The following is a 114492-nucleotide window of genomic DNA, read 5'->3' on the forward strand; positions in this document are numbered from 1 at the left end:
GGGCTCCCGTACATAAGCAATTCCATACGAAGGGCGCTCATCATGAACTACACCCCCCAGGTCGAGACCGCCGAGATCTCCGACAGCGACCTCGACAACGTCTCGGGCGGCCTCGTCGGCGGTCTCGTCGGCAACGTCACGGGCACCGTCGAGGGCATCGTCCCGGTCGCCGGCCTCGTCGGCTCGGTCACCGGTCTCGTCGAGGGCGCCACCGGCGTGAACACGGGCGCGGTCACCGGCCTGGCCACCGGTCTCACCGCCGGTCTCTGAGACACGGCAGCACCCGCCGAGCCCCGGAACCCATCGGTTCCGGGGCTCGGTGCCGACCGCTGACAGGTGGGGGAAGAGTTCCGTGCAGTTCCGCCAACAGGCCCTTTCCAAGCTGCAGTCGCCCGAACAACTCGATCTTCCGGTGCGCCTCGCCCGCCCGCATGGCCTGCTCGTCCTCTGCGTCACCGTCGCCGTGATGGCCGCCACCTGCTTCTGGGCCGTGACAGGCTCCGTCGCCGGCACCCTCGACGCCCCCGGCATCCTCACGCATTCCCGCGGCAGTTACATCCTGCAGAGTCCGGTCGCCGGCCAGGTCACCGAGGTGCTCGCCGACGAGGGCGAGACCCTGCCCCGGAACTCCCCCCTGCTCAAGGTCCGTACGGAGCAGGGTGAACGCGTCGTCCGTACGATCGACGCGGGCCGGCTCACCTCGGTGACGGCAACGATCGGCGCCGTGGTCACCACCGGCGCGGACGTGGCGAGCGTCGAACGGATCGACGGCGCCGACGACCCGCTGGTCGCCCTGCTCTACGTGTCGGGCAGCAGTGCCGCGTCGGTCCCGGTGGGCGCCTCCGTCGACCTCACCGTCCAGTCCGTGCCCGCCCAGCAGTACGGGGTGCTGCGCGGCAAGGTGGCCGCGGTCGGCAGGGCCGCTCAGACACAGCAGCAGATCACCCGCTTCCTCGGCGACGCCCAGCTCGGCGAGCAGTTCTCCCGGCACGGCAGGCCATTGGCGGTCCTGGTGAGGATCGAGCACTCGGGCTCCACGAAGTCCGGCTACCGGTGGTCCTCGGCCGATGGCCCCCCGTACGCGATCGGCTCCATGACCCTGGCCACCGGCTCCGTCCGTCTCGCCGACCAGCACCCGATCGATTGGCTGCTCCCGTGACCGCACCGCACCCGTCCCCCACCGCCCAGCAGCTGCCGCCGCCCGGCCGCGGCAGGCACCGCCCGGAGGGAACCCCGGGCAACAGGCGGCGGTCGCGTCCGGCGCCGAAGCCCGGGCGGACGAAGACCGTGCACACCCCCACCGTGCTCCAGATGGAGGCCCTGGAGTGCGGTGCGGCCTCGCTGGCGATGGTGCTCGGCCACTACGGCCGCCACGTGCCGCTGGAGGAGCTGCGGATCGCCTGCGGCGTCTCACGTGACGGCTCGCGCGCCAGCAACGTGCTCAAGGCGGCCCGTAGTTACGGCCTCCGGGCCAAGGGCATGCAGATGGAGCCCGCGGCCCTCTCGGAGGTCCAGGCGCCCGCGATCCTCTTCTGGGAGTTCAACCACTACGTCGTGTACGAGGGCGTGGGACGCCGTCCAGGACGGCGGGGCGTGCGCATCAACGACCCCGACAAGGGGCGCCGGTTCGTGCCCGCCGAGGATTTCGACACCAGCTTCACCGGGGTCGTCCTCGTCCTCGAACCCGGCGAGGACTTCCAGCGCGGCGGCCGGAAGCCCGGCGCCATGGCCGCGCTGCCGGCCCGGCTGAGGGGCACCACGGGCACGATACTGGTCGCCCTGCTCGCCAGTCTGCTGCTGGTGGCCGTCGGGGCGACACTCCCGGCCCTGAGCCGCATCTACATCGACATGTTCATGATCGGCGAACAGACCTCGCTGCTGGGCGTGCTGTTCGCCGCGATGGGCACCATGGTCGCCCTCACCGTCGTACTGACATGGCTGCAGCAGGCGAATCTGCTGCGCGGGCGCATCATCTCGTCCACGCTCGGCAGCGCGCGCTTCTTCCGGCATCTGCTCCGGCTGCCGGTCACCTTCTTCTCGCAGCGCAGCCCGGCCGACCTGGTCCAGCGCCTCCAGTCCAACGACGCCGTGGCCGAGACCCTCGCCCGGGATCTCACCGCGGCAGGCGTGGACGGCATCGTCGTCCTCCTCTACGCGTTCCTGCTCTGGACGTACGATCCGCAACTGACCGTCATCGGGGTGGGGATCGCGCTGCTCAACGTGGTCGCGATGCGCGTCGTCGTACGGCTGCGGGCTGTTGGCACGCAGAAGCTGCGGGCCGACAGCGCACGGCTCACGAACACCTCGTACACCGGTCTCCAGCTGATCGAGACAATGAAGGCCACGGGTGGCGAGAACGGGTACTTCCGGCGGTGGGCCGGGCAGCACGCCACGACTCTGGACGAGCAGCAGCGCCTCGGGGTGCCGAGCGCCTGGCTGGGCGTCGTCGCCCCCGCCCTCGCGACGCTCAACAGCGCGGTGATCCTGTGGATCGGCGGGCTGCGGGCCGTGGAGGGGCACATCTCGATCGGTCTGCTCGTCGCCTTCCAGGCTCTGGTGACCCGCTTCACCGCGCCGGTCACCCGGCTCAACGGGGTGGCGGGCCGCGTGCAGGACTTCGCGGCCGATGTGGCCCGCCTCAAGGACGTCGAGAACTTCCCGGTCGACGCGCTGTACTCCCGCCGTGAGCCCGCCGCGAGTACCCGCCGTCTCAAGGGCCATGTGGCGCTGGAGGACATCACCTTCGGCTACAGCCCGCTCGACAAGCCGCTGCTCACCGGTTTCTCGCTCTCCGTGGGGCCGGGGCAGCAGGTGGCGCTCGTCGGCGGTTCGGGCAGCGGCAAGTCGACGGTCTCCCGGCTCATCTCGGGTCTCTACAGCCCGTGGGAGGGCACGATCCGTATCGACGGGCAGCGTCTGGAGGACATACCCCGGGGCGCGCTGGCCGCGTCCGTGTCCTTCGTCGACCAGGACGTCTTCCTCTTCGAGGGGACGGTGCGGGACAACGTGGCGCTCTGGGATCCCTCGGTCCCGGACGAGGCGGTGACCGAGGCCCTGCGGGACGCCGCCCTGTACGACGTCGTCGCCCGCCGCCCGCGTGGCATCCACAGCCGGGTGGAGCAGGACGGCCGGAACTTCTCCGGCGGGCAGCGTCAGCGACTGGAGATCGCCCGGGCGCTCGTGCGCCGCCCCAGCATCCTGGTCCTGGACGAGGTCACCAGCGCGCTGGACGCCGAGACGGAGCGGATCATCATCGACAACCTGCGCCGGCGCGGCTGTGCCTGTGTCGTGATCGCGCACCGGCTGAGCACCGTGCGCGACAGCGACGAGATCGTGGTCCTGGACCACGGGACCGTCGTGGAACGCGGCCGGCACGAGAATCTGGTGGCCGCCGGGGGCGCCTACGCCGATCTGGTCAGGGAGCACTGACGTGGCATCCGTTCATCCTCTCGTGGGCACGGAGGCTCCCGGGCAGGACCCGGTCATCGGCGCGCTGGGAGCTCTCGGCGAGCCGGTCGACTGCACCGGGCTGCGGAGTCTGTCGCTGGAAGGCCCCCAGGTGCTGTGGCTCGTCGTGGGCGGCGCCCTCGACCTGTTCGCGGTGGACGCGGTGGAGCAGGGGCACTGGCACTTCCTGGGCCGGCTCGAACCCGGAACCCTCGTGCTGGGTCCGGTCCAGGGCCCGCAGCACACCCTGGTCGGGCGGCCGCTCCAGGAGTGCGTGCTCCGCCGGATCCCGCTGCGTGAGCTGTACCGGCCGGACTACGCCGGCCAGGGAACGTACGAGGGGCAGTACCGCAGCCATTACGACACGGGGGACGCCACCCTGAGCCTGCTGGAGCACGCGTTCTCGCTCGGCGTGGGCCGGAGCCAGCGGGTGCTGTTCGAGGCCCCGCTGGACGGGCGGACCGCCGTTGACGAGACGGTCGGCGACGACGACATCCTGTGGCTGCCGGTGTCGCCCGGGAGTGTGCAGTACGGCGCCGCGTTCAGTGCCGAGGCCGCGGGTGACCTGCTCGTCGACCCGGCGATGTGGCAGGGGATGGTCAATCAGCAGTACCGCCTGCTGTCGGCGCTGGACCGCTGGATCGAACAGCTGGAGCGCGCGCACGAGGACCGGACCGCGGCGGGCATCAAGGCGGGCGAGGCCGTCCGCAGGGAGGCCGACCATGCGCTGCTGACCTCGATCGGCCGGTCCCGGAGGGGCTCTTCGCCCGCGACGGGTGCCTCGGACGACGCGGTGTACGCGGCCTGCCGCCTGGTGGCCCAGGACTCCGGGATCGTCCTCGCGGAACCCGCGACGGGCGGGGCGGTGAGCGACCGGATCGACCCGGTGGAGCGGGTCGCGGTCGCCTCGCGCATCCGCACCCGCGCGGTGCGGCTCGACGGGCGCTGGTGGCGGGAGAACTCCGGGCCCCTGGTGGGCCACCGGGCCGCGTCCGGGGCGCCGGTCGCCCTGCTCTGGCGCCGCGGTCACTACGAGGCGGTCAACCCGCTGACGGGCCGGCGCAGACGTATCGGCAGCGCCTCCGCGGAGGAGTTCGACGAGCGTGCCGTGATGTTCTACCGGCCGCTGCCGGAGCAGCCGTTGAGCAAGCGGCAGCTGCTGCGCTTCGGCCTGTTCGGAACCCGGGGCGACCTGCGGAATCTCGTGCTGGCCGGGCTGGTGACGGTCGCCCTGGGGTCGCTGGTGCCGATCGCGACCGGCAAGGTGCTCGGCGTGTACGTGCCCCACGCCCAGAACGCCCTCATCGTGCAGGTGTCGCTGGCCGTCATCATCTCGGCCGTCGTCTCGGCGGCCTTCATGCTGCTGCAGAACCTCACGATCCTGCGGATGGAGGGGCGGATCGAGAGCACCCTGCAGCCTGCGGTCTGGGACCGGCTTCTGCGGCTGCCGACGAAGTTCTTCGCCGAACGCTCCACGGGAGAACTGGCGAGCGCGGCGATGGGGGTGAGCGCCATCCGCCGGGTCCTGTCCGGCACCGGTCCCGTCGTGGTGCAGGCGGGCACGCTCGGGGCGATGAACCTGGGGCTGCTGCTCTGGTTCAGCGTCCCGCTCGCACTCACCGCCGTCGCGATGCTGGTGGTCATCGCGGCAGTGTTCCTCACCATGGGCATGTGGGAGCTCCGCTGGCAGCGCCGGCTGGTCGTGCTGGGCAACAAGCTGAACAACCAGGCGTTCCAGACGCTCCGGGGACTGCCCAAACTGCGGGTCGCGGCGGCGGAGAGCTTCGCCTACGGGGCGTGGGCGGCGGAGTTCGCCCGCAGCCGCGAGCTGCAGAAGCGGGCGGGCCGCATCAAGAACCTGACGACGGTCCTCAACGCGGTGTATCTGCCCCTGTGTTCGCTGGTCATCTTCGTCCTGCTGGCGGGCCCGGCACGCGGGTCCCTGACGGCCGCCGAGTTCCTGACCTTCAACACGTCCGTGACGATGCTGCTGACGGCCGTCACCCAGCTCACCGGGGCCTTCGTGTCCGCCGCGTCCGTACTGCCGATGTTCGAGCAGATCAAGCCGGTGCTCGACGAGGCACCCGAGGTCCGCGGCGCCAGCACCCAGCCGGGTGCGCTGTCCGGGGAGATCGAGGCCAGAGGGGTGTCCTTCCGCTACTCCGACGACGGTCCCGTCGTCCTCGACGAAGTGTCGCTGACCGTACGGCCGGGCGAGTTCGTGGCCATCGTGGGACCCAGCGGATGCGGCAAGTCGACGTTGCTGAGGCTGCTCATCGGCTTCGACGAGCCGGTGTCGGGCAGCGTGCTGTACGACGGTCAGGATCTGACGGCGCTCGACCGGGCGGCCGTGCGCCGTCAGTGCGGGGTCGTCCTGCAGAACGCCCAGCCGCTGTCCGGATCGATCCTGGACTGCATCTGCGGTGCCGAGGTCTTCACCCAGGAGGAGGCCTGGGAGGCTGCCGCCATGGCGGGGCTGGCCGAGGACATCAAGCGCATGCCGATGGGGCTGCACACGATGATCTCCGGCGGCGGCTCGATCTCCGGCGGGCAGCGCCAGCGGCTGATGATCGCCCAGGCCCTCGTCCGACGCCCCCGCATCCTGTTCCTCGACGAGGCCACGAGCGCGCTCGACAACGAGACCCAGCGCACCGTGATCGAGAGCACCAGGTCCCTGCGGGCCACCCGGGTCGTCATCGCGCACCGGCTGTCCACGGTCATGGACGCCGACCGCGTGGTCGTCATGGCGGAGGGCCGGGTCGTCCAGGAGGGTCCGCCCGCCGAACTCCTCGCGGACACGGACGGGCAGCTCCATGAACTGGTACGGCGTCAGATGAACTGAGTGGACGGCTCACGGGGACGGGTCGTCGAGGGGGAAGAGGTTCCGGCACGGCGCCACCGCGCCATTCTGCGCCACGACTGCGGTACGGGAGACGCCTCAACGAGCCCATGTCTTCACACATGTAAAAGCATCGGTGACGCTGGTCGCCGGGCGTCGCAGCATTGTTGGCCGTTGAGACCTTGCCGGGGCCCTGGTGCGTGGGGTAGCGGCCGGGCAGGCTAGTTTGCTCGGATGAGTCTCCTTGATGATGTGGCCGAGCGCGACGGCTGGCGGTGCTGGGTGTGTGACGAGGCGGTCGACCCCGACGAGTCGGTGAACGACCCGCGGGGGCCCAGCGTCGACAGCCGGACTGCCGACCGGAAGGCCAAGGTCGCAGAGCGGCTCGCGCACCGCGGATGCAACACCCGCAAGGGCGCGGTCAAGGTGGTCATCGCCTGGCCGGACCGCCTGTACGTGGTCGAACCCGCGCCGCTGATCACCGTTGCCGGGAGGCTGGAGCGCAAGGGGGGCCGCGAGATGGTGGGCCGCTGTCCGACCAAGCGGGACGCCCAGGAGGCGGCGGACTGGCTGGTGGACCGGTTCTCCCGGCTCGTACCAGGTCTGCCGGTCACCGCCGACATCGAGCCGGGCGGCGGCCAGTTCCTCATCACCCTGACCACCGGCCGCCGCTGACCAGGGATCACCAGCGCACACTCGCGTCGAACTGAACCATCGGCCCACACCGACCTGTCCTGGCACGAGCTGACCCGCATTGCTCCCCTGCGCCCAGCCACGGGTCGATGTCGCCGGTTGCCGCAGCCATGACGGGCGACCGTGCGGCGCATCTGTCGTTGGCCGTGTCGCCCGGGGGATCAGTCCCTGACAGGTGCACCAGCCGGGTTCTGGAATCGGCATCGTTCCTGTCCGGCTGGACGATCAGCGAGTCCAGCGGCATCCTGCGCGCGCTCGATGCCCTGCACTGTGGGCAGGTACCGTCCCCTGTGCTGACCGATCGCATCCTCCTGGCGACCGCGCGTGCCGTAGCGTATTTGACCGCCGTACAGAATGCGGACGGGGGCTGGGGGGCAGCACGCCACGTATCCCAGCGATGTGCTGTCCACCGCGCAGGCCGTGCCCGCCCTGGTCCGCCACGGCAGCCCTGCTGCGTGTCGCTGAGCGTGGGGGTGCCAACCCAACGGTCGGAGCGCCGCGGCATCTTCACCGCAGCCAAGGCTTCTCCCCTCGCGTGCCGGACCGACACCAGTTTGCCGCGCTTGACCCGGCTCCATTGCGTCGTCCAGAAATGGCGTGGATCAGAGTTTCAGGTGAAGTGTCGACGGCGAAATACTGTGACCATGGGCTTATCGCCGGTTGCCGGTCATCCCGCTGTCGCTGTCTTTCGCGAGCCCCGGGGCGGGCAGCCCGCTCCGGCACTGGGCCCGCGCATCGATGCTGAGGCGCAGCGGGCGGTGCGCGTGCTGGCGGGGGTTGCGACGCATGCCAGACCTGTCGAGCGGGCCCTCGCGTTGCGGCACGCCGCCTCGGCTGCCAATGAATTGGTGGCCGTACTGTCGGAGCCGGCTCCTGCCGTGGTCGGTGAGGAACTGCCGGCCGCATCGATCAGCCAGTCCTTCTTCCGAGTCCGTGAAAAGGAGCTGTCCGATCAGCAAGCCGCCCTCCACGGCGTCCTGGTCATCCACCGTGCTCTGGAAGATTTGTGTGAAGCTCCGCGGTCAGGTGGGGACCTGGCTCTGGAGCTGGCCGGCATGCGTCAGGCGGTGGTCGACCTCACCGGCGTGACGCCGGGCACCAGCCGTGGCTTCGCCCCGCCGGCGGCCGTCCCGGAGCCTCGGGCGGGGGCGTCGTTGGAGGAGGTGTGGAGCGCTCGGTGGCTCATCGGCCACCAGGTCCACGTCCTGTTCAACGTCTGTGCTGCAGTCGCCGTGGCCGACGCCGCCGGTCATGTGCGGGACGGCGACATCGACGCCGCACTGGCGCGGCTGGCAGACGCGACGGTGTACGTGCGGGGTTTCCCGGCGGCCATGACTCATGCCAGCACGATCCCGGCCGACTACTACATGGCGGCGATACGCCAAACCATGGCGCCTCCGTCTGTGGACATCCCCCTGAGCGGGCGCCAGCACCGCGGATACAAGCTGTTCCGGGCGGCGATGAATGACCTGTTGTCGGTGGTTCCCGACTCCTACGAGCATCTGGCGGCCCGGTCACCGGAGCTGGCCGAGGCGCGGGGAGCTCTCCTGGAAGCCGACATCATCGACGGGGAACGCCACGTCACCCTCGCGTACTCGATGGTGCATCTGCACCGTTCCATCGCCCAGAAACCCGAGGGGCCCGACAACGCCGTCGCCGAACTACGGCTCATGCGCCATCGACGCGCTGCCCAGTACGCCTCCCTGATCCGGTTCGGGGACCACTACATCGCCGACGCCGTGGCCGGCCTGCGCCACTCGTGATCCGCGCCACCGCCGCCGACACCACCCCGGCAGGAGACCCTGATGCCAAAGACGCCGCCCGACACGACCCGGAGCACCGTCGTCGCCGACCGCGACCTGGGTCCGGCAGATGCAGACACGTGCGAGCGGCTGGCCCGCACCCTGTGCAGCGACGGGCGCGCCCAGGTCGACAGCCCCGAATGGGTGGCACACGCCCGGGATTCCTGGGAGGACCTTCCGCTGCTACTACGCCGCGAGATACGCCGGTTTCGCAGGCATTCCGGCCCGGACGGCACCTTGGTGATCAGCGGCCTGCCCGTCGATCAGGCGGCCCTGCCCCCTACACCGGCCGTACCCGGCTCGGTCCAACACCAGGCCACGGTCCCGGCCGCCGTGCTCACCATGGTGGCCTGCGGACTCGGAGAGCCTCTCGCCTACCTGGCTGAGAAGTCCGGCGCCCTCGTACAGGACGTCGTACCCGTGCCTGGGCAGGAAACCTTCCACGGCAACGCCGGATCGGTGCCGCTGTCCTTCCACACCGAGAACGGCTTCCATCCCCATCCACCCGATTACGTGGTCTTCCTGTGCCTGCGCGCCGACCACGACCAGATCGCCGGGATGCGCGTCGCCGGCCTCCGCCAAGTCCTGCCGCACCTCACCCCAGCCAGCCTCCAGGCCCTGTTCGCACCGGAGTTCCTCACCACACCACCTCCCTCCTTCGCCTCCGAGGCCGACGCGAGCCAGGCAGATACCAAGCCCCGACCGGTGCTGTCCGGGGCAGCCGAGGATCCCGACATTCGCATGGCGCAACTCGTCACCACCCCGCTCACCCCCCGGGCTTCCACCGCCCTGGCCGAGTTCGGCCGCGTCTGCGAGGCGACCGCCCGCACCCTGCGCCTGACACCCGGCGACCTGGTCGTCCTCGACAACCGCGTCACCGTCCACGGCCGCACCGCCTTCCACCCCCGATACGACGGAGCAGACCGCTGGCTGCAACGCACCTACGTCACCACCGACCTGCGCCGCTCCCGCGACCACCGACCCCACGACGGCCACGTACTCACCCGGTGACCAATCCGCAAGGAACACAGGCTCCGCTGCTGCCCTCGTCGAAGCCGACAACGGCCGGGTGGAGGTGCTCAGCCGCCGCTGGGAGGTCAGGCTCCGTGGAGGGCCGGTCTGGCCCCCCGGGACATGGCCGGGCCTTGAGACTGCCCGCCGCGCGACCCGGACGCACCGGTGGTGGACCGGGCCGACCAGGGGCCGGGCCGAGCCGGGTCAATAGCCGAGCAGGGCGCTGATCAGCGGGGCTGCCGGAGTGGGAGAAGAGCTGCGCGCCTGGGGGACCTGACCACTCAGCCCGTCACCCCGTGCCTCTTCCCCGGGGGCCACGTGTACACAGCCGAACACGCGCCCGCCCTGACCGACCGACTGAGCGAAGACCTGGCCGCCGCCCGCTCCGCTCCGTAACCCTGGAGGAGCACGGCCGGGGACCGGCCCGGCTGCAAGTACGGCTGCCCGGTCGTGGTGCGGAATCCGCTGTGGCCCGCAGGACTGCCGTAACGCGTCTCCGCAACGGTCCCACGCCTCGGGTACGTCGTGGCGTTGAATTCTTCCGTGAACGCGATCAGGTGAGCCCTCGACGAGGGCGTGCAGGCTGGGTGCCGGTTTCCTCGGACTGATCGGGCACCGGATCCTGAGCCGGCATCTCCCGCCCCGACGCCGCGAGGCCACCTCCAGGCCGTCAGCTCCTCAGCTTCGTGATCACTCATTTGGGTTCCGTGTGACCAGTAACAGGGCTACGACCCCGGCAGCGTGATCATGATGGCTCCACGTCGAGTCGGGGCTGTACGGCCAAGGACAACATCCGTGCCGCGCCGAGGGCACCGGGTGCAACGCCATGGTGTGTTCCCGAACAGTGGATGTGCATGGCCACAACCCCGGCTCACAGCCCAGCACAGGAGTCCTGGGCGGGAGCGACGAATGCAGGGAATTGGCTGTGCACCTGACCCCACACGAACAAGAGCGCCTGATGATCCACGTGGCGGCGGACGTCGCGGAGAAACGGCGGACCCGCGGCTTGCGGCTGAACTACCCGGAAACAATGGCGCTGTTGATCGTGCACGTCCTCGAAGGGGCCAGGGACGGCAGAAGCGTCGCCGAGCTCATGTCCTCCGGACGCAAGGTGCTGTCCCGGGAGGAAGTCATGGAGGGCGTCCCGGAGATGATCGAGAACGTGCAGGTGGAGGCGACGTTCCCCGACGGCACGAAACTGGTCACCATCCACGGCCCCTTCCCCGAGGCAGGCGAGGACGAAGAGCCGGCCGTCTCGCCGGGACGGGTGGACTTCTCCCCCCGGAAGGGAGACGAGGTGGTCATCTTCAACGAACGCCACAGGCAGCTCGACCGGGTCACGAAGCTGACCGTCGAGAACCCGACCGACCGCCCCATCCAGGTCGGCTCCCACTACCACTTCGCCGAAGCCAACGACGGGCTCACGTTCCCCCGCAGGAAAGCGTGGGGCCTGCGTCTGAACGTTCCCGCCGGCAGCTCGGTACGTTTCGAGCCCGGCATCACCGAAGAGGTCGAGCTGGTCCCCATCGAGGGTGACCGCGTGGTGCACGGTCTGCGCAACAAGGTCCGGGGCCTGCCCGAGAAGGTCAAGGGGTCGCTCGACAACGTCAAGGGTTCGTTCGACAAGGAACAGGTGTGAATTCCATGGCACAGTGCCCGGACTGTTCGTGCTGCCAGGACGAGCCGAAGCCCTCCGACCCGTTGACCCGCGCCGCCTACGCGGACCGGTTCGGCCCGACGACTCGTGACTGCATCCGCCTCGCCGACACGGCGCTGCGGATCAAGATCGAGGACGACTGGTCCGGAGGCCCCGGGCGCAGCGGCAACGAGATGGTCTTCGGGGGCGGCAAGGTGATCCGCGAGTCGATGGGCCAGTCCGTCGTGCCACGCGACCCGGGCAAGGCCCGACCCGGCAAGTCCGCGGCCGGCGCGGTGCCTCCGGACACGGTCATCACGGGCGTGGTGGTCCTGGACCACTGGGGCGTCGTCAAAGCCGATGTCGCCATCCGGGACGGGAACATCGTCGCGCTCGGCAAGGCGTACAACCCCGAGACCATGGACCCTCTGCACGAAGAGGGGGCCGGCCACAACGGCATCGGCCCCAGGCCCACCGACTTCGTCATCGGTCCGGACACCGAGGTCATCGCGGGCAAGGGCAGGATCCTCACCGCCGGCGGGATCGACACCCACGTCCACTTCATCTGCCCCGACCAGATCGACGAGGCGCTCGCCTCAGGGGTCACCACGCTCATCGGCGGCGGTACGGGTCCGGCGGAGGGCAGCACGGCCACCACGGTCACCCCGGGCTCGTGGCACATCGACCGCATGTTTGAGGCGCTGGACGGTTTCCCGGTGAACATCGGGCTGCTCGGCAAGGGCGCAACCATGTCGAAGGAATCCATGCTGGACCAGGTGGACGCCGGTGTCATCGGACTGAAGATCCACGAGGACTGGGGCGCGACCCCCGCCGTCATCAAGAAGTGCCTGGAGGTGTGCAAGGAGACCGGGGTGCAGCTCGCACTGCACGCCGACTCGTTGAACGAGGCGGGCTTCGTCCAGGACACCATCGACGCGATCGACGGCCGGTCCATCCACATCTTCCACGTCGAAGGTGCCGGCGGCGGCCACGCCCCGGACATGATCAAGATGGTGAGCGAGCCGAACGTGCTGCCCGCCTCCACCAACCCCACCCGGCCACTGACCGTCAACACGGTCAAGGAGCACTTCGACATGGTGATGGTCTGTCATCACCTCAACCCGAAGGTCGAGGAGGACCTGGCCTTCGCGGACTCCCGGATCCGGCCCTCCACCATGGCCGCCGAGGACATCCTCCACGACCTCGGCGCCATCTCGATCATGTCCTCGGATGCCCAGGCCATGGGCCGCATCGGCGAAATGATCATGCGCACCTGGCAGACCGCACACGTCATGAAGGTCCGCCGCGGCTTCCTGGAGGAAGACCAGCCCCGGGACAAGCCGGAAGCCGAGCCGAAGGGCAGGAAGGCCAAGGCACCGGCAGACACGACCCCGGAGGCCGAGCCGCCCTTGGCCGACAACCGGCGCGCCCGCCGGTACGTCGCGAAGTACACCATCAACCCGGCCCTCGCGCAGGGCATCGGCGCCGTCGTCGGGTCGGTGGAGACCGGGAAGCTGGCCGACCTGGTGCTGTGGGAGCCGAAGTTCTTCGGTGTCAAGCCGCACATGGTCATCAAGGGCGGGCAGATCGCGTACGCGCAGGTGGGGGACGCCAACGCGTCGATCCCCACCCCTCAGCCGGTACTGCCCCGCCCGATGTGGGGAGCCACCGGCCTGGCGCCTGGCTCCCTCTCCTACAACTTCGTCACCGAGCGGGCCGTCAAGAACGGGGTGGCCAAGGGTCGCAAGCTGAACAAGCGGTTCAGGGCCATCACGGACACGCGCTCGGTCAAGAAGGCCGACATGAAGGAGAACAGCGCCACTCCCGCCGTCCGGATCGACCCCGACACCTACGAGGTCATCGTCGGAGGGGCGAAGGTGACCGACGTGACGACGTTCGTCGACGGCCACATCGTCGACCGCGCCTACGTCTCCGAACTCCCCATGGCCCAGCGCTACTTCCTTTTCTGAGGCCGTCGGAAGCACGGAAGCCGAACCGTCAAGGAGAGGAAAGACAATGAACCGTGCCGCGCTGCTCGTGCTGGCTGACGGGAGGTTCCCCGCCGGAGGTCACGCGCACTCGGGCGGGGCCGAACCGGCAGTCGCGGCCGGCCGGATCAGGGACGCCGAGTCCCTGGAGGATTTCTGCCGGGGCCGGCTGCACACGGCCGGGCTGGTCGCGGCGGCGCTGGCCGCCGCGGCCGCCGACGGGCAGGACCCACTGGCCTTGGACAGGGCCGCCGACGCCCGTAACCCGGTGGCGGCCCTGCGGGACACCGCCCGGAAGCTGGGCCGGCAGATGATGCGAGCGGCGCGCGCCACATGGCCCTCGGCCGAACTCGACGCGCTCGCCACAGCCCGGCCTCGGGGCGCACACCAGCCGGTGGTGCTGGGTGTGGCCGCCAGGTCGGCCGGACTCGAACCGCTGGACGCCGCCTATGCGGCAGTGTACGAAACCGTCAGCGGGCCGGCCGCGGCGACAGTGCGGCTGCTGAGCCTGGATCCGTTCGACGCCACTACGGTGCTCGCCCGCCTCGTCCCGGAGCTCGATCGCGTCGCTGCGACCGCCACAGCCACAGCGCGCCGCGTCGCCGCAGAGGGAATCGACGTGCTGCCCGCGGCCTCCGCGCCGCTGCTGGACATCAGCGCCCAGCAGCACGCCACCTGGCCGGCCCGCCTTTTCGCCTCCTGATAGCCCACCACGCAAGGAAACGCATGCACCTCGGCCACGACCTCGATGAGAAGTTCCCCCACCGGCACGCCTACAGCGCCCCTGCCACCGAGCGCCCCGACGGCACCCGCCGCGCCCTGCGCATTGGTCTGGGCGGCCCCGTGGGCTCGGGAAAGACCGCCACCGTCGCAGCCCTGTGCCGCACACTGCGCACCGAAGTGTCCATCGCCGTGGTCACCAACGACATCTACACCCGCGAGGACGCCGACTTCCTGCTCCGGGAAGCGGTCCTGCCGCCCGAGCGGATCAAGGCCGTCGAAACGGGGGCCTGCCCGCACACCGCCATCCGCGACGACATCTCCGCCAACCTCGAAGCCGTCGAGGACCTGGAGGAGACGATCGGCTCCCTCGACCTGATCCTGGTGGAGTCCGGCGGCGACAACCTCACCGCCACCTTCTCCAAGGGACTGGTGGACAACCAGATCTTCATCATCGACGTGGCCGGCGGCGACGACATCCCCCGCAAGGGCGGCCCCGGAGTCACCACTGCCGACCTCCTCGTCGTCAACAAGACCGACCTCGCCCCCTACGTCGGTTCCGACGTGGACGCCATGGCCCACGACGCCAGGACCCAGCGCGGTGACCTCCCGGTCGCCTTCACCTCCCTCAAGGAGGAAGGCGGCGTCAAACCGGTCGCCGACTGGGTCCGCGAACGCCTCGCCGACTGGTCCGCAGGCCCCGCATGACCCCCACCACCGCACCTGCCCCGCCGACCGGCCGCAGCTCTGGCGCCATGGGCGTACGGGCCACCGCCCGTGTCACCGCGGCTGCCGGGGCCGGCGCCACCGTCCTGCCCGTCCTGGACGGAGACGGCCCCTTCGAATTCCGGCGTCTGCGGTCACGGGGCACCGAGGCGCGGGTGTGCGTCGTCGGAGCCATGAGCGCCCCCCTCGGCGGCGACCGTCTGCGCATCGAAGCCACCGCCCAGCAGGGCGCCTCCCTGCACATCACTTCCGCAGCTGCGACTCTCGCTCTGAGAGGCCCCACCACCGCGCACGCCACCTACGACGTGCACCTGACTGTGGCGGATCACGCGGAGATCCGCTGGCTGCCCAAACCGTTGATCAGCGCGGCCGGCAGCAATCTACGGCAGACCTGGACCATCGACCTGGCCCCCACCGCGCGGCTCGTCCTGCGCGAAGAGCAGGTACTCGGGCGCATGGGCGAACCACCCGGTCATGTGGCAACCCGGCTCACCGTCCGTCGCGGCGGCCACGTGCTCCTCGACCAAGAAGCGGAATACGGACCGGGGGCACCCGGATGGGACACCCCGGCTGTTCTCGGCCACCATCGGGCGACCGGCCAGATCCTGCTCGTCGAGCCGGACTTGGACGAGAACCCACTTGAGCCCCAGGTCCTTGCCGAGACTCCGGAAGACGGTCAAGCGGTTCTCACTCCCCTCGCCGGGCCCGCCGCACTCATCACTGCCATCGCCCCGGACGGCCTCCGCCTGCGCCACATCCTCAATGCTGCCTACGCCACCAGCGCTGACACCTCGAACCGTGCAAGGAAGTAGGAACAGGCCACAGCGCCCCCATGACGGCCCAGTCACCGTGCTGGCCGGTATCTATCGGGACGACTGGCCGTCAGGAACCAGCCGCTCCGCGCAGAACGTCGCCTGCCTTCGCCCCCTCGATATACGCCACCCTGAGAGAACCCGGCCAACCCATCAGGTCACCTCACGCCCCATCAGAACGAGCGTCACGCGAGGCATTTCAGGTCGTGTTCCTCTTTTCCGAAGCGGACCGCGAATGTCGTGGTCAGCCCGGTGCCTGTCAGGGTCACGGCGGCGCCTGCGCCCGTCGGCCCCTGTGCGGGCGAGAGCGCGGTGAGCGCCGGCGCCGTCAGATAGGTGTAGATGACGGAGTCGCTGATGCCGCCGGGACCGGTGACGGTGCACGCGACGGATCCGGTGCGGGCCGGCGCGACGGCAAGTCCTCTCCGAGCGGTGACTGGGTATTCCGGTCCACGGAGGTCCCGAACCGGCCCAGGCCGACTCGTTCGGCCGCCGGCAGATGGGACGGAGGTCTTCGCCTCCCCGGGCAGCCGCACCACCCGGAGGCCGGGGCCGGCGTCCATGCGATCAGCGTGATCCGGTGACCGACTCCGGCCGCCGCCGGTGCGTGCACCGGCGGCGCTTGTCAGGAAGCACCTGGGTGATGCCCTGACCGTCGCAGTGCTCCAGCAGGGGAACGGTGACGCGTCGGCTGGTGTCCAGAGCACGGCTCGCCGCTCCCACGGTGAACGGCTGGTCGAGTTCGCTCAGCCGGTCGGCTGCCAGCCGGGGGGCGTCCGGCAGCAGCACCACCTGCTCCGCGAGCCGCAGTATCGCTCCGTGGCGGACCGCCGTGGCGAGCTCGCGGCGGCCGAAGCCTAGTTCCGCGAGCCGCTGGGCGTGGGGGGCGGCGAAGGGCCGCCCGTCGAGTTCGGCGGTGAGCCGGCGTACCGCGTCCGCCACAGGGGCGGGCTGTGCCGGGGGCCCGGCGGTCACGCGTCCGCGGCTCATCCGCAGGGGTGGCGTGACCAGAGCCTCCACGAGGGAGACGGCCGGAAGCCCCAGACGGTGCCGGGCGGCCTCCACCGGTATGCCGTCCTCGGTCGGCCGCTCGGAGAGGTGCGCCGCCACCAGTTCGGCCAGCCGGGCGCGCAGGGTGGTCCAGTGTGCGGGGTCGGCGAGCCAGTCCCCCGCGACAGGTGCGGTGTGGACGGCCACCCCCATCGCGGTCAACTCCCTTCGCCTGACCAGCAATCGGCGCCGCAGTTCGGCCGCCTCGGCCGGGGCGCCGCGAGCGTCGCCCAGGTCGGCGGCCCGCCGTGCCGCGGAGCCGCGGCGCCGCAGTTCCGGTGGCTGGGGGTCGAGCACCGTCAGACCGGCGAGCACCCGCCGCAGACCGGGATCGCGCAGCACCGCGCGGTCGCCGATGCGCAGCGGCAGTGGTTCCGGCAGGGTCAGGCGGACGAGGTCCGGACCGAGCGGCCGTACGCGTACGGGCACGGCCGCCGAGCCGATGTGGGCGACAGCGGTACGGGGCAGTTCCGTGGCAGGTGTTCCGCTGTGTACGCGCACGTCGCAGATCAGGCAGGGAAGGAAGCTGTCGGGTGTGAGCAGGGCGTCACCACGGCCTGTCGACTCGTTGTCGAGGCCCCGGAGGTTGACGGCGACCCGGGCCGTGGCACGCACCAGGGCGGTGTCCTCACCGAGGGCCTGCAGCCCCCTGACGCGCACGGGGCTGCCGGAGCGGGCGGTCATCAGGACGTCGCCCGTGCGGATCCGCCCCGCCCCGAGGGTTCCGGTGACCACCAGCCCGCTGCCGCGCACGGTGAAGGACCGGTCGATCCACAGCCGCACCGGGGATTCGGCGTCCCCGTCCGGCAGCCGCGCGACCAGCCTGTCCAGGGCCGCGCGCAGCTCGGCGATTCCCGCGCCGGTGCGGGCACTGACGGCCACGGCCTCGACGCTGCCGAGGGTGCTGGACCGGATACGGTCCCGTGCCTGCACCGTGGCCCGACCGGGGTCGGCCACGTCGCAGCGGGTGATGACGAGCAGTCCGTGCCGTACGCCGAGGGCGTCCACGGCGGCGAGGTGTTCGGCGGACTGGGGCTTCCAGCCCTCGTCGGCGGCGACGACGAACAGCACGGCGGGCACGGGCCCCACGCCGGCCAGCATGGTGGGCACGAACCTCTCGTGTCCCGGTACGTCGACGAACGCCAGCCGCTCCCCCGACGGCAGGTCCGTCCATGCGAAGCCCAGATCGATGGTCAGGCCACGGCGCCGCTCCTCCGCCAGCCGGTCGGGGTGGGTGCCGGTCAGTGCGTGGATCAGCGTGCTCTTGCCGTGGTCGACATGCCCCGCCGTCGCGATGACCCGCATGTTCACCGCCCCGCCGCGCGCACCACCGCGGCGAGGAGCTCCCTGTCGCACTCCTCCGGTACGCACCGGAGGTCCAGCAGCAGGCGTCCGCGCACCACCCGCCCGAGCACGGCCGGTTCACCGGTGCGCAGAGGTTCTGCCAGGTCGTCGGGGAGGCTGAGCGCACAGGAAGGCAGAACGACCCCGGGCGCGCCGCCGCCTCCCACCACCGCCTCGTGGGGTACGACGCCCGCGTCCAGACCTCGGCGGGCAGCGTCCTCGGCCATGCGCAGTGTGCGGATGCGCAGCTGTGGCAGCGGCATGTGGACGGCTGTGTGCACGGGTGGTTCGGGACCACGCAGTGTCGCTTCCAGCGCGGCCAGGGTGAACTTGTCCACGCGCAGGGCGCGGGCCAGTGGATGGCGGCGCATCCGTTCCACGACGGCGGCCCGGCCGAGGACCAGTCCCGCCTGCGGCCCGCCGAGCAGCTTGTCCCCGCTGGCGGTGACGAGGGTGGCTCCGGCGTGCAGGGCCGTGGCCGCGTCGGGCTCGTCCGGCAGCACCGGGTCGGGTGCGAGGAGGCCGGAGCCGATGTCGACGACGACGGGAAGGCCGAGGGATGCCAGTTCCTCGGTCCCCACTCCCCCGGTGAAGCCGCTCACCGTGAAGTTCGACGGGTGGACCTTGAGGATGAAACCGGTGTCCGGGCCCGCGGCGTCCGCGTAGTCGCCGAGACGGGTCCGGTTGGTGGTGCCGACCTCGCGTATCCGGGCACCGCAGGAGACCAGCAGTTCGGGTATCCGGAACCCGTCGCCGATCTCCACGAACTCGCCCCGGCTGAGCAGGATGTCGCGCCCCGGGGCCAGCGTCACCGCCGCCAGGGCCAGGGCGGCGGCTCCGTTGTTGACCACGTGCACCGCCTCCGCGGCCGGCACCGCTTCCCGCAGGGCGGCCATGGCAGTGCGGCCACGTGGCGCCCGTCTGCCGGTGTTCAGGTCCAGTTCGACGTCCGTGTATCCGCCTGCCGCCGCCATCGCCTCCAGTGCGGGCCGCGACAAGGGGGCCCGTCCCAGATTGGTGTGCAGTACGACGCCGGTGGCGTTGTGCACGGGACTCAGCCCGGCCGTGTGTGCAGGGAGCGAGGCAAGTGCGGCGTGGACCGCGTCGCCCGGGCCGATCCGTCCGTCGCGCACGAGTTGTTGGGCGGTGCCGACCGCGGCCTTGACGAGGGGCCTGCCCAGCCGTGCGGACGCCTCGCTCAGCCGGGGGTCGCCGAGAAGCACCGTGGTGCTCGGCACCTGCCTCCGGAAGTCCGCAGGCGGTTCATCCGTCGTGTCCGCCACCCGCGCCACCCCGATCGAAGTCAGCGGAGGCGGACGGGAATCGAACCCGCCTGGCCCGGTTTCCGGACCACACCGATTTTGAAGATCGGGAGGGGCACCAGCCCGCCCAACGCCTCCGAGCAAGATTGTGGTCCCCGCACACTGCCGGGGCAAGGGGTGAAATGATCGCCGTATGACGACAGTTGGCCCCACCGCCGTACCGGCCGCGCCTGTGCGGCTGACCCAGTTCGCACACGGCGGCGGCTGCGCCTGCAAGATTCCTCCGGGGGAACTGGAGGCGATGGTCGCGGGACTGCTGCCGTCCTGGAATCCCGGACAGGCCCTCGGCGGCGGCGAGGACCGGCTGCTGGTCGGACTCGATGACGGTGACGACGCCGCCGTGGTGCTGACGGGTGACGGCACCGCCCTGGTGTCGACGGCCGACTTCTTCACACCCGTCGTGGACGACGCCCGCGACTGGGGCCGGATCGCCGCGGCCAACGCGCTGTCCGACGTCTACGCGATGGGCGGCCGGCCCGTCGTCGGGCTCAACCTACTGGGCTGGCCCCGTGACGTACTGCCCGCGGAGCTGGCCCGGGAGGTCCTGGCAGGTGCGCTCGAAGTGGCCCGCGAAGCCGGCTGCTTCGTCGGCGGCGGCCACAGCATCGACAGCCCGGAACCGCTCTACGGAATGGCCGTGACGGGCCTGGTGGATCCGGACCGGCTGCTGCGCAACGACGCCGGCCGGCCGGGCGTGCCGCTGACCCTGACCAAACCGCTGGGCGTCGGCATACTCAACAACCGCCACAAGCGGACCGGTGAGGTCTTCGCGCACGCCGTCGCCAGCATGACGGCGCTCAACGACAGGGCAGCCGCGGCTGCCCTGGAGGCCGGCGCCGTGTGCGCCACCGATGTGACCGGATTCGGACTGCTCGGCCATCTGCACAAGCTGGCCAGGGCCAGCGGCGTCACGGCCGTGGTGAACGCCGCCGCCGTCCCCGTGCTCGACGGCGCCCGGGAGTCCCTGCGGGCCGGGTACGTCAGCGGCGGCACCCGGCGCAACCTCGACTGGGTGCGCCCGCACCTTGACGCGGGACGGGCGAGCCAGGACGAGCTGCACCTGCTTGCCGACGCACAGACCTCCGGCGGGCTGCTGGTCGCCGGGGAAATACCCGGACATCTGGTCATCGGGGAACTGGTTCCCGCCGTGGCCGGCACGACGCTGGTGGTCCGCTGAGCACTGCGAAGGGCCGCGGGTCCGCGGGCGAGGCCCGGGTCCCGCGGCCGGCTCGCTACCGGTAGCGGATGTGCAGGTGGTTGTCGTGGTTGGCGTAGCTCGTGGTCAGCCCTTCCGAGATCAGCTGCGGGTCGTTGAAGAAGATCAGCTGGACGTGACCGGGGGCCTTCGCACGGATCTCCTGCACGAGTCTGCGGGTGGCCGCCCGGTCGTACGTGCTCGACTGCCAGGTGATGCGCCCCGCGGTGCACTGCGCCGAGTCGGTGCGGGCGGGCCATACGTCGATGTCCATCCCGACTGCGTGGCTGCCGTGGCCAGGGATGTCCCCGCCGTGCTCGAAGCCGGCGTCGCCCACCGGAAGTCTGCCGTTCCCGGTGGCGGCGAAGGTGGCGGCGGCGGCCTCCAGCTGGCCGACGGCGCCGGCTGTCGCCCAGTGTGCACCCGCGTTGCCGTCGGGGCTCTGCGCGCACATCGTGCTGCCGCCGAAGTTGATGTTCTCGTAGTGCCACAGCAGGTTCTGCCAGGTGGCCGGCCCGACGACGCCGTCCGCGCTGATTCCCGCATGGGACTGGAAGGTGCGCACGGCGGTGCCGGTGGCGGGTCCGAATGCCCCGTCGGCCGAGAGGCCGGCGCCCCGTTTGGCGTTGAGCAGCGACTGGAGGGCCGTCACCGCCGGCCCGTTGTCGCCCTGGCGGACGGTGATGGCGAGGGCGCCCCAGGTGGCGGGCCCGACGACGCCGTCCGCGGTCAGGCCCTTGGACTGCTGGAAGCCCACCACGGCGCTCTGCGTGCCCGAGCCGAAGGCGCCGTCCACCGCCACGGGGCGGCCGTGCGCGGCAAGCAGGTGCTGCAGCGCGACGACGTCGGAACCCCGGTTGCCGTTGCCGGTCAGCGGGAACGCCGCCTGCGGGAAGGCCTGCGCGGGGACGCCAAGCGCGAGGAACAGGCTCGCCAGAGCGGTGAACAGCGTGATGATGCGAGCGAGTCGTCTCACGGTGTCTGCCTCACATTCCTGTTCATTCGCCTGCTCACTTTCCGGACTGGAGGGCGCCCCAGGTGGCGGGGCCGACGATGCCGTCGGCGTCCAGCCCGCGCGAGGACTGGTAGTCACGTGCGGCCTGACCGGTGCCCGAGCCGAAGACGCCGTCGATGGCCACCGTCCGGCCGAGCGCGGCGGTCAGGGCGCGCTGCAGCCGGGTGACGGCCTCTCCCGTCGAGCCGCTCTGGACGGTCGGGGTGGATCCGCGGGACAGCAGGGCGGTCCAGGTCTTCGCGCCGACCACACCATCCGCCGTGAGCCCCTTGCCGGCCTGGAAGTTCCGGGCGGCGGCGGCCGTGTCGGGCCCGAAGATCCCGTCGGGGGTGCCCGGGTCGAAGCCGGCGGCCTTCAGCAGGCACTGGGCGGCCTTGACCCAGTCTCCGGTCGAGCCGCTCTGGACGGTGGTGTACGCGGTGAAGTCGAGGTTCGCCCCTGTACATGTGGGTGTGGGGGTGGAGCCGTTGCCGACGTCGAGGTAGTCACGGTCGATGTTGATCGAGTAGCCGCCGTAGGACTCGGTGACTTCGCCCGCGTACTGGTGGATCCGCTGGTGGTTGGACCAGGAGGAGGACGGCACGTAGGAACCCGTGTTGGTGTCGGCTGCGCCGTTCCACCACGCGTAGAAGAGATGGTCGACGCGTGTGTAGGCACCGTTGCCGTACTCGGCGGCGGCGTCCTTGATGCCGGAGGCGGCGCTGGAGTAGAAGCCCGACAGGTAGCCACCGCTGTGCAGCCGTTCGGTCCAGCCGGACAGGTACGACAGCACGGACGCCTTGCAGGAGGCCGTGGAGGTGTACGCCTCGATGTCGCTGTAGATGGCGCTGCCCGCCGGGATGCCGAGGTTCGACGCGGCGGTGATGGCACCGGCGGCCGCGGTGACGCCCTGGGACTTGGCCGTGGCCGGGTCGGTGGACATCTTCAGCGAGTAGCTGGTGCAGGGTGCCTGGCGGCCGACGTCGATGGGGAACAGACGCCATCCGTTGGCGGTCTGGCTGGTCACCCAGCTCGCCGTCAGATTCGGCTGGGCGCAGCCGCGGAAGGATCCGCTGATGTAGACGCCGACCGCGCTGTACGGCGAACTCGCCTGCCAGGCGTTCATCGCGGCCTGCGAGGGCGCGGCGCAGGCGTCGAAGCCCTTGCCCTGGTAACTGCCGGGTTGCGGTCCGGCCGCGGCCAGGGGGGTGACGTCGGAGCGCTGGGCCGCGCGGGGCAGCGCGGTGCGCTCGGCGCCCCCGGTGAGCTCGGCCGAGGCGAGGACGCCGCGTACGAGGTTCTCGGTCTCCGCTGTGTGGGCGGCGGTCACGAGGACGCCGGCGTCCTCGACCGCGATCTGGATGGTGTCGTTGCTGGACGCGGCGGACGGGGCGATGGCCTTGCCGCGCTGGGTCCGCGCGGTCGCCGCCGTCGCCTGGCCGGCGGAGCGGGCGGTGATGGGCTCCACGACGATGCCCGCCGAACGGCCGACGACTCCGGCGGGGCAGTCGTTCTGCTCGGCGGGCTCACCCAGGTAGACGGCGGGTCTGTCGAACCGGAGGCAGGCACGCGGGTTCTCGGCCAGATCGACCACCTGCCATTCGGCGGGCACCTCGATGCGGTAGCCGTGGTAGGTGACGCTCTGCAGGCCCTCGGGCTGGGAATCTGCCTGGGCGGGGACGGGGGCGGCGAACGCGCCGATACCGGCGAGCACCGCCAGCAGGGCAGTTCCGGCGCGGACGCGCCAGGGGATCCGGGAGGACATCGGTTCACTCCTACTCGAATGCGGGGGGAGAGCGGCTCGGCAGGTCTGCTCAGGTTCGGCCACGGGCGGCGCCTGCCCGTGGCTGGAGTCGGAGCCTGATCGGCCGAGGCACCCTGCGGAGGGTGCGGGCCCGCCTTCCCGGGGCCGGAGTCCGGCCCGGGGAAGGCGGGCTGCTGTGCGGGTGCGGTGGCGACGTGCCGGTCAGACCCCGCAGTTGGGGGCTGACCAGGAGCGGCTGGTGCTGCCGTCCACGTGGGTGTGGTCGTTGTGGTTTGGGTAGCCGGGGCCGTAGATGCCGCCGAAGCCGTGCGAGCGAGCCCGCTGGGCGAGTGCGCAGAACGACGGGCTGCCGATCAGGTCGGCGGCGTCACCGTAGAGGTGCCGGCTGTTCGAGACACCGCCCGCCGCATTGTTGCAGGCCGTGGAGCGGAATCCGCTGGACACGACGATGGGCACGTCTCCCATCGCGTGCCGCAGGGCCTCAAGCTTCCACATCGTGCGCAGGCCGTTGGACTTGGCCGTCGCGGCGCTCACCGCACCACCGGACCAGTCGGAGTTGCAGTTGTTCAGCTCGGCGTAGGTGAAGTGGATGGGGGTGCAGTCCGGGTCCTGCAGTGCGTAGATCTTGCTGAACGTCTGGGAACCCGCGATGCCGTCCGCTCCGAGTCCGTACGCCTGCTGGAACTTGATGACCGCGGCCTTGGTCCGCGGGCCGAAGTTGCCGTCGACGGAGAGGATCTCGCCGTAGTCGACATGCCCGGCCACCCGGATCTGCAGCTGGGTCACGTCGGCTCCCGACGTGCCTTCGGACAGGGTGCGGCCCCAGCTGTAGCACTCGTCGGCCTGGGCAGGGGCAGCGGTGGCCAGCACACCCCCTACCGTTGCAGCCATGATCATGACAAACGCTAGGGCGAGTTGGATCGTACGCCTCAGCATGGCGCCTCCATTGTGAGTCCTTCCCGATTCCCCGCGAGAGGGTTGAGGCGAGTTTGACCTCCCCCTGCGTGACGTGTCCACACCATCACCATCTGCCACAGGACCAGACCTCCGACACAACTGGCGTACAGGACAAAGGAGTTGCATCACCTGAGGCAATGCGGTGTCCGGCCCCGGCCCGGGTGGGCCGCCCGGGCGAGGCGAAGACGCTACTGCCAGACCGCGCAGGCGGCAGCGGCGATCAGCACGGAGCACACGACGGTCATGCCGCTCAGCCGCCCCGCAAGCCGGTCGTCCCAGCGCTCCCCGTCTCCGGAGAGCCTGCGCAGAGCCGGGGTGAGTGCCCGGCCCGCTCCGAAGCCGAGTCCGGCGGCCAGGGCGGGCGCGTAGGCGCCCCCGGACAGGAGCACCGCTACCGCCATCGCGTACGGCGCACTCGCCGAGACGTAGGTGCGCACGCCCGTACCGAGCTCGAAGCCGAACTGCAGGGCGCCGCGCGCCAGATGACGCCGCAGGACGTCCTGCGGTATCTGCCGGGCGTTCTGCGGCAGCCGCAGCGACAGCTTGCCCGCGTCGCGCAGCGCGGCGAGCAGCGCGACGGCCACGATCAGCCCTTGCCGCACGCCGGCCGGGAGCGGTGTGAAGAGACCGGACACGAGCCACAGCACCCCGGCCGAAAGCACCCCACCGGCCAGCAGACCGCAGGTGAACACGCCGAGGACCAGCGCCTGTCTGTACGTTGCCCGCCAACCTGGCGAGGCCAGCGCGAATGCGCTGTTACGCGTTCAAACGGAGCCGGAGAGCGAGTAGCCGGCCAGACCACCGGTGATCGCCCAGGTCAGCACGGGGGCGTGGAGCACGGCGGCGATCACCGCGATCCCCAGGGCCGCCACGGGCAGAACAGGGTCGGTGAGCAGCGCCCGTACGGCACGGGCGCTGCTCGGCCGGTCCGCGGGACGGACGGACTCGCCCACCTAGACCGTCCCGGTCAGTGTGAGCCAGGTGTTCGGGCCGACCACTCCGTCGGCGGTCAGGCCGTGCAGGGACTGGAACGAGACGACGGCCTGCCGGGTGAGCGAACCGAAGTTGCCGTCGACCGTCAGTGCGGAGCCGTGCTTGTTGAGCTGCCGCTGCGCACCCCGCACGGCATCGTTCACGTCTCCTTGGCGCACGGTGACGACCAGGACCGGCCAGGTGGCCGCGCTGACGCTGCCCGTGGGGCCGAGTCCGTTCGCCGACTGGAACGCCTCGACCTGCGCCTCGGTGTCCGTACCGAAGATGCCGTCGACATCCGTGGGATGACCGTGGTGGGTGAGCAGATGCTGGATCGTGAAAACGTCGGGCCCGGTGGCGCCGCGGCCGATGGTCGGCCAGGTCACGGAGCCGGGGCAGTCACAGTCGGTGGTCCAGCGGCAGATGGACTTCACCCAGCCGGAGCCGGTGTTGCGGTACCCGTCGTGGCACCGCCGCTCGATACCGCAGCCGCAGCTGCCGCAGGCCGCGCTGTAGCGCCACAGCCAGCCGTCGTAGGTACCGGCGTAGCACTGGTTGGGCCGCAGGGTCCAGGTGACTCCGTCCGTCCGGTGGAAGCCGGTGTTCGTCCCTGATGTCACGCACGCGTCGGCATAGATGGTGCTGGGCCCGCAGCCCGGGGAGCAGTTGTGGTCCTCGGCGTAACTGGGGCACGCACCGGTCCAGATGTCGTATCCGTCGGCGTACGCCTCCCGCGCGGCGGAGAACACCCCCAGCGCGGCGAAGCCCGCGGCGGTCGCCGCCTGCAGCACGGTGCGCCTGGACGGCGCGAAGGAGGAAAGGGCACCGCGCCCGGTCCGGGAGCGGCGGCCACCGCTCCCTGAGCGGCGCAGCGTGGGCACGTCGTCCAGTGAAGTCATGGCCGGCTCCTCGGCGTTGCGGGTGCGATGTCGTCGAGCAGCCGCAGCAGCGCGGTGGGTGAACCGAGAGGCTCGGAACGCACGATCCGGCGTTCCGGATCGATGGCCACCGCGTAGGGGGTGGCGGGGATGTCGTAGGCCGTGAACAGCTCCGGACGGTGGTCCCTGACCGGGACTGCGCCCTCGCCGGCCTGCGGCCCGGCGCCCGCGTAGAGCCCGAGCACCTGCGGGGCGGCCGCGTCGCCCTGGCGGACCGTCCAGGCACCGGCCTCGGCGAGCACCTGGCCGCAGGTGCGGCAGTCCGCGTCGAGGAAGAGCAGCAGCGCGGCGCGGCCCGGTGCCAGGAGGCCGTCGAGCCCTGCCGGATCGGGCCGGGCCGCATCGAGCCCGGGCGCCTGTGCGCCGGGGGCGATGCCCACCCGCCCGGGGCGGTGCGGCTGCGTTCGTGACAGCTGGTGCACCTGCCTGATCAGCCCCGAGACGACCAGCGCGAGCAGCGCGATCGCGGCCCACGAGGCAATCAGGGCGCTGGTGGTGAAGTCCATCGCGTTGGCACTCCTTCGGCGGTCCGGTGCACGGTGGCCCTGTCCTGCTGGTGAGCAGGGGCCCTGGTCGGCGGGTGGACGGAGGCTGCGGTCGGCTCGTGCATGGCAGCGGGCAGGGACCACAGCAGCGCGGCACAGGCGGGAGCCGCGAGCATCAGCGTGATCAGCTCCGCCGTGGAGAGCCGTACGGGGCCGGCCCCGACGACGGCGGCGCCGCTCATCGCGAGCACGGCGAGGGTCGCGGCCCGCCGGGTCACCCAGCGGCTCAGGGGCACATCCTGGCCGGAACAGCCGCACGGTCCCCCACGGCCGAGGGCGAGGACGTGCCGCGTGTAGGCGGCGTAGAGCCCGAAGAGGGCGGCCCCCGCAACGAGCACGGCCTGCAGCCCCCGCTGGTGCCCCGTAAGGAGCGCGGCCGCGCCGGCCGCCCCCAGGACGCCCTCCGCGACCGGCAGCACGACGGCCGCCAACCGGCGGAACCGCGGACCCAGCACGCCGTGCGCCCACAGCGCGTCGCCCAGGGCGGCCGGACTGGCGGCATGGGAGCCCGCACCCATGAGCAGGGTCAGGATGACGAGGGAAGCGGTCAGCCCGCTGGAGAAGCCGATCACCGGCGGATCACCCGGTGTGCCGCAGCGTGAGTCGCCCGACGAGTTCGGGCACCCTCTCGACGGGAGTCGACGCCAGTGGCACCACCGTGGCCCAGATCGCGGTGGAGGAAAGCACGAAGAACGGGCTGCCATCGGAGAGCGTGTCGCGGAACAGCTCGCCGGACGCGACCGCCACCCCCTTCCAGGGCGGGAGCTGGGCGGTGTGCTCCTTCGTGCGCCGCGAAAGCTCCAGCAGCCCCAGGCCGGGCACCTCCTTGATCAGCGTCGCGGGACGCGCGAAGGCGCTTCCGGCCGAGGGATCCGGCTGGAGGGTGAGCCCGTACTCGCTCTCCGCGATACGCACCGACCGGAGCAGCCCGAGCACCTCGGCCACGCCCATGCCGTACAGCCGGGTCACGAGTGAGTGGCGCTCGCCACGCCACACGACGAGCGACGGCCGCTCCACGAGCCCCGAGCGCGGCTCGCGCTCGACCGACCGGAAGATGCGCAGCGTGCCCTTCTGGAAGGTGAGCTCGGATTCGGGTGACCCGATGCCCAGGGAGGCGGCGACATCGTCCCCCAGAGAGGCCGGGCCGGCAGTGAATTCGACCAGCCGGCCACCGGCCAGGACCTCGACAGCCGAAGTGCACGGCGCCTGGAGGTCGATGTCGCCCTCCAAGTGGTACGTCCCACCATCGAGTGCGCGATGACTGACGAACGATGCGGCCATGTGCATCCTCCCGGGGGCGGGGGGTCTGATGTGACACCGCAGCCGCTGAGGAAACTAGACACAAGTCATGCCCCTGTCAATCTTTTGGGGTCGCCCAGAGCCGGATCAGCCACTGCGCGCGTCACGTTCCCCACCACTCATCCGGCGCTTGACCTGGGGCAGCGCTCCGCGGGAAGCGTTGGCGGTCCGTGTGACGGACTTGGACAGCCGGCGAACATTCGAACTGCTGGGGCTGCGGCGCCTCAGACGGCGGCCCGTGTGCCGGAGACTCCGGCCGCAGTGGTCGGCCGGCACGGCCCCGCATCGGGCGTCGCGTCCCCTCCACAGGCCCACCGAAGCAACGCACTATCCGAAGAAGCTCAACCGGACGTTGCGGTTGGCATTATCCCTGTTGGTGTCGACCAAGCACACCGACTGCCACGTCCCCAGCTCCAGTCGTCCCGCGATCACGGGCAACGTCGCGTGCGGCGGGACGAAGGCCGGGAGGACATGGTCGCGGCCGTGGCCCGGGCTGCCGTGGCGGTGCTGCCAGCGGTCGTCGGCCGGGAGCAGGGCGTGCAGGGCGGACAGGAGGTCGTCGTCGCTGCCCGCGCCGGTCTCCAGCACGGCGATGCCGGCGGTCGCGTGCGGGACGAAGATGTTGAGCAGGCCGTCGCGGCCCGGTGCCGTCCGGGTGAGGAACTGCTCGCAGTCGGACGTCAGGTCGGTGACGGTCTCCGTCGTGCCGGTGGTGATGTGCAGGACGCTGGTGGTGAAGGCGGAGGACATGGGTTCATTGTCCTGCCCGCCCCGCGGGATTGCTCGTCCATGTGCCGAGACACCGTTGACCGTCCTCCTGCCGGACACTAGGTTCGGCGCCATGTTCCGGTCAGCCCTGCTTACTTCGCGCGGTCACATCGACCTGCTGCGGGTGGCGTCCGCCGCGTGTTGTCGCTGCGGCTGCTGACGTTCTTTCGGCGCCTCGCCCCTCACTGACCGGCCGCAGCACCCTGCGTACCCGTTGCTCCTGATGGCGTAAGCGCCCTGCCGTCCCGGCTCCCCGGGCGTTCCCTTGTGGCCCGCGCATGCCCGGCCCGCGGGCCTGGGTACCGGGTACCGACTGCCTGGATTGCGGCCGGATGCGCCGCCCGGAGACTCACCTCCGATGTCGTCGTCCGTACCCCCGAAAGGCTGCTGCCATGGCGAGCGACCTTCATGGACCGGTGAGCATGCCGTCCCCCGCCTCAGCCGTTCCGCCGCACGACGCCGTACGCGTCGTGGGTCTCACCCGTTCGTTCGACGGACGTGACGTCATCGACGGGCTCGATCTCACTATGCGCGCCGGGGAGTTCACCGCAGTCCTCGGGCGCGGCGGCAGCGGCAAGTCGACACTGCTGCGGGTGCTCGCCGGTCTCGACCGGGAGATCCGGGGGACCGTCCTGGTGCCGAAGCGGCGGGCGCTCGCCCGCCGGGCGCCGCGGCCGACGCCGTGGAAGCGGGTCTGGCGCAATGCCATGGTCCACCTGGTGGGGTATCCCGAACGTGCCTTCGCGGAAAGGGTATTGACCGTCACGGGATTCACCGAGCGGTCTCGGGCCTGGTCCGGGCCGCTCTCCGGCGATGAGGCACAGCGCGTCTCGTTCGCGCAGGCGCTGGCCGCCGAGCCTGGTCTGCTGCTGCTCGACGAGCCGTTCGGCGCTCTTGACGCCCCCGCCGGGGCCATGGCGCAGCGGCTGGTGGCCGGGCTCCGGCACCGCCGCGGTGGAGCGGTTCTGCTCGCCACGCGCGATGTGGACGAGGCGCTGCTGCTCGCCGACCGTGCGCTCGTACTGCGGGACGGGGTGATCGCGTACGAGACGCCGGTCGCACTGGACCGTCCGCGCCGTCCGGGCACACCCGCGTTCGCGGCGCTGCGTGCGCGGCTGCTCGCCGAACTCGGTTCGGAGTCCGGCCCCCTGACAGCCCGGCCGGGGCCGAGCCCTCGATGCCCCTCGATGCCCCTTTGAACCCGCCCTCCCCGCCCGCTCGTACGGAAAGGCCTCCTCATGAACGTCCATCTGCACTGGTTCCTCCCCACCGGCGGCGACGGGCGCACGCTCGTCGACCGGCACGCCTACACCGACGGCGGGATCAAGCGGGAACGGATCACCCCGGTCAGCGGGGTTCGCGCCCCGGACATCGACTACCTGGTGCAGATCGCCAAGGCGGCGGAGCAACTGGGGTTCGAGGCGGTGCTGACGCCGACCGGCACCTGGTGCGAGGACGCCTGGCTGACGACGGTGGCGCTGTCCCAGCACACCGAGCGGCTGAAGTTCCTGGTGGCGTTCCGGCCCGGGGTGATCTCCCCGGTGCTCGCTGCGCAGATGGCCGCGACCTATCAGCGGATCACCCGGGGGCGGCTGCTGCTGAACGTGGTGACGGGCGGTGACTCGACGGAGCAGCGACGGTTCGGGGACCATCTGGACCATGACCGGCGCTACGCCAGGACCGCGGAGTTCCTGTCGGTGGTGCGGGGTGCCTGGAGCGGACGGCCTTTCGACTTCGACGGTGAGCACTACCAGGTGGAGGGCGGGCTGACGGCGCTGCCGCCGGACCCGCTGCCCGACATCTTCTTCGGTGGTTCGTCCGCCGCGGCGGGACCGGTCGCGGCCGCGCACGCCGACGTCTATCTGACGTGGGGCGAGCCGCCCGCGGACGTGAAGAGGAAGATCGACTGGATTCGGGAGCTGGCCGGGGAGCAGGGACGCACGGTCCGGTTCGGGATCCGGCTGCACGCCATCTCGAGGGACTCCTCGAAGGAGGCATGGGCGACGGCCGACCGGCTGCTCGGCGATCTCGACGCCGACACGGTCGCGGCCGCTCAGCAGGCACTGGGGCGGAGCGAGTCGGTGGGGCAGCAGCGCATGCTGGCGCTGCACGGCGGTTCGCGCGACAAGCTGGAGATCGCGCCGAACCTGTGGGCCGGGGTCGGACTGGTGCGCGGTGGCGCCGGGACCGCGCTGGTCGGCAGCCATGCCGAGGTCGCGGACCGGATCGAGGAGTACCACTCCCTGGGTGTGGAGCACTTCGTGCTGTCCGGGTACCCGCATCTGGAGGAGGCGTACTGGTTCGGCGAGGGTGTCACTCCGGAGCTGGCGGCCCGGGGGCTGCTGTCGACTGTCCCGGCGTCCCCGCTGCTGGGGGTGCCTGCGGTGAACGGCCGGCCGGCCTCCGCGCCGGGCGGGGCTCCGTTGTTGATCGGCGGGGGGCGCTGAGTTCCTCGGAGCCGGGGGACGGGGCCGGAGCCGGGGGCGGGGCCGGAGCCGGGGCCAGCTGCGGCGGATTCCTTCGAGAGCGGGTTGCCCGGTGACCGATTTCCTGGACAGCACAGCCGCGGGAAGATCCACGCCCCGCGCACGGTTGGTAGAAGCGTGAACAATGTCGGGCTGCACTCAGTGGATGTCGTCGTCATCGGTGCCGGACAGGCGGGCCTGTCCGGCGCCTACCATCTGCGTCGCAGCGGCCTGGAGCCGGACCGCGATTTCGTGGTCCTCGACCACGCCCCGCGCCCCGGCGGTGCCTGGCAGTTCCGTTGGCCCTCACTGACGTACGGCAAGGTGCACGGCATGCACGCCCTGCCCGGCATGGAGCTGACGGGCGCCGACGACGGCCGGCCCTCGTCCGAGGTGATCGGGGCGTACTTCGATACGTACGAACGCACCTTCGACCTGCGGGTGCACCGGCCCGTCGAGGTAAGCGCGGTACGTGAGGGTGAAGGCGGGCGGCTGCTCGTCGAGACGTCCGAGGGGGCGTATGCGACACGCGCTCTGATCAATGCCACGGGGACCTGGGACCGGCCGTTCTGGCCGCGCTACCCAGGCCAGGACACCTTCCGCGGGCGGCAGCTGCACACGGCGAACTATCCAGGGCCGGCCGAGTTCACCGGGCAGCGGGTGATCGTGGTGGGCGGTGGCGCCTCCGGCACCCAGCATCTGATGGAGATCGCCGAGGTGGCGGCGGACACGTACTGGGTGACGCGCCGGCCACCCGTGTTCCGGGAAGGTCCGTTCGGTGCGGACGAGGGGCGAGCCGCCGTGGCCATGGTGGAGGAGCGGGTGCGGCTCGGGCTGCCGCCGCAGAGCGTCGTGAGCGTCACCGGACTGCCGGTGACCGATGCCGTCCGACGGGCCCGCGAGTCGGGGGTGCTCGACCGGCTGCCCATGTTCGACCGGATCACACCGACCGGCGTGGCCTGGGACGACGGTCGCACCGTCGAGGCCGATGTCATCCTCTGGGCGACGGGCTTCCGGGCCGCCGTCGACCATCTCGCCCCGCTGAGACTTCGTGAGCCCGGTGGCGGGATCCGGGTCGAGGGGACGCAGGCCGTGCGCGACGAGCGTATCCATCTCGTCGGGTACGGGCCGTCGGCCAGTACCATCGGCGCGAACCGGGCCGGGCGCGCCGCCGTGCGGGCGATCGGCCGACTGTTGGAGCGGGCCGAGCCTGAACCTGCTGCGGACGGGGCGGTGTCCGTCTCCGCGTGAGTACTCCGGCTTGCTCGCAGTGTCCGCGCGAGGGCAGCGGCGTGCTCTCCGTGTCGGCTTGAGCGCTCCGCCGCGCCGCTCAGCCGCTGCCCGCGGTGCGGCGGTTGCGGTTGAACTCGGTCACGTTGCGCTGCTGTTCCGCATAGTCGTCGGTGAAACGGGTGTCGCCGGCTGCGACCGTGACGAAGTACAGCCAGGGGCCGGGAGTGGGGCTGATCGCCGCCACCATCGCCTGCTCTCCGGGGTTGCCGATGGGCGTGGGCGGCAGGCCCTTGCGTTCGTAGCTGTTGTACGGGCTGTCGATCTTCGTGTCGCCCGTGGTGGTGTCCAGCGTGCTGCGGTTCAGCGCGTAGTTGAGCGTGGAGTCCATCTGGAGCGGCATGTCGCGGTCGAGGCGGTTGTGGACGACCCGGGCTACCTTGCCCATGTCGGACGGGGTGTCCGCCTCGGCCTGGACGATGCTGGCGATGATCACCGTCTGGTAGACGGTGACGTTGTTGCGCTGGGCTCCGGCCGTGATGTGGTCCGCGCCGAAACGGCTCAGTGCGGTGTCGACCATGTAGCGCAGCAGGCTCTTCGGGGTGGTGCCTGAGGTGATCGGGTACGTCGCCGGGAAGAGGTAGCCCTCGGGATTGCCCTTCGCCTCGGCCGGAAGCGGCAGGTCCGCCGTCGCTACCGCCTTTTCCGTGGTTCCGGCGGGCTCGCCGAGGGACTTGTCTGCCGCCGCGTACACCTGCGAGGCCCGCCATCCCTCCGGGATGACCAGGGTGCGGGTCTGCTCGGTCTTCGGTTCTCTGGTCAGCAGTGGTACGAGTACGGCGGCGGCCACCGCGAGGACAACGACGGCGCCGATGAGCAGTACGAGACGGCCGCGCCCGGTCGGTCGGATGCCGCGGCCGGGCCTGCGGCCAGGCGGTACGTCCGGGGACTCGTTCACCATGCGGGCACGCTATCCCGCGCCGATCGTGCCGTCCGGTACCCCGTCCGCAACGACACGCGGCCCGCACCACCCGATGTGAACACACGAACAGGGGATCGGATGTTCGCTGGAACGCGTGATCGTCTCGGTATTCGTTGCTCGACTGCCGGGCGGCAACTGATGATTACAGGGCGCAAGCGACGTGCTGCAGACCGCGACTGCGCTGTCCCGGAGATTCACCATGCACAAGGAGAAACCCCCGATGAACCTGATCACCAACCTGCTGGCCGGCGTCGTCCACTTCGTGGGTTGGCTCATCTGACCATTGCTCCGCCCGGCGCCGTCGCTCCCCGTCCCACGAGGGCGGCGGCGCCGTCGCGTGCGCGCCGTGTCGTCCCGTCAGCCGTGGGCCGTGGGGCCCGCGAAGGGCGGCAGGGCCGCGAAGTCGGGGGCCACCGAGACGGCCTGGGCCAGTGCGTCGAGAGTGCGCCGGACCCTGGTCAGCGGGTGGTCGGGGAATTCCGCGTCCCACCGCGCATGGTCGGCGACGTGGAACGGAAGGCCGCCCTGGACGTCCGGGGCGTAGGGGTGGGGCCGGAAGTAGTCCTGGGGCCCGACCTTGGCGAGGACGACGGCTTCGCGCATCCCCGTCATGCCCTGTTCCAGCGCCTGGATCTTCACCACGGTGCTGCACCCGGCGCGCGGCACCGTGAAGCTGCCGATGAACGCCTGGCCGCTCGGCCGGTCCGGCAGCGGCAGTTTGAGTATCTGACGCAGGGCCGGCAACTCCCCCATCCTCTTCACGGAGGCCTCGATGAGTCCGCCGCCCGCCCCCGCCGTGTGGTGGGTGAGCGCGTTGCGCAGGGCCGGGCCGTCGTCGAGTGCGGCCGGCAGGTCGGGGGGCAGGGCGAAGAAGTGCAGCGACAGCACGTCGTCGTGTTCGTTCGCCCAGGCGTCGTCGGCGACGGGTCGGTATCCGGGGAGTTCGACCCCGAGGAGAGCTCTCATGGCCGGGGATCATGCCGTACCACCGCCCGGCCCGACGCCCCGGGGCATCCGCTGCGCGGGCCCGGGGCCGGTCAGCCGGCCACGGGAGCGAGCCGGGTGTCGTCCCTGCGGACCAGGGCTGCGTACCGCCCGTCCTGCTGGAGCAGTTCCTCATGGCTGCCGCGCTCCACGGTGCGGCCACCGTCGAGGACGACGATCTGGTCTGCATCGCGCACGGTGGAGAGCCGGTGGGCGATGGTGATCGTGGTGCGCCCGGCGGAGAGCGCGTCGATCGCCTCCTGCACGGCGAATTCGGTACGGGTGTCGAGGGCGCTCGTCGCCTCGTCGAGGATCAGCACCGGCGGGTCGCGCAGGATCGTGCGAGCAATGGCCAGGCGCTGTTTCTCGCCTCCCGAGAAGCGGTAGCCGCGCTCACCGACGAGGGTGTCGTACCCGTCGGGCAGCGAGGCGATGTGGTCGTGGATCTGTGCGGCGCGGGCCGCCGCCTCGATCTCCTCGTCGGTCGCCTCCGGCTTGGCGAAACGCAGGTTCTCGGCGACCGAGGCATGGAAGAGGTACGTCTCCTGGGAGACCACGCCGACCGCCCTGGCGAGGGTGTCGAAGTCCAGCTCGCGCACGTCCACCCCGTCGAGGGTGACCCGGCCGCCCGTGACGTCGTACAGCCTCGGCACCAGGTAGCTGAGGGTGGACTTGCCGGAGCCGGTGGGGCCGACGACGGCCAGGCTGGCACCGGCGGGCACCGTCACGTCGACGCCGCTGAGGGTCGGGCCGCTCTTCTCGTCGTAGCTGAAGTCGACGTTCTCGAAGCGGATCTCGCCGCGGATCTTGTCCAGACGTACCGGCTTCTCCGGCTCGGTGATGTCCACCGTGAGGTCGAGGTATTCGAAGATCCGCTGGAAGAGTGCGAGGGACGTCTGCATCTGCACCCCGGTGGAGAGCAGGCTCACGGCGGGCCGGAAGAGGCCCTGCTGGAGCGAGACGAATGCCACCAGCGTGCCGATCGAGACGTCCGGACCACCGGACTGCAGGGCGATGCCCGCGGCCCAGTAGATGACGGCCGGCATGGCGGCCATCACGATGCCGATCGTCGACATCCGCCAGCGTCCGGCCATGCTGGAGCGCACTTCGAGGTCGACCAGCCGCTCGGACTCCTCGGCGAAACCCTTGGTGAGCGAGTCCGAGCGGCCCATGGTGCGGCCGAGCAGGATGCCGCTGACGGAGAGCGATTCGGTGACCGTGGCCGCCATGGCGGCCATCTGTTTCTGGCGCTGGGTGGTGATCTTCTTCCGCTCGCGGCCGACCCTGCGGCTGATCCATACGAAGACCGGCAGCAGGAGCAGCGAGACGACGGTGAGCCGCCAGTCGAGCGCGAGCATGGCCACGACCGTGGCGATGACCGCGGTGAGGTTGGAGACCAGCGAGGTCGCCGTCGAGGTGACGGTGGCCTGCATGCCGCCGATGTCGTTGGCGATCCGGGACTGGACCTCGCCCGTGCGGGTCTTGGTGAAGAAGGCGAGCGGCATCCGCTGGAGCTGGGTGTAGACGGCGGTGCGCAGGTCGTGCATGACCCGCTGGCCGACGGTGGTGGAGATGAGGGTCTGCAGCACGCCGAAGACGCTGTTCATGACCGCGGTGAGGATCATGCCGAGGGCGAGCAGCGAGAGCAGCCCGGTCCGTCCCTGCGGGATGGCGGTGTCCAGGATCTCGCGCAGCAGGAACGGAGAGGCGACCGACACCAGCGACGAGGCGCCGACGAGCAGTCCGACCACCGCGAGGCGGCCGCGGTAGGGATGGAAGAGGCGGAGGATGCGGCGCAGCTCGGCGGGCGGCTGGGCGGCGTCCCGGGGCGGGGGTGTCCACGTGGGTCCGTCGGGTTTCATGGGCTCCTTCGTCAGGCGCGCGGCTACGGGGGGCGGGCGCGGGCGCCTGTGACGGCATGCGCGTCCACGACGTGGCAGGGCGGCGGGGTGGCCGCGCTGCGGGCCCGGAGCTCGGACGTCGCAGCCCCTGGCAGTCGAACAGATGAGAGCATAGCTCATTGTTACCTATGCTCACAATGAACAAGGTCCTGATATTGTTCCCGGTATGGATTCCCCCGACCCTGACGGCGTGCTCGCCGAACAGCTGCTGCGGCTGACGCGCAGACTTCAGCGCATTCAGAGCCGTCAGCTGGAGCCGATCGGCATCACCCCCGCGCAGTTCCGGCTGCTGCGCACCGTCGCGCACTGCGACGGTCCCCCCCGGATGGCGGATCTCGCACAGCGTCTCGATGTCGTCCCCCGCGCCGTGACCACGCTGGTCGACGGGCTGGAGGCCAGCGGCCGGGTGCGCCGGATCCCCGATCCGGAAAGCCGCCGGGTGGTCCGGATCGAGATCACGGAGGAGGGCATCGCCACGCTCCGGTCGCTGCGCAACGCGCGCCGGGCGGCCGCAGAGGAGATCCTGGCTCCATTGACCACCGATCAGCGCGAGGTGCTCGGCGGGCTGATGACCGCTCTGGTCGACGGAATGCCGGAGCGCCGCCGCTGCTGACCGGGTGCCGAGCACCGAGCCGAGCCGCCGAGGGGATATCGACATGCCGCTGCTGGAGCCGAATCCGGATGCCCTGCGCCCCGGCACGGTGCGGGCCCCCTCCCACGACCGGGTTGCCGACGGCCGGGCGCCGGGCACGCCCGAACCGTTGCGGGGCGACCTGACCGCTCTGCTGGGCCCGCAGAAGGTGCTCTGGAAGATCTCCGACCTCGTGCGGTACGCCTCCGACGCCAGTCCGTACCGGTTCGTTCCCCAGGTCGTCGTCGTTCCGGAGGACATCGACGACATCTCCGCGATCCTGTCGTACGCCCACGGCAAGGGCCGCAACGTCGTCTTCCGGGCCGCGGGTACCAGCTTGAACGGCCAGGCGCAGGGCGAGGACATTCTCGTCGACGTACGCCATCACTGGGCGGGCATCGAGGTCCTGGACGACGGCGCGCAGGCCCGGATCCGTCCGGGGACGACGGTCATGAGGGCCAACGCCACCCTCGCCCGGCACGGACGGCTGCTGGGGCCGGACCCGGCGAGCGCGATCGCCTGCACGATCGGCGGGGTCGTCGCCAACAACGCCTCCGGAATGACCGCCGGCACGACCCGCAATTCCTACCGGACCGTCTCCTCCCTCACCTTCGTGCTGCCCAGCGGCACGGTGGTGGACACCGGCGATCCCGCGGCGGACGAGGACCTGGCGCACGCGGAGCCGCGGCTCTGTGCGGGGCTGCTCGCCCTGAAGGCGGAGATCGAGGCCGATGCCGCGCTCACCGCCCGGATCCGGGCCAAGTACGAGATCAAGAACACCAACGGCTACCGGCTCGACGCCTTCCTGGACGGTTCCACACCGGTGGAGATCTTGCGCGGCCTCATGGTCGGCTCGGAGGGGACCTTCGGTTTCATCTCCGAGGTCGTCTTCGACACGCTGCCGTTGGACCGCCGGGTCTCCACCGCGCTGCTCTTCTTCCCCTCGCTGACGGCGGCTGCGGCAGCCGTCCCGCTGTTCAACGAAGCGGGCGCCATCGCCGTGGAGCTGATGGACGGGAACACCCTGCGCGCCTCGGTCAGTGTCAAGGGGGTGCCCGCCGACTGGGCGGGCCTGCCGAAGGAGACCGCGGCCCTGCTGGTGGAGTTCCGAGCCCCGGACGAGCCGGGCCAGGAGGCGTACGAGGAGGCGGCGGCCGGGGTCGTGCGGCAGCTGGAGCTGGTCCGGCCCGTCACGTCGGTGACCAACGAGTTCACCCGGGACGCCCGGACGATCTCCGGCTACTGGAAGGCCCGCAAGGCCTTCGTCACCGCGGTCGGCGGCTCCCGGCCGTCCGGTACGACGCTGATCACGGAGGACTTCGCGGTCCCGCCCTCCCGGCTGGCCGACGCCTGTGAGGCACTGCTGGGGCTCCAGGCCGAGCACGGGTTCGATGCCGCCGTCGCGGGCCACGCGGCCCACGGCAATCTGCACTTCCTGCTGGCGTTCGACGCGGCGCAGCAGTCCGACGTCGACCGGTACGCCGCGTTCATGGCGGACTTCTGCCGGCTCACCGTGGAGCGGTTCGACGGATCGCTCAAGGCGGAGCACGCCACAGGCCGCAACATCGCCCCCTTCCTGGAGCTGGAGTGGGGCCCCCGGGCAACCGAGCTGATGTGGCGCACGAAGCAGGTCATCGACCCCGACGGGGTGCTGGCGCCCCGGATCGTCCTGGACCGCGACCCGAAGGCCCATCTGCGCGGGCTGAAGACCATTCCCGAGGTCGAGGCGGTCGCCGACCCCTGCATCGAGTGCGGCTTCTGCGAACCGACCTGCCCCAGCCACGACCTGACCACCTCACCGCGTCAGCGCATCGTGCTGCGCCGGGAGATGATGCGGCAGCCGGACGGTTCACCGGTGGAGGCGGGGCTGCTCGACGCGTACGGCTACGACGCCGTCGACACCTGCGCGGGCGACTCCACGTGCAAGCTCGCCTGCCCCGTCGGCATCGACACGGGCGCCATGATGAAGGACTTCCGCCACCGGCGGCACTCCCCGCGCGAGGAGCGGATCGCCGCGCTCACCGCGAAGGGCTTCCGCGCCGTGGAGGCGGCGGCCCGGCTGGCGGTCGCCGCGGCCAACCGGATCGACGACCGGCTCCTCGAAGGCGTCACCGGTCTCGCCCGCAAGGCCGTTCGCCCCGACCTGGTGCCCGAATGGCTGCCGGAGATCCCCGGCGCGGCCGCCCGGAAGCTGCCCCGTACCTCCCGGGTGGGAGCGAGCGCGGTCTACTACCCGGCCTGCGTCAACCGCATCTTCGGCGGCCCCAAGGGGCATCGCGGCCCGTCGCTCCCGCAGGCCGTCGTCCTCGTCTCGGCCCGTGCCGGGAAACCCGTCTGGATCCCGGAGGATGTCGCGGGCACCTGCTGCGCGACGATCTGGCACTCCAAGGGCTACGACTCCGGAAACGCCGTGATGGCCAACAGGATCGTCGAGGCCGCCTGGGGCTGGACCGCCGGCGGAAAGCTGCCCCTGGTCGTCGACGCCTCCTCGTGCACACTCGGCATCGCCCACGAGGTGGTGCCGTATCTGACCGAGGACAACCGGGAGTTGCACCGTGAGCTGACGGTGGTCGACTCACTGGTCTGGGCGGCCGACGAGCTCCTGCCGGAACTGACGGTGCTGAGGAAGACCGGTTCCGCGGTTCTGCACCCGACGTGCTCGATGGAACATCTCGACGATGTCGGCCAGTTGCGGACGGTCGCGGAGGCCTGCGCGGAGGAGGTCGTGATCCCGGACGACGCCGCGTGCTGCGGCTTCGCGGGCGACCGCGGCATGCTGCACAAGGAGCTGACGGCCTCGGCTACGGCGAAGGAGGCCGCTGAGGTGAACACCCGGGAGTACGAGACGTATCTGTGCGCGAACCGGATGTGTGAGATCGGGATGGACCGGGCGACGGGGCGTTCGTACCACTCGGCGCTGATGGAGCTGGAGCGGGCGACCCGCCCCGGGCCCACATAGGTCCCGTACGGGGCTCTCAGGCCTTGAGGCCGGCGCGGTCGCCCATCACCACGACCGGGTTCTGCTTCGGGTCCAGGGTGCGCAGCAGCTTCACCATGGCCGCCTTCGGCAGGCTCACGCAGGCCGATGTGCCGCTGCCGTGGTCCATGTGGAGCCAGATGCTGCCGCCCTTCGACTGACCTTCCGGGCGCGTCGGGTCGTTGGGGGCGGTGCCTTTGACGCGGTTGTAGTCGATGGCGATGACGTAGTCGAAGTCGTGCCAGTAGGGCTTGGCCCAGTACCTGGGGGCCTGGATGGCGGCCGACTCGCTGTACGGGAGCAGGGCGCCCGGGTCGGGCAGTGCGCCGCCCGCGTCGGTGAGCGTGAAGACGCCGACCGGGGAGCGCTTGTCGTCCTCGCGGTGGTCGGCGGTCCAGCCCTTGCGGCCGTTGTGGGCCTTCCAGCCGGCGATCTTGTCCCAGGTGGATCCGGTCCGGGTGTACAGCACGACCGTGGAGTCCGCGGAGTTCCTGCCCGCGCCGTACACGGCGACGACCTGGCGGGAGTCTTCCGGGATCTGCGACTGCAGCCGGTCGCCCACGTCCGGGATGCGCTTCAGGTCGGTGGTCTGCGCCTTCTCCTTGTCCTTCTGTGCATCGGCCGACGGCGTGTCCGCCTTCTTCGGGTCCTGTCCGTCGCCGCACGACGTGAGGGTCGTGAGCAGGACAGCGCAGGCGGCCGCCGGGGCCACCACTCGTACCGCACCGGCTATACGCATCCGTCCATGCTCGCACCACCCGACGCCGGGGGCCGTCCCCGCCTGCGGAGTGCGGCGAATGCGTGCCCAATCTTTACTCCGTGGACCGGCCCGGCACACACCGGCACTCACGGGGCCCTGCGCGTAAAAGGGTTTGCCTCGGCCCCTGCGGGGAGCGAGGCTTGGACGGTTTGGTCCCCCCACACGCTCCCTCCACGTGTTTCTGGAGATCCCCCGCGGATCTCAGCTCCTTCCGATCTTTGGGACGTCATGCAAATTCGCGATCTTCCGTACTCGGATCCCGGCGATCCCGATGTCCGGTCGGGCCCTCGCTTCCTGCTCTGGCTCGGCCGCAACCAGATCCGCGGACAGCTCAAGTCCATGTCCTGGGGGCTGCTGCACCAGTGCTCCCTCGCAGGTCTGCCGCTCACTGTGGGATTCGCGGTCCAGTCGGTCGTCGACCGGTCCGGCGGACGGCTGGCGCTGGCCGGCGGCATGATCGCGGTTCTCGGCGTGCTGATCGCGGTGGGCGACACCATGCTCCACCGGACGGCTGTCACCAACTGGATCACCGCCGCCGCCCGGGTCCAGCAGCTGCTGGCCCGCAAGACGGCGGAGCTCGGCTCGGCGCTGACCCGCCGGGTGGCCGCGGGCGAGGTCGTCGCGGTGTCCACCGGCGACGTGGAGAAGATCGGCTGGTTCGTCGAGGCGCTCTCCCGTTTCGCCGCCGCCGCGGCGGCCCTCGTCATCATCTGTGTCGGGCTCGTCCTCTATCTGCCCTCGCTGGGTGTGCTCGTGGCGCTCTCCATGCCGTTGCTCGCCCTGGCCGTTCTGCCGCTGCTCCCCCGGGCCACCCGGCGCGCCGATGTCCAGCGCGAGAAAGCGGGCAAGGCCACCGAGCTGGCTTCCGACACGGTGGCGGGGCTGCGTGTACTGCGCGGCATCGGCGGCGAGGAGCTGTTCCTCGGCCGCTACCGGCGAGCCTCGCAGGAGGTCCGCAAGGCGGCCGTGCGCAGTGCGCGGATGTGGTCGCTGATCTCGGCGATCCAGGTGCTGCTGCCGGGCGTGCTGCTGATCTCCCTGGTCACCTACGGGGCCACGCTGGCCCGGGACGGGAAGATCGACGTCGGTCAGCTCGTGACGGTGTACAGCGCGGCGACGCTGATGCTGTTCCCGTTGCGGCACTTCGAGGAGATCGCCATGGCGTACTCCTTCTCCCGGCCCTCCGCGCAGCGCGCGGTCCGGGTGCTTTCGCTGAGCCGGGTCGCGCGGCCGTCCACGGTCGACGCCGCTCCGACCGGTGACCTGTACGACCCGGCCACCGGTCTGATGGCTCCGGAGGGCCTGTTCACCGCGGTGGTGTGCGGCGATCCGGACGAGGCGGGCCGGCTCGCCGACCGGCTCGGCGGCCATGCCCAGCCCGTCGTGGCGCAGGAGGGCGAGACCGAGGACGCCGCCGCACCCGGGCTGCCGTCGGTGCTGCTCGGGGGCGTACCTCTGGACGAGCTGGAGCTGGACGCCGCCCGGACCGCCGTCCTGGTCCAGGACAAGGACCCGGTGCTGCTCTCCGGCACGCTGCGCGAACTGCTGGACGTGCCGTCGTCCGGTCGGGTGGCCGCCACCGACGCGCTGGCGGCCGCGCAGTGCGGCGACGTCCTGGACGCGCTCGCCCAGGCGTCCGTCGACACCGACGGCGACCCCATGAACACCCGGATCACCGAACGCGGCCGGTCGCTCTCCGGCGGCCAGCGTCAGCGGCTCGCCCTGGCGCGCTCGCTGGTGACCGACCCGGAGGCCCTGGTGCTCGACGAGCCGACGTCCGCCGTCGACTCGCACACCGAGGCGCGGGTCGCCGAAGGCATCAAGGCGCTGCGCCAGGACCGTACGACGGTGGCCTTCGCCTCGTCACCGCTGCTGCTCGACCTGGCGGACCGGGTGGCGCTCGTCCACGACGGCACCGTGGTGGCCGTCGGCACCCACCGTGAGCTGCTGCGCGACGAACCGCGCTACCGGGCGGTCGTCACCCGTGAGACCGACGACGAGATCGTGGCCGCGTCCGTGCCGGACCACGCCGAAGACATCAACACGATCGACACGATCGAGGAAATCGAGGAGAGGGCATGATCGGCGTCGCACCACCGGCGTACGACCCGGCCGCCCCGGAGTCGGCGACGACCCTGCCGGTCGGCACCCCCACGACCGTACGCACCTACGTCCGTGAGCTGATGCGGCGCCACCGGCGGCCGTTCATCGTGGTCACGGCGCTCAACTCCGTCGCGGTGATCTCGTCGATCGTGGGCCCTTATCTGCTGGGCGGACTGGTCGAGGACCTGTCCAACGGGGTCACCGACCTCCATCTGGAGCGCACCGCCGCGGTGTTCGCGCTGGCGCTGGCCATCCAGACCGTGGTCACCAGAATGATGCGGCTGCGCAGCGCCATGCTGGGCGAGGAGATGCTGGCGGATCTGCGCGAGGACTTCCTCGTGCGGTCGGTGCGGCTGCCGCCGGGTGTGCTGGAGCGGGCCGGGACGGGAGACCTGCTGTCCCGGATCACCACGGACATCGACCGGCTCGCCAACGCCATGCGCGAGGCGGTGCCGCAGCTGGCCATCGGTGTGGTGTGGGCAGGGCTGCTGCTGGCCGCGCTCGCCGTCACCGCTCCCCCGCTGGCGCTCTCGGTGCTCATCGCCCTGCCGGTGCTGATCATCGGCTGTCGCTGGTACTTCCGCCGGGCGCCGTCGGCGTACCGGTCGGAGGCCGCCGGCTACGCGGCGGTCGCGGCGATGCTCGCGGAGACGGTCGACGCCGGACGGACCGTGGAGGCGCACCGGCTGGGCGCGCGCCGGGTCTCCTTGTCGGACCGGCGGATCAAGGAGTGGACGGCCTGGGAGCGGTACACGCTGTTCCTGCGGTCCGTGCTCTTCCCCGTCATCAACGCCACGTACGTGACGATTCTCGGCGCGGTCCTCATGCTCGGCGGCTGGTTCGTCATCGAGGGCTGGCTCACCGTCGGTCAGCTGACGACCGGCGCGCTGCTCGCGCAGATGATGGTCGACCCGATCGGCCTGATCCTGCGCTGGTACGACGAGTTGCAGGTCGCTCAGGTGTCGCTGGCCCGCCTCGTGGGGGTCCGGGAGATCGAACCGGACGCGGGTGACGACGGCGTGGCCCCGGACGGCCGTGAAGTGCGGGCCGACGAGGTGCACTTCGGCTACCGCGCCGGTCTCGACGTGCTGCACAAGGTGTCGCTGGACGTCGCTCCCGGTACGCGGCTCGCGCTGGTGGGACCGTCCGGTGCGGGCAAGTCGACGCTGGGCCGTTTGCTGGCCGGGATCTACGCCCCGAGGACCGGAGAAGTCACGCTGGGCGGTGCCCAGTTGTCGCAGATGACGGCGGAGCGCGTCCGCACGCACGTGGCTCTGGTCAACCAGGAGCACCATGTGTTCGTCGGGTCGCTGCGGGACAACCTGCTGCTGGCCCGTACCGGCGCCGAGGACGCGGAGCTGTGGGCCTCGCTGGCCGCGGTCGACGCGGACGGATGGGCGAGGGCGCTCGACGAGGGGCTGGACTCCGAGGTCGGCTCGGGCAGTCTGGCGCTCACCCCGGCGCAGGCGCAGCAGATCGCGCTGGCCCGGCTGGTGCTGGCCGATCCGCACACGCTGGTGCTGGACGAGGCGACCTCGCTGCTCGACCCGCGTGCGGCCCGTCATCTGGAGCGGTCGCTGGCCCGGGTGCTCGACGGACGTACGGTCGTGGCGATCGCCCACCGGCTGCACACGGCGCACGACGCGGACGTGATCGCCGTCGTCGAGCAGGGCCGGATCAGCGAGCTGGGCAGCCATGACGAGCTGGTGGCGGCGGACGGCGCGTATGCGGCGCTGTGGCGGTCCTGGCACGGCTGACCCGGACGGGCCCCATCGGGGGCTCCTGAATGATCGCCCTTCGGCTGGAGCGCGCCGCTCCGGCCGAAGGGCGTCGTCGTCATCCGTGTCACCGCACGAGGGTTCGTCCGCCTTCCTGACCGGAGGTGGCCTCGTCGCCGGTGGTGAGGACGGGGGCGGCAGGGTGTGCGGCGGCCGCGCCAACCGTCGCCGAGGCGGTGGGCGCCTTGCCCGGCCGGCGCAGCAGAACCTCCGCGACGAGGGCGGCGAGCAGCGTGAGTGCAGCGGCGACGATCAGGCACAGCCTCAGACCGTCGAGGAATGCGTCCCCCACAGCGCCCAGGGCTGGGCCGGTGGCGGCACCCAGATCCATCTGGGCGACCGCGCCCAGCCCGCCGGCCCGGGCGGATTCCACCATGTCCTGACGGGCCGCTCCAGTGATTCCGGCGTCGGCGAGACGAGCAGGGAACGTGTCGAGGGCCCGGGAGGTGAGGAGCGCGCCCAGAACGGCGGGGCCGAGTGCGCCGCCGATCTGCCGGAAGGCGTTGTTGCCGGCTGCGGCCATGCCGGCCAGGTGGTGGGGGACGGAGGCGACCGCGGTGGCCGTCATGGGCGTCAGGATGCCGCCCATCCCGACGCCCAGCAGGGCCAGCCGCCATGCGATGGAGGCGAACGACGTGTCCGCGTCGAGAGTGGTCATCGACATCAGCGAGCCGGAGACGACCAGGAGCCCGGCGGTGATCAGGGCGCGTGCGGGAACCCGGTGCATGAGACGTGAGACGGGACCGCCGACGACGATGGAGGCCGCGGTGACCGCGAAGAGACGCCAGGCTGCCTGAAGAGTGTCGAGCTGTTGCACCAGGCCGAAGTAGAGGCTCAGCAGGAAGAAGAAGCCGATGAGCGCCAGGAAGGTGATCATCGCGACGAGCGTGGTGGCCGTGAACGCCGGGCTGCGGAACAGGGCCAGATCCAGCATCGGGCTGTCGCTGCGCCTCTCCGCCACGACGAAGGCGGCCGCGCCGGCCACGGCGACGATCAGCGCCAGGAGGACCTGTGCGTCACTGAAGGAACCTGCTCCGCCCTCGATCACGCCGTACACCAGCGCGGTGATCGCCACCGCCGCGGTGATCTGGCCGGGCCAGTCGAGCCGTCGCCCGTGCGGAGCGCTCGAATCGGTCAGCAGCCGAGCGGCAACGGCCGTCGCGAGCAGCGAGACGGGAATGACGAGGAGATAGATCCATCGCCAGGCCGCGTGCTCCAGGACGACCCCGGCGATCAGCGGGCCGACGGCCAGCGCCATCAGCAGCGAGGTCGCCCACAGGCCGATGAACTTGCCGCGCTCACGGTGGTCGGGAACGGCATGGCTGATCAAGGCCAGCGTCGTCGGCAGCAGCGCGGCCGCGCCCAGTCCGGCGAGGGCCTGACCGATCCACAGCACCTGGATCGACGGTGCGGCCAGCGCGACGGCCGCACCGGCCGCGGAGAACAACAGGCCGGCCTGGAACACCTTCTTGCGCCCGTGGACGTCGCCGACCACGCCGGCTGTCAGGATGAACGCGGCCATGGGCAGGACGAACGCATCCTGGACCCAGGACAGTTGGGCCGTCGACGTGCCCAGGGCCGCCTGGATGGCGGGCAGGCTCACAGCGACGGTGGTCACCGGCAAGTAGGCGACGAATACGCCCAGGCAGGCCATGACGAGCGTGGCCGCCCGCCGGTCGGGCCGGCCGCTCGCCGAGGGTGTGACGTTCAAGGAAGCACTCCTTCACGGCGCGACGCGCCGCGGTTGATGTCCAGCGGGATTCTGTCCAGCGGGTTCCGTCCGACGCGTTCCGTCCGACGGCTGCCGGTGCCCCGGCCGCCGCGAAGCCCGGACGACGCCGTGCGCGCCGGTGCGGGGCGAAGACCGGGTGAGACGTCGGACCGACGATTCGAACAAACTCGCTCCCCAGCATCGGTGAGAGCACGCAGAATCAACGAAGCGGCCCCGCACATCCAGGGAAAACCTCCACCCTTGGAACACCTCATGGCAGACTTCCGCCGTGACCGACGACGTCGACATGAAAATCCTCCGTGCGCTCAAGCTCGCGCCGCGTGCCCCGTTCCGGCTCATCGGCGACGCGATCGGGGTGTCGGAACAGACGGCGGCCCGCCGCTGTCAAGCCCTGCGCCGCAGCGGCGCGATGCGGGTCGTGGGCCTGGTCGATCCCGCCGTCCATGGCGAGGCGCAATGGGTCGCCCGTATCCGCTGCCGCCCCGACCGGGTCGGTCCCCTCGCCGACACCCTCGCCCGGCGCCCCGACATCGCCTACGTCGGCATCGCCTCGGGCGGCTCGGAGATCATCTGCGTCATCCGCTCACCGCTCCACGCCCCGCGCGAGGACATGCTGCTCCAGCAGCTGCCCAGGTCCGCTGCCGTCCTCGACCTGAGCATCGACCTGCTCATCCACCCCTTCGGCGCCCCTGGCACATCAGGCTGGACCGGCTACGGCGGGCGTCTCACCGCCGAGCAGGAACAGCGGTTGGCCGGCCCCCCTCCCTCTGTCCCGGCCGGCCCTCTCCTCCCCCTCACCCCGGAGGACGGCCCGCTGCTCGACGCCCTCGCCGAGGACGGCCGTGCCTCGCACACGCACCTTGCCGAGGTCACCGGCTGGTCCAAGGGGCGGGTGGCCCGCCGGCTGGAGTCCCTGGAGACGTCCGGCACCCTCTCGTACGACATCGACCTGTTGCCGGAACTCCTCGGCCACCACATCAACGCCACGCTCTGGCTCCGCGTCGCTCCCGCCCACCTGGAACGCACCGGTCACGAGATCGCCGGCCACGACGAGGTCGCGTTCGCCGGCGCCACCAGTGGTGAACACAACGTGATGGCCATCGTCATCTGCCGCGACGCCGAGGAGTTCTACCGCTATCTGACCAGCCGCCTCGCCACCACCCCCGGCGTCGACGCCTACGGGGTCAGCATCCGGACGCGCCGGCTCAAGCAGGCCGCCTCCCTCATCTCCCACGGCCGCCTGGTCCCTCCCGCAGCCGCCTGAGGGCCGTACCGGCAGAACCGGACGGCGCCCCGGGCGGAGAGGAATCCGCCGGGGGCGCCGCCTTGCCGGACACCGGTCCGGCCCGGAACACGTCAGATGAAGTTCATGGCGGCAGCCCCGCCCACTCCCCCGAGCACCATGAAGACGGGCATCAGCACCTTCAGCTCCACCCAGCTGCCGGCCCTGAACCGCATGGCCTTCGGCGGCCCGATCGGGTACCAGCGCTTGCGGCCGACCGGGATAGGCCACAGGATCGGGCAGCCCGAGACGGTCAGCGCGTCGCCGATGTCGTGGACGAGGGCGCCGAGCACGATGGGCAGACCGAGCCAGAGGTATTCCTGGCCTGGGGCGTTGAAGAGCCAGTCCGAGCCGTTGCCCGGCTTGTCCAGGACGCCTGCGAGAATCCACGCGCTGGTCGCGCCGAGCAGCCACACCAGTACGTCGCTGGACACCCGGGCGGCCCGCCAGAGCAGTCCTTCGACGGCGAGCACCAGGTGGACGAAGAGTATGGCCAGCACAGCCCATCGGCCGCCGGTGATGGCCGCCGCGGAGGCGCCTGCGCCGGTCAGGACCGCCCACAGCCAGGTGTGGGTCAGCGTCCGGTGGCCGCCGTTGCGGTTCGAGTCGCCCCGCATCTTGGTCGCCTTGTAGACGGCGTGCGAGAGCTTGTCGACGATCTCGCAGATTCCGCGGGAGATCGGTCCGAAGGCGCGCGAAATGGTCGCCGACTTGTGGTCGAGGTCCGGGGCCAGCGCCGCGCCCGCGGTGATCAGCGCGCCGACGACCAGGACGGGCCACGGCATGGTGTGGCCCGCGGCAGCCGCGGCCGCGCCCACCCCCAGCCAGGCCGCTGCCCCTGACAGAGAGTGTGCCGGTCCCATCATGGCTGTTTCCGCCCCCGTAGGTGTCGTGAGGTGCGACAGGTATCGCCTGTGCACGCGTTCCGGCCATCATCGTTGTGGTGCGGCCGAGTTGAGAGGGCAGCGTATCGTCCGTGATCTTCGTACCGTCGTCCGGTTCCCTCATCGGGGTGGAAGACAGGCAAGATGGGGGCGTGACCCTTATCGATCAGCTGCCCCCGACCGACGACCCCGACGCCCTCTTCGAGGCTTTCTCGTCATGGACCGAGACGCAGGGGATCACCCTCTATCCCGCTCAGGAGGAGGCGCTGATCGAGGTGGTCTCCGGGGCCAACGTGATCCTTTCCACCCCCACCGGGTCCGGAAAGAGCCTGGTCGCGGCCGGTGCGCACTTCACCGCGCTGGCCCAGGACAAGGTCACCTTCTACACCGCTCCGATCAAGGCCCTGGTCTCGGAGAAGTTCTTCGACCTGTGCAAACTGTTCGGTACGGAGAACGTCGGCATGCTCACCGGCGACGCCTCGGTCAACGCCGACGCCCCCGTGATCTGCTGCACCGCCGAGGTGCTCGCGTCCATCGCGCTGCGTGACGGGAAGTACGCGGACATCGGCCAGGTCGTCATGGACGAGTTCCACTTCTATGCGGAGCAGGACCGCGGCTGGGCGTGGCAGATCCCGATCCTGGAACTGCCGCAGGCCCAGTTCGTCCTGATGTCGGCGACGCTCGGTGACGTCCGGATGTTCGAGGAGGACCTGACCCGCCGAACCGGCCGCCCCACCTCCGTGGTGCGCTCGGCGACCCGTCCGGTCCCGCTCAGCTACGAGTACCGGCTGACGCCGATCACCGAGACGATCACCGAGCTCCTGGACACCCGGCAGTCGCCGGTCTACATCGTGCACTTCACCCAGGCCGCGGCCGTCGAGCGGGCGCAGTCGCTGATGAGCATCAACATGTGCACCAAGGAGGAGAAGGAGAAGATCGCCGATCTCATCGGCAACTTCCGCTTCACCACCAAGTTCGGCCAGAACCTCTCGCGTTACGTACGCCACGGCATCGGCGTGCACCACGCCGGCATGCTCCCGAAGTACCGCCGCCTGGTCGAGAAGCTCGCGCAGGCGGGGCTCCTGAAGGTCATCTGTGGCACGGACACGCTCGGCGTCGGCGTCAACGTCCCCATCCGCACGGTGCTGTTCACCGCCCTCACCAAGTACGACGGCACCCGGGTGCGGACACTGCGGGCGCGCGAGTTCCACCAGATCGCGGGCCGGGCCGGCCGGGCGGGCTTCGACACGGCGGGCTTCGTCGTCGCGCAGGCCCCCGAGCACGTCGTCGAGAACGAGAAGGCGGTCAAGAAGGCGGGCGACGACCCGAAGAAGAAGCGCAAGGTCGTCCGCAAGAAGGCCCCCGAGGGTTTCGTCGCCTGGTCCGAGACCACGTTCGACAAACTGATCCAGTCCGATCCGGAGCCGCTGACCTCACGCTTCCGGGTCACGCACACCATGCTGCTGTCCGTCATCGCACGTCCCGGCAACGCCTTCGAGGCGATGCGGCACCTGCTGGAGGACAATCACGAACCGCGCAGGGCGCAACTGCGCCACATCCGCCGGGCGATCGCGATCTACCGGTCGCTGCTGGACGGCGGCGTCGTGGAGCAGTTGGACAAGCCGGACGCGGAGGGCCGCATCGTGCGGCTCACCGTCGATCTGCAGCAGGACTTCGCACTGAACCAGCCGCTGTCCACGTTCGCGCTCGCCGCGTTCGAGCTGCTGGACGCCGACTCGCCGTCGTACGCGCTGGACATGGTCTCCGTGGTGGAGTCGACGCTCGACGATCCGCGTCAGATCCTCGCCGCGCAGCAGAACAAGGCGCGCGGTGAGGCGGTCGGGCAGATGAAGGCCGACGGCATCGAGTACGAGGAGCGGATGGAGCTCCTCCAGGAGGTCACGTACCCGAAGCCGCTGAGCGAGCTGCTGTGGCACGCGTACGACGTCTACCGCCAGAGCCACCCGTGGGTGGGTGACCACCCGGTGTCGCCGAAGTCGGTGATCCGCGACATGTACGAACGCGCCATGACCTTCACGGAGTTCACCTCGAACTACGAGCTGGCGCGTACCGAGGGCATCGTGCTGCGCTATCTCGCGAGCGCGTACAAGGCGCTGGAGCACACCATCCCGGACGACATCAAGTCCGAGGACCTGGAGGATCTGATCGCCTGGCTCGGCGAGATGGTCCGTCAGGTCGACTCCAGTCTTCTCGACGAGTGGGAGCAGCTCGCCAATCCCGAGGTGGAGACGGCCGAGCAGGCGCAGGAGCGTGCCGACGAGGTCAAGCCGGTCACGGCCAATTCCCGCGCCTTCCGGGTCCTGGTGCGCAACGCGATGTTCCGCCGGGTCGAGCTCGCCGCGCTGGACCGGGTACGCGATCTCGGGGAGCTGGACGGCGACGCGGGCTGGGACGAGGACGCGTGGGGCGAGGCGATGGACGCGTACTGGGACGAGTACGAGGAGCTGGGCACCGGTCCGGACGCCCGCGGGCCGAAGCTGCTGAAGATCGACGAGGACGCCGAGCACGGGCTGTGGCGGGTCCGGCAGACATTCGCCGATCCGAACGGCGACCATGACTGGGGCATCAGTGCCGAGGTCGACCTGGCCGCGTCCGACGAGGAGGGCCGGGCGGTCGTCCGGGTCACCTCCGTGGGCCAGTTGTGAGCGCGTCCGTACCGGTGGCGCCGCTGCGAGAGTGGAGAAGAACCGCATGACGAACCCCGCCGAGCGTCTGGTCGACCTGCTCGACCTGGAGCAGATCGAGGTCAACATCTTCCGCGGCCGCAGTCCCGACGAGTCCCTCCAGCGGGTCTTCGGCGGGCAGGTGGCAGGACAGGCACTGGTCGCGGCGGGCCGCACCACCGACGGGGACCGGCCGGTGCACTCGCTGCACGCCTACTTCCTCCGGCCGGGCCGTCCCGGGGTGCCGATCGTCTACGAGGTCGAACGGGTCAGGGACGGCCGGTCCTTCACCACCCGCCGGGTGACGGCCGTCCAGCAGGGCCGGACCATCTTCAATCTGACGGCGTCCTTCCACCGCCCGGAGGAGGCCGGCTTCGAGCACCAGCTGCCGCCGGCCCGTGTGGTGCCCGATCCGGAGGAGCTGCCGACGGTCGCCGAAGAGGTGAGCGAGCATCTGGGCGGTCTGCCGGAGGCGCTGGAGCGCATGGCGCGGCGCCAGCCGTTCGACATCCGCTACGTCGACCGGCTGCGCTGGACGCAGGAGGAGATCAAGGACGCGGACCCGCGCAGCGCGGTGTGGATGCGCGCGGTCGGCCCGCTCGGCGACGATCCGCTGGTGCACACCTGTGCGCTGACGTACGCGAGCGACATGACGCTGCTGGACGCGGTGCGCATCCCGGTGGAGCCGCTGTGGGGGCCGCGCGGCTTCGACATGGCGTCGCTGGACCACGCAATGTGGTTCCACCGGCCGTTCCGGGCCGACGAGTGGTTCCTGTACGACCAGGAGTCGCCGGTGGCGACGGGCGGGCGGGGTCTGGCGCGCGGCCGGATCTACGACCGCGAGGGCAATCTGCTGGTGTCGGTGGTGCAGGAGGGGCTGTTCCGGCGGCTGGGCGCGCAGTCGTCCTGACCGCTCAGGTACCCGGCAGCGGCTCCTGCTCCACCTCGTGACGGCGGGTGCGGATGTCCGGCGGTGCCGGGTGCAGTTTGGCGTCGCAGGACGGGCCGAGCCCGGTGCGGCGCGAGGCCGTACCGGTGAGCGGACGGCCGCACATGCGGCAGCGCACCGGGCGGCTGCCGGTGGCCGCGGCGGTTCCGGGCAGCGGCTCGGCGTCAGGGGCGGGTTCTGAGGGCTCCACACGTCGATCCTCTCAGGTGCCCGTCTACGCTTCGACTTCCCGACCGCGCACAACGGAGGAGTCGCACGTGCTCAGCGCCCTGAAAGTGATGGCCCTGCCCAAGGAACGGAAAGCCGGGGCCGAGATCCTGCCGGGCGTGGCCGAAGGCTTCCGCCACGTCGTCACCGACACGTCCAGGGGCCCGTTCCACGTGGTCGCGTATCTGGAGCGCGAACTGCCGCAGGGCGGCATACCGGCGTATCTCGCGGCACGGAAATCGGGTGCCCGTTCCTTCGTCCTCTGGGACGGCCCGGAGCGGCGTTCCCGGCTGGCCACGCTCGTCACCACGTCGGCGGGCGAAGGCGTTTCGGTGTACCAGGTGTGGGGTGGGCAGGGCGAACTCATCGGCACTCTCGTGCGGGAGAAGGCGCTGTCGGGCAAGGGTCTGCGGACCCGGTGGACGGTCTCCCAGACCGGCTGCCCGGAGGCGGTCGGGTTCAAGGGCCGGATCTTCTGGTGGTACGTGTGGTGGCTGCTGTTCCCCGTCCAGGTGGCCATCGGCGTGGGCAGCCTGGTGAGCGGCGGCGGTGATGTGGCACGCGGACCGCGGCGCATCATCTGGCGTACGGGCCAGGAGGCCCCGTTGGAGTTCCGGTCCGACGAGGACGAGGTCCAGGTGCACGCGCAGTGGGCCGACCTGCGGCTGGCGGCCGCGCTGTCGGCACTGATCCGGTCCTTCGACAGCTGGATGGGCACCCCCTGGGACAACGGGAAGTGATCCGCCCGGAGCGTGACGTCTGCCCCCAGCGGTGCACAACCGGCCGCCGCGGACTCCGTTAGCCCATACGGCGGACACCGAAGTGCCGGGGAGCCCGTCGGAGCGAGCCCTCGCATCCTGGCCGTGCGCCGCCACGGATGGTGGTCGCACGCGGTGCTCCGCGGGTCGCGACCGCTGCCCCGGCGCTCGCGCCGGAGGAGGCGGCAATGACGGCGGATCAGGTATTCGTGGGCATCGGGCTGATCGTGGTGCTCGCGGTCGGTTCACAGCTGCTGGCGAGCCGGCTGCGCATCCCGGCGCTGCTCGTGCTGCTGCCGGTCGGCTTCACCGCCGGGGCGCTCACCGACAACGTCGATCCCGAGCGGCTGCTGGGCAGTTCCTTCTCGCCGCTGGTGTCCCTGGCGGTGGCGGTGATCCTGTACGACGCCGGTCTGGGGCTGGAGCTCAAGAGGCTCAAGGGCCACACGCGTCGTGTCGTGGTCCGGCTGCTCTGGCTGGGGACGCTGCTGACCGTGGTGTCCGCCGCGCTGTTCGCCGTACCGGTCCTGGACATGTCGATGCGGGCGGCGGTGATGCTCGCGGCGATCCTGGTCGTGTCCGGACCGACCGTCGTCGGGCCGCTGCTCAACTTCGTCAGGCCCACCGAGCGGCTGCAGCGCGTCCTCATCTGGGAGGGGTCTCTGATCGACCCGGTCGGCGGCATCCTGGGAGCGCTCGTCTTCCACGGGGTCCTCGCGGGCGACCGTCCGGGGTTCGGCAGCCAGCTGGCCGGGTTCTCGGTCAGTACGGCGGTGGGCGTGGCGGGTGGCGCGGTCGGTGCCGGTGTGCTGTGGCTGCTGCTCCGTCAGGTGCGGCTGAGCGAGGAGCTGGCCACCTCGGTGCAGCTCGCCGCCGTGATCGGCGTGGCGGCGGCCTGTGACGCGCTGCGGGACGACACGGGTCTGATCTCCGCCGTCGTGATGGGGATGGCCATGGCCAATCTGCCGGGCCTGGATCTCCCCGCGCGGCGGCCCTTCTTCGACACCCTGGTCTCACTGATCATCGGGCTGCTGTTCATCTCCATCTCGGCCACGGTCACACCGGCGTCGCTGCGGCACGTGGTGCTGCCGTCGCTCGCGCTGGTCGCCCTGCTCGTGCTGGTGACCAGGCCCCTGGTGGCCCAGCTCGCCACCCTGCGTACCGATGTGCCGCGCGGGGAACGGTGGTTCATCGGCTGGATGGCGCCGCGCGGCATCGTCGCAGCGGCGACGGCCTCCACCTTCTCGGCCGAGCTCGTCGACCACCACATCGCCGGCGCCCAGCGCATCCTTCCGGCGACGTTCGTGGTGATCGTCGCCACGGTCATGCTGTACGGCCTGACGGCGTTCCCGGTGGCCAGGCGGCTGGGCGTGCTGCGCCCGGCACGTTCCAGGCCGTTGCTGGTCGGCGGCGCGCCATGGGCGGTGAACCTTGCGTGCGCCCTGCGTTCGGCGGGGCTGGACGTCCTGATGTGGGCCGGCGCCGACCGTGAGCGGGCACGGATCGAGGAGGCCGGACTGAAGCTGGCGCCCGGCGAACTGCTCGCCTCGGCCACCGGCGCCGGCGCGGAACTCGAAGGGATCACCGGGGTGCTGCTGCTCACGGGCGAGGACGACTTCAACGCGCTCGCATCGGTGACGCTCCGCGAGAACGTCGAGGGCCAGGTCCACCGGCTCGCGGCACCCACGGCGAGCCACGGGGTGGTGGCGCCGTACACGGGCGGGGAGGCACTGTTCGGCGGCGGGCTCACCGGACCTGAGCTTGCCCACAGGTACGCGGCGGGTGCCCGTGCGGTGGCACGGCCGGCCGGTGGCGGCCTCCCGGCCGGGCACGAGCTGCTGTTCGTGGTGCGGCCGGACGGAGGGCTTGTACCGGTGACGGACGCGCGCACCCCTGCGCCGGAGCCCGGTGACACCGTCATTCTGCTCAGCCCGCCCGCCGGGACTCTCACCCGCTGACCGTGGCGTGCGGCCGGTGTCCGGCCCTGTCCGGGCTGCCCCGGCTCAGTCGCCATGCCGGTCCAGGTCCTCGTCGAGCGTGCGAGCCGCGGTGATGAGCGAGCGGTGGGTGAATGCCTGCGGGACGTTGCCCATTCGCCCTCCACCGGGGCCGATCTCCTCCGCGAAGAGGCCGACGTGGTCGGCATGGGTGAGCACCTTCTCGACGGTGTACCGGGCCAGTCGCAGCCGTCCGGCGCGGGCCAGCGCGTCGACGCGGAGGAAGGTGCATCTCAGGCACACCTGGGCGTCACCCACTGTCCGCCGAACCGGGCGCCCCCGCCCGGCCGGCCTGTCTGCTGGTGCCGGAACCGCGCCGAGCGGCGATGATCGGAAGGAGCCGGGCAGCGTCTTCCCTTCCCGCCCGCGCAGCGTCAGGAGGGTCCCCGATGCCGCACGACATCACGCCGGTACCGTACGGCGGCGAGTTCCCCACGCCCGACGAGCGGGCGGCGCGCGGCAAGGCGGCCCGACGAGCGGTGCCGCGGTCGAGCCACGCGGTGTTCGAGCCGGGCCCCGGCCGGCCGGATCCGCTGGACATTTTGGAGGCCCAGTCGGCGGCCAGGGTGCCCGAGCTCGTCCCGATCCGCTACGGGCGCATGACGGAGTCCCCGTTCCGCTTCTACCGCGGCGCGGCCGCGATCATGGCCGCCGATCTGGCCACCACCCCGGTCTCCGGGATCATGGCTCAGCTGTGCGGGGACGCGCACCTGCTGAACTTCCGGCTGCTGGCCTCGCCGGAGCGGCAGCTGCTCTTCGACATCAACGACTTCGACGAGACTCTGCCGGGCCCCTGGGAGTGGGACGTCAAACGGCTGGCGGCCAGCCTCGTCATCGCGGGCCGGGCGAACGGCTTCGGTGACCGGGAGCGCGCCGCCATCGTGCTGGCCACGGTCAGGTCGTACCGGGAGTCGATGATCCGGTTCGCGGGCATGCGCCATCTCGACGTCTGGTACGCGCGGACGGACGCCGACCGGCTGCGCACCGTGGCGACGGAGCAGCTGAAGAAGCGCGGCCGCAAGGGAGTGGCCCGCGCCATGGACAAGGCCCGCACCCGGGACAGTCTGCAGGCGTTCGACAAGCTCACCGAAGTGGTCGACGGAAGGCGCCGGATCGCCGCGGACCCGCCCCTGCTCGTCCCGGTCGACGATCTGCTGCCCGACATGGAGCGCTCTGCGTTCGAGGAGCAGTTCCGCCGGCTGATCGACGGATACGGCCAGTCCCTGGCGTCCGACCGGCGCACTCTCCTTTCCGGGTTCCGGCTCGTCGACGTGGCCCGCAAGGTGGTCGGCGTGGGCAGCGTCGGCACCAGGTGCTGGATCATCCTCCTGCTCGGGCGGGACAGCGGGGACCCGCTCTTCCTGCAGGCCAAGGAGGCGGACACCTCGGTGCTCGCCCCGTACGCGGGCGCGAGCCGGTACCGGAACCAGGGCAGCCGGGTGGTCGCGGGACAGCGGCTGATGCAGGCGGCCAGCGATATCTTCCTGGGCTGGGAGCGGGTGGACGGGATCGACGGCCGGCGTCGGGACTTCTACATCCGGCAGTTGCGCGACTGGAAGGGCATCGCCCAGCCTGAGCTGATGGTCCCGCGAGGGCTCGGCGTCTTCGGAGAGGTCTGCGGTGCCACCCTGGCCCGGGCCCATGCCCGGTCGGGGGACCGGATCGCGATCGCGGCGTACCTGGGCCGCGGCGAGGTGTTCGACAGAGCTCTCCAGCAGTTCGCCGAGTCGTACGCCGACCGGAACGAGCGTGACCATCAGACTCTGGTCGACGCGGTACGGTCCGGTCGGCTGCCCTCGGCCGGACCGGACGGCGAAGCCTCCTGACTCCGCCCGCCAGCGCGTTTCGAACCGCACCTCTACAGCGCGGACATATCGGCCGAATCGGCACATCGTGGTATCACCTTGATGATGCCTTGGGGACAGGGCGTTCACCGGGGATTTCCGATGCCGAGGAGTCAACGAGCATGTCGCCCGAACCAGCCGGAGTGCCCGCCGCCCAGCCGCCGGATCCCGTCGCCCTGATCCGCACCCGCGGCTACGCGGTCCTGCTGGCGATGGTGGCGATCCTCGGGGTTCCGATCTCGGCGGCGGCCTTCGGCTTCCTCGCCCTGGTCTCCGAACTCCAGTCACTCACGTACGACGATCTGCCCGACGCGTTGGGCTTCGCCTCGACGCCCTCGTGGTGGCCGGTACCCCTGCTCTGTGTGGCGGGCCTGCTGACGGGGCTGGCCATCCGGTATCTCCCGGGCACGGGCGGGCACAAGCCGGCCGAGGGGCTGGTGAGTACTGGCGCCCCCACAGCCGCGCAACTGCCCGGCATCGCCCTCGCGGCGCTCGCCTCCCTCGGCCTCGGCGCGGTGCTCGGCCCGGAGGCGCCGCTCATCGCTCTGGGCGGGGGCCTGGCCGTGTACGCGGTGCGGCTGATCAAACCGGACATCGATCCCGGGGCGAGCGCCGTGGTGGGTGCGGCGGGCAGCTTCGCCGCCGTCAGCGCCCTGCTGGGCTCCCCGCTGCTCGGCGCGTTCCTGTTGATGGAGGCCTCGGGACTGGCCGGGATGATGCTCGGGGTGGCTCTCGTACCCGGCCTCCTGGCGGCGGGCATCGGCGCGCTGATCTTCACGGGACTGGGCTCGTGGACGGGCCTGGGGACGTACTCACTGGCGTTGCACAACGTGCCGCACGCCGATGACCCCACCGTCGCGGAGTTCGGTTGGGCCGTCGCCCTCGGTCTGGGCGCCGCGCTCCTGGGTGCGGCGATCCAACGGCTCTCACTGTTCCTGCAGCCGCGAGTGGAGCGGCGGACCGTGGTGGCCACCGCCGCGATGGGCCTGGTGGTCGGGGTGCTCGCGCTCGTCTACGCCGAGGGCACCGGGAACTCCGCGACGCAGGTGCTGTACTCGGGCGAGCACGCCATGGACCCGCTGCTCTCCGAGGGCGCGCACTATTCCGCGGTCACCCTGGTGGTGCTCATCGCATGCAAGTCGCTGGCCTACTGCGCCTCCTTGGGCAGCTTCCGGGGAGGCCCGATCTTCCCCTCCATGTTCCTGGGAGCCGCCGGCGGACTGGCGCTCTCCCACCTGCCCGGGCTCAACCTGACGTCCGGATTCGCCATGGGCATCGGGGCGATGTGCGTGGCGATGCTGAAGTTGCCGATGACGTCGGTTCTGCTGGCCACGCTACTGCTGGGGTCCGAGGGACTCACCGTCATGCCGCTCGTGATCGTGTCGGTGGTCGTCTCCTACGTCGTCACCCTGAGGATCAGCGCCCCGCCGGCAGCGTTCACGGCGGAGCCGCACACACCGTGAGCGGCTCCGACCGGTATGCGGGACTTCCCGTCAGACCCCTTCCTTCTCGTGGGGTCCGGCGCAGAGTGCCCAGATGATGAAGACGTCGAGGGCGATGAGCACGATGGACCACAACGGATAGTGCGGCAGCCACATGAAGTTGGCGAGCGCACCGAGTCCGGCGAGGACGATGCCCACGACACGCGCCCAGGTGGCCCCGGTGAACAGGGCGCAGCCGGCGAGCACGATGACGATGCCGAGAACGAGGTGGATCCAGCCCCAGCCCGTCAGGTTGAACTGGAACACGTAGTTGCGGGTGGCGACGAACACGTCGTCCTTGGCGATGGCGGCGATCCCCTGGAAGATCGACATGGCGCCGCCGAAGATCATCAGGATGGCGGCGAAGACGGTCCAGCCCGTCTGGAGCGGGTGGGACTTCGTGGCGGTGTCGCGGACCGCCCCCGAATCGTTGCTGGTACTGGCCATATCGGCCTCCTCGGGTCACGGAACCCCCCGGCAGGACCGAAGCGCCCGGCCGGGCGTACCCCCGTTCAAGGGTGGCACGACGGAACCCGACCGGCAGAACGAGGAATGTGCGTCCGGGCACCCTCACTCCGCGTTCTCTCCATCTGGAGATAGCATCTCTGATGTGAGAGACGCAGACAGAGGTGAGGCCGGGTCCGTCGAGGCAGGGCTCGCGACGCGGCTCGGTGAACTCCGCATCGAGCGCGGCTGGTCGCTTGACGAGCTGGCCAGGCGCAGCGGGCTGAGCCGCTCAACGCTCTCCCGGTTCGAACGAGGCGAGCTGAGTCCGACCGCCGCCCAGCTCGGCCGGCTGTGCACCGTCCACGAGCGAACCATGTCCCGGCTGCTGCTGGAGGTGGAGACCCAGCCACCGCAGCTGGTGCCCGCCGGACGTCAGACGGTCTGGCGGGACGAGGAGTCGGGATTCGTGCGCAGGTCCGTCTCGCCTCCGCATGCCGGTCTGCGCGCGGAGGTCATCGAGGGCATCCTCGACGCGGGTGCCGTGATCGCGTACGAGAATCCGCCCGTGCCCGGCCTGGAGCAGCACGTCTGGGTCCTGGAGGGGACGGTCGAGATCACCGTCGACGCCACCGTGCACACCGTCGGCCCGGGCGACTGCCTGCGGTTCCTGCTGCGCGGCCCTTCGCGCTTCCACTGTCCGGGCCCGGAACGGGTCCGCTACGCACTGATGATCGTCACACCGTGAAAGGACCTGCCGCATGACCGAGATCGTCCCGGTGACCGGACCCGAACTGGTCACGTACGCCGATGAGCTGGCTGCCCTCCTGGTGGAGACGGTCGACGGCGGGGCCTCCGTAGGCTTCCTGGCACCGCTCGACCGGGATGCCGCCGCATGCTGGTGGCGGGAGCGCGCCGCCTCTGTCGACGCGGGGCATCACCGGGCCTGGATCGCCCGGGACGGTGAGCGGATCGCGGGGACCATCGGCCTCGCCCGGGCACCTCTGCCCAATGCCCGCCACCGCGCCGAGGTCGCCAAGCTGATGGTCCGTCCGTCGGCGCGCGGCCGGGGACTCGGCCGGGCGTTGCTGGACGCGGTCGAGCGCTCGGCGGCCGAGGACGGCGTCACGCTGCTGATCCTGGACACCGAGAGCGGAAGTCCGGCCGAGCGGCTGTACCGCTCGGCCGGATGGACGGAGTGCGGGTCCGTTCCGGACTACGCAGGTGACCCGGCCGGTGTCCTGAAGCCGACCACCTTCTACTACAAGGCGGTCGGCCGGGGCGGTTCGGCACCCGCTCGGGCGGCGAGCCCTTCGACGTCCTCGTAGGCGACGCCGTCCCTCATGACCAGCAGGATATTCGCGGGGTCGCCGAGCGCCCGGATGTCGTCGAGCGGGTTGCCGCGCGCGATCACGGCGTCGGCGCATTTGCCGGGCTCCAGGGTGGCTTCGTTCCGATGAACCTGCGGGCGTGGGGACCTGGTGCGCGCTGGACAGGGGACGAGCCGCAGGGCGTCGGGAGCCGGCTCGCTATCGTGCATCAGGTCGTAAGAATGACCGCATAAGACACCCACGAGGAGAGACCCATGACGCTCCACGACATTCCGCTCCACACCCTCACCGGCGAGCCGACCACGCTGGGCGCCTACCGCGGCCAGGCGGTCCTGCTGGTCAACGTCGCCTCCAAGTGCGGACTGACCCCCCAGTACGCCGGACTCGAACGGCTCCAGAAGGAATACGGGGACCGGGGCTTCACCGTGCTCGGCGTGCCCTGCAACCAGTTCGGCGGCCAGGAGCCGGGGAGCTCGGAGGAGATCCAGACGTTCTGCTCGACGACATACGGGGTGAGCTTCCCGCTGCTGGCGAAGACCGATGTCAACGGCGCCGGCCGGCATCCGCTCTACGCGGAGCTCACCCAGCTCGCGGACGCGGACGGTGAGGCCGGTGACATCCAGTGGAACTTCGAGAAGTTCCTCATCTCCCCCGCGGGCGAGCCGGTCGCCCGGATCCGCCCCCGCACCGAGCCTGAGGCTCCGGAGGTCGTCGCCGCCATCGAGGCGCAGCTCCCCGCCTGAGTGATCCCGGCGCCCCGCCGGGTGGGCCGGTCGACGCCGACCCGGCGGACGGGGCCCGCTGTCAGGCGTGGCTCAGCAGGAGGGACCCCTTCGGGTAGGTGACTTCGCCGTTCACATACGTCACCTGGATGCTCACCGGCGTGCCTTCCTGAATGTCGCCGCTCTTCCAAGCGCCGCAGTAGGGCGAGTTGTGGCCCCGGGTGCTCGTGACCCGGTCCCAGGTGCCGTTGCGGCCGATGTCGAGCCTCACCTCGACGCTCCAGCCGTCCGCGGCCGCGTCACAGGCACGGATCGAGTCACCGGGGATGCCGCCGGACGGGTCGGCGTTCCACTGCCCGTATCCGCCGGATCCGACGGAGATCGACTTCGGTGCGGCAGAAGCCGTGCCCTGGACTGCGACGACGAGCCCGAGCGCGGCAGCGGCGGCTGTCACGACCCGGGCGGCGGCGGTCTTCAGCATGGATACCCCCTCCATCGACCGATCATGATCTTCACGGGGAATCTACAGGGACGGGCCAGGGGCACACCATCCCCGCCGAACCGGCGCGGCCCCCGTTCCCTGTCGGCGCGACAGGGAACGGGGGCCGGGGCCGGAGGTCTGGCGGGGCGTCAGCGGATGGGCATCCCGGACAGCGTGCGGGCGATCACCAGACGCTGGATCTCGCTCGTCCCCTCGAAGATCGTGTAGATCGCCGCGTCCCGGTGCATCCGCTCCACGGGGTACTCACGGGTGAAGCCGTTGCCGCCGAGGATCTGTATCGCCTGAGCGGTGACCTTCTTGGCCGTCTCGCTCGCGTACAGCTTGGACATGGAGCCCTCGGCCGACTCGAACGGCTTGCCGGCGGTCGCCATCCACGAGGCGCGCCAGACCAGCAGGCGCGCCGCGTCGATCTGGGTACGCATGTCGGCGAGCTGGAAGGCGATGCCCTGGTTGTCGATGATCGGACGGCCGAACTGGGTCCGGGTCTTCGCGTAGTCCAGCGCGACCTCGTACGCGGCGCGGGCAGTGCCGACGGCCATCGCGCCGACGGCCGGGCGGGACGCCTCGAACGTGGCCATCGCGGCGTTCTTCACACGCTCGCCGCCACCGGAGGCGGCGCGCTCGCGGGCCCGGGCGAGACGCTGGTCGAGCTTCTCCTTGCCGCCGAGCAGACAGTGCCCCGGGATGCGCACGTCCTCCAGGACGACCTCGGCGGTGTGGGAGGCGCGGATGCCGTGCTTCTTGAACTTCTGGCCCTGCGAGAGGCCGGGGGTCTCCGGCGGAACGATGAAGGAGGCATGCCCCTTGGAACCGAGCTCGGCGTCGACGACCGCGACCACGACGTGGACGTTGGCGATGCCGCCGTTGGTCGCCCAGGTCTTGGTGCCGTTGAGCACCCATTCGTCCTTGGCCTGGTCGTACACCGCGCGGGTACGCATCGAGGCGACGTCGGAACCGGCGTCTGGCTCGGAGGAGCAGAAGGCGGCGACCTTCACGTCGTTCGCGTCGCCGTACATCTGGGGGATCCAGGTGCCGATCTGCTCCTCGGTGCCGTTGGCGAGGACGCCGACGGCCGCCAGGCCGGTGCCGACGATCGACAGGGCGATGCCCGCGTCGCCCCAGAACAGCTCCTCCATCGCCATCGGGATGCCGAGGCCCGTCGGGTCGAAGAACTGCTGCGCATAGAAGTCCAGGGAGTAGATTCCGACCTTGGCGGCCTCCTGGATGACGGGCCAGGGCGTCTCCTCACGCTCGTCCCACTCCGAAGCTGCCGGACGGATCACATCCGCGGCGAAGCCGTGAAGCCAGTCACGGACCTGCTTCTGGTCGTCGTTGAGCTCGAGCGTGAACTCGGCCATGTTCCCCTCCACGTACTGCCGTCAAAAACTGATCGTTACTTGCGGTAACAACAGTCTGTTACTGACAAGTAGCCTGTGTCAACCGCTCGGGCGGCGATCCACGCACCGCTGGGCAGGGTGTTACGTTGCGCAGGCAGGACGGACATGCAGGGTCAGGGGTGGGAGAAACGACATGGAGACCACACGAAAGGCCGAGCGACAGCGGACCGCGGCTGAGCGCCGCCGCCGTGAACTGCTCGAGGCCGCCGACCGCGTGGTGCTCAGGGACGGCCCCGGGGCTTCGATGAACGCCATCGCGGCGGAGGCCGGCATCACCAAGCCGATCCTCTACCGGCACTTCGGCGACAAGGGCGGCCTCTACCGCGCCCTCGCCAAGCGGCACACCGACGCACTGCTGAGTGCCCTGCGGGCCGCCCTCGACGCCCCCGCCGACCGCCGCCAACGCGTCGAGGCGACGCTCGACACCTACCTCGCGGCCATCGAGGCGCGTCCGCAGGTCTACCGCTTCCTGATGCACCCGTCCGACGACGCGGCGCCCTCGCCCGAGCAGGGCTTCGACGTGGGACGGCACTCTGCCCCACTGCTGCGCCGCCTCGGCGAGGAGCTCGCCACGGTCATCGCCGAGCGGGTGGACCTCGGCCCCGGCAGCCAGGAGATGGCCCGGATCTGGGGCCACGGCATCGTCGGCATGATGCACGCGGCGGGCGACTGGTGGCTGGGCGAACGCCCCTGCTCCCGTGACCAGCTGGTGCACAGCCTGGCCGATCTGCTCTGGGGCAGGCTGGCCGCGGCGGGCGACCGCCCCGGCGGTCCCGGGTTCTGACGCCGCCGGTCAGCCGGTGCGCCCCCAGGGCGCCCGGCGGGCCGCACGCAGCGCGCGCGCCCGGCGCAGCCCGGTCAGCCGGTCCGTGTAGACGGTGCCGTCGAGATGATCGCACTCGTGCTGGAGGCAACGGGCGAAGAAGCCCGTCCCGCCGATCCGCACCGGCTCCCCCTCCACCGTCAGCCCCTCGACCACGGCGTGATCGAAGCGCGGCGTGCCGGCCTCGATCCCCGGCAGGGAGAGGCAGCCCTCCGGACCACGCACCGAGATGCCGTCGGCCTCCACGAGCGTGGGATTCACCACGTGCCCCAGGTGGCGGACGTCCTCGTCGTCGGGACAGTCGTAGACGAACACGCGCAGCGCCACACCTACCTGGTTGGCAGCCAGCCCGACGCCCTCCGCGGCGTACATCGTGGCGAACATGTCCTCGACCAGCCGGGCGAGCGAGGGCCCGAAGTCCGTGACCGGCTCGCACGCGGCGTGGAGCACCGGGTCGCCGAGCAGGCTCATGGTCCGGACGAGGCCGGAGCTGCCGGGGATGGGACGGTTTCGCATGCCGGCCATCGTACGGTCCGCACCGGAACGCCCGGCACGGAGCCGCAGCGCCCGCGGAAACCTCGTTCCGGAGCCCTCGCACCGATGGCCGGCGAGGGCGACAAGAGGTGACACACGGTCAGGCCGTCTCGGCACCGCCCGGGCAAGGGAGGGGTCCGGAGCCGGCCTGACAAGACGAATACTCTCTGACCTGTATGTTTGCCGCATCAATGCGTGGGTGCTATTTAGCCCGCTGCACGTTCCACGGGAACTCCACGGCCCGGGCGGTGCCGCCGTGCCTCCGCCACGCCGGACATCGATAGGCTGGGCGCGGACCGATGCAAGGAGGATCTAGGACGATGGCAGGCAACACGGAGCCGTTGTCGCCGCGGGCCAAGCTGGCCGTGACGGCGGGCAAGGCCGCTGCGGCGGTGTCGCGAGCGGCCGGGCGAGGCAGCGGATCGGTGATCGGCGGCCGGGTGGCGCTCAAGCTCGACCCCGACCTGCTCGGGCGGCTGGCGCAGCACCTGGACGTGATCCTCGTGTCGGCGACGAACGGCAAGACGACCACGACCCGGCTGATCGCCGAGGCACTGCGGGCCGCGGGCCCGGTCGTGTCGAACGCGCTCGGCGCCAACATGCCCGCGGGCATCACCTCGGCCCTGGCCGGCGGCTCGGACGCGCAGTACGGCGTGATCGAGGTCGACGAGAAGTACCTCGCGGGAGTCGCCCGCGACACGACGCCCAAGGTGATCGCACTCCTCAACCTCTCCCGCGACCAGCTGGACCGCGCCGCGGAGACCCGGATGCTCGCCGAGAAGTGGCGGGAGGGACTGTCCGGCTCGAAGGCCGTGATCGTCGCCAACGCCGACGACCCGCTGATCGTCTGGGCGGCTTCCTCCTCCCCCAACGTGGTGTGGGTCGCGGCCGGACAGGCGTGGAAGGACGACGCCTGGTCCTGCCCGTCCTGCGGCGGTGTGATGCAGCGCCCCGGCGACGACTGGTTCTGCGGCGAGTGCGGCTTCCGCCGACCGCCGCCCAGCTGGGTCCTGCACGGTGACTACGTGCTCGACCCGCACGGTTCGGCGTGGCCGATCCATCTCCAGCTGCCCGGGCGCGCCAACAAGGCCAATGCCACCAGCTCGGCCGCCGTGGCCGCCGTCTTCGGGGTGCCGCCGCAGGTCGCCCTGGAGCGGATGTACCAGGTGCAGGCCGTCGCGGGCCGCTACGACGTGGTCACCTTCCTCGGCCGCGAGCTGCGGCTCCTGCTGGCGAAGAACCCGGCGGGCTGGCTGGAGACGTTCTCCCTGATCGATCCTCCGCCCACCCCGGTGATCCTGTCCGTCAACGCCCGAGGCGCGGACGGCACGGACACCTCGTGGCTGTGGGACGTGGACTACACCCAGCTCGCGGGCCACCCGATCTTCGTGCTCGGCGACCGCAAGCTGGACCTCGCGGTCCGCCTCGAAGTGGCCGGTCTCGACTTCCGGGTCTGCGAGAACCTCGACGAGGCCGTGCAGTACGCACCGCCCGGACGCATCGAGGTCATCGCCAACTACACCGCCTTCCAGGATCTGCGCCGTCGTGTCGGCAACTGACCCCGGCCCCGGCCCCCTCCGGAGAGGACGACGAAGCATGAGCAACAACAGCCTGCGGCTGGTGTGGGTCTACCCGGACCTGCTGAGCACCTACGGCGACCAGGGCAACGCCCTCGTGGTGGAGCGCCGGGCACGTCAGCGCGGTCTCGACGTGTCGCGCGTCGACGTGCGCAGCGACCAGCCGGTCCCCACGTCCGGTGACATCTATCTGATCGGCGGCGGTGAGGACAGGCCGCAGCGGCTCGCGGCGGAGCGGCTGCGCCGCGACGGCGGTCTCAGCCGGGCCGCGTCCAACGGCGCGATCATCTTCTCGGTCTGCGCCGGGTACCAGATCCTCGGCCACGAGTTCATCAACGACCTCGGTGAGCGCGAGCAGGGTCTCGGGCTGCTCGACGTGGTCTCCACCCGCGGTGAGGGTGAGCGGTGCGTCGGCGACGTGCTCGGTGACATCGACCCGCATCTCGGGCTGCCGCCGCTGACCGGTTTCGAGAACCACCAGGGCATCACCCATCTCGGGCCGACGGCACGCCCGTTCGCCCGGGTGCGGTTCGGCCGGGGCAACGGCACGGGCGACGGTACGGAGGGCGCGTACAACGACACCGTGTTCGGCACGTACATGCACGGGCCCGTGATGGCGCGCAACCCGCTGATCGCGGATCTGCTGCTGAAGCTGGCCCTCGATGTGAACGCGCTGCCGCCCACCGACGACCGCTGGTACGAGGCGCTGCGCGCCGAGCGCATCGCCGCCGCCACCCAGCCCGCCTGATGAGGCGTATTCGGCTCAGTTGAGCGGAGTCCAGCAGGCGGACGCCCGGTTCGGTCCCGCCACCCTGCGCCGGTAGGGTGGCGGGGATTCAACCGGACGACGTGGTCCGGTCGTCGGCCCACGTTGCAAAGGTTTCCCGGGCAATGCGAATTGGTGTGCTCACCTCCGGCGGCGACTGCCCCGGCCTCAATGCCGTCATCCGTTCCGTCGTCCACCGCGCTGTGGTCGACCACGGCGACGAGGTCATCGGATTCCACGACGGGTGGCGGGGCCTCCTCGAGTGCGACTACCGCAAGCTCGACCTTGACGCGGTCGGCGGCATCCTCGCCCGCGGCGGCACGATCCTCGGCTCCTCCCGGGTCCAGCCCGCGCACCTGCGCGGCGGCGTGGAGCAGGCCAGGGGCCATGTCGCGGACCTCGGCCTCGACGCGATCATCCCGATCGGCGGCGAGGGCACACTGAAGGCGGCCAACCTGCTGTCCGAGGCGGGCCTGCCGATCGTCGGCGTACCGAAGACGATCGACAACGACATCGCGTCCACCGACGTGACCTTCGGTTTCGACACCGCGGTGGGCGTGGCCACCGAAGCCCTCGACCGGCTGAAGACCACCGCCGAATCCCACCAGCGCGTCATGATCGTCGAGGTCATGGGCCGTCACACCGGCTGGATCGCCCTGCACTCCGGCATGGCGGCCGGCGCGCACGCCATCGTCGTCCCCGAACGCCCCTTCGACATCGACGAGCTGACCGAGCTGGTCGGCCGGCGCTTCTCGGCCGGCAAGAAGTTCGCGATCGTCGTGGTCGCCGAGGGCGCGAAGCCGCGCGAGGGCTCCATGGAGTTCCAGGCGGGCGTCAAGGACATCTACGGGCACGAGCGCTTCGCCGGCGTGGCGACACAGCTCTCCATCGAGCTGGAGCAGCGCCTGGGCAAGGAGGCGCGTCCGGTGATCCTCGGCCATGTGCAGCGCGGCGGCACGCCGACCGCGTACGACCGCGTCCTCGCGACCCGCTTCGGCTGGCACGCGGTGGAGGCGGCACACCGCGGCGAGTTCGGCATGATGACGGCCCTGCGCGGCACGGACATCACGATGGTTCCCCTCGCGGACGCCGTGGAGACCCTGAAGACGGTCCCGGCGGAGCGCTATGCCGAGGCCGAGTGCGTGCTCTGAGCCACACCACGACCCGAGACCGCCCCCGGCCGCAACCGCGGCCGGGGGCGGTTCTACTCTGGTCGGGACAACAGGCACGAAACGGGGACGTCCCGGCGACCCCATCGGGAGTGAACAGATGGATCACAGCGGGCACGGCATGAACATGGATCTGCCGCCGTTCACGCTGGGACGCGGGCTCCAGTTCTCCGCGGACCCGTTCTTCCTGATCGGCTGCGTCCTCGCAGTGGTCCTGTACGGGTACGCGGTGCTGCGGCTGCGCAGGCGCGGGGACGCGTGGCCGGTCAACCGGATCGTCTTCTTCGTCGTCGGGGTGCTGACCATCGCCCTGGTGATGTGCACCAAGCTGAACGATTACGGCATGGTCATGTTCAGTGTGCACATGGTGCAGCACATGGTGATCAGCATGCTGTCGCCGATCCTCCTGCTGCTGGGTGCGCCCGTGACCCTCGCGCTGCGTGCCCTGCCGGTCGCCGCGCGTGGCACCAAGGGGCCCCGCGAGCTGCTCCTGATGCTGCTGCACAGCAGGTACATGAAGATCATCACGCATCCCGTGTTCACGATCCCGCTCTTCATCGCCAGTCTCTACGCGCTGTACTTCACTCCGCTCTTCGACTTCCTGATGGGTTCGACGGCCGGGCACCTCGCGATGATGGTGCACTTCCTGGCGGTCGGGCTGGTCTTCTTCTGGCCGATCATGGGCATCGACCCGGGGCCGCACCGTCCGGGCTATCTGATGCGGATGCTGGAACTGTTCGCGGGGATGCCGTTCCACGCCTTCTTCGGCATCGCGCTGATGATGGCGAGCCAGCCGATGGTGAAGGTCTACGAGAACCCCCCGGCCTCGCTCGGCATCGACGCCCTGTCCGACCAGAACGCTGCGGGCGGCATCGCGTGGGCGTTCAGCGAGATCCCGTCGGTGCTGGTCCTGGTGGCCCTGGTGTTCCAGTGGTACCGCTCGGAACAGCGGACGGCCAAGCGCTCGGACCGTGCCGCGGACCGGGACGGCGACCAGGAGCTCCAGGCGTACAACGCCTATCTCGCCTCGTTGCAGGCGCGCGGACAGTAGCGGTGGAGGGGCCTTCGGGGTGACGATGGCATCCACGGCCGCGCGGCCGATGAGGTCCTGTCCGGGGTTCCCCGTCGTCCGCGCGGAGCGCAGACGGGGAACCCCGGACAGGACCTCTAGGAAGGTGCGCGCATGTCCGGATCCACGAAGACCATGGGAGTGCTCACCGTAGGTGCCCTGGTGGCAGTCACCGCGTACACGGTGGCGCTGGGGAGCAACGGCTGGCTCTGGTTCGGCTGGGTGGTGCTGGGACTGATCACGATGGGAATGGTCGCCACCCGCGAGACCTGAGCCGGACGGAGCAGGGACAGCCGGTCCCGTACACCCGGACGGTGCCGGCCTGCGGCTCGCCCCGAGCGCCTGTCCGGGGCCGGGCGGGCCGGCCCTTACTGTTCGGGCCACGGTGCCGCCGTCACGGCGGCCGGGCCCGAGGAGTTCGTGATGCGGAACCGCGCTGGTACGACCGCTGCCGCCACGGTGAGCCTGCTGGCCGCCGTGCTCGGCGGATGCTCGGACGACAACGGAAGCAGCGACACGGCGTCGGCCTCCGCGTCCGCCGGCACGCAGGGATCCGGCACCGTGGCGGCCGCGTCGAGCCCGCTGGGCACCATCCTGGTCGACGGCGACGGCCGGACCCTGTACCTCTGGGAGGCGGACACCTCCTCGAAGTCGACCTGCAACGGTGACTGCGCAACGGCCTGGCCGCCCGTGACCGTCACCGGGAAGCCGGTCGCCGGCGAGGGCGTGAAGGCCTCCCTGCTCGGCACCACGACGCGTGACGACGGCCGCAAGGAGATCACGTACAACGGTCACCCGCTGTATCGCTACGCGGGCGACACGGGTGCCGGTGACACCAACGGGCAGGGGTCGAACGGCTTCGGTGCGGCCTGGTACGTCCTCGACGCCACCGGGAACAAGATCACAAAGGCCCCGCTCTCCCCTTCATCCTCGAACAACGGGGGGTACTGAGCCGTGCTCGCACTGCTTCCCGCCAGGGCGCGCATCGCGGTGGTGGTCTCGGTGGCCTGCGCCACCGCCCTGGCCGGCTGCTCCGGCGGCGGTGGCGGCTCCTCGCCCTCCGCCTCCCCCACCCTGCCCACCGCCTCGCGGTCGGCAGGCGGCGCCCTGATCACGATCAAGGACTTCGCGTTCCATCCGGCCGCCCTGACCGTCGCCCCGGGTACGAAGGTCACCGTGATCAACAAGGATTCGGCAACTCACACAGTGACGGCCACGGCTGACAAGGCCTTCGACACCGGTCAGGTGAAGTCGGGGCAAACGGTCACCTTCGAGGCTCCGGCCCGACCGGGCTCATACCCGTACATCTGCACCATCCATCCGACAATGAACGGCTCACTCACGGTGCGCTGAGACGGCTTTCCGTGACGCCCGGCTGACCGGTTCTCCCGGCCGGGCGGCCGCTCGCGTACGCCTTCGCGCACGCCGTGCGGGCCACCCGGGCGCCCCATCCGCACCACCTCCCGGCGCAGCCAGTTCGTCACTCTCCGCCAAGATTGGTACACGGTTGCACTACTTGTACGACGGGTCGGCGCCCGGCACGGGCCTCTCCGTGGAGCTGTCGGCCGCCCTCCTCCGCACGACTTGTCCAGCGCATTCCGCGGACGGCACGCGGAGCGGTGCGCAGCCGTGACACCGGCCTGCCGGAAGTTGTCGCGCTGACGCATGAACCTCCCCGGCCATCACCCAACGTGCGCAAGCTCGGCGGCATCCACGGCGCCCTCCACAGCCGTGCGCACGCAATCGCGAACACGCCATGCCCGCCCCGCACGCACCTTCGTCCCCGCGTCCGGCAGAGGGTTCACACGGCGGCGGGAACAGTGCCGCGTACGAGCACCACCGGCCACTCCCAGGACCGCCAACCACACCGCGCCCAGCGTCCGTTCGACGTATGGCCGAGTTAACGCACCCGTAAGGCAGTTGTGATTTAAGTCTTGACAGGTGCCCATCACCACGCCACCTTGGGAGCGCTCCCACAATCAAGACTTGCACACTCCACTCCCCTCCCTTCTCCCCCAACACCCGGTGGCGAAAGGGGCGTTACGGGGCGCAGCCGCGCTCCCCGTAACGCTCCACGCTGTCTGGCAGAGGAAGGCGTTCGTCATGAGCTTGGTGAAGCGCTGTAGACACAGCCGCACCGGAGGGCTCCCGACCCTCCTGGTCGGAGCCCTGGCACTCGCCACCACCCTGATGGGCGGACCGGCGACCGCGGCCGAGCAGGGCACGTTGCATGAACTCGCCGCCGCCCAGGGCAAGTACTTCGGCTCCGCCACCGACAACCCCGAACTGCCCGATGCCGCCTACGCGGCCACTCTGGGCTCCGAGTTCGGGCAGATCACCCCCGGCAACTCCATGAAGTGGGACACCACCGAGCCGGTGCAGGGCCAGTTCAACTTCGCCAAGGGCGATGTGATCACCAACTTCGCGGAACAGCACGGCCAGACCGTGCGGGGCCACACCCTCGTCTGGCACAGTCAGCTGCCCGGCTGGGTCGGCTCGCTGCCGTCGGTCCAGGTGAAGGCGGCCATGACGAACCACATCACCGAGGAGGCGACGCACTACCGCGGCGCGGTCCTGGCGTGGGACGTGGTGAACGAACCGTTCAACGAGGACGGGACCTTCCGTACGAGCCCCTTCTACACCGCCATGGGCAGCGACTACATCGCCACCGCCCTGCGCGCCGCCCATGCCGCGGACCCCGACGCCAAGCTGTACATCAACGACTACAACATCGAGGGGCTCGGCGCGAAGAGCGACGCCATGTACGCCCTGGTGAGCGAGTTGCTCGACGAGGGTGTGCCGCTCGACGGGGTCGGCATGCAGGCGCATCTGGCCGTTCAGTACGGCTTCCCGTACCAGATGCAGGCGAACATGCAGCGGTTCGCCGACCTCGGTCTCGACGTGGCCGTCACCGAACTCGACGTGCGCATGCAGTTGCCCGCCGACGCGACCGAGACCGCCACGCAGTCCTCGTACTACCGGCAGGTCACCGAGGCCTGCCTGGCGGTCGAGCGCTGCGTCGGCATCACCGTCTGGGACTACACGGACAAGTACTCCTGGGTCCCGAGCACGTTCCCGGGTCAGGGTGCGGCCAATCTGTACGACGAGAACCTTCTGCCGAAGCCCGCGTACTCCGCCGTGCGCACCGCGCTCGGCGGCGACGACGAGGGCGGGGAGGGCGGCGACCCCGGCGCGCTCAAGGCGCAGTACCGCAGCAGCGACTCCTCGGCCGGCGACAACCAGATCAAGCCCGGCCTCCAACTCGTGAACACCGGCACCGCGGCGGTCAGCCTCTCGGACGTCACCGTCCGCTACTGGTTCACCTCCGACAACGGAGCTTCCACGTACGGCACTTGGTGCGACTGGTCCCCGATCGGCTGCTCCACCGTGACCCACCGGGTGGCCGCCGTGAGCACCCCGAAGTCCGGCGCCGACCACTACCTCGAAGTGGGCTTCACCGGCGGCAGTCTGGCACCGGGCGCCACCACCGGCGAGATTCAGCTGCGCCTCAGCAAGACGGACTGGTCGAACTTCGACGAGTCGGACGACTACAGCCACGGCTCCGCCGGCTCGTACGCGGACGCGCCGAAGGTCGCCGTCTACGTCGCCGGTGACCTGGTCTGGGGCATCGAGCCCTGACGGCCGGCCGCACCGGCCGTCCCCCTTCCGCACTCCCCCGCTTCTCCCCCATCCCCGCTCTCACCTCCTCCCTTCCCCCAACGACACCCGCCAATGGAGGATTTGTGTCGATATCACGTAGAACATTCAGTAGCGCCCTGGGCGGCAGCATGCTCGCCGTGGGCCTGGCGCAGGGCACCGCCGTCGCCAAGCCCGCCGCGCAGACGGCCGGCAGCACTGCCCGGGCGGCCGCGGCCGACGACCCGTACACCCAGGCCTTCCTCACCCAGTACGGCAAAATCAAGGCGTCCGCCAACGGCTACTTCAGCCCGGACGGCCTGCCGTACCACTCGGTCGAGACCCTGATGGTGGAGGCACCCGACCACGGCCACCAGACCACGTCGGAGGCGGTCAGCTTCTGGATGTGGCTGGAGGCGGCGTACGGCCGGGTGACCGGTGACTGGGCGCCCTTCAACGCGGCCTGGACGGTGGCCGAGAAGACCATCATTCCCCAGCACGCGGATCAGTCGACCGCCGACTCCTACAACCCGTCGGCGCCCGCGACCTACGCCCCGGAGCACCCGCTGCCCAGCGGCTACCCCTCCGCCCTGGACGGCAACGTCAAGGTGGGCACCGACCCGCTCGCCACCGAACTCGCCTCGTCCTACGGGACGATGGACGTGTACGGCATGCACTGGCTGATGGACCTGGACAACGTCTACGGGTACGGCAACAAGCCGGGCACCGGCGGCGAGTCCGGGCCGGGCGCCGGCGCCTCCTACATCAACACTTACCAGCGCGGTGCGCAGGAGTCGGTGTGGGAGACCGTCCCGCAGCCCACCACCGACCTCTTCAAGTACGGCGGTCCCAACGGATATCTGGACCTGTTCGTCGATGACGCGAGCTACGCCAAGCAGTGGAAGTACACCAACGCGCCGGACGCCGACGCCCGCGCGGTGCAGGCTGCCTACTGGGCGTACCGCTGGGCCTCGGACCAGGGCAAGGCGAGCGCGGTCTCGGCCTCGGTCGCGAAGGCGGCCAAGATGGGCGACTACCTCCGCTACGCCATGTTCGACAAGTACTTCAAGCGGGTCGGCGACTGCACCGACCCCGCCTCCTGCCCCGCCGCCACGGGCCGGGACTCCCAGCACTACCTGCTGTCCTGGTACTACGCCTGGGGCGGTGCGGCGGCCGGCAGTGGCGGCGGCTGGGCCTGGCGCATCGGTGACGGCGCCTCCCACCAGGGCTACCAGAACCCGCTGGCGGCCTGGGCCCTGTCCAACGTACCGGCGCTGACGCCCAAGTCGGCGACGGCCAGGGGCGACTGGTCCAAGAGCCTGACCCGGCAGCTGGAGTTCCTGACCTGGCTGCAGTCCAGCGAGGGCGCCTTCGCGGGCGGCTGCACCAACAGCTGGGAGGGGAGCTACAGCGCGCCGCCGGCCGGCACTCCCACCTTCTACGGCATGGCCTACGACTGGCAGCCGGTCTACCACGACCCGGCGAGCAACAACTGGTTCGGCTTCCAGGCCTGGGGCATGGAGCGCCTTGCCGCGTACTACCACGAGACGGGCAACGCGGCCGCCGAGGCGGTGCTGTCCAAGTGGGTCGCCTGGGCCTCGTCCGAGACGACGGTGGGCGCCGACGGCAGCTTCCGCTTCCCGTCCACGCTCAACTGGACCGGGCAGCCCGACACCTGGGACGCGGCGTCCCCCGGGGACAACGCGGGTCTGCACGTCACGGTCGTCGACTACGCCAACGACGTCGGTGTGGGCGCCGCGTACGTCAAGACGCTCACCTACTACGCCGCCAAGTCGGGTGACGAGGACGCCGCGGCGCTGGCCAAGGCGCTCCTGGACGCGATGGCGCTGAACGCCACCGACAAGGGCATCTCGGTGCCGGAGACCAGGAAGGACTACAACCGCTTCAACGACGAGGTGTACATCCCGGCCGGGTGGTCGGGCACGATGCCGAACGGCGACACCATCGAGCCGGGTTCGACCTTCATCGACATCCGCAGCTGGTACAAGGACGACCCGGACTGGCCGAAGGTGCAGGCCTACCTGGACGGCGGTGCGGCCCCCACCTTCACCTACCACCGGTTCTGGGCGCAGGCGGCGCTCGCACTGGCCTTCGCGATCTACGCGGAACTGCTGGTGGAGGGGGGCGGCGAGCCGGGCGGGGACACCGAGCCGCCGACGGCTCCGGCCGGACTGACCGTGACGGCGACGACGAGCAACAGCGTGTCGCTCTCCTGGTCGGCCGCCACCGACAACGTCGCCGTGACCGGCTACGACGTGTACCGCAACGGGGTACTGGCGGGGAACGCCACCACCCGGACGTTCACCGACCCGGGCCTCGCCGCGGCGACCGAATACAGCTACACGGTCGCGGCACGGGACGCGGGCGGCAACACCTCGGCGCTGTCGGCCGCGGTCACCGCCACCACGAAGAGCGGCGGCTCGACCGGCACAGGCGCGGTGAAGGTCCAGTACAAGAACACCGACTCGTCCGCGACCGACAACCAGATCCGGCTGGGCCTGCAGGTACTGAACACGGGCAGCGCCCCGATCGACCTGTCGACGGTGAAGGTGCGCTACTGGTTCACCTCCGACGGCGGCCCGAGCACCTTCGGCACGTACTGCGACTACGCCGCGCTCGGCTCGTCCAACATCACCCACTCGGTGGTCGCCGTCTCCAGCCCGAAGACGGGTGCCGACCGTTATCTGGAGATCGGTTTCACCGGCGGTGCCGGCACGCTGGCCGCCGGCGCGTCTACGGGCGAGCTCCAGCTGCGGATCAACAAGAGCGACTGGTCCAACTTCAACGAGAGCGACGACTACAGCCGGGCCACCAACACCACGTACGCGGACACCTCCAAGGTCGGCGCCTATGTCGCCGGCACCCTTGCCTGGGGGGTCGCGCCATGACAGGCAGGCGGCTCCCGGCACTGGCCGGGGCGGCTGCGGCACTCGTGCTCGCCGGCGCGTCGATGCTCACCGGTGCCCCGGCCGCCTCGGCGGCACCGGTCACCGACTGCACCCCGTGGGGAACCACCGAACTGCAGGGCGGGGAGTACCTCTACCAGCAGAACGAGTGGAACTCCGAGACCGAGCAGTGTGTCAGCGTCGATCCGGACACGGGTGCCTGGAGCGTCACCAAGTCCTCCTTCTCCCTGCCGACGAACGGCGCCCCGGCGACGTACCCCTCCAGCTACAAGGGCTGTCACTGGGGGGCGTGCACGACGGACAGCGGGCTGCCGCTGCGCGTCGACGAGCTGGGCAGCGTGCGTACCGACTGGTCGACCACCCAGGTCGGCTCCGGCGCGTACAACGTGTCGATGGACATCTGGTTCAACTCGGCGCCGGTCACCGACGACCAGCCGGACGGCACCGAGGTCATGATCTGGATGAACCACCGCGGCGGAGTCCAGCCGATCGGGTCCCGCACCGCGACGGTGCAGCTCGACGGCCGGACCTGGGACGTCTGGACGGGTCCCGGCGCTTCGGGCTGGAAGGTCATCTCGTACGTCCTTCAGGGCGGCGCCACCGAGCTCGCCGACTTCGATGTGAAGGGTCTGATCGACGACGGAGTCGGCCGCGGATCGATCGATCCGGCGCACTACCTGATCGACGCCGAGGCCGGGTTCGAGATCTGGCAGGGTGGTCAGGGCCTCGGGATGAACGAGTTCTCCTTCGAGGCGAGCACGGAGCCCGGCGGTGGCGGGGAGGACACCCAGGCGCCGACGGTGCCGGCGGGCGTGACCGTGACCGGCACGACCGGCAGTTCGGTCTCGCTGTCCTGGACCCCGGCGACGGACGACACCGGTGTCAGCGGATACGACGTCTACCGCGACGGGGTGAAGGCGGGCTCCACCGCATCCACCTCGTTCACCGACACCGGTCTCGCCGCCTCGTCCTCGCACAGCTACACCGTGCGGGCCAGGGACGCGGCCGGGAACACCTCCGCGGCCTCCGCGGCGGTCAGCGCGACCACCGCGGCAGGCAGCGGTGGAAGCACCGGTGCGCTCAAGGTCCAGTACAAGAACAACGACGCGTCGCCCGGCGACAACCAGATCAGGCCCGGCCTCCAGTTGGTCAACACCGGCACCACGGCGGTGGACCTGAGCAAGGTCACCCTTCGCTACTGGTTCAGCGGTGAGTCCGGCTCCGCCTCGTACGGAACCTCGTGCGACTACGCGGTGCTCGGCTGCGGCGCGGTCACCCACCGCGTGGTGTCGGCCGGTTCCGCGGGACCGGGTGCCGACCACTACCTGGAGGTCGGCTTCACCGGCGGCAGCCTGGCCCCCGGCGCCTCCACCGGAGAGATCCAGCTCCGGTTCAACAAGGCCGACTGGTCCGCCTTCAACGAGACCGACGACTACAGCAGGGGCGCCAACACGGCCTTCGCCGACGCCTCGAAGGTCGGGGTGTACGTCAACGGCGCCCTGTCCGCGGGCACCGCACCGTGACCGGCGGCTGAACGGCCGGTCACCAGCGAACTCCCGATGGCGGGCTATCCATTCACCCCGCTCTGCCCGCCATCGGGGAACCACCCACGTCCTCACCGACGCACCACCGGCTCGCCGTCCCCGTGGACGGCGGACCGGAGCGACACCCCCACAAGCCGCCTGCGGGGAGCTTCCGCAGGCGTACGAGAGGAATACGGAGCCGCAATGAGTACCAGAGGTACGATCATGCACGGGCTACGCCGGAGGCTTGCCGCAGCCTCCGCCCTGGCCATGGGCGCAGCACTGATGGTGGCGATTCCCACCCCCGCCTCCGCAGCCGCGCGGGTCGACAACCCCTATGTGGGCGCCACGCCCTACGTGAACACGGACTGGTCCGCCATGGCGAGGTCCGAACCGGGTGGCGCCGCCATCGCCGACACGCCGTCCTTCGTCTGGATGGACCGCATCGCGGCCATCGAGGGCTCGGCTTCCAAGATGAGCCTGCGCGAGCACCTGGACAACGCGCTGGACCAGGGTGCGGACCTGTTCCAGGTCGTCATCTACGACCTGCCGGGACGCGACTGCTCCGCGCTGGCGTCCAACGGTGAACTCGGTCCCACGGAGCTCGGCCGCTACAAGACCGAGTACATCGATCCGATCTCCGACATCCTCGCCGACCCCGCGTACGCGAGTCTGCGCATCGTCACCCTCATCGAGCCGGACTCGCTGCCCAACATCGTCACCAACGCGGGCGGCACCGCCGGTTCCACGGATGCCTGCGCGACGATGAAGGCGAACGGGAACTACGAGAAGGGTGTCGGCTACGCCCTGCACACCCTCGGCGCCATTCCCAACGTCTACAACTACATCGACGCCGCCCACCACGGATGGCTCGGCTGGGACACCAACATGGGTCCGGCCGCCACGGAGTTCAAGAAGGCCGCCACCTCCGAAGGCGCCACGGTCGACGACGTGGCCGGCTTCATCGTGAACACGGCCAACTACTCGGCCCTCAAGGAGCCGAACTTCAAGATCACCGATTCGGTGAACGGCACCACGGTGCGCCAGTCGAAGTGGGTCGACTGGAACTACTACACCGATGAGCTGACGTTCGCCCAGGCGCTGCGCACCCTGCTGGTGAGCCAGGGCTTCAACTCCAACATCGGCATGCTGATCGACACCGCCCGCAACGGCTGGGGCGGCTCCGCACGACCCACCTCCGCAGGCCCGCTGACCAGCGTGGACGCCTACGTCAACGGCGGCCGGGTCGACCGTCGCATCCACGCAGGCAACTGGTGCAACCAGAGCGGCGCCGGCGTCGGCGAGCGTCCCACAGCGGCCCCCGAGACCGGAATCGACGCGTACGTGTGGGCCAAGCCCCCGGGCGAGTCGGACGGCAACAGCGCGCCCGTCGACAACGACGAGGGCAAGGGCTTCGACCGGATGTGCGACCCGACGTACGAGGGCAACGGCCGTAACGGCAACAGCATGACCGGCGCGCTGCCGAACTCCCCGCTCGCAGGTCACTGGTTCTCCGCGCAGTTCCAGGAGCTCGTGAAGAACGCCTACCCGCCGATCGACGGCAGTGGCAACCCGGGCGGCGGCGACGACACCCAGGCGCCGACCGCGCCGACCGGTGTGACCGCGACGGCGAAGACCAGCGGCAGCGTCTCGCTTTCCTGGACGGCGTCCACCGACAACACCGGAGTGACCGGCTACGACGTGTTCCGCGGCGGTGTGAAGGTGGGCTCCTCCACCACGACCTCGTACACGGACTCGGGTCTGTCGGCGTCGACCGCGTACAGCTACACGGTCAAGGCGAAGGACGCGGCCGGCAACGTGTCGGCGGCCTCCGCCGCGCTGTCCGCCACCACGTCCGCGGGCGGCGGCACCGGAACGGGCGCGCTCAAGGTCCAGTACAAGAACACCGACTCCTCCGCGACCGACAACCAGATCCGGATGGGTCTGCAGCTGGTCAACACGGGCAGCACCGCAGTGGACCTGTCCACGGTGAAGCTGCGCTACTGGTTCACCCCCGAGTCGGGTGCCTCCACCTTCGGTACCTCGTGCGACTGGGCGGTCATCGGCTGCGGCACCCTGACGCACAGCGTGAAGACCGCCGGTTCGGCGGCCGGTGCCAGCCACTACCTGGAGGTCGGCTTCGGCAGCGGCACCCTGGCGGCGGGCGCGTCCACGGGTGAGATGCAGCTGCGACTGAACAAGAGCGACTGGTCCAACTTCAACGAGGCGGACGACTACAGCCGTTCGACGTCGACGAGCTTCGCCGACGCGGCGAAGATCGGCCTGTACGTCACCGGCACGCTCGCCTGGGGCACCGCGCCCTGATCCTGCGGTCCGGCCCCCGTCCCCGTCCTGACACGGTGACGGGGGCCGGACCCCGGGTCTCCCAACGGACCCGCCCCCTGCCGGAAGACCGGCAGGGGGCGGTGTCATGTGCGCGGGGCTTTCAGAGCACCGTGGGGACGGTGATGCCCGCCTCCGCGGCGGCCGCGGTCAGCTGCTGCCAGACCTTGGGGGCCACCGCGATTCCCTTCTCGCCACGGGCGGCAGCCGTGGCGGCGCTGCGCTCGCCCGGGTAGAACACCCCGTCCGCGCCGTCGGCCGGGGAAAGTTCCTCCGTCCCCCTGGTCCTCGTCACGAAGAACAACCTGGACCAGGAACCGCAGTACTGTCCCTGAGCCGCTACGGGCCCGGACAGGACGCTTCCGGCCCCGTGGCATCGGGGGAGACAGGTTTGCACCGACGCGTACGACATCAGGTCGGCCAGGTCGCAGACGGTTACAAGAATCGCCGGCCGGCCCTAGGCTGTCTCCACAGAGAAATCCGCTGACCTGGGAGAACGCCGCCCCGGAGCCGATCCGGCAGAGCTTGGAGCCGCCCGTGTTCTATTACGTGCTCAAGTACGTCGTCCTGGGGCCGCTGCTGCGGTTGTTCTTCCGTCCCGTCATCAAGGGGATGGAGAACATTCCGGCGGAGGGCGCGGCGATCATCGCCGGCAACCATCTGTCCTTCTCCGACCACTTCCTGATGCCGGCGATCATCAAGCGGCGGGTCACCTTCCTCGCGAAGGCGGAGTACTTCACCGGACCCGGCGTGAAGGGCCGGCTGACCGCCGCGTTCTTCCACGCCATCGGGCAGATCCCGGTGGACAGGTCGGGCAAGGAAGCGGGGCAGGCGGCGATCCGCGAGGGGCTCGGGGTGCTGGGAAGGGGCGAACTCCTGGGCATCTACCCGGAAGGCACCCGTTCGCACGATGGCCGGCTCTACAAGGGCAAGGTGGGGGTCGCGGTGATGGCCATCCGGGCTCAGGTGCCGGTGGTGCCGTGCGCGATGGTCGGCACGTTCGAGATCCAGCCGCCGGGGAAGGTCGTTCCCCGCATCAAGCAGGTCTCCATCCGGTTCGGCGAACCGCTGGACTTCTCCCGCTACGCCGGTCTGGAGAACGAGAAGGCGGCCATCCGGGCGGTCACCGACGAGATCATGTACGCGATCCTCGGTCTCTCCGGTCAGGAGTACGTCGACGAGTACGCGGCCAAGGTGAAGGCGGCCGAACAGGGCCACAGCGCGGGAAGGTTCCCGAAACGGCAACGCTGACGGCGGATTCGCGCTCGGTGAACCCCGCTGGTCCGAGCCTCGCGCAGACCCTAGCGTGCGGTGCATGAGCAAGGGACACGCATGGGTACTGGGAGCGACGGGTCAGATCGGGCGGGCCGCGGTGCGCTCGCTTGTCGAGGACGGGTGGGAGGTCACCGCAGCCTCGCGCGGCGGTGACCGGGACGGGAGCTGGCACGACGACGTCCGGACGGCCGCTCTGGACCGCGACGAGGACGGCGCGCTCGCGGCGGCGCTCGGCGACGGCTGTGACGTGCTGGTCGACATGGTGGCGTACGGCGAGCAGCACGCCCGTCAGCTGACGGCGCTCGCGGACCGGGTCGGCTCCGCTGTGGTGGTCTCCAGCGGTGCGGTGTACGAGGACGACCGAGGCCGCAGTCTCGATACCCAGGGCGAGCCGGACGGGGCGCCTCATTACCCGGTGCCGGTTCCGGAGTCGCAGGCCACGGTCGCGCCGGGCGGGGCCACCTATGCGACGCGGAAGATCCGGCTGGAGCGGGACCTGCTGGCGGCGGGTGACTCGCTGCCGGTCACGCTGTTGCGGGCGGGCGCGGTCCACGGCCCGTACTGCCGCTCACCGCGGGAGCTCTACTTCGTGAAGCGGGCCCTGGACGGCCGCACGCGGCGGGTCCTGGCCTATGGAGGGACCTCGCGATTCCATCCCGTCCATGCGTCCAATGTGGCGGAGCTGATCCGCCTCGCCGCTCTGAAGCCGGGCTCGCGGGTGCTCAACGCCGCCGATCCGCAGGCACCGACGGTCGCGGAGATCGGTGAGGCGGTGGATGCGGTGCTGGGCCGGAGCGCGCAGACCGTACTGATGCAGGGGGCCGCCACACCGGAGGGCGTGGGTGACACGCCCTGGAGCACCCCGCATCCCCTCGTGTACGACATGAGCGCCGCGGAGCGGGAGCTCGGGTACCGGGCCGTGACGGGCTATGCCGAGTCGCTGCCGGAGACGGTGGAGTGGATCGCCGGGCAGCTGGCGGGCCGTGACTGGACGGACGCCTATCCGGCGATGGTGCGCGCCTACGGCACCGGGCTCTTCGACTACGCGGCGGAGGACGCCTGGCTGGAGCGGTACGACCGGGAGGCGTGAGCCGGGCGCACCGACAGGGACGGGCCACCGGTGAGTTACCGGCGGCCCGTCCTGTCACTCGGGTGCTACGGCTTCGGCGTGGCGTGCGGGGTGCACGTCACATCGCGCCGGTCGGTCTTCCCGGTGAGCAGGTAGCTGTCCACCCGCTCGTTGATGCAGGGGTTGACCAGGCCGGTGACGCCGTGCGATCCGGCGCCCTCCTCGGTGATGAGGCGCGAGCCCTTGAAGCGCTTGTGCAGCTCGACGGCGCCCTCGTACGGAGTGGCGGCGTCACGCGTGGACTGCACGATCAGCACCGGGGGCAGTCCCTTGCCGGTGCGGACGTCCAGCGGGGTCTGCTGCTTGGCCTGCCAGGTCGCACAGGGAAGGTTCATCCAGGCGTTGGCCCAGGTCATGAACGGGTAGTCCTTGTGCAGCCGGGTGTTGTCGCGGTCCCACTTGCGCCAGCTGGTGGGCCACTTGGCGTCCGCGCACTCGACCGCCGTGTACACGGCGTTGCTGTTCTCGGACCGGATGTTGCCCACCGTGTCCGACAGGTCGGGGGCGGCGGCGTCGATCAGTGCCTGGGTGTCACCGGCCCGGTAGGCGCTCCAGGTCCGGGCTGTGGGCGCCCAGGCGGAGTCGTAGTACGGGGCGCTCTGGAAGAACCCGATGAGTTCCGCGGGGCCGAGGACGCCGCCGATCGGGCTCTTCTTGGCGGCTGCGCGCAGCTTCAGCCACTCCTGCTCGACCTTCTGCGGCGTGGTGCCGATGTGGAAGGTGGCGTCGTTGGCGGCGACCCAGGCCTTCCAGTCGTCCCAGCGCTTCTGGAAGGCGATGTCCTGGTTGAGGTTCGCCTGGTACCAGATGTTGTCCTTCGCCGGGTTGACGACGCTGTCGACGACCATGCGGCGGACATGGGACGGGAAGAGCGTGCCGTAGACCGCGCCCAGGTAGGTGCCGTAGGAGACGCCCAGGTAATTGAGCTTCTTCTCACCGAGCGCGGCGCGGATGACGTCCAGGTCACGTGCGGTGTTCGGTGTCGTCATGTGCGGCAGCATGTCGCCGCTGCGTTCGGCACAGCCGTCCGCGTACTCGGCGGCGAGCTTGCGCTGGGCGCGTTTGTCGGCCTCGGTGTCGGGCACCGGGTCGGCCTTGGGTGCCTTGACGAACTCCTGCGGGTCGATGCAGGAGATCGGCGCCGAATGGCCGACGCCGCGGGGGTCGAAGCCCACGAAGTCGTAGGCCTTCGCCGTGTTCAGCCAGAGCGGGCTCTTCGTGGCGATCCGCTTGGGGAACGCCATGCCCGAGCCGCCGGGGCCGCCCGGGTTGTAGATCAGGGCGCCCTGGCGCTCACTGCTGGTTCCGGTGCTGACGTGCCGGTCGACGGCTATCTTGATCTGCTTGCCGTCGGGCCTGGCGTAGTCGAGCGGGACGGTGACCCATCCGCACTGGATCGGCGCGGCGATGGCCCAGTCGGCCGGACAGTCCGCCCAGTCGATGCCGGCCCTGGCCGCGCGTGCCGCGGCCAGCTGGACGCCGCGTGCCTCGGAGCCGTTGTGGTGGCGGCCGTCGGCGGTGGCAGCCGGTGCGGCTATCGCGCCCGCTATGAGCGTGCCCGCGATCAGAGCGCCGGCCGAGCCGAGCGCTGCTGTGCGTCTCAAGTGGAACCTCCCCCATGGTGAAGCGCCTTCGGGTGCGGCGCTGTTCAGTAGGTACCTCCCGCGGATCCTGTCTCCTGTGAGCTGCCTGAGAACAGATCGCACACGTACTTCTTTACCGAATCGATAACCGGACAGCGGTGTCCTGCCAGCGGTGTTCAGCTGCTCGCGGCGACCGCCAGTTCGTCCGCCGCCCGCTCCAGCACGGAGCGCAGCTCCCTCGCGTCGGCGGCGAGCGCGGTCACCAGGACGGCGGGGCCCGCGAGCCGCGTGAGGACGGCGGTGGATCCCAGCAGTCGGGCCTCCGGGGCGGCCACTTCGTCGAAGGCCGGTTCCACGACGAGCAGTTGACCGATGGCGCGGTGGCCGCCGAGCACGGCCGGGCCGTCCCAGCCGCCGGGTGCGCCCGGCCCGTAGGCCAGTTGCTGATCGAGGAGCGGACGCCCGGCGCGGCGCACGGTGAGCCTGCTCAGGAGCGTGCCGGTGGTCTCGCCGTACCGGCCGAGAATCTGCTCCTCGCGCAGCACCATCCTTGCGGTGGCGGCGAGTTCGACGACGGTGGCCATCTTCAGTTCGCTGCCGTGTGCCGAGATGAGCTGTTCGGGAAGCCAGTTGAGCTCGGCCCCCTCCTCCACGTTCAGCACGATGTCGTAGCGCGCCGCTGCCGCTGCGGGGCCGGGCAGGGCGACCGTGGCCGCCGCCGAGTCGACGGTGAGCCGGGTGCCTCGCCCGGCCCTCGCCTCGATGGCGAGCCGGTCTCCGCCGAGCGGGGCGCTCATCGCGCCCACGACGGTGACCCGCGCCGCCCCGGGAAGGGTGGCCCTCGTCCGCCGCAGGGCGAGTGGTCCTTCGCTCTCCAGGACGGGGAGCGTGGTGGCGCCGCGCCCGTCGCGTACGGCGGTGATGCGGGCGGTGGCCCGGACGCTCATGCGGTCCAGGAGGCGAGCCGCCCCCGCACCCAGTCGGCGACCGGACCGACGCCTTCGCCCGAGGTGAGCGAGGTGAAGGCGACGGGCAGTTCGCCGCGCTGCTGTGCGGCGTCGCGGGCCATCCGGCCGAGGTCGGAGCCGACGTACGGCGCCAGGTCGGTCTTGTTGATCACCAGCAGGTCGGACGTGGTGACGCCGGGGCCGCCCTTACGCGGGATGTCGTCGCCGCCCGCCACGTCGATGATGAAGATCTGGGCGTCCACGAGCCCCTTGGAGAAGGTGGCCGTGAGGTTGTCACCGCCGGATTCCACGAGGATGAGGTCGAGCGGTCCCACGGTGTCCTCCAGGTCCTCGACGGCTTCGAGGTTGGCGGATATGTCGTCGCGGATGGCGGTGTGCGGGCAGGCTCCGGTCTCGACGGCCTGGATCCGCTCGGGCGGCAGCACCGCGTTGCGCAGCAGGAACGCCGCGTCCTCCCGGGTGTAGATGTCATTGGTGACGACGGCCAGGGACAGCTGGTCGCGCAGGGCTCGACAGAGCGCGGCCACGGTCGCGGTCTTCCCTGATCCGACCGGTCCGCCGAGGCCGATGCGCAGCGCCCGTCGGGTGCCGTCGGGGCGTGCGGCGTCGGCGCCGACAGCGGCCGGGCCCGGGTGGGAGTGGTCGAGGTGCATGCTGCGGCTCCTGTGCGGTTCGGTCGGCGTGCCGTTCGGCGCGCCGGAGTCATGAGGCGAAGAGCCGGACCGGCCGACCGGCGTGGGCCTCGGCGGAGATGTCGAGCAACGGGGATGAAGCGGCGGGAAGTTCATCGATGGGACCGTGCGCGGCAGCGACGGCCTGCTCGGCTATGTGGTCGAGCTCGGGGGCGAGCCGGGCCAGGACGGCGGTGGCGTCGAACGGGTTGAGGGAGAGCAGCCGGACCACGGCTGTGGCTGGTCCCCCGACCGTCTCGTACGCGGCGCAGTGTGCGGCGTCCTCGGGCCCGAGCCCTGCCGCGCGCGCGGTCAGGCCGAGCACGACCGGCTGGTGGCCGCCGCGTGGCCGGGCCAGGGCGAACGCGTCGAGCTCCTCGCTCGGCCAGGTCGCACGGGCGGCCCTCATCAGCTGCCGGCCGAGCTTGCGGGCGACCGCTCGCAGGGCGGGTGAGGGTGTACGGGCGTCGGCGACCTCGTCCAGGGCCAGCGGGTCGTGCCCGTGGGCGGCCGCCGCGGCGAGCGCCGCGGCGGTGAGCCCTGTCGTGTGCAGACGGCCCCGGCAGAAGTCGGCCAGGTCGTCGGCATTGCGGATACGTCCCGCCACAACGGCCGCCTCGGCACCGCCGGAGTGGGCGTGACCGCCGGCGGGGAACCGGCCGTCGGCCAGGACGAGCAGGGCTGCACGGCTCATCCGTCGTCCGTTCTCAGAAGAGGAAATAGCGCTGGGCCATGGGGAGTTCTGCGGCCGGCGCCGGTTCGACCGGGTCGCCGTCGATCGTCACGGCGAAGCTGTCCGGGGCGACGTCCACCCGGGGCAGCGCATCGTTCTCCCTCATGTCGGCCTTGGTCACGCCCCGGGTACTGGTGATCGGCACGAACCGCTTCCCCAGCCCGAGCCGTTCGGGCAACGCGTCCTCGATCGCCGCACCCGACACGAAGTTGAGCGAGTTGGCGGCCGGTGCCCTGCCGATGGCACCGAACATCGGACGTGGCAGGACAGGTTGCGGGGTGGGGATGGAGGCGTTGGCGTCACCCATCTGCGCGTAAGCGATCTGGCCGCCCTTGATGACGGTCTGCGGCTTGACCCCGAAGAAGGCGGGTTCCCACAGGACCAGGTCGGCGAGCTTGCCGGTCTCCACGGAGCCGATCTCCCGGTCGAGGCCCTGGGCCACCGCCGGGTTGATGGTGTATTTGGCGACATAGCGACGGACTCGGTGATTGTCGGCCCGCCCGTCGCCCGGCAGTGCGCCGCGCCGCTTCTTCATCACGTGGGCGGTCTGCCAGGTGCGCAGGACGACCTCGCCTATGCGCCCCATGGCCTGTGAGTCGGAGGAGATGATCGAGATGGCACCGAGGTCGTGCAGGATGTCCTCGGCCGCGATGGTCGAGGGCCGGATCCGCGACTCGGCGAACGCCAGGTCCTCGGGCACGGCAGGGTTCAGGTGGTGGCACACCATCAGCATGTCGAGGTGTTCCTCGATGGTGTTGACGGTGTGCGGCCGGGTCGGATTGGTGGAGCTGGGCAGCACGTACGGCTCCGAGACGACACTGATGATGTCGGGGGCGTGCCCGCCGCCCGCACCCTCGGTGTGGTACGCGTGAATGGTGCGCCCGGCGATGGCGGCCAGGGTGTCGGCGACGAATCCGGCCTCGTTCAGCGTGTCGGTGTGGATGGCGAGCTGGGCGCCGGTCTCCTCGCAGACGCGCAGGCAGGCATCGATGACGGCGGGTGTCGCACCCCAGTCCTCATGGATCTTGAACCCGAGTGCGCCGCCCCGCAGTTGGGAGTGCATGGCGTCATGGGACATCGTGTTGCCCTTGCCGAGCAGTCCGATGTTGACGGGGTAGGCCTCCAGCGCCTCGAACATCCGGGCCAGGTGCCAGGGACCTGGGGTGATGGTCGTGGCCTTGGTGCCCTCGGCCGGGCCGGTGCCGCCGCCGACCAGGGTGGTGATGCCGCTGGAGAGCGCCTGGTCCACGAGGGTCGGCGAGATGAAGTGGACATGGGCGTCGATGGCGCCTGCGGTCAGGAACTTCCCGTTGCCCGAGATGATTTCGGTCTCGGGACCGATCACCAGATCCGGATGGACACCGTCCATGGTGTCCGGGTTGCCGGCCTTCCCTATCCCGGTGATCCGGCCGTCGCGGATGCCGATGTCCGCCTTGACGATTCCCCAGTGGTCGATGACGACGGCGCCGGTGATGACCGTGTCCGGGGCGCCTTCGGCGCGGGTGGTGCGCGCCTGCCCCATGGACTCACGGATCACCTTGCCGCCGCCGAACACGGCCTCGTCGCCCGCGAGTCCGGGTCCGCCGCAGCGGTCCTCCTCGATCTCCACGAGCAGATCGGTGTCGGCGAGACGGATCCGGTCGCCGGTGGTGGGGCCGAACAGGTCGGCGTACACGGCGCGGTGGAGCTCAGTCATCGAGGGGACCTCCGGTCTCGCCGCGCAGGCCCGGGACGATCCGCCGCCCCGCCAGCGGGACGAGTTCAACGTCGACGGGGATACCGGGCTCGAACCGGACGGCCGTCCCGGCGGCGATGTTCAGCCGGAGTCCGCGGGCAGCCTCCCGGTCGAACGCGAGGCCGGGATTGGCCTCGGCGAAGTGGTAGTGCGAGCCGACCTGGACCGGCCGGTCGGCCGCGTTGAGGACGGTGAGGCGGATGACGGGCCTGCCCGCGTTGAGCGGCACGGGCCCGTCCGCGTACAGGATCTCTCCCGGAATCATCGGCGGCGCCCCGTCAGACGATCGGGTCGTGGACGGTGACGAGCTTGGTGCCGTCGGGGAAGGTCGCCTCGACCTGCACATCGTGGATCATCTCGGCTATGCCGTCCATGACGTCGTCACGGGTGAGCACCTTGCGTCCGGATGCCATGAGTTCGGAGACCGTACGGCCGTCGCGCGCCCCCTCCAGCAGGTGGGAGGTGATGAGGGCGACGGCCTCGGGGTGGTTGAGCCGCAGTCCGCGCGCGCGGCGCTTCTCGGCCACGTCCGCAGCCACATGTATGAGCAGGCGTTCCTGCTCGTGCGGGGTCAGTTGCACGTGTCCACCTCACAGTCATCCGCCCAGTACCGGCCCTGGGCGCAGCGAGACACTAGCCGCCTTCAACAGTCTGTTGACGATCGAACCGGTGCCGCACGGCGAGGTATTGCACGTTAGAGCCGAAGTTTTTCCGGCGCGTTAACTGGCCTTTTGCAGATCCATGGACATCAGCCCTCGCAGACCGTTCTCGAGCACCTCGGGTCCCGCGTCGCCGAACATGGCGAGTTGGGCGATGAAGCCCTGCGCGGTGGCGATCAGCGTGCGGGCGATGTGCTCGTCCGGCACTTCAACAGCGAGCATCCCGCGCGCGCGGTAGACGCCGACCAGCTCCGCCCATGACACCCGCAGCCCTTCGTACGCCTCACCGAGCGTGGCCGCCAGCCGCTCACTGCGCAGCGTCTCGGACCACACCTGCACGATCAGCCCGGCATACGCCCTCCGGTCCAGCCCGCCCCTCCCGTCCGCCTCGTCCCCGAACAGGGTGCGCACCACACGGCCGATCAGCACATCGGGGGTGGGCGGCGGACTACTGCGGGCAGCACGCTCGAACGCCTGCCGGACCCCGCCGACCGCCTCCCCCGCAATGGCGGCGATCAGGTCCTCCTTGCCGGTGAAGTAGCGATAGACCGCACCGGCCGACAGCCCGACCTCCTTCAGGACGTCCTGCATCGACGTGGCGTGGAAACCGTCGCGGGCGAAGCACCGGGCCGCGCCATCAAGGATCTGGCGGCGGCGGGCATCGAGGTGTTCCTGGGATACACGGGCCATGACCTCAATCTAAAACGAACGTTCCTTCTTGACAGCGCACCACCCGGAAGGAGAGTGACGGCGACACGCAAAACGAACGATCCTTCTCTTTGAATCGAGGCTCACGCCATGTCCGCTGCCCCGAACCGCCGTTTGGTGGCGGTCGTACTGCTGGTCCCCATGGTGGTGGCGCTCGTCCTCTGGGCTTTCGCCTGGCCCGCCGCCCGCATGGCACCCCGGGACCTCCCCGTCGGCATCGCAGGCTCCGCACCGGCCGCCGATCAGCTCCAGCAGCAGCTCGAACAGCGCGACGGCGCCTTCGAGATCCACCGGTACGACTCCGAGACCGCCGCCCGCACCGCAATTGAGGACCGGGCCGTATACGGCGCGATCGTGGCCACCACGAAAGGCCCCGAACTGCTGACCGCGTCCGCGGCCGGCCCCGTGGTCGCCCAGCTGCTGCACGAGGCGGTGACCGCATCCGCTCCGGCGGGCGCCGCGGTACCGGTCACGGACGTGGTGGCGGCACCGGCCGCGGATCCGCGCGGCAGCGTGCTCGGCGCGAGCATCCTGCCGCTGGCGATCGCCGGCATGGCCGCCGGATCGGCCGTGACCCTGCTGCGGCTGCGCGGCGGGCGCGCGGCCGCGGCGCTGCTCGGTGTGGCCGCTCTGGTGGGAATCGCCGCCACCGCGCTCACCGACAGCTGGCTCGGGGTCATCACCGGTGACTGGTGGAGCGAAGCGGGTGCACTCGGCCTCACCGTGCTTGCCATCGGCGCGCCGGTGGCGGGGCTCGCGGCCCTGATCGGACCGGCGGGAGTCGGCCTCGGGGCGCTGCTCATGGTGCTCGTGGGCAACCCGTTCTCGGGCGTCACCAGCGCGCCCGAACTGCTTCCCCAGCCGGTCGGAGCGATCGGCCAGTTGCTGCCGCCGGGCGCGGGCGGTTCACTGCTGCGCTCGGTCGCGTTCTTCGACGGGCACGCGGCGGGTGGCGCGACCCTGACCCTCGCCCTGTGGGCCGTACTCGGTCTGACCGCGGTGATCATCGGTGGCCGCCGCCGGCTGCCCCCGGCACCGGACGCGCCCGAGACCGCACCCGTGCGCCAGCCCGCACCGGTGGACTGACGCACCCCGGGAGAGGGCCGCGCACCCTGCCAAGGGGGTGCACGGCCCTTTCACGTCCGGTCAGTTGGCCGGGCCCTGCTGCCCCCTGTATTCCGCGGCGATCCCGAAGCGGCGCCGTTCGCCCGGAGCGGACGCCGTGGAGCCGATCGAGGAGACCGAGCTGATCACCTGCTCATGCTCCGCCGCCTCCTCACCCTCAAGTCGCTCCAGGTCAGCGGCCGATACGAGGGCCACGAGCGGCTTGCCGTGCCGCGTCACGACCACGCGCTCGCCGCCGTAGACGACTCGGTTGATCAGTTCGGCGAGCTCAGCTCGGGCTTGCGTCACCGGAATCTCATAGGCCATGCTCCCATCATAACCTTCTGTACGTCCTGTACATTTTTTTCCAGAAGCGTGCGCGAGTGCCTTCATGGCCTCGCGCGCCCCGGAGGAGAGGCCTCGCCATGCACCGCCCCGCCGCCCGCCATGTACTGCCCGAGTTCACCGAGCGCACTTCCCAGGGGACCCGCACGCTCGACCCGTACTCCAAGCTCCTGGCCGAACGGGTCGTGTTCCTCGGCACCCCCGTCGACGACACTGCGGCCGGTGACCTGGTCGCACAGTTCATGTACCTGGAGCACGACGCGCCGGACCGGCCCATCCAGCTCTACATCAACTCCCCCGGCGGCACGTTCGGCGCCATGACCGCCGTCTACGACACAATGATGTTCCTCACCTGCGAGGTGGAGACCTTCTGTCTCGGCCAGGCGGGGGCCGGCGCCGCCGTGCTGCTCGCGGCGGGAGCTCCGGGCAGACGACACGCCCTGCCGGGCGCCCGCGTGGTGGTGCAGCAGCCCGAACTCGCCGAGCCGGTACAGGGGCAGCCGTCCGATCTGGAGATCGAGGCACGGGAGCTGGCCCGCATGCGCGAGACGCTCACCGGCATGCTGGCCCGTCACACCGGCCGCCCCGCCGAGCAGATCACCGCCGATACCGAGCGCGACCTCATCCTCGACGCCGAGGGCGCCAAGGACTACGGGCTGGTCGACCACATCGTCCAGAACCGCTCGCTGTCGCTGCCTCCGCACTCGACGCGGTGAATCCCCGATGCAGCCACCGGAGTTCGCTCCACTGCCCGCCCTGACCCGCGCGGAGGGCGAGTTCATCGACCGCTACCTGCAAGTCCTCGACCAGGTGGGCCGGATCAATCCGGCCCACGGCGGCGACACCTACGGCGCGCTGCGCGCCGCCCAGGCGCTGGCCTCGTACTCGGCCGCACTGCGGGACGCGCTCGCATTGATGCACGAGCGTGGCGAATCCCGGATCCACGCAGTCACGTTGACCCGGGCGCTGCGCGTGCTGGACGGCGAACGGCGCTCCGGGCGGATCACCCTCCCACCCGAGCCCCCTAGTTGATCAGCCCCTCGACCCGACACGCCCGACGCGTCGACCAAATATTCTCCCTCGTTCGGCGTAGACGTTACTTCGCCCGAGGGACAGCTCAATTTGCGCTGTCGCGGTGGACGATGGGTGAAATCTCCCGTTCCGTGGCTGGTGCGGCACCGGTCGGCGAGAGTCGACAGTTTGCCGAAAAGTCACCTTCCCACCCGAACGGGTCAGTCGTGATGAGCCTCACATATCGCCGCTTCCCCTCGGAAATCCGGCACTCGGTGAGTCAAGATCCCTGGGACGACAAGCCCCCGCCACCGCGGCGGGGCGGTCCGGGCGGACGCCGAGTCCTGCCGCCGTCCGGATGCCTGGTCGACAGGAGTGGATCGGCAGGAGTGGAGGACCCGAGCACAACGGGCCGACCGGACCTCCGGTCGTCCCTCGGGGTGAAGCCGCATCCGCGGCCGGGCAACTTCGCCAGCCCGAACCCGACAGGTCATCCTTCACAGGCGGCTGACGAAGGGTTGCGCATGAGTGCGCAGGTTCATGTCCCGTCTCTGCTCGCCCGGGCCACGACGGCCTCGGCCATGACTCTCGCCGCTGTCGGCGGCACGTTGTTCGTTCCCGGCGCCGTGACCGAAGCCCAGGCCGCGACGCATTCGATGAAGGCGCTCAACATCGCCGCGTCGAAGAAGGGGGCGCCCTACCGGTGGGGCGCCACCGGACCCAGCCGCTTCGACTGTTCCGGCCTGACGCTCTACTCGTTCAAGAAGGCGGGCAAGAAGCTCCCGCGCACGGCCCAGCAGCAGTACAACAAGACCCGCCACATCTCGTCCTCCAAGCGGCAACGCGGCGATCTGGTCTTCTTCCATTCCGGCCGCAGCATCTACCACGTGGGCATCTACGCGGGCAGCGGCAAGATCTGGCACTCGCCCAAGACCGGGGCCGTGGTCCGCCTGGAGAAGATCTGGACGAAGAGCGTCTATTACGGCCGGGTCCGCTGAGGCCCCGCCCCGGTCCGCTGCGGACGGGTCCGCCAAGGCCTCTCCCCCGTCCCGGCCCGTGCTCCCGCGTCAGTGCAGCAGCGGGCCGGTCACCAGGACCAGCCCCAGTGCGGTGAGTGCCGCGCCGCTGCCGCCCTCGATCGCCCGGGTGGTACGCGGCCGGCGCAGCCACCGGCCGAGGCGGTCCACCAGGAGCGCCACGACCGGGAACCAGATCAGCGCCATCAGCACGACGATCGCGGCGAGCAGCAGCGTCCTGGGCAGGGGCGCGGCCCCGGCCGGCACGAACTGTGGCAGCAGGCTGAGGAAGAGCACGGGCGCCTTGGGGTTCAGCGCATTGGTCAGGAATCCCTGGCGCAGTGCGCGGCCGGTTCCCATCGTGGCCCGCCCACCGTCTCCCTCATCCGGCCCCGGCTCCGCCGCCGGCCCCCCGCGTCGCCGGGCCGCATACAGAGCACTGAGGCCCAGGTAGAGCACGTAGGCGCCGCCCAGGAGCTGGACGGTCCGGAACAGCACGGGCACCGCCACCAGCACGGCGGCCAGACCGGCGACGGCGAGCGCGGTGTGGACGAGGAGGCCCCCGGCGACCCCGAGGGCGGTCGCCACCCCCGCCGCGCGCGAGGCGAGGGCGTTGCGTACGACGACGGTGAAGTCCGCGCCGGGCAGGGCGACCATGCCGGCGGCGACCCCGACGAAGGCGGTCAGTTGTGCGTCCATGGCTCCACCCTGGACCGCCGTAGCCTTTAGCGTGTACTTGCAATCTTCTGGGTCTGCCAAAAGGAACGCTTAATGTACGACCCGACACGGCTCGCGGCGCTGGTGGCGGTCGCCGAGGCCGGTTCGATCACCCGGGCCGCCGCACGCCTGGGCTATACCGCCCCGGCGCTCTCCCAGCAGCTCGCCAAGCTGGAGCGGGAGGCGGGGGCGGCGCTGCTGGTGCGCCATCACCGAGGCGCCCGGCTGACAGCAGCGGGCGAACTGCTTGCCGGGCGCGCCCGGCGGGTCCTCGACGAGATGGAGCAGGCCCGCCACGAACTGGCTCGCCTGGCCGGACTCTCCGGCGGTCGCCTGCGGGTCGGCACCTTCACCACTGCAGGCATCCATCTGCTGCCGCCGGTACTGAGCGCGTTCCGCCGGGCGCACCCGGACGTGGAGCTGACCGTCACCGAGTACGAGCCGCCGGGCGGGGTGGCCGCGGTGGCGGCGGGCGAGGTGGATCTGGCGCTGACCCATGCCTATGAGCCGGGCGCCGCGACGCCGCCGCCCTCAGGTGTCCTCCTCGAGCCGCTCCTGGTCGAGGAGCTGGTGCTGATCACGGCCGTCGGCCAGGTCCTGGCCGACGGCAGCGGGCGGCTCCCGGTGACGGAGCTGGCAGGCCGGCCCCTGATCAGCAGCGCGCCCACCCATCCGCCGCGCCGCGGGGTGGAGAGCGCACTCGCCGAGGCCGGGGCACTGCCGGCGGTGGTATGCGAGTCGCCCGGCTATGCGCTGGTGTGCGCCCTGGTCAGCGCGGGCATCGGCATGGCGGTCGTACCCGAAATGGTCGCCGCGATGTCGCCGACGCCCCTGTCCGTACGGCGGCTGGAGCCGGCCGCGTTCCGCCGGACGATCTCGGTGGTGCACCGTGGCGACCGCGCGAGCGCCGCGGCGGCGACGCTGCGGGCTCTGCTGCGCAGCGGATTCGGGCGGGCCGCAGCGCCCCTGTGACCGGGGTGCGCGGCGGGGCAGTCAGTGCTGGACGGCCACGTGCCACGGCAGCGCGATCCAGACGGTCTTCCCGCCGTCCGCGGTGGGGGTGACGGTCAGCCGGCCACCGTACTCCTTGGCCAGCGAGCGGATGATCACCATGCCGCGCCCGTTGTCCTGCTGCACGGCCGCAGGGAGTCGCTGGGGCCACCGGGGGTGACTGTCCGTCACCCCGAGGCGCAGCTGCTCCTCCCGTTCCAGCCGGAGGTCCACGGTGAACGTGGGTGACTGTCCGAAGGTGTGCTGGACGGCGTTGGTCGCGAGCTCCGAGACGATGAGCCGGACGGTCTCCCCCGTCTCCGCGTCGTCGGGAAGTCCCCAGTCGGCCAGTACCCGGGCCACATATCTCCGGGCCGCGGAGACCGAGACCGGCTCGCTCGGCAGAGTGACGCTTGCTTCTTGATGGTCTGCCATGGCGAGCCGTCCCTTTCCCACCCGGAAGCGACCCCGCGATCGTTGGTCCGGGTTGTGCTTCGCGCCAGATTGCCACTGATGCTGCCCTCTGTAACGGCGATCCACCAAGATATGCATATATCTGTCGCTCGAAGCGGTGAACTCTGCCCCGGATGCCCCGTAAGGGCGCCACACTGTCCGCTCGACAGGGAGTGGGAGGGAGGCACCACATGCGGCACGGCCCTGCGGTGCGACGCCGCAAGCTCGGGGAGGAGCTGCGGAGTCTGCGCCATGCGTCGGGACTCACGAGCCGGGACGCGGCTCGTCTGCTCGGCTGGCACCAGTCGAAGGTCAGCCGGATCGAAACCGGTGTGAGCGGAGTGCAGCCCGGCGACGTGACCCGGTTGCTCGACGCGTACGGCACGGACGACCCGAAGTTGCGCGAGGTCCTGGAGGCACTCGCGGGTTCGGCGGGCGGCGGGGGCACGGGGTGGTGGCACGCGTACCGCGGTCTGATCCCGCCGCAGTACCGCGACTTCATCAGCCTGGAGTCGCAGGCGCGCACCGCACGCACGCTGGAGACGTCGGTGGTGCCGGGTCTGCTGCAGACAGCCGACTACGCCCGCGCGGTGACCCGGGCCTCACTCGACGGGCTGCCCACCGGACAGCTGGACTCGCTGGTGGAAGTGCGGTTGGCGCGGCAGGGGGTACTGCGGAGCGATCCGCCACTGAGGCTGAGCGCGGTACTGGACGAGGCAGTACTACGACGGGAGGTCGGCGGTCGCCGGGTCATGCGGGAGCAGCTGCGCCACCTCGGCCGAGTTGCCCGACTTCCGCATGTGCAGCTTCAGTTGCTGCCGTTCTCGGTCGGCGGCTATGTGGGCCTCACCGGACCTTTCGTTATCTTCTCCTTTCCGAACACTTCTGATCTGGATGTGGTCGTTCTCGACCATTTGACGAGTAGCCTCTACCTGGAGCGGAAAGAAGACCTTGAGGCGTACAGCTCGGCCTTCCGCACTCTGCAGGCACACGCGCTGTCGCCGGAGCACTCGCTGGACCTGATCGCCGCGATCGACCGCGACGGTCGGTGACCCCGGACTGCCCGAGGGGGGCGTCATGTCGGATTGCCTCGCACAGCACGCGTTACGGTGGCGGCGCAGCAGCCGCAGCACGGGAATGAACAACTGCGTGGAGGCCGCGCCGTTCGGCAGCCGGAGGCTGGCCGTGCGTGACTCCAAGGACACGTCCAGGCCGCCGCTGCTGTTCTCCGCCGCGGCCTGGACCTCCTTCGTCACCGCCCTGAACGGCGGTTCGGCCGGCTGAGCCGCCGGACGGGCCGGCGCTTCGGGCAAACGGCCCCCGGCGGATCAGCCCGCCGGAGCGGCCCGCCGTACGATCGCCACCGCCTGCGCGATCTGCTCGTCCGTCAGGTCCGCGCGCGCGGTCAGCCGGAGCCGGGAGATGCCGTCCGGTACGGAGGGCGGCCGGAAGCACCCGACCGCCATGCCGGCCGTACGACAGTCCGCCGCCCAGCGGACGGCCGCCTCCGCCGACGGAGCGCGTACGGAGACCACTGCCGCGTCGGGACGCACCGCGGTCAGGCCGGCCGCGGTCAACTGCTCGTACAGCGCGGTGGCGACCGCACGGGCCCGGCCCGCGCGTTCCGGCTCGCGGCGCAGCAGCCGCAGGCTGCCCAGAGCGGCACCGACGGCGGCCGGTGCGAGCCCGGTGTCGAAGATGAACGTACGGGCGGTGTTGACCAGGTGGTCGATCACCCGCGCCGGGCCGAGGACCGCGCCGCCCTGGCTGCCCAGGGACTTGGAGAGGGTGAGCGTGGCGACGATGCCGTCGCTGCCCGCCAGGCCGGCCGCCGCAAGCGCACCGCGGCCGCCGTCCCCGAGCACTCCCAGGCCGTGAGCGTCATCGACGAGCAGCGCGGCGTCCTCCGCGCGGCAGGCGTCGGCCAGTTCGGCCAGCGGTGCGGCGTCGCCGTCGACCGAGAAGACCGAGTCGGTGACCGCCAGCGCCCTGCCCCGGTGCGCGTGCAGGGTCTTGCGCACCGCCTCGGGGTCGGCGTGCGGCACCACAGCCGTCTCGGCGCGCGAGAGCCTGCACCCGTCGACGATCGAGGCGTGATTGCCCGCGTCCGACACGATCAGCGAGCCCCGACCGGTCAGGGCGGTGAGGGCCGCGAGGTTGGCGGCGTAGCCCGAGGACAGCACCAGGGCCGCCTCGAATCCGCAGAAACCGGCCAGTTCGCGTTCGAGCTCCGCGTGCAGCGCGGTGGAACCCGTGACCAGCCGGGAGCCGGTGGCACCGCCGCCCCAGCGGCGCGCCGCGTCGGCCGCCGCAGCGGTCACGTCCGGATGCCGGGTGAGGCCGAGGTAGTCGTTGCTCGCGAGGTCCAGCAGTTCCGGTTCGGCGGGCCGCGGCCGGAGCGTCCGGACGAGTCCGGCGTCCGCGCGGCGGCGCGCCTCCTCGTCGATCCAGTCGAACGGGGCGAAGGACATGGTCGGGTCCCTTTTGTAGGCAGCTCACAGACCCTAACCGGGGGCGCAGCCGGGCATGGTGTGGCAATGCACACACCCTCTGCGGGCTCTGTTGTCCGGTTCCTCCTTGGCTCGGGACGGTGCTGTGCGTCAGGATCATCGCCATGGACCTCCTGAACACGCTGGTGGACAAGGGGCTGCGGCGCGAGCTGCCGACCCGTGAAGAAGCGCTCGCCGTACTGGCGACCCCGGACGATGAACTGCTCGACGTGGTGGCCGCGGCCGGAAAGGTGCGCCGTCAGTGGTTCGGGCGGCGGGTGAAGCTGAACTATCTGGTCAATCTCAAGTCCGGGCTCTGCCCCGAGGACTGCTCGTACTGCTCCCAGCGGCTGGGATCCAAGGCCGAGATCCTGAAGTACACCTGGCTGAAGCCCGACGAGGCGTCGAAGGCGGCGGCTGCGGGAGTGGCCGGTGGCGCCAAGCGCGTCTGCCTGGTCGCCAGCGGCCGGGGACCGACCGACCGGGACGTCGACCGGGTGTCGCAGACCATCGAAGCGATCAAGGAACAGAACGAGGGCGTCGAGGTGTGTGCCTGCCTCGGCCTGCTCTCCGACGGCCAGGCCGACCGGCTTCGGTCGGCGGGCGCCGACGCCTACAACCACAACCTCAACACGTCCGAGGGGACGTACGGGGACATCACCACCACCCACACCTATGCCGACCGGGTCGAGACGGTGCACCAGGCGCAGGCCGCCGGGCTCTCCGCCTGTTCCGGGCTGATCGCAGGCATGGGGGAGAGCGACTCCGACCTGGTCGACGTGGTCTTCGCCCTGCGTGACCTCGACCCGGACTCGGTGCCGGTCAACTTCCTGATCCCGTTCGAGGGGACGCCGCTCGCCAAGGAGTGGAACCTGACGCCGCAGCGTTGTCTGCGCATTCTGGCGATGGTGCGGTTCGTCTGCCCGGACGTGGAGGTTCGGCTGGCGGGCGGGCGCGAGGTGCACCTGCGTTCGATGCAGCCGCTGGCCCTGCATCTCGTCAATTCGATCTTCCTGGGCGACTACCTGACCAGTGAGGGCCAGGCGGGGCAGACCGACCTCGACATGATCGCGGACGCCGGCTTCGAGGTGGAGGGCGCCGGTACGACGACACTGCCCGGACACCGCGTGGACGCGGGTGGCGGCTGCGGTTCGCACGCCGGCGGGTGCGCGCCCTGCGGCGACGGCCCGGAGGCGCAGACCGCTCCCGCGGAAGCCGTCGAAGACCGGGCCGCGCGCACGGATCTGGTGGCGGTCCGCCGTCGCGGCGCGGGTACGGATCTCGCACCCAATGCCTGAGCCGCTCTCCCCTGCCGGGCTGCGGGCCCTGGACCGGGCCCACGTCTGGCATCCGTACGGTCCCATGCCGGGCCGGCAGGAGCCGCTGGTCGTGGAGTCCGCGTCCGGCGTACGGCTCAGACTCGCCGAACCCTCCGAGGGACAGCACGAGTTGGTCGACGGCATGTCGTCGTGGTGGTCGGCCGTGCACGGGTACAACCACCCGGTGCTGAACGAGGCGGCACGAGGGCAGCTGGACCGGATGAGTCATGTGATGTTCGGCGGGCTCACGCACGAGCCCGCCGTACGGCTGGCCGCCAGGCTGGTCGAGATCACCCCGGCGCCGTTGCAGCACGTCTTCCTCGCCGACTCGGGTTCGGTGTCGGTCGAGGTCGCCGTGAAGATGTGCCTCCAGTTCTGGCGCTCGGCCGGACGGCCGGCCAAGCGGCGGCTGCTGACCTGGCGCGGCGGATACCACGGGGACACCTGGCAGCCGATGTCGGTGTGCGACCCCGAGGGTGGCATGCACGAGCTGTGGTCGGGGGCGCTGCCCCGGCAGGTCTTCGCCGACGAGCCGCCGGCGGGCTTCGACGAGGAGCCGGACACCGCGTACACGACGCATCTGCGCGAGCTGATCGCGCACCATGCGGACGAGCTGGCCGCGGTCATCGTGGAACCCGTGGTGCAAGGTGCGGGCGGCATGCGCTTCCACTCGCCCGCGTACCTGCGTGTCCTGCGCGAGGCCTGCGACGCGAACGACGTACTGCTGGTGTTCGACGAGATCGCGACGGGCTTCGGACGTACGGGCAAGCTGTTCGCAGCCGAGCATGCCGGGGTCTCGCCCGATGTGATGTGTGTGGGCAAGGCCCTGACCGGCGGCTATCTGACGATGGCTGCGACGCTGTGCACGACCGCGGTGGCCGAGGGAATCTCGCGCGGCGAGGTTCCGGTACTCGCCCACGGGCCGACGTTCATGGGCAATCCCCTGGCCTCCGCGGTGGCCTGCGCCTCGATCGATCTGCTGCTCGGCCAGGACTGGGAGCAGGAGGTCAAACGGATCGGGACCGGTCTGCGCAACGGCCTGGCCCCGGCCGGGGAGCTGCCAGGGGTCCGCGACGTGCGGGTCCTCGGTGCGATCGGCGTCGTCCAGCTCGATCACGAGGTGGACATGGAGTCCGCGACGCGGGCGGCGGTGCGCGAGGGCGTGTGGCTGCGGCCGTTCCGCGATCTCGTCTACACCATGCCGCCGTACGTCACCGGCGACGACGATGTGGCGCGGATCTGCCGCGCCGTATGTGCTGCGGCTCGGGAGGGCTGAGATGAGCATTCTGGTGGTGACGGGGACGGGCACCGAGATCGGCAAGACGATCGTGACCGCGGCCGTCGCGGCGGCGTCCGCGGGCCGTCGGGTGGCGGTGCTCAAGCCGGCTCAGACGGGCCTGGTGCCGGGTGAGCCGGGTGACGCCGCGGAGGTCGCGCGGCTGGCGGGCAGTCATGTGACGGCGGTCGAACTGGCCCGTTTCCCCGAACCGTTGGCACCTGCGACCGCCGCGCGGCGGGCCGGGATGGCACCGGTCCGTCCGTACGAGGTCGCCGAGGCCGCCGAGAAGCTGGCGACCGAGCACGAACTGGTACTGGTCGAGGGCGCGGGCGGGCTGCTCGTACGGTTCGACGACGACGGCGCGACCCTGGCGGACGCCGCACGGCTGCTGTCGGCGCCGGTCCTGGTGGTGGCGCCTGCCGGGCTCGGCACGCTCAACTCCACTGCGCTGACCTCGGAGGCGCTCCGCGCCCGCGGACTCGACTGCCTCGGGGTGGTGGTCGGCAGCATGCCCGCCGAGCCGGACCTGGCGGAGCGCTGCAATCTGGCGGACCTTCCGGTGGCGGCGGGCGCTCCGCTGCTGGGCGTGGTCCCGGCGGGCGCGGGATCTCTCGCCCCTGCGGACTTCCGTGTCCGCGCCGGGAGTTGGCTGGCCGAGCGGCTGGGCGGGAGCCGGCCGCCGGGCTGAACGGTGCAGGGCACAGGACGGGGTGCTCAGAAGGAGGCAGAATCGAGGTAGCCGAACCTTTCCGGCCGCACGGGGCGGCGGGGCGCCCGCCCGCATCCGGCCCGCGCGGACCGGCCCCGTCGAGGAGGTCCGCCATGCGGTTGCGGAGCACGAAGATCCAGAAGGACGCGGTGCACCACCCCGTCTTCGCCCGCTGCTACGCCCGGCTGAGCGTGGCCGCCGAGTCCGCCGCGGGCCTGGCCGCGGTGCGGGCCGAGCTGCTGTCGGGGCTGTCGGGGCGGGTCATCGAGATCGGGGCGGGGAACGGCCTGAACTTCGGCCACTACCCACCCGCGGTTTCCGAAGTGGTGGCGATCGAACCCGAGCGCACACTGCGGCAGTTGGCGGTACGGTCCGCTCTGCGCGCGGGAATCCCGGTCGACGTGGTGCCGGGTACGGCGGAGGCACTGCCGGTGAAGAGCGAGGCGTTCGACGGAGCCGTCGCCTCGCTCGTGCTGTGCACCGTACGCGATGTGCAGCAATCACTCGCGGAGATCGGGCGTGTCCTGCGGCCGGGGGGTGAGCTGCGCTTCTTCGAGCATGTGCGGGCCGACGGCCGTGCCATGGCAGCCACGCAGCGCGCACTGGACCGGACTGTCTGGCCGCTGTTGGCCGGCGGATGTCACACCTCGCGCGACGCTCTCGCCGCGATCGAAGCGGCCGGCTTCGTGGTGGAGACGTACCGGAAGGTAAACATGCCGGAGGGCGGCATCAGGCTGCCCACGTCCTCGTGTGTGCTCGGCGTGGCACGACGGTCGGCCGTGGTGGACCGGGGGCGGGAGGGACTGCGCTGACGGCCGTGGAGGAATGCGGCTGGTTCCTGCCCGCCGAGCACCGGCGTGGTCACCGCGTCGGTCACAGGCTCCACTGGCGCAGCTCGTCGGCGATGGCCCGGACGTCCGCCTTGCCTTCCTTGACCAGCAGCGCCAGATCGCGCACCTGTTCCGGCGAGGTGATGACCTTGAGCCCGGACGCGACGAGATAGCCGTAGGCGACAGCCGAGGCGAACATCGCGTTGGAGCGCTCCAGCGCGGGCACGTGCAACAGCAGTTGCAGCAGCGCTGCCGCCCTGGAATGCGGGTCGCTATACACCGGGCTGCCGAAGATCTCCGCCTCGTGCCGTGCGACCGCGGCGACCAGTGCACCCCAGTCGGTGACCTGGGGGTCACCGGGTGTCTTGTGCTCGGCGACCATGAGCAGCCAGGAGAGGTGGATCCGGAGGTTCAACGGGTACCTTTGCGCTCCGGGCCGAACTCCTCGGCGAACACCGATTCGTACTGCTTCATGAAGTCGGCGGCGGCCTCGACGAAGGTATGACCGACCTCGCCCGCGTCCTGTTTGACGAGTTCCTCTATGTAGCGGTTCACACTCATCCCCCTCTGGAGCGCGCGCTGCCGCGCGGCCTCGGCGGTGGCCTCGTCCACTCGAACGTTCAGCTGCGTCTTGGGCACTCCCTCACGCTAGCGCGGGATTGCTAGCACCGGCAAGAGGAACGGGACTCGGCAAGGCCCCCGGCGGCCTTCCGGCACCTGCATCCGGGCCGCTCGCAGCCCCGGGCACACCGCCGCCACCTGGCATATCACCGCAGTCGGCCGCCCCGGGCGTGCGGGCGCCGGGACCCGTACCGTCGAAGGATGAGCGACGGATATCGCACCCGGCCGCCCCCTCTTCCGAACAAGTGGTCATAATTCCTGGTCAGGCAGCCGAAGTCAGCGCAGTCGGCCACGTCCTGGCGGCGAATGCCTGCCAACCGACCAGATCTCGCGACGACTCATGGAGTGCACATTGAGTACGACGTTCCGTTCCCGTATCACCGCCCGGCTCGGGCGCACCTACCTGGCCAGGATTCAACGGCACGGAATCGGCACCTCCACGATCAAGCTGCTGCCGGAGGAACTGCTCATGCTCCTGCGCCGCGACGGTCTCGATCCTGTGCGCCGAGTGGCCACGACCCGGGCGAGCGCCCCGGTGTCCAGGGTTTCGCTGCCGTTCGGCATGGACGCATGGGTGGTCACCGGGTACGAGGAGTCGAAGGCCGTACTCGGATCCGCCGAAGGGTTCAGCACGGACTTCGCCCACCTCGCGGGCAACGCCGGGATCGCCGCCGAGCAGAGCCCGGGCGGGCTCGGGTTCAGTGATCCGCCGGTGCACACTCGGCTGCGCCGCATCCTGACCCCGGAGTTCACCATGCGCCGCCTGCGGCGCCTGGCACCCCGGATCGAAGCGATCGTCGAGGAACGCCTGGACGCGATGGAGACCGCTCGCGGCCCTGTCGACCTGGTGCACGAGTTCGCACTGCCCGTCCCCTCCCTCACCATCTGCGAACTGCTGGGTGTGCCGTACGAGGACCGGCACGACTTCCAGCAGCTCGCGATGGACCGATTCGACCTCTTCGGCGGGACGACCGCACCCTTCGGAGCCATGTCCGCGTCGCTGGACTACTTCAGGGAGGTCGTCAGGGCGCAGCGCCGCAAGCCCGGGGACGGGCTGCTCGGCATGATCGTGAGGGAGCACGGGGACAGCGTCGACGACGAGGAGCTCGCGGGTCTCGCCGACGGAGTGCTCACCGGCGGCTTCGAAACGACAGCCAGCACGATCGCGCTCGGCTCGCTGGTCCTGCTGCAGAACGAGGACGTCCTCGACCGGCTGCGCACGGACGACACGATGACCGCGCCGTTCGTCGAGGAGGTGCTGCGGTATCTCTCCGCGGTCCAGATGGCGTTCCCCAGGTTCGCCCGTGAGGACATCGAGATAGCCGGGGTGGTCATTCCGCGCGGCGACATGGTCCTCTGCTCCCTGAGCGGCGCCAACCGCGATCCGTCGTACGTCACGGACGACGGAGGTTTCGACCCGCACCGCACCACCCCGGCCGGCCATCTGGCCTTCGGCCACGGCATTCACCGCTGCATCGGCGCCGAGCTGGCTCGCATGGAACTGCGCGTGGCGTACCCCGCACTGGCCAGGCGATTCCCCGGCATGCGGCTCGCCGTCCCGGCGCAGGATCTCGGCTTCCGGAAGCTGTCGATCGTGTACGGCATCGAGTCGCTCCCGGTGCATCTGCGCTGAGGCACCGGAGCCCACCGCGCACGAGCAGATCCGGAATTCGTTCGCCCATCGGGATGACCCTCTGCTTGGCTCATCCCATGAGTGATCTCCACATCCGCTGCGCCGACCTCGCGGACGTCGACGACGTCTTGGCGTTCTGGCGCGAGGCGGCAGAAGGAACGAGCATCAGTGACGACCGCAACGGGGTGTCCCGGCTGATCGACCGGGACCCGGAGGCCCTGCTCCTCGCGGAGCGGGACGGTCTGCTCGTGGGCACCGTCATAACCGGCTTCGACGGATGGCGCTGCCATGTCTACCGGCTGGCCGTACATCCCGGACTGCGCAGGCAAGGCATCGCCACGGCGTTGCTGGAAGCGGCGGACGCCCGTTTCGCCGCGCTCGGCGGCCGCCGGGCCGACGCCATGGTCCTGGAAGCAAACGAGCGCGCCCACCACGCATGGGCCGCGGCCGGCTACCACCGCGAGGACCACTGGCGGCGCTGGGTGAAGCCGCTCTGAAAGGGGGCGGGGCGGGCCGGGCAAGCCGGATCCGGGGCAGTCGTCAGGGAATCCCGACGACTGCCCGACCTCGCCACTTTGCCGATCCTTTACTATGAATGCTCCCCGTCGATCCATATGAAAGGTGTGAGCGTCCGTCCCATGGGCGAGCCTCCCAGTAGCCGATATCGCCGACATCGCGCGATCCTCGTGTCCCTGCCCGATCATGGGACGGAGGTGAACCGATGACCGAAGTGCTCCTGCTGCTCGTGGCGGTACTGCTCTCCCTCGCCTGCGGCGCCTTCGTCGCGGCGGAGTTCTCCCTGACCACGGTCGAACGCGGCCAGCTCGAACGGGCTGTGGAGCGGGAGGAACGCGGTGCCGCGAGTGCCATGAAGGCGGTACGCAGCCTCACCTTCCAGCTCTCCGGCGCCCAGCTGGGCATCACCGTCACCAACCTGGTCGTCGGCATGCTCTCCGAGTCGTCCATCGCGAAACTGATCCGTGGCCCGGTCGAGGCCGTCGGGCTGTCGCCCAGCGTGTCGTCGTCCGTGGCCCTGGTCATCGGCACCGCCCTGTCCACCGTGTTCCTCATGGTGGTCGGCGAGCTCGTCCCGAAGAACTGGGCCATCTCCTCGCCGCTCAACGTGGCCAAGACGGTGGCCACCCCGCAGCGGGCCTTCACTGCTCTCTTCCGGCCCTTCATCAGCCACCTCAACAACACGGCCAACCACATCGTGCGCCGCTTCGGCCTCGAACCGGCCGAGGAGCTGGCAACCGCCCGCAGTCCGCAGGAGCTGGTGGCGCTTGCCCGGCACTCCGCCAAGGCAGGTGCCCTGGAGGCGGACACCGCGGAGCTCTTCGTACGCACCCTCAATCTGGCGGAGCTGACCGCGGAGAACGTGATGACTCCCCGGGTTCAGGTCACCGCGCTGGACGTGCAGGCGACAGCGGAGGACGTCGCCAACGCCACGCGCGCCACCGGGCTTTCCCGGTTCCCTGTGTACCGGGGCAGCCTCGACACCGTCGTAGGCGTCGCCCACATCAAGGACGTACTGGCCATCCCCGCCGAGCAGCGTCCGCGCAAGCGGGTCTCGGACATGCTGCGCGAGCCGCTGCTCGTGCCGGAGACCCTGACCGTGGACCGGCTGCTGGACCGGCTCTCCGGCAAGCTCGCGATGGCGGTCGTCATCGACGAGTACGGCGGCACGGCGGGCGTCGTGACGCTGGAGGACATCGTCGAGGAGGTCGTCGGCGAGGTGCGGGACGAGCACGACCCGCACGAGACCCCCGACCTCGCACCGGCCGGCGAGGACGCCGACGGACGCACGCTGTGGTCGGCCGACGGCGCGGCCCGCACCGACCAGCTGGAGACGATCGGACTGAGAGTGCCGGACGGACCGTACGAGACCCTTGCCGGACTGATCGCGACCGAGGTGGGCCGCATCCCTGCCGTGGGTGACTCGATCGAGCTGGCCGGCTGGCGCCTCGACGTCGTGGACGCCTCCGGGCGCCGCGCCGCCCGGGCGCTGCTGCACGCGCCGCTGCCCGGTTCCGACGATGCGCCGGAGGACGGGCGATGACCGCCGTACAGCTCTTCATCGGCCTGCTGACCCTGGTCGTGAACGCCTTCTTCGTCGGTGCGGAGTTCGCTCTCATCTCCGTGCGACGCAGCCAGATCGAACCGCAGGCCGAGAACGGGAACCGGCGGGCGCGCAGCGTCATCTGGGGCCTCGAACACGTCTCGGCGCTGCTCGCTGCGGCGCAACTGGGCATCACGCTGTGCACCCTGGTCCTCGGCATCGTCGCCGAACCCGCCATCGCGCACCTGCTGGAGCCCGTCTTCGACGCCGTGGGGGTCCCGCACGGGCTGGTCCATCCGATCTCGTTCGTGATCGCGCTGTCGGTGGCGACCTACCTCCACATGCTGCTCGGCGAGATGGTGCCGAAGAACATCGCACTGGCCGAGCCCGTGAAGACCGCACTGCTGCTCGGGCCGCCGCTGGTGACGCTGGCCCGGGCGCTGCGTCCGGTGATCTTCGCGATCAACGCCTTCGCCAACGCGCTGCTGAAGTTGTTGCGGGTGGAGACGAAGGACGAGGTGTCGGCCACGTTCTCGGACGACGAGCTGGCCCGGCTCGTCAAGGACGCGGGCGACGCCGGACTGGTCGACGACCGCGCCGCCGAGCGACTGCACCATGCGCTGGAGCTGGGGCGCAGGCCGGTGCGAGATGTGGTGCTGCCGGTGGACCAGGTGATGTACACGAGGGTCGGGACGACGCCCGAGGAACTGGAGCGGCTCTCGTCCGAGACCGGATTCTCGCGCTTCCCGGTGATGGACAGCGAACAGCGGATCCTGGGCTACCTCCATGTGAAGGACGCCCTCGACGTCACCCCCCGCGACATGCCGTTCCCGGTGACCGCGATGCGGCCGATCGCCCGGGTCCGGGCGGCCACACCGCTCGACGACGTACTGACCGCACTCCGGCGCAGCCGTACGCATCTGGCGGCCGTCCTCGACGAGGACGACCGGCTGGCCGGCATGGTGACGATGGAAGACGTCCTCCGTGAGCTGGTGGGCCGGCCTCAGCCGCGCTGATCCCGTCCGCGCCGATCACGGCCCCAGCCCGGTCCCGCACCCCTCCTGGAGTGCGGGACCGAAGTCGGTCAGAAGGCGGCGGACGGGGCTCCCGCCGCCTTCGGGGGGCCGGGCCCCGCCGCGATACGATCGCAGAGCCATGGAAATAAATGCCGAATACACCAGTCTCGTCGCGGTAGGCGATTCGTTCACCGAGGGCATGTCGGACCTGATGCCCGATGGTTCGTACCGGGGCTGGGCCGACGCTCTCGCCACCCGGCTGGCCACCCGCACCACGGGATTCCGGTATGCCAATCTCGCCGTGCGCGGAAAGCTCATAGGCCAGATCGTGGACGAGCAGGTGGACGTGGCTGCGGCCATGCAGGCGGACGTGGTGACGCTGGTGGGCGGTCTCAACGACACCCTGCGGCCCAAGTGCGACATGGGCATGGTCCGCGGTCGCCTGGAAGAGGCCGTGGAACGTCTGGCGCCCTCGTGCAAGAAGCTGGTCCTGATGCGCAGCCCTGGTCGCAACGGACCGGTGATGGAACGGTTCCGACCGCGGATGGAGGAGCTGTTCTCCCTGGTCGACGACCTTGCCGCCCGGCACGGCGCGGAGGTCGCCGACCTGTACGGGGCACCGGTACTGGGCGACCCCAGGATGTGGGACGTGGACCGGCTGCACCTGACCGCCGAGGGCCATCGCCGGGTGGCGGAGGCCATCTGGCAGACGTTGGGGCTGCCACCGGAGAACGACTGGCAGACGCTGTTGCCCGTCGCGGCCCCGCCGCGCTGGTCCGCCCGGCGCGTCGACGACGTGCGCTTTGCCCGTCGGCACCTGTTCCCCTGGATAGGACGGCGTCTGACCGGACGCTCGTCGGGAGACGGCCGTACGGGAGCACAGTTCAGCGCCGATCTGGGACGGGCCTTCTGGGTCACGCCCGTGGACGACAAGGCCCCGGGCCCCGTCGCCACGTGGCGACGGGTGGACGCCGGCGAGTAGCCGGCCCGAAGGTGACGGATGCGGGCCGGGCCACCTGCGTCCACGTCCGTGCGCTCCCCCGCACGCGCTCACTCGCTCACGCAGTCACGCAGTCACGCAGTCGTAGCAACGCACAAAGCGGGGGGCGGCGCCGACCTGCACAAACCGCCAGTAGAATCTGGACACGTGACTGCTGTGTCTGCGAAGCCTCGCATCCCCAATGTCCTGGCCGGCCGCTACGCCTCTACGGAGCTGGCTGTCCTCTGGTCCCCCGAGCAGAAGGTGAAGCTGGAACGTCAGCTGTGGCTGGCGGTGCTGCGCGCCCAGAAGGACCTCGGGATCGAGGTACCCGACGCGGCCCTCGCCGATTACGAGCGCGTCCTCGACCAGGTCGACCTGGCCTCGATCGCCGAGCGCGAGAAGGTGACCCGGCACGACGTCAAGGCCCGCATCGAGGAGTTCAACGCCCTCGCCGGTCACGAGCAGGTCCACAAGGGAATGACCTCGCGCGACCTGACCGAGAATGTCGAGCAGCTCCAGATCCGGCTGTCGCTGGAACTGATGCGCGACCGCACGGTGGCGGTCCTGGCCCGGCTCGGCAAGCTCGCCGGTGAGTACCGCGAACTGGTCATCGCCGGCCGGTCCCACAATGTCGCCGCGCAGGCCACGACCCTCGGCAAGCGCTTCGCCACCGCTGCGGACGAGCTGCTGGTGGCCTACGGACGGCTTGAGGACCTGCTGGGCCGCTACCCGCTCCGCGGGATCAAGGGGCCCGTCGGCACGGCCCAGGACATGCTCGACCTGCTGGGCGGGGACGCCGGGAAGCTCGCCGACCTGGAGCAGCGCATCGCCGGACACCTCGGCTTCGCGCAGGCCTTCACTTCGGTCGGCCAGGTCTACCCGCGCTCGCTCGACTACGACGTGGTGACCGCCCTGGTGCAGCTGGCCGCGGCCCCTTCCTCGGTGGCGAAGACCATCCGGCTGATGGCCGGCCACGAGCTGGTGACCGAGGGATTCAAGCCGGGCCAGGTCGGCTCGTCCGCCATGCCTCACAAGATGAACACCCGCTCCTGCGAGCGTGTCAACGGCCTGATGGTCATCCTGCGGGGTTACGCGTCGATGACCGGTGAGCTGGCGGGCGACCAGTGGAACGAGGGCGATGTGTCCTGCTCCGTGGTCCGCCGGGTGGCACTGCCCGACGCGTTCTTCGCGTTCGACGGTCTGGTGGAGACCTTCCTGACGGTGCTCGACGAATTCGGTGCGTTCCCCGCCGTCGTCGCCCGCGAGCTGGACCGCTACCTGCCCTTCCTCGCCACGACCAAGGTACTGATGGGCGCAGTTCGCGCCGGTGTCGGCCGTGAGGTAGCCCACGAGGCCATCAAGGAGAACGCGGTCGCGTCCGCTCTCGCCATGCGGGAGCAGGGCACGGAGCGCAACGAACTGCTGGACAAGCTGGCGGCGGACGAGCGCATCCCGCTCGACCGTGCGCAGCTGGACGAACTCATGGCAGACAAGCTCTCCTTCACGGGCGCTGCGGGCGATCAGGTCACCGCACTCGTCGGCCGGATCGAGGAGATCACCAAGCAGCACCCGGAGGCCGCCGCTTACACGCCGGGCTCGATCCTCTGATGCACCGGACCTCAGGCCGGTGACACCGGAACAGCTCCTGGCCGCCCGTGACCGCATTGTTCCCGATGTGGTCGCGGGCGGCCTGCGCGTACTGTTCTGCGGAATCAACCCGAGCTTGATGACAGGTGCCACGGGCCATCACTTCGCCTTTCCCGGCAATCGTTTCTGGCCGGTGCTCCATCTGTCGGGATTCACCCCGCGGCAGCTGAAGCCCTGCGAGCAGTCCGATCTGCTCCGCTACGGACTGGGCATCACCAATGTGGTCGCCAGAGCAACGGCCCGGGCCGACGAACTGTCTGCTGAGGAATTCCGCGCAGGGGGCCGACTCCTCACGTCGAAGGTCGAGGAACTGCGGCCTCAATGGCTGGCCGTCGTCGGGATCACTGCCTACCGAACGGCATTCGGCGAGCGACAGGCCCGCATCGGGCCGCAGGACCGGCGGATCGGCGGGGCCCGCGTCTGGGCGCTGCCCAACCCCAGTGGCCTGAACGCCCACTGGACCATCAGCTCCATGGCCGACGAGTACGGACGTCTCCGGTCAGCCGTCGACTCGGACACCACGGCCCCCACCCCTGAGGCCTGACGGCAGAACAGGTCCCTCGGCCGCGCTCATTCCCGTTCCTGGATGGAGCCAGCCGCCGCCCCGGCACCGCCCCTGGCGGTCGGAGCGGGCGATTCAACAGGGTGGACCGCGCCTCACGTTCCGGCTACGTCCCCACATGCCCGGAGCAGCCCACGCATGCCCCTTCACTGCCCCGCCGCCCCGCGAAAGAGCTCACGGAGGATCGATCTCGGTCACCACCACGCCGAGCTCGCACCCGAGGCCCTCCTCCTGCAGATACAGCGCCAGGGCGATCCACCGAGTCTCGATGCGCCAGAGCCGGAGATACTCGCACCCCGCAACGGTTTCGGCCCATGGGTCGGGTATCTCCTCACCTGACGTCATTCGCTCCTGGGCACTCCACAGGCTGATCAGCTGCGGCTCACCCCAGCGTGCGCCAAGCACGGTGATCAGCGCCTCGTGCTCCGCAAGACACTGTGCGCGGTGCTCCAGCCGCCTCGCCTCGTCATCGTCCCAGTGATCGTCGTCGGCGTGCAGGGACGCCGTGTGGTAGCCGGGCCCGCTGACTCCCGAACCCGATCGGATGCGATCCGGGGGAAAATCTCGGGTGCGCATCCCGTCGATGAGGCGGAGGTGATGTGCGGTGGTCATGCCGTCAGTAAACCGTCCGCCACTGACAACGGGAGCCTCTCCGTACACTTTGAGAGGTTTTCAGCCGTCCTTCGGCTATCGCCACCGCCACGACCACTGCCCCTGCCACTGCCTCCCGGTTCCCGGTTCAATCGGACTTCCCCATCCCCGACATGCACGTGATCGGCTGGCCGAGCCCACGAGGTGCTGAACGCAGAAGCTCATGGGCTGCTGGGCTCCCCTACGGACGCATCCGTCCGAGGGGGAACTCATCCACGCCACTTGTGTACTCCAGCCGTAAACGTGACCCGTCACAGGGGAAGTCGGTGACCACGGGCAGGTAGCCAGGGTCGTTTTACGGCTGGAAGTACTCCGACATCAGGCTGCTGACCCATTCAGGCTGTTTGATGTTCACTGCACAGAACTCCGCCATCGTCGGCTTCAGGTCAATGACCGGGGTGCCGGAGACCGCGTCGAGGCCCACCACCGTCAGTTCCCGGCCGTGAATGGATTCGACGGCGCAGCACGTTACGCCGATGCGGTTCGGTCTGCGGGGACCACGGCCGGCGAAGACACCAACGGGCGGGAGGTCGGAGCGGCCACGGTAGGGGCGGGGTTCACTGTAGTCATCGCTTTCCGGGAACTGGTCGAAGATGAAGAGGACCTCCACGTGGGAGAAACCCTCCAATCCCTGGAGACACGCATCACCGAAGCGCTCGTCGACGGTGATCGTGCTGCGGACGGCTCCCCAGTTGTCCGTGTGCTGGACGTCCGTCCGGTCGTTCCGGACTGTACCTATCGGCGTGACCTCGAAGCTTGGCATGGAAGGGTTCTACCTCCTTGGGCGGCGTCGCGCCCAGACGAGAATGGCTGCCGGACGGTGGGCGGCCTGACCGGCGATGGAGAGTCCGTCGCATTCTGTAACCGAGCCATGCACTGCCAGTACGCCTCGGTGTCGAGGTCGGGCGAGCGCCCGCATCAACGGCTCGGTCCGACCACACATCACATCAATGGCCTCGGCAGACATGTTCGTTCAACTGCCCAAGCATCCTGAGAGCGCCGTCCTACGCATCCCGGCGTCGCAGCGCCCACCATCCGACCAGCAAGGACGCCCCGGCCCACGCCCCCGTGACGCCCAGCCCCGTCCAGGGCCCCAGGCTGCTCTCCGAATGCTGGTGCAGCACCAACTGCCCGGCCCGGTCGGGCAGATAGTCAGCCACACCGCCTGCGATGTCGCCGACGACGAACGAAACAATCAGGATGAAGGGGATGAGCAGGCTGAGCACAGCAACCGCGCTGCGGAACAGGACAGTCAGCCCAGCGGCGAAGAGAGTCATCAGGGCGAGATATATGCCGCAGCCGAAAGCGGCCCTCAGAACGCCGGGCTCGCCCAGCCCGATGGCGTACTCCCCCATGAACGACTGCCCGACCAGAAACGAACTGAAGCTCGTGACAAGGCCTACGGCTAGAGCTGTTCCCCCGATGAGTGACATCTTGACTGTGTAGAAGAGGGTGCGGCGCGGAACCGCAGCGAGCGACATGCGCAGCGCGCCGTTGACGTACTCGGACGAGATCGCTGTCGCTCCGAAGCTTATGGCCGCGATCTGACCGAAGTTCAGCGCGTAGAAGGCGCCGAACACGAGGTCGGCATCCGTGTTGTCCGCCTCGGCCTGGCCGACGGTGGCGAAGCTGAGGACCGTGACGACCATGGTGGCGAGGAACACGGCCGTCAGGGATCCGGCGACCGAGCGAACCGATCTGATCTTGATCCACTCGGAGCGCAGGACTGCGATGGTCGACATGGTCAGGCCTCCTGTCGTGTGGTGGGCGTGGAATCGGCGGACTCGAACTCCGCTGCGCCGGCTGTGAGATCCAGATACGCCTGTTCCAGCGTGGCCTGCTCGTCCACGAGCTGGAGAACCGGAAGGCCTTCCGTGGCAGCGAGCGCCCCGACCTCGTCCGCTCGCGCCCCTTCGACGGTCCAGCACCCGTCCTCACCCTGCTGGGCCCGGTACCCCTTCCGTTTCAAGACCTCACCGAGCCGGGGAGATTCAGTCGTGTGCACCCGCACTCGTACGCGGGGCCGGCTCCGGGAGTCGAGGAACTCCTGCATCGGGAGGTCGGCAAGGAGGCGTCCTCGCCCGAGGACGATCAGATGGTCGGCGAACGACGACGTCTCGTTCATCAGATGGCTGGAGACCCATACGGTGCGGCCCTCTCGCGCCAGCCGCTTCATCAGCTCCCGGATCCAGATGATGCCTTCCGGATCCAGCCCGTTCGACGGCTCGTCGAACATGACCACTTCGGGATCACCGAGCAGTGCCGCCGCTATGCCGAGGCGCTGGCGCATACCGAGGGAGAACGTCTTGATCCGCCGGCCCCCGACGCGGCCGAGCCCGGCCTCCTCCAGTACTTCCTCGACTCTTGCCCCGCTGAGACCGTTGCTCGTGGCCAGCGCGAGCAGGTGGTTGCGCGCCGTCCGCGAGCCGTGGGCGGCCTGCGCGTCGAGCAGTACCCCGACATGGTGAAGCGGATCATCCAGAGCCGCGTAGTTCTGCCCGCCGATCGTGGCGGTTCCGCCGGTAGGCCGGTCGAGGCCGAGGACCAGTCGCATGGTGGTGGACTTGCCCGCTCCGTTCGGTCCGAGGAAGCCGGTGACCCGGCCGGGCCGCACACTGAACGTGAGACGGTCCACGGCGCGGGTAGCACCGTAATCCTTGGTGAGCTCGTTGACGTCGATACTGGTCATGTCCTCAGCCTGGCCGCCGTGCCGGGCAGCGGTCCTCCCCCACCGGTGTGGATCATCTCCCTCGCTCGGGGGAGCCGTCGGGTCGAGCGCGCTGGCACGATGACAGCATGTTCAGCTTCCTCCGCCCGTTGACCGCGCCGGTCACCTACACCCGGTGGCTACATCTGCTCCTGCCCGGCGCCGCAGTCAGTGTCTGGCTGTTCATCTCGACGGACACGCCCTGGGTGCCGGTCGTCCTCGCGGCCCTGGTGGGGCTGATCCCCGGCACGCGCCTCGCCGAGGGGATCCAGGCGCAGTTGCTGCTCACGCCCGAGGAGCGGGGCGATCCCGAGGCGACCATTTCAGTGGCTCCCTCCACGTCGTGGTCCGAGCGGTGGCGGACCGCGCTCTGGCTGGAAGTGCGGCTGGTGTGTGCCGGGCTGGCCGGCATGGCGACGGTGTGGCTGTCGGCGACGGCGGTTGATCTCGTCCGCTCCGCGGTCGGTTCGGAGCCGAGCGCCGAATGGTTCGCCGCCGGGCTGGGCACGCACTGGTGGGCCGCGCTCCTCGCTCCGGTTCCCCTGGTGATGCTGCTCGCCGTGGTCGTGAGCTGCGGGGAGCTGATCACCGTTGCAGCCCGGTGGCTTCTCGGACCCACTCCGAAACAGCGCATGACCGCGTTGGAGGAGCGTACGGAGCAGCTGCTCGAGCGCAACCGGATCGCGCGCGAGCTGCACGATTCGATCGGGCACGCTCTGACGGTCGCCGTCGTTCAGGCGGGTGCGGCCCGGGCGGCGCACGACCCGGCGTTCACCGAGCGGGCGCTGGCGGCGATCGAGGAGACGGGCCGTGATGCGCTCGACGACTTGGAACGGGTACTGAGAGTGCTGCGCGAATCGGGCACGCCGCCGGGGCAGCGCCCGTCACTGAGCGAGGCGGATCGCCTGCTGGACTCCGCACGTGGTTCCGGAGCCGAGGTCGATGCGGATGTTTCCGGTCCGTTGGAACAGGTGCCGGCGTCCGTGTCCCGTGAGGGGTACCGCATCCTCCAGGAGGCCCTCACCAACGTCCTGCGCCATTCCGGATCGGTTGCGGTCCGCGTCCGCATCACCGTCGCCGACGGCCGACTTGAGCTGGAGGTGACAAATCCGCTCACGGGATCGACCGCTACTTCTGGGGGCGGAAGCGGGCTGAGAGGCATCAGGGAACGAGCCGCTCTGCTGGGCGGCAGCGCCAAGACCGGACCGTACAAGGGGGGATGGATGGTGCACGCGAGCCTTCCTCTGCACCGCATACGCTGACCAGCGCACCGCACACCATGAGCAGCGCACCACATACTCTGAGCGAATGCCGGTTACCGTTCTTCTGGTCGACGACGAGCCCCTGGTCCGTGCGGGACTGCGCGCGGTCCTGGAAGCCCAGCCCGACATCGAGGTGGTGGGGGAGGCGGGTGACGGCGCCGCGGTGATCCCGCTTGTGCGTCAACTGCGTCCTGATGTGGTGGCCATGGACGTGCGAATGCCGCTGATGGACGGCATCGAGGCGACTCGGGTGGTGCTGCGCACGGTGCCTGACCCACCGAAGATCCTGGTGGTGACGACGTTCGAGAACGATGAGTACGTCTACGAAGCACTGCGCGCGGGCGCGGACGGCTTTCTCCTCAAGCGGGCCCGGCCGGCCGAGATCGTGCACGCAGTGCGTCTGGTGGCAGA

The 114492-nt window shown here is 70.5% G+C and carries 107 protein-coding genes, 1 tRNA gene, 1 pseudogene and 1 riboswitch (1 of these 110 cut by a window edge); of the genes and pseudogenes, 64 read left to right on the top strand and 45 right to left on the bottom strand.

From position 1 onward, the window contains the following. Positions 1–42 precede the first annotated feature (42 nt). The 12 genes from SH922_RS04545 to SH922_RS04600 all read left to right on the top strand — a co-directional run bounded on the left by SH922_RS04545 (position 43) and on the right by SH922_RS04600 (position 15677). Positions 43–270 carry a type A2 lantipeptide gene (locus tag SH922_RS04545; protein ID WP_393054920.1) on the top strand — a complete coding sequence of 76 codons (228 nt, stop codon included), beginning with the start codon at positions 43–45 and terminating at the stop codon, positions 268–270. 82 nt (positions 271–352) lie between these two features. Further along, on the top strand, positions 353–1159 hold the full coding sequence (locus SH922_RS04550; RefSeq protein WP_393054922.1) for an HlyD family efflux transporter periplasmic adaptor subunit: 807 nt from the start codon (positions 353–355) through the stop codon (positions 1157–1159). Beyond that, entirely contained in the window at positions 1156–3429 is a 2274-nt protein-coding gene (locus SH922_RS04555; protein WP_393054924.1) for an NHLP family bacteriocin export ABC transporter peptidase/permease/ATPase subunit, read from the top strand. The genes SH922_RS04550 and SH922_RS04555 overlap by 4 nt, the downstream gene beginning before the upstream one ends. A gap of 1 nt (position 3430) precedes the next feature. Beyond that, complete coding sequence (locus SH922_RS04560; protein WP_393054926.1) at positions 3431–6289, top strand: NHLP bacteriocin export ABC transporter permease/ATPase subunit; 2859 nt, start codon at positions 3431–3433, stop codon at positions 6287–6289. 231 nt (positions 6290–6520) lie between these two features. Next, positions 6521–6961: a hypothetical protein gene (locus SH922_RS04565; protein WP_393054928.1), complete on the top strand. Its 441-nt coding sequence runs from the start codon at positions 6521–6523 to the stop codon at positions 6959–6961. 473 nt (positions 6962–7434) lie between these two features. Further along, positions 7435–8742 carry a hypothetical protein gene (locus SH922_RS04570; RefSeq protein WP_393054930.1) on the top strand — a complete coding sequence of 436 codons (1308 nt, stop codon included), beginning with the start codon at positions 7435–7437 and terminating at the stop codon, positions 8740–8742. Between the two features lie 42 nt (positions 8743–8784). Continuing rightward, positions 8785–9792 (top strand): TauD/TfdA family dioxygenase, encoded by a 1008-nt coding sequence (locus SH922_RS04575; RefSeq protein WP_393054932.1) that lies wholly within the window; start codon positions 8785–8787, stop codon positions 9790–9792. A gap of 928 nt (positions 9793–10720) precedes the next feature. Then, positions 10721–11434: an urease subunit gamma gene (locus tag SH922_RS04580; RefSeq protein WP_393054934.1), complete on the top strand. Its 714-nt coding sequence runs from the start codon at positions 10721–10723 to the stop codon at positions 11432–11434. 5 nt (positions 11435–11439) lie between these two features. Continuing rightward, a complete protein-coding gene (locus SH922_RS04585; protein ID WP_393063465.1) occupies positions 11440–13401 on the top strand; it encodes an urease subunit alpha in 1962 nt (653 codons plus the stop codon). 46 nt (positions 13402–13447) lie between these two features. Further along, complete coding sequence (locus SH922_RS04590) at positions 13448–14122, top strand: urease accessory protein UreF (protein WP_393054936.1); 675 nt, start codon at positions 13448–13450, stop codon at positions 14120–14122. Positions 14123–14145: 23 nt separating this feature from the next. Then, positions 14146–14847 (top strand): urease accessory protein UreG, encoded by a 702-nt coding sequence (ureG, locus tag SH922_RS04595; RefSeq protein WP_393054938.1) that lies wholly within the window; start codon positions 14146–14148, stop codon positions 14845–14847. Continuing rightward, positions 14844–15677, top strand: a complete 834-nt coding sequence (locus SH922_RS04600; RefSeq protein WP_393054940.1) for an urease accessory protein UreD — start codon at positions 14844–14846, stop codon at positions 15675–15677. Before ureG (SH922_RS04595) ends, SH922_RS04600 begins: the two co-directional genes overlap by 4 nt. A gap of 185 nt (positions 15678–15862) precedes the next feature. On the opposite strand, the gene SH922_RS04605 is transcribed toward SH922_RS04600, so the two are convergent. From SH922_RS04605 to SH922_RS04620, 4 genes are all read right to left on the bottom strand, one after another. After that, positions 15863–16240, bottom strand: coding sequence for an IPT/TIG domain-containing protein (locus SH922_RS04605; protein WP_393054942.1), 378 nt, complete (start codon positions 16238–16240; stop codon positions 15863–15865). Positions 16241–16244: 4 nt separating this feature from the next. Continuing rightward, positions 16245–18032 (bottom strand): selenocysteine-specific translation elongation factor, encoded by a 1788-nt coding sequence (gene selB, locus SH922_RS04610; RefSeq protein ID WP_393054944.1) that lies wholly within the window; start codon positions 18030–18032, stop codon positions 16245–16247. 2 nt (positions 18033–18034) lie between these two features. After that, positions 18035–19309, bottom strand: a complete 1275-nt coding sequence (gene selA / locus SH922_RS04615; protein WP_393054946.1) for an L-seryl-tRNA(Sec) selenium transferase — start codon at positions 19307–19309, stop codon at positions 18035–18037. A gap of 68 nt (positions 19310–19377) precedes the next feature. Continuing rightward, positions 19378–19471, bottom strand: a tRNA-Sec gene (locus SH922_RS04620). Positions 19472–19526: 55 nt separating this feature from the next. Between SH922_RS04620 and selD the strand changes: the two genes are divergently transcribed. After that, the gene (gene selD / locus SH922_RS04625) at positions 19527–20570 is read left to right on the top strand and encodes a selenide, water dikinase SelD (RefSeq protein ID WP_393054948.1); all 1044 of its coding nucleotides are present in this window, start codon (positions 19527–19529) and stop codon (positions 20568–20570) included. 55 nt (positions 20571–20625) lie between these two features. Here the strand turns inward: selD and SH922_RS04630 are convergent, their stop codons facing one another. The 10 genes from SH922_RS04630 to SH922_RS04675 all read right to left on the bottom strand — a co-directional run bounded on the left by SH922_RS04630 (position 20626) and on the right by SH922_RS04675 (position 28808). Then, entirely contained in the window at positions 20626–21564 is a 939-nt protein-coding gene (locus tag SH922_RS04630; RefSeq protein WP_393054950.1) for a penicillin-insensitive murein endopeptidase, read from the bottom strand. Positions 21565–21598: 34 nt separating this feature from the next. Further along, on the bottom strand, positions 21599–23347 hold the full coding sequence (locus SH922_RS04635) for a glycoside hydrolase domain-containing protein (RefSeq protein ID WP_393054952.1): 1749 nt from the start codon (positions 23345–23347) through the stop codon (positions 21599–21601). A gap of 201 nt (positions 23348–23548) precedes the next feature. Then, positions 23549–24283, bottom strand: coding sequence for a D-Ala-D-Ala carboxypeptidase family metallohydrolase (locus SH922_RS04640; protein WP_393054954.1), 735 nt, complete (start codon positions 24281–24283; stop codon positions 23549–23551). Between the two features lie 209 nt (positions 24284–24492). Continuing rightward, positions 24493–24996 carry a hypothetical protein gene (locus SH922_RS04645; protein ID WP_393054956.1) on the bottom strand — a complete coding sequence of 168 codons (504 nt, stop codon included), beginning with the start codon at positions 24994–24996 and terminating at the stop codon, positions 24493–24495. Between the two features lie 72 nt (positions 24997–25068). Further along, positions 25069–25257 carry a hypothetical protein gene (locus SH922_RS04650; protein WP_393054958.1) on the bottom strand — a complete coding sequence of 63 codons (189 nt, stop codon included), beginning with the start codon at positions 25255–25257 and terminating at the stop codon, positions 25069–25071. After that, complete coding sequence (locus tag SH922_RS04655) at positions 25258–26175, bottom strand: peptidoglycan-binding protein (protein WP_393054960.1); 918 nt, start codon at positions 26173–26175, stop codon at positions 25258–25260. Further along, complete coding sequence (locus SH922_RS04660; RefSeq protein ID WP_393054962.1) at positions 26172–26720, bottom strand: hypothetical protein; 549 nt, start codon at positions 26718–26720, stop codon at positions 26172–26174. The genes SH922_RS04655 and SH922_RS04660 overlap by 4 nt, the downstream gene beginning before the upstream one ends. Continuing rightward, positions 26696–27331 (bottom strand): MauE/DoxX family redox-associated membrane protein, encoded by a 636-nt coding sequence (locus SH922_RS04665; protein ID WP_393054964.1) that lies wholly within the window; start codon positions 27329–27331, stop codon positions 26696–26698. Before SH922_RS04665 ends, SH922_RS04660 begins: the two co-directional genes overlap by 25 nt. 7 nt (positions 27332–27338) lie before the next feature. Further along, positions 27339–28040: a hypothetical protein gene (locus SH922_RS04670; protein ID WP_393054966.1), complete on the bottom strand. Its 702-nt coding sequence runs from the start codon at positions 28038–28040 to the stop codon at positions 27339–27341. Between the two features lie 345 nt (positions 28041–28385). Further along, complete coding sequence (locus SH922_RS04675; RefSeq protein WP_393054968.1) at positions 28386–28808, bottom strand: YjbQ family protein; 423 nt, start codon at positions 28806–28808, stop codon at positions 28386–28388. A gap of 440 nt (positions 28809–29248) precedes the next feature. Between SH922_RS04675 and SH922_RS04680 the strand changes: the two genes are divergently transcribed. The 3 genes from SH922_RS04680 (at position 29249) to SH922_RS04690 (ending at position 32542) form a co-directional block, all read left to right on the top strand. After that, on the top strand, positions 29249–30025 hold the full coding sequence (locus SH922_RS04680) for an ATP-binding cassette domain-containing protein (protein WP_393054970.1): 777 nt from the start codon (positions 29249–29251) through the stop codon (positions 30023–30025). 39 nt (positions 30026–30064) lie between these two features. Next, positions 30065–31273: an LLM class flavin-dependent oxidoreductase gene (locus SH922_RS04685; RefSeq protein ID WP_393054972.1), complete on the top strand. Its 1209-nt coding sequence runs from the start codon at positions 30065–30067 to the stop codon at positions 31271–31273. A 171-nt stretch (positions 31274–31444) separates the two neighbouring features. Next, entirely contained in the window at positions 31445–32542 is a 1098-nt protein-coding gene (locus SH922_RS04690) for an NAD(P)-binding domain-containing protein (protein WP_393063466.1), read from the top strand. 79 nt (positions 32543–32621) lie between these two features. On the opposite strand, the gene mltG is transcribed toward SH922_RS04690, so the two are convergent. The 3 genes from mltG to SH922_RS04705 all read right to left on the bottom strand — a co-directional run bounded on the left by mltG (position 32622) and on the right by SH922_RS04705 (position 36349). Beyond that, positions 32622–33482: an endolytic transglycosylase MltG gene (gene mltG, locus SH922_RS04695; RefSeq protein ID WP_393054974.1), complete on the bottom strand. Its 861-nt coding sequence runs from the start codon at positions 33480–33482 to the stop codon at positions 32622–32624. 378 nt (positions 33483–33860) lie between these two features. Then, on the bottom strand, positions 33861–34469 hold the full coding sequence (locus tag SH922_RS04700) for a hypothetical protein (RefSeq protein WP_393054976.1): 609 nt from the start codon (positions 34467–34469) through the stop codon (positions 33861–33863). 71 nt (positions 34470–34540) lie between these two features. Then, positions 34541–36349 carry an ABC transporter ATP-binding protein gene (locus SH922_RS04705; protein WP_393054978.1) on the bottom strand — a complete coding sequence of 603 codons (1809 nt, stop codon included), beginning with the start codon at positions 36347–36349 and terminating at the stop codon, positions 34541–34543. Between the two features lie 205 nt (positions 36350–36554). Here SH922_RS04705 and SH922_RS04710 point away from each other — a divergent pair, with 205 nt between their 5' ends. Continuing rightward, a complete protein-coding gene (locus SH922_RS04710) occupies positions 36555–37001 on the top strand; it encodes a MarR family winged helix-turn-helix transcriptional regulator (protein WP_393054980.1) in 447 nt (148 codons plus the stop codon). 43 nt (positions 37002–37044) lie between these two features. After that, a complete protein-coding gene (locus SH922_RS04715) occupies positions 37045–39978 on the top strand; it encodes an FAD-binding and (Fe-S)-binding domain-containing protein (protein ID WP_393054982.1) in 2934 nt (977 codons plus the stop codon). Positions 39979–39994: 16 nt separating this feature from the next. On the opposite strand, the gene SH922_RS04720 is transcribed toward SH922_RS04715, so the two are convergent. After that, complete coding sequence (locus tag SH922_RS04720) at positions 39995–40735, bottom strand: L,D-transpeptidase family protein (protein ID WP_393054984.1); 741 nt, start codon at positions 40733–40735, stop codon at positions 39995–39997. A 249-nt stretch (positions 40736–40984) separates the two neighbouring features. Here SH922_RS04720 and SH922_RS04725 point away from each other — a divergent pair, with 249 nt between their 5' ends. Then, positions 40985–42838, top strand: coding sequence for an ABC transporter transmembrane domain-containing protein (locus SH922_RS04725; protein WP_393054986.1), 1854 nt, complete (start codon positions 40985–40987; stop codon positions 42836–42838). Continuing rightward, positions 42835–44616, top strand: a complete 1782-nt coding sequence (locus SH922_RS04730) for an ABC transporter ATP-binding protein (RefSeq protein WP_393054988.1) — start codon at positions 42835–42837, stop codon at positions 44614–44616. Before SH922_RS04725 ends, SH922_RS04730 begins: the two co-directional genes overlap by 4 nt. 88 nt (positions 44617–44704) lie before the next feature. Here the strand turns inward: SH922_RS04730 and SH922_RS04735 are convergent, their stop codons facing one another. After that, the gene (locus SH922_RS04735; RefSeq protein ID WP_393054990.1) at positions 44705–46348 is read right to left on the bottom strand and encodes an MFS transporter; all 1644 of its coding nucleotides are present in this window, start codon (positions 46346–46348) and stop codon (positions 44705–44707) included. A gap of 289 nt (positions 46349–46637) precedes the next feature. On the opposite strand from SH922_RS04735, the gene SH922_RS04740 reads away from it, so the two are divergent. Beyond that, complete coding sequence (locus SH922_RS04740; protein ID WP_393054992.1) at positions 46638–47633, top strand: Lrp/AsnC family transcriptional regulator; 996 nt, start codon at positions 46638–46640, stop codon at positions 47631–47633. 92 nt (positions 47634–47725) lie between these two features. Here the strand turns inward: SH922_RS04740 and SH922_RS04745 are convergent, their stop codons facing one another. After that, complete coding sequence (locus SH922_RS04745) at positions 47726–48517, bottom strand: metal-dependent hydrolase (protein WP_393054994.1); 792 nt, start codon at positions 48515–48517, stop codon at positions 47726–47728. Positions 48518–48687: 170 nt separating this feature from the next. On the opposite strand from SH922_RS04745, the gene SH922_RS04750 reads away from it, so the two are divergent. Together SH922_RS04750 and SH922_RS04755 are read left to right on the top strand one after the other, a co-directional pair. Beyond that, entirely contained in the window at positions 48688–51201 is a 2514-nt protein-coding gene (locus tag SH922_RS04750) for a DEAD/DEAH box helicase (protein ID WP_393054996.1), read from the top strand. A gap of 46 nt (positions 51202–51247) precedes the next feature. Next, positions 51248–52129, top strand: a complete 882-nt coding sequence (locus SH922_RS04755; RefSeq protein WP_393054998.1) for an acyl-CoA thioesterase — start codon at positions 51248–51250, stop codon at positions 52127–52129. Between the two features lie 4 nt (positions 52130–52133). Here the strand turns inward: SH922_RS04755 and SH922_RS04760 are convergent, their stop codons facing one another. Next, the gene (locus SH922_RS04760; RefSeq protein WP_393055000.1) at positions 52134–52358 is read right to left on the bottom strand and encodes a DUF6011 domain-containing protein; all 225 of its coding nucleotides are present in this window, start codon (positions 52356–52358) and stop codon (positions 52134–52136) included. 67 nt (positions 52359–52425) lie between these two features. Between SH922_RS04760 and SH922_RS04765 the strand changes: the two genes are divergently transcribed. After that, positions 52426–53115 carry a hypothetical protein gene (locus SH922_RS04765; protein ID WP_393055002.1) on the top strand — a complete coding sequence of 230 codons (690 nt, stop codon included), beginning with the start codon at positions 52426–52428 and terminating at the stop codon, positions 53113–53115. Positions 53116–53321: 206 nt separating this feature from the next. Further along, positions 53322–55091 (top strand): cation:proton antiporter, encoded by a 1770-nt coding sequence (locus tag SH922_RS04770; RefSeq protein ID WP_393055004.1) that lies wholly within the window; start codon positions 53322–53324, stop codon positions 55089–55091. 45 nt (positions 55092–55136) lie between these two features. On the opposite strand, the pseudogene SH922_RS04775 reads toward SH922_RS04770, so the two are convergent. Beyond that, positions 55137–55361, bottom strand: a pseudogene (locus tag SH922_RS04775) (glycoside hydrolase family 15 protein); the annotation flags it as partial. Positions 55362–55519: 158 nt separating this feature from the next. Here SH922_RS04775 and SH922_RS04780 point away from each other — a divergent pair. Next, positions 55520–56956, top strand: a complete 1437-nt coding sequence (locus SH922_RS04780; RefSeq protein WP_393055006.1) for a DUF2252 domain-containing protein — start codon at positions 55520–55522, stop codon at positions 56954–56956. 140 nt (positions 56957–57096) lie between these two features. After that, the gene (locus SH922_RS04785) at positions 57097–58437 is read left to right on the top strand and encodes a chloride channel protein (RefSeq protein ID WP_393055008.1); all 1341 of its coding nucleotides are present in this window, start codon (positions 57097–57099) and stop codon (positions 58435–58437) included. A gap of 30 nt (positions 58438–58467) precedes the next feature. On the opposite strand, the gene SH922_RS04790 is transcribed toward SH922_RS04785, so the two are convergent. After that, entirely contained in the window at positions 58468–58902 is a 435-nt protein-coding gene (locus tag SH922_RS04790; protein WP_393055010.1) for a hypothetical protein, read from the bottom strand. Positions 58903–59065: 163 nt separating this feature from the next. Here SH922_RS04790 and SH922_RS04795 point away from each other — a divergent pair, with 163 nt between their 5' ends. The 3 genes from SH922_RS04795 to SH922_RS04805 all read left to right on the top strand — a co-directional run bounded on the left by SH922_RS04795 (position 59066) and on the right by SH922_RS04805 (position 60973). Further along, complete coding sequence (locus tag SH922_RS04795; protein ID WP_393055012.1) at positions 59066–59647, top strand: helix-turn-helix domain-containing protein; 582 nt, start codon at positions 59066–59068, stop codon at positions 59645–59647. 13 nt (positions 59648–59660) lie between these two features. Further along, positions 59661–60227: a GNAT family N-acetyltransferase gene (locus tag SH922_RS04800; RefSeq protein ID WP_393055014.1), complete on the top strand. Its 567-nt coding sequence runs from the start codon at positions 59661–59663 to the stop codon at positions 60225–60227. 257 nt (positions 60228–60484) lie between these two features. Further along, positions 60485–60973: a glutathione peroxidase gene (locus SH922_RS04805; RefSeq protein ID WP_393055016.1), complete on the top strand. Its 489-nt coding sequence runs from the start codon at positions 60485–60487 to the stop codon at positions 60971–60973. 61 nt (positions 60974–61034) lie between these two features. Here SH922_RS04805 and SH922_RS04810 read toward each other — a convergent pair whose 3' ends face one another. Both SH922_RS04810 and SH922_RS04815 read right to left on the bottom strand, forming a co-directional pair. Further along, a complete protein-coding gene (locus SH922_RS04810; protein ID WP_393055018.1) occupies positions 61035–61433 on the bottom strand; it encodes a hypothetical protein in 399 nt (132 codons plus the stop codon). A gap of 149 nt (positions 61434–61582) precedes the next feature. Continuing rightward, the gene (locus tag SH922_RS04815; protein WP_362557413.1) at positions 61583–62812 is read right to left on the bottom strand and encodes an acyl-CoA dehydrogenase family protein; all 1230 of its coding nucleotides are present in this window, start codon (positions 62810–62812) and stop codon (positions 61583–61585) included. Between the two features lie 172 nt (positions 62813–62984). Here SH922_RS04815 and SH922_RS04820 point away from each other — a divergent pair, with 172 nt between their 5' ends. Then, positions 62985–63635, top strand: coding sequence for a TetR family transcriptional regulator (locus SH922_RS04820; protein WP_393055020.1), 651 nt, complete (start codon positions 62985–62987; stop codon positions 63633–63635). A gap of 9 nt (positions 63636–63644) precedes the next feature. Here the strand turns inward: SH922_RS04820 and def are convergent, their stop codons facing one another. Next, a complete protein-coding gene (gene def, locus SH922_RS04825) occupies positions 63645–64190 on the bottom strand; it encodes a peptide deformylase (RefSeq protein WP_393055022.1) in 546 nt (181 codons plus the stop codon). Positions 64191–64528: 338 nt separating this feature from the next. Between def and SH922_RS04830 the strand changes: the two genes are divergently transcribed. The 11 genes from SH922_RS04830 (at position 64529) to SH922_RS04880 (ending at position 79200) form a co-directional block, all read left to right on the top strand. After that, entirely contained in the window at positions 64529–65767 is a 1239-nt protein-coding gene (locus tag SH922_RS04830) for a MurT ligase domain-containing protein (RefSeq protein ID WP_351002623.1), read from the top strand. 37 nt (positions 65768–65804) lie between these two features. After that, complete coding sequence (locus SH922_RS04835) at positions 65805–66533, top strand: type 1 glutamine amidotransferase (protein WP_393055025.1); 729 nt, start codon at positions 65805–65807, stop codon at positions 66531–66533. Positions 66534–66676: 143 nt separating this feature from the next. Beyond that, positions 66677–67702: a 6-phosphofructokinase gene (locus SH922_RS04840; protein ID WP_393055027.1), complete on the top strand. Its 1026-nt coding sequence runs from the start codon at positions 66677–66679 to the stop codon at positions 67700–67702. A gap of 118 nt (positions 67703–67820) precedes the next feature. After that, positions 67821–68771, top strand: a complete 951-nt coding sequence (locus SH922_RS04845; RefSeq protein WP_393055029.1) for a cytochrome c oxidase assembly protein — start codon at positions 67821–67823, stop codon at positions 68769–68771. Positions 68772–68903: 132 nt separating this feature from the next. After that, positions 68904–69062, top strand: coding sequence for a hypothetical protein (locus SH922_RS04850; protein ID WP_393055031.1), 159 nt, complete (start codon positions 68904–68906; stop codon positions 69060–69062). Positions 69063–69212: 150 nt separating this feature from the next. Next, positions 69213–69740, top strand: a complete 528-nt coding sequence (locus SH922_RS04855) for a hypothetical protein (RefSeq protein ID WP_393055033.1) — start codon at positions 69213–69215, stop codon at positions 69738–69740. A gap of 3 nt (positions 69741–69743) precedes the next feature. Continuing rightward, positions 69744–70142 (top strand): cupredoxin domain-containing protein, encoded by a 399-nt coding sequence (locus tag SH922_RS04860; protein WP_393055035.1) that lies wholly within the window; start codon positions 69744–69746, stop codon positions 70140–70142. Between the two features lie 750 nt (positions 70143–70892). Then, positions 70893–72428, top strand: coding sequence for an endo-1,4-beta-xylanase (locus SH922_RS04865; RefSeq protein WP_393055037.1), 1536 nt, complete (start codon positions 70893–70895; stop codon positions 72426–72428). 149 nt (positions 72429–72577) lie between these two features. Next, entirely contained in the window at positions 72578–75334 is a 2757-nt protein-coding gene (locus tag SH922_RS04870) for a glycoside hydrolase family 48 protein (RefSeq protein ID WP_393063467.1), read from the top strand. After that, positions 75331–76875, top strand: coding sequence for a cellulose binding domain-containing protein (locus tag SH922_RS04875; RefSeq protein WP_393055039.1), 1545 nt, complete (start codon positions 75331–75333; stop codon positions 76873–76875). Before SH922_RS04870 ends, SH922_RS04875 begins: the two co-directional genes overlap by 4 nt. 204 nt (positions 76876–77079) lie before the next feature. Then, positions 77080–79200 (top strand): glycoside hydrolase family 6 protein, encoded by a 2121-nt coding sequence (locus SH922_RS04880; RefSeq protein WP_393055041.1) that lies wholly within the window; start codon positions 77080–77082, stop codon positions 79198–79200. Positions 79201–79321: 121 nt separating this feature from the next. On the opposite strand, the gene SH922_RS04885 is transcribed toward SH922_RS04880, so the two are convergent. Next, positions 79322–79513, bottom strand: a complete 192-nt coding sequence (locus SH922_RS04885) for a hypothetical protein (protein WP_393055043.1) — start codon at positions 79511–79513, stop codon at positions 79322–79324. A gap of 242 nt (positions 79514–79755) precedes the next feature. Between SH922_RS04885 and SH922_RS04890 the strand changes: the two genes are divergently transcribed. Continuing rightward, positions 79756–80469: a lysophospholipid acyltransferase family protein gene (locus SH922_RS04890; RefSeq protein ID WP_393055045.1), complete on the top strand. Its 714-nt coding sequence runs from the start codon at positions 79756–79758 to the stop codon at positions 80467–80469. Between the two features lie 64 nt (positions 80470–80533). After that, on the top strand, positions 80534–81583 hold the full coding sequence (locus SH922_RS04895; RefSeq protein ID WP_393055047.1) for an NAD-dependent epimerase/dehydratase family protein: 1050 nt from the start codon (positions 80534–80536) through the stop codon (positions 81581–81583). Positions 81584–81648: 65 nt separating this feature from the next. On the opposite strand, the gene SH922_RS04900 is transcribed toward SH922_RS04895, so the two are convergent. The 8 genes from SH922_RS04900 to SH922_RS04935 all read right to left on the bottom strand — a co-directional run bounded on the left by SH922_RS04900 (position 81649) and on the right by SH922_RS04935 (position 88661). Further along, positions 81649–83226 (bottom strand): alpha/beta hydrolase, encoded by a 1578-nt coding sequence (locus SH922_RS04900; protein ID WP_393055049.1) that lies wholly within the window; start codon positions 83224–83226, stop codon positions 81649–81651. A gap of 155 nt (positions 83227–83381) precedes the next feature. Continuing rightward, positions 83382–84152, bottom strand: coding sequence for an urease accessory protein UreD (locus SH922_RS04905; RefSeq protein ID WP_393055051.1), 771 nt, complete (start codon positions 84150–84152; stop codon positions 83382–83384). Then, positions 84149–84826 (bottom strand): urease accessory protein UreG, encoded by a 678-nt coding sequence (gene ureG / locus SH922_RS04910; protein ID WP_362555794.1) that lies wholly within the window; start codon positions 84824–84826, stop codon positions 84149–84151. Before ureG (SH922_RS04910) ends, SH922_RS04905 begins: the two co-directional genes overlap by 4 nt. A gap of 49 nt (positions 84827–84875) precedes the next feature. Beyond that, positions 84876–85538: an urease accessory protein UreF gene (locus SH922_RS04915; RefSeq protein WP_393055053.1), complete on the bottom strand. Its 663-nt coding sequence runs from the start codon at positions 85536–85538 to the stop codon at positions 84876–84878. Between the two features lie 13 nt (positions 85539–85551). Beyond that, a complete protein-coding gene (locus tag SH922_RS04920; RefSeq protein WP_393055055.1) occupies positions 85552–87273 on the bottom strand; it encodes an urease subunit alpha in 1722 nt (573 codons plus the stop codon). Next, the gene (locus tag SH922_RS04925; protein ID WP_393055057.1) at positions 87266–87577 is read right to left on the bottom strand and encodes an urease subunit beta; all 312 of its coding nucleotides are present in this window, start codon (positions 87575–87577) and stop codon (positions 87266–87268) included. Before SH922_RS04925 ends, SH922_RS04920 begins: the two co-directional genes overlap by 8 nt. 13 nt (positions 87578–87590) lie before the next feature. Further along, complete coding sequence (locus tag SH922_RS04930; protein WP_393055059.1) at positions 87591–87893, bottom strand: urease subunit gamma; 303 nt, start codon at positions 87891–87893, stop codon at positions 87591–87593. A gap of 138 nt (positions 87894–88031) precedes the next feature. Further along, positions 88032–88661, bottom strand: a complete 630-nt coding sequence (locus SH922_RS04935; RefSeq protein WP_393055061.1) for a TetR/AcrR family transcriptional regulator — start codon at positions 88659–88661, stop codon at positions 88032–88034. Between the two features lie 108 nt (positions 88662–88769). Between SH922_RS04935 and SH922_RS04940 the strand changes: the two genes are divergently transcribed. Beyond that, positions 88770–89765 carry an ABC transporter permease gene (locus tag SH922_RS04940; RefSeq protein WP_393055063.1) on the top strand — a complete coding sequence of 332 codons (996 nt, stop codon included), beginning with the start codon at positions 88770–88772 and terminating at the stop codon, positions 89763–89765. Positions 89766–89825: 60 nt separating this feature from the next. On the opposite strand, the gene SH922_RS04945 is transcribed toward SH922_RS04940, so the two are convergent. Beyond that, a complete protein-coding gene (locus SH922_RS04945; RefSeq protein WP_393055065.1) occupies positions 89826–90110 on the bottom strand; it encodes a type II toxin-antitoxin system Phd/YefM family antitoxin in 285 nt (94 codons plus the stop codon). Between the two features lie 98 nt (positions 90111–90208). Here SH922_RS04945 and SH922_RS04950 point away from each other — a divergent pair, with 98 nt between their 5' ends. From SH922_RS04950 to SH922_RS04960, 3 genes are all read left to right on the top strand, one after another. Then, on the top strand, positions 90209–90844 hold the full coding sequence (locus SH922_RS04950; protein WP_393055067.1) for an ATP-dependent Clp protease proteolytic subunit: 636 nt from the start codon (positions 90209–90211) through the stop codon (positions 90842–90844). Positions 90845–90851: 7 nt separating this feature from the next. Beyond that, a complete protein-coding gene (locus tag SH922_RS04955; protein WP_393055069.1) occupies positions 90852–91160 on the top strand; it encodes a hypothetical protein in 309 nt (102 codons plus the stop codon). A gap of 304 nt (positions 91161–91464) precedes the next feature. Beyond that, positions 91465–91660, top strand: a riboswitch (cyclic di-AMP (ydaO/yuaA leader). 3 nt (positions 91661–91663) lie between these two features. Then, a complete protein-coding gene (locus SH922_RS04960) occupies positions 91664–92137 on the top strand; it encodes a C40 family peptidase (RefSeq protein ID WP_393055071.1) in 474 nt (157 codons plus the stop codon). 69 nt (positions 92138–92206) lie between these two features. On the opposite strand, the gene SH922_RS04965 is transcribed toward SH922_RS04960, so the two are convergent. Next, positions 92207–92854 carry a LysE family translocator gene (locus SH922_RS04965; protein ID WP_393055073.1) on the bottom strand — a complete coding sequence of 216 codons (648 nt, stop codon included), beginning with the start codon at positions 92852–92854 and terminating at the stop codon, positions 92207–92209. A 72-nt stretch (positions 92855–92926) separates the two neighbouring features. Here SH922_RS04965 and SH922_RS04970 point away from each other — a divergent pair, with 72 nt between their 5' ends. After that, positions 92927–93844, top strand: a complete 918-nt coding sequence (locus tag SH922_RS04970; RefSeq protein ID WP_393055076.1) for a LysR family transcriptional regulator — start codon at positions 92927–92929, stop codon at positions 93842–93844. Positions 93845–93865: 21 nt separating this feature from the next. Here the strand turns inward: SH922_RS04970 and SH922_RS04975 are convergent, their stop codons facing one another. Then, positions 93866–94297 (bottom strand): ATP-binding protein, encoded by a 432-nt coding sequence (locus SH922_RS04975; RefSeq protein WP_393055078.1) that lies wholly within the window; start codon positions 94295–94297, stop codon positions 93866–93868. 209 nt (positions 94298–94506) lie between these two features. Here SH922_RS04975 and SH922_RS04980 point away from each other — a divergent pair, with 209 nt between their 5' ends. Beyond that, entirely contained in the window at positions 94507–95367 is an 861-nt protein-coding gene (locus SH922_RS04980; protein ID WP_393055080.1) for a helix-turn-helix domain-containing protein, read from the top strand. 25 nt (positions 95368–95392) lie between these two features. Continuing rightward, positions 95393–95599, top strand: a complete 207-nt coding sequence (locus tag SH922_RS04985; protein ID WP_393055082.1) for a DUF397 domain-containing protein — start codon at positions 95393–95395, stop codon at positions 95597–95599. A 44-nt stretch (positions 95600–95643) separates the two neighbouring features. Here SH922_RS04985 and SH922_RS04990 read toward each other — a convergent pair whose 3' ends face one another. Then, positions 95644–96786 carry an 8-amino-7-oxononanoate synthase gene (locus tag SH922_RS04990; protein WP_393055084.1) on the bottom strand — a complete coding sequence of 381 codons (1143 nt, stop codon included), beginning with the start codon at positions 96784–96786 and terminating at the stop codon, positions 95644–95646. 143 nt (positions 96787–96929) lie between these two features. On the opposite strand from SH922_RS04990, the gene bioB reads away from it, so the two are divergent. The 4 genes from bioB to SH922_RS05010 all read left to right on the top strand — a co-directional run bounded on the left by bioB (position 96930) and on the right by SH922_RS05010 (position 100923). After that, positions 96930–98102, top strand: a complete 1173-nt coding sequence (bioB, locus tag SH922_RS04995) for a biotin synthase BioB (protein WP_393055086.1) — start codon at positions 96930–96932, stop codon at positions 98100–98102. Next, positions 98095–99399, top strand: a complete 1305-nt coding sequence (locus SH922_RS05000) for an adenosylmethionine--8-amino-7-oxononanoate transaminase (protein WP_393055088.1) — start codon at positions 98095–98097, stop codon at positions 99397–99399. Before bioB ends, SH922_RS05000 begins: the two co-directional genes overlap by 8 nt. Before the next feature lies 1 nt (position 99400). Further along, positions 99401–100090, top strand: a complete 690-nt coding sequence (bioD, locus tag SH922_RS05005) for a dethiobiotin synthase (protein WP_393055090.1) — start codon at positions 99401–99403, stop codon at positions 100088–100090. Between the two features lie 134 nt (positions 100091–100224). After that, on the top strand, positions 100225–100923 hold the full coding sequence (locus SH922_RS05010; RefSeq protein WP_393055092.1) for a class I SAM-dependent methyltransferase: 699 nt from the start codon (positions 100225–100227) through the stop codon (positions 100921–100923). A 61-nt stretch (positions 100924–100984) separates the two neighbouring features. Here the strand turns inward: SH922_RS05010 and SH922_RS05015 are convergent, their stop codons facing one another. Both SH922_RS05015 and SH922_RS05020 read right to left on the bottom strand, forming a co-directional pair. Beyond that, positions 100985–101356 (bottom strand): fic family toxin-antitoxin system, toxin component, encoded by a 372-nt coding sequence (locus SH922_RS05015; protein WP_145767569.1) that lies wholly within the window; start codon positions 101354–101356, stop codon positions 100985–100987. Continuing rightward, positions 101353–101580 (bottom strand): hypothetical protein, encoded by a 228-nt coding sequence (locus SH922_RS05020; RefSeq protein ID WP_030921856.1) that lies wholly within the window; start codon positions 101578–101580, stop codon positions 101353–101355. Before SH922_RS05020 ends, SH922_RS05015 begins: the two co-directional genes overlap by 4 nt. A 334-nt stretch (positions 101581–101914) precedes the next feature. On the opposite strand from SH922_RS05020, the gene SH922_RS05025 reads away from it, so the two are divergent. The 7 genes from SH922_RS05025 (at position 101915) to mug (ending at position 109443) form a co-directional block, all read left to right on the top strand. Next, entirely contained in the window at positions 101915–103195 is a 1281-nt protein-coding gene (locus SH922_RS05025) for a cytochrome P450 (protein WP_393055094.1), read from the top strand. A gap of 77 nt (positions 103196–103272) precedes the next feature. Beyond that, positions 103273–103692: a GNAT family N-acetyltransferase gene (locus SH922_RS05030; RefSeq protein WP_393055096.1), complete on the top strand. Its 420-nt coding sequence runs from the start codon at positions 103273–103275 to the stop codon at positions 103690–103692. A 224-nt stretch (positions 103693–103916) separates the two neighbouring features. After that, positions 103917–105254: a hemolysin family protein gene (locus tag SH922_RS05035; protein ID WP_393055098.1), complete on the top strand. Its 1338-nt coding sequence runs from the start codon at positions 103917–103919 to the stop codon at positions 105252–105254. Beyond that, positions 105251–106270, top strand: a complete 1020-nt coding sequence (locus tag SH922_RS05040) for a hemolysin family protein (protein ID WP_393055100.1) — start codon at positions 105251–105253, stop codon at positions 106268–106270. The genes SH922_RS05035 and SH922_RS05040 overlap by 4 nt, the downstream gene beginning before the upstream one ends. Before the next feature lie 139 nt (positions 106271–106409). Beyond that, on the top strand, positions 106410–107252 hold the full coding sequence (locus SH922_RS05045) for an SGNH/GDSL hydrolase family protein (RefSeq protein ID WP_393055102.1): 843 nt from the start codon (positions 106410–106412) through the stop codon (positions 107250–107252). A gap of 165 nt (positions 107253–107417) precedes the next feature. After that, entirely contained in the window at positions 107418–108860 is a 1443-nt protein-coding gene (purB, locus tag SH922_RS05050) for an adenylosuccinate lyase (RefSeq protein ID WP_393055104.1), read from the top strand. Between the two features lie 19 nt (positions 108861–108879). Further along, positions 108880–109443 (top strand): G/U mismatch-specific DNA glycosylase, encoded by a 564-nt coding sequence (gene mug / locus SH922_RS05055; RefSeq protein ID WP_393055106.1) that lies wholly within the window; start codon positions 108880–108882, stop codon positions 109441–109443. Positions 109444–109635: 192 nt separating this feature from the next. Here mug and SH922_RS05060 read toward each other — a convergent pair whose 3' ends face one another. From SH922_RS05060 to SH922_RS05075, 4 genes are all read right to left on the bottom strand, one after another. Further along, positions 109636–110073 carry a hypothetical protein gene (locus SH922_RS05060; protein ID WP_393055108.1) on the bottom strand — a complete coding sequence of 146 codons (438 nt, stop codon included), beginning with the start codon at positions 110071–110073 and terminating at the stop codon, positions 109636–109638. Positions 110074–110407: 334 nt separating this feature from the next. Continuing rightward, positions 110408–110875: an SAM-dependent methyltransferase gene (locus SH922_RS05065; RefSeq protein ID WP_393055110.1), complete on the bottom strand. Its 468-nt coding sequence runs from the start codon at positions 110873–110875 to the stop codon at positions 110408–110410. Positions 110876–111116: 241 nt separating this feature from the next. Next, positions 111117–111860, bottom strand: a complete 744-nt coding sequence (locus SH922_RS05070; RefSeq protein WP_393063468.1) for an ABC transporter permease — start codon at positions 111858–111860, stop codon at positions 111117–111119. Continuing rightward, positions 111857–112801, bottom strand: coding sequence for an ABC transporter ATP-binding protein (locus SH922_RS05075; RefSeq protein WP_393055112.1), 945 nt, complete (start codon positions 112799–112801; stop codon positions 111857–111859). The genes SH922_RS05070 and SH922_RS05075 overlap by 4 nt, the downstream gene beginning before the upstream one ends. Positions 112802–112908: 107 nt before the next feature. Between SH922_RS05075 and SH922_RS05080 the strand changes: the two genes are divergently transcribed. Further along, complete coding sequence (locus tag SH922_RS05080) at positions 112909–114081, top strand: sensor histidine kinase (RefSeq protein ID WP_393055114.1); 1173 nt, start codon at positions 112909–112911, stop codon at positions 114079–114081. Between the two features lie 46 nt (positions 114082–114127). Further along, positions 114128–114492 carry the 5' portion of a response regulator gene (locus SH922_RS05085; protein ID WP_393055116.1) on the top strand. It continues 286 nt past the right edge of the window, so 365 of the gene's 651 nt are visible here — the first part of the coding sequence; the start codon lies at positions 114128–114130; its stop codon lies beyond the right edge, outside the window.

The organism is Streptomyces sp. LN549, from assembly GCF_043203805.1.
Taxonomy (GTDB): Bacteria; Actinomycetota; Actinomycetes; order Streptomycetales; family Streptomycetaceae; genus Streptomyces.

Excerpts from the sequence above, each read along its gene's own strand:
- SH922_RS04545 (WP_393054920.1), top strand. The coding sequence starts at position 43 with ATGAACTACACCCCCCAGGTCGAGACCGCCGAGATCTCCGACAGCGAC.
- SH922_RS04565 (WP_393054928.1), top strand. The coding sequence starts at position 6,521 with ATGAGTCTCCTTGATGATGTGGCCGAGCGCGACGGCTGGCGGTGCTGG.
- SH922_RS04575 (WP_393054932.1), top strand. The coding sequence starts at position 8,785 with ATGCCAAAGACGCCGCCCGACACGACCCGGAGCACCGTCGTCGCCGAC.
- SH922_RS04585 (WP_393063465.1), top strand. The coding sequence starts at position 11,440 with ATGGCACAGTGCCCGGACTGTTCGTGCTGCCAGGACGAGCCGAAGCCC.
- SH922_RS04590 (WP_393054936.1), top strand. The coding sequence starts at position 13,448 with ATGAACCGTGCCGCGCTGCTCGTGCTGGCTGACGGGAGGTTCCCCGCC.
- ureG (WP_393054938.1), top strand. The coding sequence starts at position 14,146 with ATGCACCTCGGCCACGACCTCGATGAGAAGTTCCCCCACCGGCACGCC.
- SH922_RS04600 (WP_393054940.1), top strand. The coding sequence starts at position 14,844 with ATGACCCCCACCACCGCACCTGCCCCGCCGACCGGCCGCAGCTCTGGC.
- SH922_RS04605 (WP_393054942.1), bottom strand. The coding sequence starts at position 16,240 with ATGGACGCCGGCCCCGGCCTCCGGGTGGTGCGGCTGCCCGGGGAGGCG.
- selB (WP_393054944.1), bottom strand. The coding sequence starts at position 18,032 with ATGCGGGTCATCGCGACGGCGGGGCATGTCGACCACGGCAAGAGCACG.
- selD (WP_393054948.1), top strand. The coding sequence starts at position 19,527 with ATGACGACAGTTGGCCCCACCGCCGTACCGGCCGCGCCTGTGCGGCTG.
- SH922_RS04635 (WP_393054952.1), bottom strand. The coding sequence starts at position 23,347 with ATGTCCTCCCGGATCCCCTGGCGCGTCCGCGCCGGAACTGCCCTGCTG.
- SH922_RS04640 (WP_393054954.1), bottom strand. The coding sequence starts at position 24,283 with ATGCTGAGGCGTACGATCCAACTCGCCCTAGCGTTTGTCATGATCATG.
- SH922_RS04655 (WP_393054960.1), bottom strand. The coding sequence starts at position 26,175 with ATGACTTCACTGGACGACGTGCCCACGCTGCGCCGCTCAGGGAGCGGT.
- SH922_RS04660 (WP_393054962.1), bottom strand. The coding sequence starts at position 26,720 with ATGGACTTCACCACCAGCGCCCTGATTGCCTCGTGGGCCGCGATCGCG.
- SH922_RS04670 (WP_393054966.1), bottom strand. The coding sequence starts at position 28,040 with ATGGCCGCATCGTTCGTCAGTCATCGCGCACTCGATGGTGGGACGTAC.
- SH922_RS04675 (WP_393054968.1), bottom strand. The coding sequence starts at position 28,808 with ATGTCCTCCGCCTTCACCACCAGCGTCCTGCACATCACCACCGGCACG.
- SH922_RS04680 (WP_393054970.1), top strand. The coding sequence starts at position 29,249 with ATGCCGTCCCCCGCCTCAGCCGTTCCGCCGCACGACGCCGTACGCGTC.
- SH922_RS04685 (WP_393054972.1), top strand. The coding sequence starts at position 30,065 with ATGAACGTCCATCTGCACTGGTTCCTCCCCACCGGCGGCGACGGGCGC.
- mltG (WP_393054974.1), bottom strand. The coding sequence starts at position 33,482 with ATGGTGAACGAGTCCCCGGACGTACCGCCTGGCCGCAGGCCCGGCCGC.
- SH922_RS04700 (WP_393054976.1), bottom strand. The coding sequence starts at position 34,469 with ATGAGAGCTCTCCTCGGGGTCGAACTCCCCGGATACCGACCCGTCGCC.
- SH922_RS04705 (WP_393054978.1), bottom strand. The coding sequence starts at position 36,349 with ATGAAACCCGACGGACCCACGTGGACACCCCCGCCCCGGGACGCCGCC.
- SH922_RS04710 (WP_393054980.1), top strand. The coding sequence starts at position 36,555 with ATGGATTCCCCCGACCCTGACGGCGTGCTCGCCGAACAGCTGCTGCGG.
- SH922_RS04715 (WP_393054982.1), top strand. The coding sequence starts at position 37,045 with ATGCCGCTGCTGGAGCCGAATCCGGATGCCCTGCGCCCCGGCACGGTG.
- SH922_RS04720 (WP_393054984.1), bottom strand. The coding sequence starts at position 40,735 with ATGCGTATAGCCGGTGCGGTACGAGTGGTGGCCCCGGCGGCCGCCTGC.
- SH922_RS04725 (WP_393054986.1), top strand. The coding sequence starts at position 40,985 with ATGCAAATTCGCGATCTTCCGTACTCGGATCCCGGCGATCCCGATGTC.
- SH922_RS04730 (WP_393054988.1), top strand. The coding sequence starts at position 42,835 with ATGATCGGCGTCGCACCACCGGCGTACGACCCGGCCGCCCCGGAGTCG.
- SH922_RS04745 (WP_393054994.1), bottom strand. The coding sequence starts at position 48,517 with ATGATGGGACCGGCACACTCTCTGTCAGGGGCAGCGGCCTGGCTGGGG.
- SH922_RS04755 (WP_393054998.1), top strand. The coding sequence starts at position 51,248 with ATGACGAACCCCGCCGAGCGTCTGGTCGACCTGCTCGACCTGGAGCAG.
- SH922_RS04770 (WP_393055004.1), top strand. The coding sequence starts at position 53,322 with ATGACGGCGGATCAGGTATTCGTGGGCATCGGGCTGATCGTGGTGCTC.
- SH922_RS04780 (WP_393055006.1), top strand. The coding sequence starts at position 55,520 with ATGCCGCACGACATCACGCCGGTACCGTACGGCGGCGAGTTCCCCACG.
- SH922_RS04785 (WP_393055008.1), top strand. The coding sequence starts at position 57,097 with ATGTCGCCCGAACCAGCCGGAGTGCCCGCCGCCCAGCCGCCGGATCCC.
- SH922_RS04790 (WP_393055010.1), bottom strand. The coding sequence starts at position 58,902 with ATGGCCAGTACCAGCAACGATTCGGGGGCGGTCCGCGACACCGCCACG.
- SH922_RS04800 (WP_393055014.1), top strand. The coding sequence starts at position 59,661 with ATGACCGAGATCGTCCCGGTGACCGGACCCGAACTGGTCACGTACGCC.
- SH922_RS04805 (WP_393055016.1), top strand. The coding sequence starts at position 60,485 with ATGACGCTCCACGACATTCCGCTCCACACCCTCACCGGCGAGCCGACC.
- SH922_RS04810 (WP_393055018.1), bottom strand. The coding sequence starts at position 61,433 with ATGCTGAAGACCGCCGCCGCCCGGGTCGTGACAGCCGCCGCTGCCGCG.
- SH922_RS04815 (WP_362557413.1), bottom strand. The coding sequence starts at position 62,812 with ATGGCCGAGTTCACGCTCGAGCTCAACGACGACCAGAAGCAGGTCCGT.
- SH922_RS04820 (WP_393055020.1), top strand. The coding sequence starts at position 62,985 with ATGGAGACCACACGAAAGGCCGAGCGACAGCGGACCGCGGCTGAGCGC.
- def (WP_393055022.1), bottom strand. The coding sequence starts at position 64,190 with ATGCGAAACCGTCCCATCCCCGGCAGCTCCGGCCTCGTCCGGACCATG.
- SH922_RS04830 (WP_351002623.1), top strand. The coding sequence starts at position 64,529 with ATGGCAGGCAACACGGAGCCGTTGTCGCCGCGGGCCAAGCTGGCCGTG.
- SH922_RS04835 (WP_393055025.1), top strand. The coding sequence starts at position 65,805 with ATGAGCAACAACAGCCTGCGGCTGGTGTGGGTCTACCCGGACCTGCTG.
- SH922_RS04840 (WP_393055027.1), top strand. The coding sequence starts at position 66,677 with ATGCGAATTGGTGTGCTCACCTCCGGCGGCGACTGCCCCGGCCTCAAT.
- SH922_RS04845 (WP_393055029.1), top strand. The coding sequence starts at position 67,821 with ATGGATCACAGCGGGCACGGCATGAACATGGATCTGCCGCCGTTCACG.
- SH922_RS04850 (WP_393055031.1), top strand. The coding sequence starts at position 68,904 with ATGTCCGGATCCACGAAGACCATGGGAGTGCTCACCGTAGGTGCCCTG.
- SH922_RS04855 (WP_393055033.1), top strand. The coding sequence starts at position 69,213 with ATGCGGAACCGCGCTGGTACGACCGCTGCCGCCACGGTGAGCCTGCTG.
- SH922_RS04865 (WP_393055037.1), top strand. The coding sequence starts at position 70,893 with ATGAGCTTGGTGAAGCGCTGTAGACACAGCCGCACCGGAGGGCTCCCG.
- SH922_RS04870 (WP_393063467.1), top strand. The coding sequence starts at position 72,578 with ATGCTCGCCGTGGGCCTGGCGCAGGGCACCGCCGTCGCCAAGCCCGCC.
- SH922_RS04875 (WP_393055039.1), top strand. The coding sequence starts at position 75,331 with ATGACAGGCAGGCGGCTCCCGGCACTGGCCGGGGCGGCTGCGGCACTC.
- SH922_RS04880 (WP_393055041.1), top strand. The coding sequence starts at position 77,080 with ATGAGTACCAGAGGTACGATCATGCACGGGCTACGCCGGAGGCTTGCC.
- SH922_RS04895 (WP_393055047.1), top strand. The coding sequence starts at position 80,534 with ATGAGCAAGGGACACGCATGGGTACTGGGAGCGACGGGTCAGATCGGG.
- SH922_RS04905 (WP_393055051.1), bottom strand. The coding sequence starts at position 84,152 with ATGAGCGTCCGGGCCACCGCCCGCATCACCGCCGTACGCGACGGGCGC.
- ureG (WP_362555794.1), bottom strand. The coding sequence starts at position 84,826 with ATGCACCTCGACCACTCCCACCCGGGCCCGGCCGCTGTCGGCGCCGAC.
- SH922_RS04915 (WP_393055053.1), bottom strand. The coding sequence starts at position 85,538 with ATGAGCCGTGCAGCCCTGCTCGTCCTGGCCGACGGCCGGTTCCCCGCC.
- SH922_RS04920 (WP_393055055.1), bottom strand. The coding sequence starts at position 87,273 with ATGACTGAGCTCCACCGCGCCGTGTACGCCGACCTGTTCGGCCCCACC.
- SH922_RS04925 (WP_393055057.1), bottom strand. The coding sequence starts at position 87,577 with ATGATTCCGGGAGAGATCCTGTACGCGGACGGGCCCGTGCCGCTCAAC.
- SH922_RS04935 (WP_393055061.1), bottom strand. The coding sequence starts at position 88,661 with ATGGCCCGTGTATCCCAGGAACACCTCGATGCCCGCCGCCGCCAGATC.
- SH922_RS04940 (WP_393055063.1), top strand. The coding sequence starts at position 88,770 with ATGTCCGCTGCCCCGAACCGCCGTTTGGTGGCGGTCGTACTGCTGGTC.
- SH922_RS04945 (WP_393055065.1), bottom strand. The coding sequence starts at position 90,110 with ATGGCCTATGAGATTCCGGTGACGCAAGCCCGAGCTGAGCTCGCCGAA.
- SH922_RS04950 (WP_393055067.1), top strand. The coding sequence starts at position 90,209 with ATGCACCGCCCCGCCGCCCGCCATGTACTGCCCGAGTTCACCGAGCGC.
- SH922_RS04955 (WP_393055069.1), top strand. The coding sequence starts at position 90,852 with ATGCAGCCACCGGAGTTCGCTCCACTGCCCGCCCTGACCCGCGCGGAG.
- SH922_RS04960 (WP_393055071.1), top strand. The coding sequence starts at position 91,664 with ATGAGTGCGCAGGTTCATGTCCCGTCTCTGCTCGCCCGGGCCACGACG.
- SH922_RS04965 (WP_393055073.1), bottom strand. The coding sequence starts at position 92,854 with ATGGACGCACAACTGACCGCCTTCGTCGGGGTCGCCGCCGGCATGGTC.
- SH922_RS04970 (WP_393055076.1), top strand. The coding sequence starts at position 92,927 with ATGTACGACCCGACACGGCTCGCGGCGCTGGTGGCGGTCGCCGAGGCC.
- SH922_RS04975 (WP_393055078.1), bottom strand. The coding sequence starts at position 94,297 with ATGGCAGACCATCAAGAAGCAAGCGTCACTCTGCCGAGCGAGCCGGTC.
- SH922_RS04980 (WP_393055080.1), top strand. The coding sequence starts at position 94,507 with ATGCGGCACGGCCCTGCGGTGCGACGCCGCAAGCTCGGGGAGGAGCTG.
- SH922_RS04985 (WP_393055082.1), top strand. The coding sequence starts at position 95,393 with ATGTCGGATTGCCTCGCACAGCACGCGTTACGGTGGCGGCGCAGCAGC.
- SH922_RS04990 (WP_393055084.1), bottom strand. The coding sequence starts at position 96,786 with ATGTCCTTCGCCCCGTTCGACTGGATCGACGAGGAGGCGCGCCGCCGC.
- bioB (WP_393055086.1), top strand. The coding sequence starts at position 96,930 with ATGGACCTCCTGAACACGCTGGTGGACAAGGGGCTGCGGCGCGAGCTG.
- SH922_RS05000 (WP_393055088.1), top strand. The coding sequence starts at position 98,095 with ATGCCTGAGCCGCTCTCCCCTGCCGGGCTGCGGGCCCTGGACCGGGCC.
- bioD (WP_393055090.1), top strand. The coding sequence starts at position 99,401 with ATGAGCATTCTGGTGGTGACGGGGACGGGCACCGAGATCGGCAAGACG.
- SH922_RS05010 (WP_393055092.1), top strand. The coding sequence starts at position 100,225 with ATGCGGTTGCGGAGCACGAAGATCCAGAAGGACGCGGTGCACCACCCC.
- SH922_RS05030 (WP_393055096.1), top strand. The coding sequence starts at position 103,273 with ATGAGTGATCTCCACATCCGCTGCGCCGACCTCGCGGACGTCGACGAC.
- SH922_RS05035 (WP_393055098.1), top strand. The coding sequence starts at position 103,917 with ATGACCGAAGTGCTCCTGCTGCTCGTGGCGGTACTGCTCTCCCTCGCC.
- SH922_RS05040 (WP_393055100.1), top strand. The coding sequence starts at position 105,251 with ATGACCGCCGTACAGCTCTTCATCGGCCTGCTGACCCTGGTCGTGAAC.
- SH922_RS05045 (WP_393055102.1), top strand. The coding sequence starts at position 106,410 with ATGGAAATAAATGCCGAATACACCAGTCTCGTCGCGGTAGGCGATTCG.
- SH922_RS05060 (WP_393055108.1), bottom strand. The coding sequence starts at position 110,073 with ATGACCACCGCACATCACCTCCGCCTCATCGACGGGATGCGCACCCGA.
- SH922_RS05065 (WP_393055110.1), bottom strand. The coding sequence starts at position 110,875 with ATGCCAAGCTTCGAGGTCACGCCGATAGGTACAGTCCGGAACGACCGG.
- SH922_RS05075 (WP_393055112.1), bottom strand. The coding sequence starts at position 112,801 with ATGACCAGTATCGACGTCAACGAGCTCACCAAGGATTACGGTGCTACC.
- SH922_RS05080 (WP_393055114.1), top strand. The coding sequence starts at position 112,909 with ATGTTCAGCTTCCTCCGCCCGTTGACCGCGCCGGTCACCTACACCCGG.